This is a genomic window from Enterococcus sp. M-BR2 (assembly GCF_056612775.1).
Map to the genome: position 1 here is coordinate 1,877,501 of NZ_CM152743.1, position 115,343 is coordinate 1,992,843.

General features: G+C 39.7%; 101 protein-coding genes, 1 tRNA gene, 1 rRNA gene, 1 pseudogene, 1 riboswitch and 1 other annotated feature (2 of these 106 running past the window's edge). Of the genes and pseudogenes, 17 read left to right on the forward strand and 87 right to left on the reverse strand.

Translation table 11 applies throughout. The features are described from left to right. From AC1F25_RS09175 to pth, 14 genes are all read right to left on the reverse strand, one after another. Nucleotides 1-46, reverse strand: a tRNA-Ala gene (locus tag AC1F25_RS09175) (it extends 27 nt beyond the left edge of the window). 76 nt (nt 47-122) lie between these two features. After that, a 16S ribosomal RNA gene (locus AC1F25_RS09180) occupies nt 123-1,683 on the reverse strand. A gap of 680 nt (nt 1,684-2,363) precedes the next feature. Beyond that, the gene (lysS, locus tag AC1F25_RS09185; protein WP_002310399.1) at nt 2,364-3,860 is read right to left on the reverse strand and encodes a lysine--tRNA ligase; all 1,497 of its coding nucleotides are present in this window, start codon (nt 3,858-3,860) and stop codon (nt 2,364-2,366) included. Between the two features lie 110 nt (nt 3,861-3,970). Continuing rightward, entirely contained in the window at nt 3,971-4,975 is a 1,005-nt protein-coding gene (dusB, locus tag AC1F25_RS09190; protein ID WP_002310400.1) for a tRNA dihydrouridine synthase DusB, read from the reverse strand. After that, nucleotides 4,976-5,863, reverse strand: coding sequence for an Hsp33 family molecular chaperone HslO (gene hslO / locus AC1F25_RS09195; protein ID WP_002310401.1), 888 nt, complete (start codon nt 5,861-5,863; stop codon nt 4,976-4,978). A gap of 216 nt (nt 5,864-6,079) precedes the next feature. Further along, nucleotides 6,080-8,191: an ATP-dependent zinc metalloprotease FtsH gene (gene ftsH, locus AC1F25_RS09200; protein ID WP_002310402.1), complete on the reverse strand. Its 2,112-nt coding sequence runs from the start codon at nt 8,189-8,191 to the stop codon at nt 6,080-6,082. A gap of 89 nt (nt 8,192-8,280) precedes the next feature. After that, entirely contained in the window at nt 8,281-8,826 is a 546-nt protein-coding gene (gene hpt / locus AC1F25_RS09205) for a hypoxanthine phosphoribosyltransferase (protein ID WP_002310403.1), read from the reverse strand. Next, entirely contained in the window at nt 8,826-10,271 is a 1,446-nt protein-coding gene (tilS, locus tag AC1F25_RS09210) for a tRNA lysidine(34) synthetase TilS (protein WP_002314340.1), read from the reverse strand. Before tilS ends, hpt begins: the two co-directional genes overlap by 1 nt. Before the next feature lie 119 nt (nt 10,272-10,390). Next, complete coding sequence (locus AC1F25_RS09215; protein ID WP_002290937.1) at nt 10,391-10,861, reverse strand: S1 domain-containing RNA-binding protein; 471 nt, start codon at nt 10,859-10,861, stop codon at nt 10,391-10,393. Nucleotides 10,862-10,906: 45 nt separating this feature from the next. Beyond that, nucleotides 10,907-11,332, reverse strand: coding sequence for an FtsB family cell division protein (locus tag AC1F25_RS09220; protein ID WP_002287409.1), 426 nt, complete (start codon nt 11,330-11,332; stop codon nt 10,907-10,909). Nucleotides 11,333-11,399: 67 nt separating this feature from the next. Continuing rightward, nucleotides 11,400-11,669 (reverse strand): RNA-binding S4 domain-containing protein, encoded by a 270-nt coding sequence (locus tag AC1F25_RS09225; protein WP_002287407.1) that lies wholly within the window; start codon nt 11,667-11,669, stop codon nt 11,400-11,402. A 10-nt stretch (nt 11,670-11,679) separates the two neighbouring features. After that, complete coding sequence (locus AC1F25_RS09230; protein WP_002310406.1) at nt 11,680-13,275, reverse strand: putative polysaccharide biosynthesis protein; 1,596 nt, start codon at nt 13,273-13,275, stop codon at nt 11,680-11,682. Nucleotides 13,276-13,289: 14 nt separating this feature from the next. After that, nucleotides 13,290-16,811, reverse strand: a complete 3,522-nt coding sequence (gene mfd, locus AC1F25_RS09235; protein WP_479994063.1) for a transcription-repair coupling factor — start codon at nt 16,809-16,811, stop codon at nt 13,290-13,292. 16 nt (nt 16,812-16,827) lie between these two features. After that, a complete protein-coding gene (gene pth, locus AC1F25_RS09240) occupies nt 16,828-17,388 on the reverse strand; it encodes an aminoacyl-tRNA hydrolase (RefSeq protein WP_479994064.1) in 561 nt (186 codons plus the stop codon). Between the two features lie 352 nt (nt 17,389-17,740). Here pth and AC1F25_RS09245 point away from each other — a divergent pair, with 352 nt between their 5' ends. Both AC1F25_RS09245 and AC1F25_RS09250 read left to right on the forward strand, forming a co-directional pair. Next, nucleotides 17,741-18,715: an L-lactate dehydrogenase gene (locus AC1F25_RS09245; protein WP_002287399.1), complete on the forward strand. Its 975-nt coding sequence runs from the start codon at nt 17,741-17,743 to the stop codon at nt 18,713-18,715. Nucleotides 18,716-18,884: 169 nt separating this feature from the next. Continuing rightward, a complete protein-coding gene (locus tag AC1F25_RS09250) occupies nt 18,885-20,282 on the forward strand; it encodes a L,D-transpeptidase family protein (protein ID WP_002316851.1) in 1,398 nt (465 codons plus the stop codon). An 81-nt stretch (nt 20,283-20,363) separates the two neighbouring features. Here AC1F25_RS09250 and AC1F25_RS09255 read toward each other — a convergent pair whose 3' ends face one another. Together AC1F25_RS09255 and AC1F25_RS09260 are read right to left on the reverse strand one after the other, a co-directional pair. Continuing rightward, the gene (locus AC1F25_RS09255; protein WP_002290927.1) at nt 20,364-21,086 is read right to left on the reverse strand and encodes a YebC/PmpR family DNA-binding transcriptional regulator; all 723 of its coding nucleotides are present in this window, start codon (nt 21,084-21,086) and stop codon (nt 20,364-20,366) included. 78 nt (nt 21,087-21,164) lie between these two features. Then, nucleotides 21,165-21,671, reverse strand: a complete 507-nt coding sequence (locus tag AC1F25_RS09260) for a VanZ family protein (RefSeq protein ID WP_002310414.1) — start codon at nt 21,669-21,671, stop codon at nt 21,165-21,167. A 121-nt stretch (nt 21,672-21,792) separates the two neighbouring features. On the opposite strand from AC1F25_RS09260, the gene AC1F25_RS09265 reads away from it, so the two are divergent. Beyond that, nucleotides 21,793-23,592 carry a M3 family oligoendopeptidase gene (locus AC1F25_RS09265; RefSeq protein ID WP_151669038.1) on the forward strand — a complete coding sequence of 600 codons (1,800 nt, stop codon included), beginning with the start codon at nt 21,793-21,795 and terminating at the stop codon, nt 23,590-23,592. A gap of 67 nt (nt 23,593-23,659) precedes the next feature. Here AC1F25_RS09265 and AC1F25_RS09270 read toward each other — a convergent pair whose 3' ends face one another. The 18 genes from AC1F25_RS09270 to AC1F25_RS09355 all read right to left on the reverse strand — a co-directional run bounded on the left by AC1F25_RS09270 (nt 23,660) and on the right by AC1F25_RS09355 (nt 42,301). Further along, nucleotides 23,660-25,252, reverse strand: a complete 1,593-nt coding sequence (locus AC1F25_RS09270) for a C40 family peptidase (protein WP_104846960.1) — start codon at nt 25,250-25,252, stop codon at nt 23,660-23,662. Nucleotides 25,253-25,506: 254 nt separating this feature from the next. Then, on the reverse strand, nt 25,507-26,016 hold the full coding sequence (gene mreD, locus AC1F25_RS09275; protein WP_002310417.1) for a rod shape-determining protein MreD: 510 nt from the start codon (nt 26,014-26,016) through the stop codon (nt 25,507-25,509). A gap of 3 nt (nt 26,017-26,019) precedes the next feature. Beyond that, nucleotides 26,020-26,874, reverse strand: a complete 855-nt coding sequence (gene mreC, locus AC1F25_RS09280; RefSeq protein WP_002316855.1) for a rod shape-determining protein MreC — start codon at nt 26,872-26,874, stop codon at nt 26,020-26,022. Nucleotides 26,875-27,029: 155 nt separating this feature from the next. Further along, nucleotides 27,030-27,668 carry a thiamine diphosphokinase gene (locus AC1F25_RS09285; protein WP_002335302.1) on the reverse strand — a complete coding sequence of 213 codons (639 nt, stop codon included), beginning with the start codon at nt 27,666-27,668 and terminating at the stop codon, nt 27,030-27,032. Further along, on the reverse strand, nt 27,669-28,319 hold the full coding sequence (gene rpe, locus AC1F25_RS09290) for a ribulose-phosphate 3-epimerase (protein WP_479994065.1): 651 nt from the start codon (nt 28,317-28,319) through the stop codon (nt 27,669-27,671). Between the two features lie 12 nt (nt 28,320-28,331). After that, on the reverse strand, nt 28,332-29,231 hold the full coding sequence (gene rsgA / locus AC1F25_RS09295; RefSeq protein WP_002314336.1) for a ribosome small subunit-dependent GTPase A: 900 nt from the start codon (nt 29,229-29,231) through the stop codon (nt 28,332-28,334). Nucleotides 29,232-29,514: 283 nt separating this feature from the next. Beyond that, nucleotides 29,515-31,584, reverse strand: coding sequence for a Stk1 family PASTA domain-containing Ser/Thr kinase (gene pknB / locus AC1F25_RS09300; protein ID WP_065772548.1), 2,070 nt, complete (start codon nt 31,582-31,584; stop codon nt 29,515-29,517). Next, nucleotides 31,581-32,321 carry a Stp1/IreP family PP2C-type Ser/Thr phosphatase gene (locus AC1F25_RS09305; RefSeq protein WP_087062839.1) on the reverse strand — a complete coding sequence of 247 codons (741 nt, stop codon included), beginning with the start codon at nt 32,319-32,321 and terminating at the stop codon, nt 31,581-31,583. The genes pknB and AC1F25_RS09305 overlap by 4 nt, the downstream gene beginning before the upstream one ends. Nucleotides 32,322-32,333: 12 nt before the next feature. Beyond that, nucleotides 32,334-33,692, reverse strand: a complete 1,359-nt coding sequence (gene rsmB, locus AC1F25_RS09310; protein ID WP_002314334.1) for a 16S rRNA (cytosine(967)-C(5))-methyltransferase RsmB — start codon at nt 33,690-33,692, stop codon at nt 32,334-32,336. Continuing rightward, on the reverse strand, nt 33,692-34,630 hold the full coding sequence (gene fmt, locus AC1F25_RS09315) for a methionyl-tRNA formyltransferase (protein WP_002344841.1): 939 nt from the start codon (nt 34,628-34,630) through the stop codon (nt 33,692-33,694). Before fmt ends, rsmB begins: the two co-directional genes overlap by 1 nt. Beyond that, nucleotides 34,623-35,114 (reverse strand): peptide deformylase, encoded by a 492-nt coding sequence (gene def, locus AC1F25_RS09320; RefSeq protein ID WP_002310429.1) that lies wholly within the window; start codon nt 35,112-35,114, stop codon nt 34,623-34,625. The genes fmt and def overlap by 8 nt, the downstream gene beginning before the upstream one ends. Before the next feature lie 14 nt (nt 35,115-35,128). Further along, nucleotides 35,129-37,537, reverse strand: a complete 2,409-nt coding sequence (priA, locus tag AC1F25_RS09325) for a primosomal protein N' (RefSeq protein ID WP_479994066.1) — start codon at nt 37,535-37,537, stop codon at nt 35,129-35,131. Between the two features lie 252 nt (nt 37,538-37,789). Continuing rightward, on the reverse strand, nt 37,790-38,095 hold the full coding sequence (gene rpoZ, locus AC1F25_RS09330; protein WP_002287365.1) for a DNA-directed RNA polymerase subunit omega: 306 nt from the start codon (nt 38,093-38,095) through the stop codon (nt 37,790-37,792). A 4-nt stretch (nt 38,096-38,099) separates the two neighbouring features. After that, on the reverse strand, nt 38,100-38,714 hold the full coding sequence (gmk, locus tag AC1F25_RS09335; protein ID WP_002293062.1) for a guanylate kinase: 615 nt from the start codon (nt 38,712-38,714) through the stop codon (nt 38,100-38,102). A gap of 486 nt (nt 38,715-39,200) precedes the next feature. Continuing rightward, on the reverse strand, nt 39,201-39,485 hold the full coding sequence (locus AC1F25_RS09340; RefSeq protein ID WP_002287356.1) for a hypothetical protein: 285 nt from the start codon (nt 39,483-39,485) through the stop codon (nt 39,201-39,203). Nucleotides 39,486-39,502: 17 nt separating this feature from the next. Further along, nucleotides 39,503-40,393, reverse strand: coding sequence for a YicC/YloC family endoribonuclease (locus AC1F25_RS09345; protein WP_002293063.1), 891 nt, complete (start codon nt 40,391-40,393; stop codon nt 39,503-39,505). Between the two features lie 19 nt (nt 40,394-40,412). Next, nucleotides 40,413-40,631 carry a YdbC family protein gene (locus AC1F25_RS09350; RefSeq protein ID WP_002293064.1) on the reverse strand — a complete coding sequence of 73 codons (219 nt, stop codon included), beginning with the start codon at nt 40,629-40,631 and terminating at the stop codon, nt 40,413-40,415. Continuing rightward, nucleotides 40,601-42,301: a patatin-like phospholipase family protein gene (locus AC1F25_RS09355; protein ID WP_151669014.1), complete on the reverse strand. Its 1,701-nt coding sequence runs from the start codon at nt 42,299-42,301 to the stop codon at nt 40,601-40,603. Before AC1F25_RS09355 ends, AC1F25_RS09350 begins: the two co-directional genes overlap by 31 nt. 256 nt (nt 42,302-42,557) lie before the next feature. On the opposite strand from AC1F25_RS09355, the gene AC1F25_RS09360 reads away from it, so the two are divergent. After that, nucleotides 42,558-43,331, forward strand: a complete 774-nt coding sequence (locus AC1F25_RS09360; RefSeq protein WP_002293067.1) for a hypothetical protein — start codon at nt 42,558-42,560, stop codon at nt 43,329-43,331. A gap of 80 nt (nt 43,332-43,411) precedes the next feature. Here AC1F25_RS09360 and thiT read toward each other — a convergent pair whose 3' ends face one another. The 9 genes from thiT to mprF all read right to left on the reverse strand — a co-directional run bounded on the left by thiT (nt 43,412) and on the right by mprF (nt 54,312). After that, nucleotides 43,412-43,981, reverse strand: coding sequence for an energy-coupled thiamine transporter ThiT (gene thiT, locus AC1F25_RS09365; protein WP_002293068.1), 570 nt, complete (start codon nt 43,979-43,981; stop codon nt 43,412-43,414). Nucleotides 43,982-44,046: 65 nt separating this feature from the next. After that, nucleotides 44,047-44,149, reverse strand: a riboswitch (TPP riboswitch). Between the two features lie 5 nt (nt 44,150-44,154). Continuing rightward, nucleotides 44,155-45,126, reverse strand: a complete 972-nt coding sequence (locus tag AC1F25_RS09370) for a ribose-phosphate diphosphokinase (RefSeq protein ID WP_002287347.1) — start codon at nt 45,124-45,126, stop codon at nt 44,155-44,157. A 93-nt stretch (nt 45,127-45,219) separates the two neighbouring features. Next, nucleotides 45,220-46,593, reverse strand: coding sequence for a bifunctional UDP-N-acetylglucosamine diphosphorylase/glucosamine-1-phosphate N-acetyltransferase GlmU (gene glmU / locus AC1F25_RS09375; protein ID WP_002298200.1), 1,374 nt, complete (start codon nt 46,591-46,593; stop codon nt 45,220-45,222). A gap of 472 nt (nt 46,594-47,065) precedes the next feature. After that, complete coding sequence (gene purR / locus AC1F25_RS09380; protein WP_002287345.1) at nt 47,066-47,884, reverse strand: pur operon repressor; 819 nt, start codon at nt 47,882-47,884, stop codon at nt 47,066-47,068. Between the two features lie 166 nt (nt 47,885-48,050). Then, the gene (locus AC1F25_RS09385; RefSeq protein WP_002287344.1) at nt 48,051-48,875 is read right to left on the reverse strand and encodes a metal ABC transporter permease; all 825 of its coding nucleotides are present in this window, start codon (nt 48,873-48,875) and stop codon (nt 48,051-48,053) included. Further along, a complete protein-coding gene (locus AC1F25_RS09390) occupies nt 48,848-49,528 on the reverse strand; it encodes a metal ABC transporter ATP-binding protein (RefSeq protein ID WP_002287343.1) in 681 nt (226 codons plus the stop codon). The genes AC1F25_RS09385 and AC1F25_RS09390 overlap by 28 nt, the downstream gene beginning before the upstream one ends. A 22-nt stretch (nt 49,529-49,550) precedes the next feature. After that, a complete protein-coding gene (locus AC1F25_RS09395) occupies nt 49,551-50,489 on the reverse strand; it encodes a metal ABC transporter substrate-binding protein (RefSeq protein WP_002307714.1) in 939 nt (312 codons plus the stop codon). 244 nt (nt 50,490-50,733) lie between these two features. Next, a complete protein-coding gene (ispE, locus tag AC1F25_RS09400; RefSeq protein ID WP_002307715.1) occupies nt 50,734-51,585 on the reverse strand; it encodes a 4-(cytidine 5'-diphospho)-2-C-methyl-D-erythritol kinase in 852 nt (283 codons plus the stop codon). A gap of 153 nt (nt 51,586-51,738) precedes the next feature. Then, a complete protein-coding gene (gene mprF, locus AC1F25_RS09405) occupies nt 51,739-54,312 on the reverse strand; it encodes a bifunctional lysylphosphatidylglycerol flippase/synthetase MprF (RefSeq protein WP_065772551.1) in 2,574 nt (857 codons plus the stop codon). Between the two features lie 140 nt (nt 54,313-54,452). Here mprF and proC point away from each other — a divergent pair, with 140 nt between their 5' ends. After that, nucleotides 54,453-55,259 carry a pyrroline-5-carboxylate reductase gene (gene proC, locus AC1F25_RS09410; RefSeq protein WP_002310439.1) on the forward strand — a complete coding sequence of 269 codons (807 nt, stop codon included), beginning with the start codon at nt 54,453-54,455 and terminating at the stop codon, nt 55,257-55,259. 78 nt (nt 55,260-55,337) lie between these two features. Here the strand turns inward: proC and rny are convergent, their stop codons facing one another. Then, nucleotides 55,338-56,894 (reverse strand): ribonuclease Y, encoded by a 1,557-nt coding sequence (gene rny / locus AC1F25_RS09415; protein WP_002287336.1) that lies wholly within the window; start codon nt 56,892-56,894, stop codon nt 55,338-55,340. 448 nt (nt 56,895-57,342) lie between these two features. Between rny and AC1F25_RS09420 the strand changes: the two genes are divergently transcribed. Beyond that, on the forward strand, nt 57,343-58,302 hold the full coding sequence (locus AC1F25_RS09420; RefSeq protein ID WP_479994067.1) for an IS30-like element IS6770 family transposase: 960 nt from the start codon (nt 57,343-57,345) through the stop codon (nt 58,300-58,302). A 78-nt stretch (nt 58,303-58,380) separates the two neighbouring features. On the opposite strand, the gene recA is transcribed toward AC1F25_RS09420, so the two are convergent. The 6 genes from recA to yfmF all read right to left on the reverse strand — a co-directional run bounded on the left by recA (nt 58,381) and on the right by yfmF (nt 65,572). Continuing rightward, nucleotides 58,381-59,427: a recombinase RecA gene (gene recA / locus AC1F25_RS09425; RefSeq protein ID WP_002310440.1), complete on the reverse strand. Its 1,047-nt coding sequence runs from the start codon at nt 59,425-59,427 to the stop codon at nt 58,381-58,383. Between the two features lie 108 nt (nt 59,428-59,535). Then, on the reverse strand, nt 59,536-60,777 hold the full coding sequence (locus AC1F25_RS09430; RefSeq protein WP_479994068.1) for a competence/damage-inducible protein A: 1,242 nt from the start codon (nt 60,775-60,777) through the stop codon (nt 59,536-59,538). Between the two features lie 170 nt (nt 60,778-60,947). Then, the gene (gene pgsA / locus AC1F25_RS09435) at nt 60,948-61,526 is read right to left on the reverse strand and encodes a CDP-diacylglycerol--glycerol-3-phosphate 3-phosphatidyltransferase (protein WP_002310442.1); all 579 of its coding nucleotides are present in this window, start codon (nt 61,524-61,526) and stop codon (nt 60,948-60,950) included. A gap of 207 nt (nt 61,527-61,733) precedes the next feature. Then, nucleotides 61,734-62,657 carry a RodZ domain-containing protein gene (locus tag AC1F25_RS09440; protein WP_479994069.1) on the reverse strand — a complete coding sequence of 308 codons (924 nt, stop codon included), beginning with the start codon at nt 62,655-62,657 and terminating at the stop codon, nt 61,734-61,736. A gap of 367 nt (nt 62,658-63,024) precedes the next feature. Then, a complete protein-coding gene (gene yfmH, locus AC1F25_RS09445; RefSeq protein ID WP_123830620.1) occupies nt 63,025-64,311 on the reverse strand; it encodes an EF-P 5-aminopentanol modification-associated protein YfmH in 1,287 nt (428 codons plus the stop codon). Beyond that, the gene (gene yfmF / locus AC1F25_RS09450; protein WP_002310447.1) at nt 64,304-65,572 is read right to left on the reverse strand and encodes an EF-P 5-aminopentanol modification-associated protein YfmF; all 1,269 of its coding nucleotides are present in this window, start codon (nt 65,570-65,572) and stop codon (nt 64,304-64,306) included. Before yfmF ends, yfmH begins: the two co-directional genes overlap by 8 nt. 252 nt (nt 65,573-65,824) lie before the next feature. Between yfmF and mscL the strand changes: the two genes are divergently transcribed. Beyond that, nucleotides 65,825-66,286 carry a large conductance mechanosensitive channel protein MscL gene (gene mscL, locus AC1F25_RS09455; RefSeq protein WP_002314325.1) on the forward strand — a complete coding sequence of 154 codons (462 nt, stop codon included), beginning with the start codon at nt 65,825-65,827 and terminating at the stop codon, nt 66,284-66,286. A gap of 57 nt (nt 66,287-66,343) precedes the next feature. Here the strand turns inward: mscL and AC1F25_RS09460 are convergent, their stop codons facing one another. From AC1F25_RS09460 to AC1F25_RS09515, 12 genes are all read right to left on the reverse strand, one after another. Next, entirely contained in the window at nt 66,344-66,790 is a 447-nt protein-coding gene (locus AC1F25_RS09460) for a GNAT family N-acetyltransferase (RefSeq protein WP_002314324.1), read from the reverse strand. A 92-nt stretch (nt 66,791-66,882) separates the two neighbouring features. Next, a complete protein-coding gene (locus AC1F25_RS09465) occupies nt 66,883-67,128 on the reverse strand; it encodes a Veg family protein (protein WP_002287434.1) in 246 nt (81 codons plus the stop codon). 114 nt (nt 67,129-67,242) lie between these two features. Beyond that, on the reverse strand, nt 67,243-67,821 hold the full coding sequence (locus AC1F25_RS09470; protein ID WP_002310450.1) for a sigma-70 family RNA polymerase sigma factor: 579 nt from the start codon (nt 67,819-67,821) through the stop codon (nt 67,243-67,245). Nucleotides 67,822-67,897: 76 nt separating this feature from the next. Then, on the reverse strand, nt 67,898-68,428 hold the full coding sequence (locus tag AC1F25_RS09475) for an NYN domain-containing protein (RefSeq protein ID WP_002293089.1): 531 nt from the start codon (nt 68,426-68,428) through the stop codon (nt 67,898-67,900). A 3-nt stretch (nt 68,429-68,431) separates the two neighbouring features. Continuing rightward, entirely contained in the window at nt 68,432-69,292 is an 861-nt protein-coding gene (gene rlmB, locus AC1F25_RS09480) for a 23S rRNA (guanosine(2251)-2'-O)-methyltransferase RlmB (protein WP_002314322.1), read from the reverse strand. Further along, nucleotides 69,285-69,680: a Mini-ribonuclease 3 gene (locus AC1F25_RS09485; RefSeq protein WP_002316867.1), complete on the reverse strand. Its 396-nt coding sequence runs from the start codon at nt 69,678-69,680 to the stop codon at nt 69,285-69,287. Before AC1F25_RS09485 ends, rlmB begins: the two co-directional genes overlap by 8 nt. Beyond that, entirely contained in the window at nt 69,677-71,089 is a 1,413-nt protein-coding gene (gene cysS / locus AC1F25_RS09490) for a cysteine--tRNA ligase (RefSeq protein ID WP_002310455.1), read from the reverse strand. Before cysS ends, AC1F25_RS09485 begins: the two co-directional genes overlap by 4 nt. Then, the gene (gene epsC / locus AC1F25_RS09495; RefSeq protein WP_002293094.1) at nt 71,086-71,622 is read right to left on the reverse strand and encodes a serine O-acetyltransferase EpsC; all 537 of its coding nucleotides are present in this window, start codon (nt 71,620-71,622) and stop codon (nt 71,086-71,088) included. Before epsC ends, cysS begins: the two co-directional genes overlap by 4 nt. Nucleotides 71,623-71,704: 82 nt before the next feature. Beyond that, nucleotides 71,705-71,945: a binding site (T-box leader), on the reverse strand. Beyond that, nucleotides 71,942-73,402 (reverse strand): glutamate--tRNA ligase, encoded by a 1,461-nt coding sequence (gltX, locus tag AC1F25_RS09500; protein ID WP_002293095.1) that lies wholly within the window; start codon nt 73,400-73,402, stop codon nt 71,942-71,944. Its footprint overlaps the feature before it by 4 nt. 169 nt (nt 73,403-73,571) lie before the next feature. Continuing rightward, entirely contained in the window at nt 73,572-74,729 is a 1,158-nt protein-coding gene (locus AC1F25_RS09505; protein ID WP_002287448.1) for a PIN/TRAM domain-containing protein, read from the reverse strand. 33 nt (nt 74,730-74,762) lie between these two features. After that, nucleotides 74,763-76,133, reverse strand: coding sequence for a DNA repair protein RadA (gene radA / locus AC1F25_RS09510; protein WP_002293096.1), 1,371 nt, complete (start codon nt 76,131-76,133; stop codon nt 74,763-74,765). 62 nt (nt 76,134-76,195) lie between these two features. Then, a complete protein-coding gene (locus AC1F25_RS09515) occupies nt 76,196-76,723 on the reverse strand; it encodes a dCTP deaminase/dUTPase family protein (protein ID WP_087062859.1) in 528 nt (175 codons plus the stop codon). Nucleotides 76,724-76,952: 229 nt separating this feature from the next. Here AC1F25_RS09515 and proB point away from each other — a divergent pair, with 229 nt between their 5' ends. The 3 genes from proB to AC1F25_RS09530 all read left to right on the forward strand — a co-directional run bounded on the left by proB (nt 76,953) and on the right by AC1F25_RS09530 (nt 79,423). Next, complete coding sequence (proB, locus tag AC1F25_RS09520; protein ID WP_002344833.1) at nt 76,953-77,759, forward strand: glutamate 5-kinase; 807 nt, start codon at nt 76,953-76,955, stop codon at nt 77,757-77,759. Then, nucleotides 77,756-79,003: a glutamate-5-semialdehyde dehydrogenase gene (locus tag AC1F25_RS09525; RefSeq protein ID WP_479994070.1), complete on the forward strand. Its 1,248-nt coding sequence runs from the start codon at nt 77,756-77,758 to the stop codon at nt 79,001-79,003. The genes proB and AC1F25_RS09525 overlap by 4 nt, the downstream gene beginning before the upstream one ends. Before the next feature lie 75 nt (nt 79,004-79,078). Continuing rightward, nucleotides 79,079-79,423, forward strand: a complete 345-nt coding sequence (locus AC1F25_RS09530) for a hypothetical protein (protein WP_002310463.1) — start codon at nt 79,079-79,081, stop codon at nt 79,421-79,423. Nucleotides 79,424-79,539: 116 nt separating this feature from the next. On the opposite strand, the gene AC1F25_RS09535 is transcribed toward AC1F25_RS09530, so the two are convergent. Both AC1F25_RS09535 and AC1F25_RS09540 read right to left on the reverse strand, forming a co-directional pair. Further along, nucleotides 79,540-79,866 (reverse strand): hypothetical protein, encoded by a 327-nt coding sequence (locus AC1F25_RS09535; RefSeq protein ID WP_479994071.1) that lies wholly within the window; start codon nt 79,864-79,866, stop codon nt 79,540-79,542. A 250-nt stretch (nt 79,867-80,116) separates the two neighbouring features. Continuing rightward, a complete protein-coding gene (locus tag AC1F25_RS09540) occupies nt 80,117-81,319 on the reverse strand; it encodes an MFS transporter (protein WP_002320448.1) in 1,203 nt (400 codons plus the stop codon). Between the two features lie 116 nt (nt 81,320-81,435). Here AC1F25_RS09540 and AC1F25_RS09545 point away from each other — a divergent pair, with 116 nt between their 5' ends. Further along, nucleotides 81,436-81,951 (forward strand): PadR family transcriptional regulator, encoded by a 516-nt coding sequence (locus AC1F25_RS09545; protein ID WP_002310468.1) that lies wholly within the window; start codon nt 81,436-81,438, stop codon nt 81,949-81,951. A gap of 200 nt (nt 81,952-82,151) precedes the next feature. Here the strand turns inward: AC1F25_RS09545 and AC1F25_RS09550 are convergent, their stop codons facing one another. The 7 genes from AC1F25_RS09550 to AC1F25_RS09580 all read right to left on the reverse strand — a co-directional run bounded on the left by AC1F25_RS09550 (nt 82,152) and on the right by AC1F25_RS09580 (nt 87,620). Then, the gene (locus AC1F25_RS09550) at nt 82,152-82,598 is read right to left on the reverse strand and encodes a DUF2798 domain-containing protein (RefSeq protein WP_002310470.1); all 447 of its coding nucleotides are present in this window, start codon (nt 82,596-82,598) and stop codon (nt 82,152-82,154) included. A gap of 46 nt (nt 82,599-82,644) precedes the next feature. Next, the gene (gene msr(C), locus AC1F25_RS09555) at nt 82,645-84,123 is read right to left on the reverse strand and encodes an ABC-F type ribosomal protection protein Msr(C) (protein ID WP_087062864.1); all 1,479 of its coding nucleotides are present in this window, start codon (nt 84,121-84,123) and stop codon (nt 82,645-82,647) included. 352 nt (nt 84,124-84,475) lie between these two features. Beyond that, the gene (locus AC1F25_RS09560; RefSeq protein WP_002310475.1) at nt 84,476-85,105 is read right to left on the reverse strand and encodes a nitroreductase family protein; all 630 of its coding nucleotides are present in this window, start codon (nt 85,103-85,105) and stop codon (nt 84,476-84,478) included. After that, nucleotides 85,089-85,553, reverse strand: coding sequence for a MarR family winged helix-turn-helix transcriptional regulator (locus AC1F25_RS09565; RefSeq protein ID WP_002310476.1), 465 nt, complete (start codon nt 85,551-85,553; stop codon nt 85,089-85,091). Before AC1F25_RS09565 ends, AC1F25_RS09560 begins: the two co-directional genes overlap by 17 nt. Before the next feature lie 222 nt (nt 85,554-85,775). Next, nucleotides 85,776-86,069 carry a WXG100 family type VII secretion target gene (locus tag AC1F25_RS09570; RefSeq protein WP_002310516.1) on the reverse strand — a complete coding sequence of 98 codons (294 nt, stop codon included), beginning with the start codon at nt 86,067-86,069 and terminating at the stop codon, nt 85,776-85,778. Between the two features lie 558 nt (nt 86,070-86,627). After that, on the reverse strand, nt 86,628-87,302 hold the full coding sequence (locus tag AC1F25_RS09575; RefSeq protein ID WP_244843298.1) for an Rgg family transcriptional regulator: 675 nt from the start codon (nt 87,300-87,302) through the stop codon (nt 86,628-86,630). 147 nt (nt 87,303-87,449) lie between these two features. Beyond that, nucleotides 87,450-87,620 (reverse strand): hypothetical protein, encoded by a 171-nt coding sequence (locus AC1F25_RS09580; protein ID WP_253248157.1) that lies wholly within the window; start codon nt 87,618-87,620, stop codon nt 87,450-87,452. A gap of 354 nt (nt 87,621-87,974) precedes the next feature. Between AC1F25_RS09580 and AC1F25_RS09585 the strand changes: the two genes are divergently transcribed. Next, on the forward strand, nt 87,975-88,682 hold the full coding sequence (locus AC1F25_RS09585) for an AzlC family ABC transporter permease (RefSeq protein ID WP_002310518.1): 708 nt from the start codon (nt 87,975-87,977) through the stop codon (nt 88,680-88,682). Next, entirely contained in the window at nt 88,669-88,992 is a 324-nt protein-coding gene (locus AC1F25_RS09590; RefSeq protein ID WP_002310520.1) for an AzlD domain-containing protein, read from the forward strand. The genes AC1F25_RS09585 and AC1F25_RS09590 overlap by 14 nt, the downstream gene beginning before the upstream one ends. 84 nt (nt 88,993-89,076) lie before the next feature. Here the strand turns inward: AC1F25_RS09590 and AC1F25_RS09595 are convergent, their stop codons facing one another. From AC1F25_RS09595 to AC1F25_RS09630, 8 genes and pseudogenes are all read right to left on the reverse strand, one after another. Next, nucleotides 89,077-90,114: a zinc-binding alcohol dehydrogenase family protein gene (locus AC1F25_RS09595; RefSeq protein ID WP_002316877.1), complete on the reverse strand. Its 1,038-nt coding sequence runs from the start codon at nt 90,112-90,114 to the stop codon at nt 89,077-89,079. A 324-nt stretch (nt 90,115-90,438) separates the two neighbouring features. Beyond that, nucleotides 90,439-91,422, reverse strand: coding sequence for a tRNA dihydrouridine synthase (locus AC1F25_RS09600; RefSeq protein ID WP_087062868.1), 984 nt, complete (start codon nt 91,420-91,422; stop codon nt 90,439-90,441). Nucleotides 91,423-91,710: 288 nt separating this feature from the next. After that, entirely contained in the window at nt 91,711-92,481 is a 771-nt protein-coding gene (locus AC1F25_RS09605; RefSeq protein WP_479994072.1) for an ABC transporter permease, read from the reverse strand. Next, entirely contained in the window at nt 92,474-93,409 is a 936-nt protein-coding gene (locus tag AC1F25_RS09610; protein ID WP_002310523.1) for an ABC transporter ATP-binding protein, read from the reverse strand. Before AC1F25_RS09610 ends, AC1F25_RS09605 begins: the two co-directional genes overlap by 8 nt. Before the next feature lie 315 nt (nt 93,410-93,724). Next, nucleotides 93,725-95,374: a MutS-related protein gene (locus AC1F25_RS09615; RefSeq protein ID WP_002335272.1), complete on the reverse strand. Its 1,650-nt coding sequence runs from the start codon at nt 95,372-95,374 to the stop codon at nt 93,725-93,727. A 195-nt stretch (nt 95,375-95,569) separates the two neighbouring features. Next, complete coding sequence (locus AC1F25_RS09620; RefSeq protein WP_087062871.1) at nt 95,570-96,466, reverse strand: sensor histidine kinase; 897 nt, start codon at nt 96,464-96,466, stop codon at nt 95,570-95,572. Further along, nucleotides 96,459-96,806 (reverse strand): annotated as a pseudogene (locus tag AC1F25_RS09625) (winged helix-turn-helix domain-containing protein); the annotation flags it as partial. The gene AC1F25_RS09620 and the pseudogene AC1F25_RS09625, both read right to left, overlap by 8 nt. Before the next feature lie 78 nt (nt 96,807-96,884). Beyond that, nucleotides 96,885-98,939 carry a hypothetical protein gene (locus AC1F25_RS09630; protein WP_479994073.1) on the reverse strand — a complete coding sequence of 685 codons (2,055 nt, stop codon included), beginning with the start codon at nt 98,937-98,939 and terminating at the stop codon, nt 96,885-96,887. Nucleotides 98,940-99,150: 211 nt separating this feature from the next. On the opposite strand from AC1F25_RS09630, the gene AC1F25_RS09635 reads away from it, so the two are divergent. Then, on the forward strand, nt 99,151-99,639 hold the full coding sequence (locus tag AC1F25_RS09635) for a hypothetical protein (RefSeq protein ID WP_087062873.1): 489 nt from the start codon (nt 99,151-99,153) through the stop codon (nt 99,637-99,639). A 39-nt stretch (nt 99,640-99,678) separates the two neighbouring features. Here AC1F25_RS09635 and AC1F25_RS09640 read toward each other — a convergent pair whose 3' ends face one another. The 5 genes from AC1F25_RS09640 to AC1F25_RS09660 all read right to left on the reverse strand — a co-directional run bounded on the left by AC1F25_RS09640 (nt 99,679) and on the right by AC1F25_RS09660 (nt 103,955). After that, on the reverse strand, nt 99,679-100,428 hold the full coding sequence (locus AC1F25_RS09640; protein ID WP_229103285.1) for a helix-turn-helix domain-containing protein: 750 nt from the start codon (nt 100,426-100,428) through the stop codon (nt 99,679-99,681). Between the two features lie 289 nt (nt 100,429-100,717). Next, complete coding sequence (rpsI, locus tag AC1F25_RS09645; protein ID WP_002287505.1) at nt 100,718-101,110, reverse strand: 30S ribosomal protein S9; 393 nt, start codon at nt 101,108-101,110, stop codon at nt 100,718-100,720. Nucleotides 101,111-101,125: 15 nt separating this feature from the next. Next, nucleotides 101,126-101,554, reverse strand: a complete 429-nt coding sequence (rplM, locus tag AC1F25_RS09650; protein WP_002323724.1) for a 50S ribosomal protein L13 — start codon at nt 101,552-101,554, stop codon at nt 101,126-101,128. A 275-nt stretch (nt 101,555-101,829) separates the two neighbouring features. Then, a complete protein-coding gene (locus tag AC1F25_RS09655) occupies nt 101,830-102,297 on the reverse strand; it encodes a Dps family protein (protein WP_002310545.1) in 468 nt (155 codons plus the stop codon). A gap of 119 nt (nt 102,298-102,416) precedes the next feature. Further along, nucleotides 102,417-103,955 (reverse strand): gluconokinase, encoded by a 1,539-nt coding sequence (locus AC1F25_RS09660; RefSeq protein WP_479994074.1) that lies wholly within the window; start codon nt 103,953-103,955, stop codon nt 102,417-102,419. Nucleotides 103,956-104,034: 79 nt separating this feature from the next. On the opposite strand from AC1F25_RS09660, the gene AC1F25_RS09665 reads away from it, so the two are divergent. Beyond that, complete coding sequence (locus tag AC1F25_RS09665) at nt 104,035-104,721, forward strand: prepilin peptidase (RefSeq protein WP_002335261.1); 687 nt, start codon at nt 104,035-104,037, stop codon at nt 104,719-104,721. A 71-nt stretch (nt 104,722-104,792) separates the two neighbouring features. Here AC1F25_RS09665 and msrA read toward each other — a convergent pair whose 3' ends face one another. Continuing rightward, a complete protein-coding gene (gene msrA / locus AC1F25_RS09670) occupies nt 104,793-105,320 on the reverse strand; it encodes a peptide-methionine (S)-S-oxide reductase MsrA (RefSeq protein ID WP_002310548.1) in 528 nt (175 codons plus the stop codon). Nucleotides 105,321-105,609: 289 nt separating this feature from the next. Between msrA and AC1F25_RS09675 the strand changes: the two genes are divergently transcribed. Beyond that, nucleotides 105,610-106,467: a hypothetical protein gene (locus tag AC1F25_RS09675; protein WP_138315249.1), complete on the forward strand. Its 858-nt coding sequence runs from the start codon at nt 105,610-105,612 to the stop codon at nt 106,465-106,467. A gap of 301 nt (nt 106,468-106,768) precedes the next feature. Here AC1F25_RS09675 and rpoC read toward each other — a convergent pair whose 3' ends face one another. Next, nucleotides 106,769-110,422, reverse strand: coding sequence for a DNA-directed RNA polymerase subunit beta' (rpoC, locus tag AC1F25_RS09680; RefSeq protein ID WP_002295965.1), 3,654 nt, complete (start codon nt 110,420-110,422; stop codon nt 106,769-106,771). Between the two features lie 78 nt (nt 110,423-110,500). Further along, nucleotides 110,501-114,118, reverse strand: a complete 3,618-nt coding sequence (gene rpoB, locus AC1F25_RS09685) for a DNA-directed RNA polymerase subunit beta (RefSeq protein ID WP_479994075.1) — start codon at nt 114,116-114,118, stop codon at nt 110,501-110,503. A 726-nt stretch (nt 114,119-114,844) separates the two neighbouring features. On the opposite strand from rpoB, the gene AC1F25_RS09690 reads away from it, so the two are divergent. Further along, nucleotides 114,845-115,343, forward strand: partial view of an ABC transporter substrate-binding protein gene (locus tag AC1F25_RS09690; RefSeq protein ID WP_002314279.1) — the 5' portion only. 470 nt of this gene lie beyond the right edge of the window; only the first 499 of its 969 coding nucleotides appear in the window; its start codon is at nt 114,845-114,847; its stop codon lies beyond the right edge, outside the window.

The window sequence follows — 115,343 nt, forward strand, 5'->3', positions numbered from 1 at the left end:
CCTCCTGCGTGCAAAGCAGGCGCTCTCCCAGCTGAGCTAAGGCCCCGTTTTAAATTGAGAGTAAACCTCTCAAAACTGAACAAAGTAAAAACAAATTGTGTAGTCTCCGTAATATTCCTTAGAAAGGAGGTGATCCAGCCGCACCTTCCGATACGGCTACCTTGTTACGACTTCACCCCAATCATCTATCCCACCTTAGGCGGCTGGCTCCAAAAAGGTTACCTCACCGACTTCGGGTGTTACAAACTCTCGTGGTGTGACGGGCGGTGTGTACAAGGCCCGGGAACGTATTCACCGCGGCGTGCTGATCCGCGATTACTAGCGATTCCGGCTTCATGCAGGCGAGTTGCAGCCTGCAATCCGAACTGAGAGAAGCTTTAAGAGATTAGCTTAGCCTCGCGACTTCGCAACTCGTTGTACTTCCCATTGTAGCACGTGTGTAGCCCAGGTCATAAGGGGCATGATGATTTGACGTCATCCCCACCTTCCTCCGGTTTGTCACCGGCAGTCTTGCTAGAGTGCCCAACTGAATGATGGCAACTAACAATAAGGGTTGCGCTCGTTGCGGGACTTAACCCAACATCTCACGACACGAGCTGACGACAACCATGCACCACCTGTCACTTTGCCCCCGAAGGGGAAGCTCTATCTCTAGAGTGGTCAAAGGATGTCAAGACCTGGTAAGGTTCTTCGCGTTGCTTCGAATTAAACCACATGCTCCACCGCTTGTGCGGGCCCCCGTCAATTCCTTTGAGTTTCAACCTTGCGGTCGTACTCCCCAGGCGGAGTGCTTAATGCGTTAGCTGCAGCACTGAAGGGCGGAAACCCTCCAACACTTAGCACTCATCGTTTACGGCGTGGACTACCAGGGTATCTAATCCTGTTTGCTCCCCACGCTTTCGAGCCTCAGCGTCAGTTACAGACCAGAGAGCCGCCTTCGCCACTGGTGTTCCTCCATATATCTACGCATTTCACCGCTACACATGGAATTCCACTCTCCTCTTCTGCACTCAAGTCTCCCAGTTTCCAATGACCCTCCCCGGTTGAGCCGGGGGCTTTCACATCAGACTTAAGAAACCGCCTGCGCTCGCTTTACGCCCAATAAATCCGGACAACGCTTGCCACCTACGTATTACCGCGGCTGCTGGCACGTAGTTAGCCGTGGCTTTCTGGTTAGTTACCGTCAAGGGATGAACAGTTACTCTCATCCTTGTTCTTCTCTAACAACAGAGTTTTACGATCCGAAAACCTTCTTCACTCACGCGGCGTTGCTCGGTCAGACTTTCGTCCATTGCCGAAGATTCCCTACTGCTGCCTCCCGTAGGAGTTTGGGCCGTGTCTCAGTCCCAATGTGGCCGATCACCCTCTCAGGTCGGCTATGCATCGTGGCCTTGGTGAGCCGTTACCTCACCAACTAGCTAATGCACCGCGGGTCCATCCATCAGCGACACCCGAAAGCGCCTTTCAAATCAAAACCATGCGGTTTCGATTGTTATACGGTATTAGCACCTGTTTCCAAGTGTTATCCCCTTCTGATGGGCAGGTTACCCACGTGTTACTCACCCGTTCGCCACTCTTCTTTTTCCGGTGGAGCAAGCTCCGGTGGAAAAAGAAGCGTACGACTTGCATGTATTAGGCACGCCGCCAGCGTTCGTCCTGAGCCAGGATCAAACTCTCATAAAAAGTTCGAACAATCTTACGATTGTTAAGCTCAATTTGTTTGCTAGCATATTGCTTGCTTGTTAAAAATGTTTGTTGTCTTGAATTGAATCAAGACGCCCTACACATTTGGTTTGTCTTACTTTGTTCAGTTTTCAAAGGTCTACTTCATCGGAAATGTTTTTCCGATTTGTTTTGGCTGCCGTAGCAACTTTTATATCATATCAGAGTGACAAGTGATTGTCAACTCTTTTTTAAAAGTTTTTTTCGATTTCGTTTTTTGAAATCTTTCAGCAACTCATTTATCATAACTCATCGTTTGTTATTTGTCAACAACTTTTTTGAAGTTTTTTTCGATAGAATCAAGCTTCGCAAGCTGTTCTTTTTTAACGACTCAGTTATCTTATCATGCCGTTAGCAACATGTCAACAACTTTTTTGTTATGTTTTTGAAGAAATATTTCCTTCTGTCTTTTGGACAAGTAATAATATACCAACTAAATTTATCTTGGTCAACGAATTTTTTGTATTTTTTCAAGTTTTTTTCAATAAGCGATTATTCATTACTTTTCTTTCTTTATCGTTCGCTTTCGGCTCCATTAATGTCTGCAATATTTGATAACAGCTTTTGAACATTCGTTATTGTTTGTTGCTTTCTACATAGCAAAAGCTGCCTAAGGAGTCCCCTAGACAGCTTTTATTTGATTATCTCATTGTTGGGAATAGTAGAACGTCCCGAATGGATTGAGCGTCAGTTAGCAGCATCACTAATCTGTCAATCCCGATACCTAGACCACCTGTTGGCGGCATACCGTATTCTAATGCTTCCAAGAAGTCTTCGTCTACACCGTGAGCTTCATCGTTCCCTAGTTCACGTTCTTTTTCTTGTGCTTCAAATCGTTCTCTTTGATCAATTGGATCGTTTAGTTCTGTAAAGGCATTAGCAAATTCGCGTCCTACGATAAACAGTTCGAATCGGTCTGTGAATCGAGGATCTTCTGGATTTTTCTTCGCTAAAGGCGAAACTTCGACTGGATGTCCGTAAACAAATGTCGGTTGTGTCAACGTTTCTTCAACAAACGTTTCAAAGAATTCATTGATAACATGTCCGACTCCCATCGCTTCTGTTACTTCTACGTTATGCTTTTCAGCTAAGGCTAATGCTTCTTCCAATGTCATTTCTTTCCAGAAATCTACACCAGTTTGTTCTTTGATCGCATCTACCATATGGATACGTTTAAAGTCGCTTTCTAAGTCAACAGCTTGTCCATCATATGTGATTTTCGCTGTCCCTAGTACTTTTTCAGCTGCGTTACGGATAATACCTTCTGTCAGATTCATTACATCATTGAAATCAGTATATGCTGTGTATGCTTCTAACATCGTAAATTCTGGATTATGCGTAGTGTCAATCCCTTCATTACGGAAAACACGACCGATTTCATAAACTTTTTCCATTCCGCCGACAATTAGTCGTTTCAAATGAAGTTCCAACGCAATACGCAAATATAAATCAATATCCAGTGCATTATGGTGTGTGATGAATGGACGAGCAGCGGCTCCACCTGCCTCATTATGCAATACTGGCGTTTCTACTTCAATATAGCCATTGCCATCTAAATAACGACGGATCTCGCTGATAATTTGGCTTCGTTTCATAAATCGGTCAAAGCTTTCGCGATTACTGATCAAATCCAAGTAGCGTTGTCTGTAGCGTTGTTCAATATTCGTCAAGCCATGGTATTTATCTGGCAGTGGACGAAGTGCTTTTGACAAAATCGTGATTTCTGAAGCTTTGATAGAAACTTCGCCTGTGTCTGTTTTCATGATTTGTCCAGTTACACCAAAGAAATCTCCAAGGTCTGCATGTTTAAATACTTCATAGGCTTCATCACCTACTTGGTCTTTTCTTACATAAATTTGAATTTGGCCTTCTCGATCTTGTAGATGCGCAAATCCAGCTTTTCCTTTTCCTCGGCGAGTCATCATACGACCAGCTACACTAGCGGTCAATCCCATCTCTGCTAGTTCTTCTTTTGTTCTTGGATCAAATAGTTCATGCAATTCTTCTGAGTTATGTGTGCGTTCAAATCTTTTTCCAAATGGATCGATTCCATCTTCACGCAATTGTTCCATTTTTTGACGACGTACAAGCATTTGATCATTTAAATCTTCTACTTGATGTTGTTGTTCCTGTGTCACAAAAGTTCCTCCATTCTCATGTTAATCTCTTTCCTATAATGCCAATGAAACACAAAAAAAGCAAGCCGAACTTGGAATTTCAGCTTGAAAATTCACGAAAAACTTAGAAATCACAACGTTTGTTTCAATAGTACTTTTTCTGCTTTTTCTACAAATTGATCCAGCAGACCATTGATTTCTTGCTGATTTTCTGTCTGATTGATTGCTACTTTCACTTTTGCTGCTCGAGGAATCCCTTTTAAATAATAAGCCGCATGTGTTCTGAATTCTCTACATGCTACTTTTTCTCCTTTAAGATCTGCTAAGCGTTGTAAATGAAGTTTAGCTGTAGCAATCTTTTCGGCTGGTGTTGGCTCAGGAATCAGTTCTCCTGTTTCTAGATAATGCTGTGTACGATGAATCATCCATGGGTTTCCCAAAGCTGCCCGGCCAATCATCACACCGTCTGCACCAACATAATCAAGCATCCGTTTTGCATCTTCGGGTGTTTTGACATCCCCGTTCCCCATAAATGGGATGGTGAGATGTTTTTTTACTTCTTTTAATATTTCCCAATCTGCTTTTCCCTCATACATCTGAACCCGTGTACGCCCGTGCATAGCGATGGCACTTGCTCCAGCTGATTGTGCTGCTAATGCATTTTCTACAGCAAAGACGTGTTCTTCATCCCAACCGATACGCATCTTGACCGTTACAGGGATATCCACTGCTGAAGAAACAGCTTGGACCATTTCGTATACTTTCTCAGGATCTAAAAGCCACTTTGCCCCTGCTTCTGCTTTGATCACTTTGTTTACTGGACAGCCCATATTGATGTCTATTATATCTGCAGCTGTGTTTTCTTCGACAAATTGAGCAGCTTCAACTAGGCTGTCTTTGTTCCCGCCAAATATCTGTAAACTTAATGGATGTTCTGTTTCTTCAATGTGGAGCATCTCTAAAGTTTTTTTGTTTCTGAAATGGATACCTTGGTCACTGATCATTTCACATACGACTAAGCCTGCACCAAATTCTTTGACAGTGACTCGAAATGCTGAATTTGTTATTCCAGCCATCGGCGCAACAACGACACGATTAGGGATTTCAACATTGCCGATTTTCCATTTGTGTTCCACTTAAATTCCTCCTAAGGCTTCTTTCTTCAATCCAGCTAATTCTTCTTCACTATACTTGTATTTATTGTTACAGAAAGAGCATACCGCTTCTGCTCCATGATCTTCATCTATCATTGCTTGGATTTCTTCTGCACCTAGCGCAATAATTGCTTCTGCAAATTTTTCTTTCGAACAGTCACATTTGAATTGAACAGGCATTTTTTCTAAAACGTTCAGCTCTTCTGTATCAAGCAATCCCTTCAATATTTCTTCTGGTGTCTGTCCTTCATCTAAGAGAGTAGAGATTCTTGGTGTTGTTTTTAATTGTTCCTCAATCTTGCTGATTGTTTCTTCATCGGCACCTGGCATGATTTGAATCATGAATCCACCTGCTGTCTTGATACTGTCATCAGTATTGACCAGTACACTTAGTCCAACAGCTGAAGGAATTTGTTCTGAGATAGCGAGATAGTAAGTAAAATCTTCAGCGATTTCTCCAGAAACAATTGGCGTTTGTCCAGAAAAAGGCTCTTTTAATCCTAAATCTTTTGTGACAGTAAACATCCCTTGTGTCCCAACTGCTCCTCGCACATCGATTTTACCTTCACTATTCAAAGGAAGGCTGAGATGCGGATTTTTGATGTAGCCTTTCACATCTCCCTTCCCATTTGCATCTACTACGATTCCTGCTGCTGGACCATCGCCTTGGATTCGAACAGTTAGTTTATCTTCTCCTTTAAGTGTTGCACCAAGCAGCAGACTGCCCACTAATGTTCGTCCTAAAGCAGCTGAGGACGTATGCCAAGTATCATGACGTCTTTGTGCCTCCGCTACGGTATTTGTTGCTTGAACGGCGTATGCTCGTACGAATCCGTCGTGAGCAAGTGCCTTAACCAGATAATCTTTCATTTGTTATGTACTCCTTTTTCCGTTTTTAAACTCATAGTGAATCATACTAGCAACTCCTGCTTTTTTCAACTTTGGAATGCTTCTTTTAAAAATAATTCAGAATCATCTAGATAACAGGACATCATCCTATTTACATCTTAAATAAAGAAATCTCCCGAAAACCGGTTTTTGTTCCGGTTTTCGGGAGTCCTATCAGATCAATTGACCTATATTTTTTTATTTGTATTGATCGTCTGAATGATTATCTTCTGATCGTTGAGAATCTGAATCATGTTCTGCTTTATTTTCCTCATGCAGCTCATGTTTTGCTTCTTCAAAATCACGTTTTTCTTCTGCTTGTTTTTCAGCGTCTTTTTCTTCCAAAGCACGTTTTGCTTCTTCAAAAGTTTTCGCTTCTTTTTCGCTTGGATAATCATTTGACTCAGTACCTTCAGGCATCACACCGTGTTCGAATAACGATTTGATTGCTTTGGCATCCAATGTTTCGAATTCCAGAAGTTTTTCAGCAATCAATTTATGCTGCGCACGATGAGCTTCGATGATTTCATGAGCTTTGGCATGAGCTTCCATCAAAATCTTGCGTACTTCTTGATCAATTTCGAAAGCAACTTGTTCAGAGTAAGCTTTTGTTTGACCGTAGTCGCGGCCAACGAACACTTGATGATTTCCTTCATATTGAACGGGACCTAAACGATCGCTCATTCCATATTCTGTTACCATGCTTCGTGCTAAAGCTGTCGCTTGTTCAAAGTCATTGGAAGCCCCAGTTGATTGGACATTGAAGATGATTTCTTCAGCTGTACGTCCACCAAGCAAGCCTACGATTTGTTCAAACATATCTTCTTTTGTCATCAAGAACTGATCTTCTTTTGGTAAAGCGATCATATATCCACCGGCGCGTCCGCGAGGGATAATCGTTACTTTGTGGACGACCCGAGCGCGACTTAACACTAATCCTACAATCGTATGACCAGCTTCGTGATAAGCAACCATTTCGCGTTCTTTTTTGCTGATTACACGATCTTTTTTAGCTGGGCCTGCAATCACGCGATCTTCCGCTTCATCGATATCAGAAGCATCGATTTTCTTTTTATTTCTTCTAGCAGCTACTAGCGCCGCTTCATTCAAGACGTTTTCCAAATCTGCTCCGGCAAACCCTGGAGTCTGTTGAGCAACAACTTTCAAGTCAACATCATCGGCCATCGGTTTATTCCGTGCATGGACGCGCAAGATTGCTTCACGTCCTTTTACATCTGGACGGCCAACTAAAATTTGACGGTCAAAACGGCCGGGACGTAGTAACGCTGGATCTAGTACGTCAGAACGGTTAGTTGCAGCAATGACGATTACTCCTTCATTTCCGTCGAAACCATCCATTTCTACAAGCAATTGGTTCAATGTTTGTTCGCGTTCATCATGTCCGCCGCCCATACCGGCACCACGTTGACGACCTACCGCATCAATTTCATCGATGAAAATGATAGCCGGAGCGTTTTTCTTCGCTGTTTCAAACAAATCACGAACACGGCTTGCTCCGACGCCGACAAACATTTCTACGAAATCAGAACCTGAGATCGAATAAAATGGTACGCCAGCTTCTCCGGCAACAGCTTTTGCTAACAAGGTTTTACCTGTTCCTGGAGGTCCTTCTAAAAGTACACCTGCCGGGATACGGGCACCTAATTCAACAAATCGGCGAGGATCTTTCAGAAATTCAACAACTTCAACTAGTTCTTGTTTTTCTTCTTCCGCACCCGCTACATCAGAAAAACGTACGCGATTAGCTTTTTTGTCTGCTTCTTTGGCTTTTGATTTACCAAAGTTCATGACACGGCCGCCACCGCCACCACCGCCGCCTTGTTGTCCCATCATCATGTAGAAGAAAAAGATGATGATCACGATCGGCAAGAAGCTAAGCAATAACGAAACCCATACGCCGCTGCTTGATTCTTCTTTTACTGTTGTAGCAACTTTGTTTTCTTTTGCCAGTTCTGTTACTTGGCTCAATGTTGTATCATTTGGCAAAATGATTGTTGTGAAATGGGTAGTAGTCGTATCTGTTGAACCCAAGATAGCTAACCCGCCGCTGTTAGCGACTGTCTGCTGTTCCTTGTATTCACCAGTGATCTTATATACACCATTTGCAGGCTGCACTTCAAACTCTTTGATTTTGCCTGCTTGTAGTTGTTCTGTGAATTTTGAGTACTCGATATCTGACGATCGCTGGCCGTTATTACCAAAAATGAAATAAACGACCATTACCATCGCTAAGATTACGAGGACATAATACAAGGCATTTTTCATCATGCCATTGTTCTTTTTGTTCATAGTTGCCCTCCCTAAGCGTCAATTTAATTTAACAGTTTTTTATCAATCCTGACCATTCTATTGTACCATAATTTAATTGAGATACAGCATTAATTTGATTGATAAACAGTAGGTTTCAATACACCGATGTACGGAAGGTTACGATATGCTTCTGCATAATCCAAGCCATAACCGACAACAAATTCATTTGGTACGTTGAACCCAACATAATCTGCTTCGATGTTTACTACTCTTCCTTCGGGTTTGTCAAGCAGTGTAACGATTTTGACTGATTTTGCTTTGCGGTATTTGAAAAGATCCACTAAATAAGCAAGTGTTCTTCCGCTGTCAATGATATCTTCAACGATCAACAGATCGCGACCTTCTACATTTGTATCCAAGTCTTTGACGATTTTTACTTCCCCTGACGAGACTGTTGCATTCCCGTAGCTTGAAACATCCATGAAATCCAATTCCAAATACGTATCGATAGAACGAACGATATCTGCCATGAATGGTACCGCTCCTTTTAAGACACCTACTACTAGGGGATTGGTGTTTTGGTAAATTTCTGTTAACTCTTTGCCTAGTTCTTTGCAACGAACTTGTATCTCTTCTTGTGAGATCAAAATTCTCTCAATATCCTTTTCCAACATCAGGTTCTCCTTCCAATTGCTTCTTTTTGATATTTGTAAAGAAGTATGTAGTGTATTTTATCAGTTTCTTCACGAATACTCAAATATGAAAAGGCAAAAGGTATCAGGCTATATATATTTCTTTTGGCATCTGTAATGATCCAAGCATGCTGCCTTTGTGAATTAGGTACTTTCTGATCGATAAAATATCTAGATACTTTTTTTGTAAGTTTCTCCGTTAATTGAATACGGTCTCCTGCTTTTCTTTTTTCGACATATAGTTGCACATCGGCGGGAACCCAAATGTCATGAGAAAACAGAGACCATGAATCTGTTGTTTTGATGTCCTCTGAATGTTCAGGTTTGACCAGACCAATCCATTCTGTTTCGTTCAACTGTATCCCTTGTTCTGGAATAAGCAACAAGCGCTGATCTTCTGTCTGAGCAGTGGCTTGTTTTTCTTTTTTAGCGAGTATAACAAAATGATACTCTCTTTTCAGTACCCAGTTGTTGCCGATGCTAAGCTGCCATTGACTTTTTTTCTGTTGCCACTGATCTAAAATCGATGTCATTTGCTGCTCTTTCAAAATGACCCCTGTTTCTGAGAATACTTTGTCGAAGAAGGAGTGGAAAAAATAGTATCGTTCCGCTTCTTCCATTTTTTCTATCATTTCTGCTGAAAATTGAAATCGATCCTTTAACTGTTCGACTTCCTTTTCGATTAACTGCCCCATACATTTTTGAATGACTTGGTCTGCCCATTGAATCTGTTGCGAAAACTGTTGAAAATGTCTCATCACCTGGGTGTTTTCTTGTTTTAATTGAGGAACAACCAAATGGCGAAGCCGATTTCTTTGGACATCTAATAATTGGTTCGTCTGATCCTCAAAGTAAACAAGCTGTGATTCTGCTGCATAAGCATATAATTCTTCTTTACTGAAACTCAGCAATGGACGAACAAGTCTGCCCGTAGCAAATGGTTGTACTCCTTTGATTCCAGAAAAAGTACTTAACTGTCCTCCACGAATGATTTTCATCAACACCGTCTCGATTTGATCATCTCCATGATGAGCAGTCATCAACGTATCATATTGTCCTTCTTCCATCACTCGAGTGAATGCTTGATAACGAAAGTTACGAGCTGCTGTTTCTATGGCCGTTTTGGCCGGATTTTCCCAAACACTTACATATAAAGGTAGATTCTTCTTTTCACAATATGAGCGAAGATAAGCAGCTTCTTCTGCTGATTCTTCTCTCAATTGGTGATTGATATGGACGACGCCCAAAGAAAAACCGATTTGGCGTTGCGCTTGCAAAAGCAAATGGAGCAAAACCATCGAATCAACCCCACCTGATACCGCTGCTAAAATCCTTGATTCTTTTTGCCAGAATCCTTGTTCATTTCCGTGCCGAATAAATGACTGCTGCAATAGCGGTACTTTTTTACCGTCTTTTTCAACGTTCATTCTTTCCACACCCTTTCTTCCTAAAAAAAGAGAGCGGGAAAACGTCTAAAACGACAATTAACCTGCCCTCTGTTGATACTTTGACTAAAATAGTCGCATCATCATTATTTTCAGCTTTATTAGCTGCGGCGTCCGCCACGGCCACCGCGTTTTCCTTCTGTGTTTCGCTTCAATGAAGATAAGCGGTCATCGCTATCTTTCAAAAATGAACTCATCAATGAATCGAAGTCTTCTTTTTGAGCTGAAGGCTGACTGCGAGAAAAAGATTTTTTCTGTGCTGGACGATTGCGGTTGTCACGGGAATCTTTTTGTTGAAATTTTTTAGGACGGCTTTCTTCTCCAGATTCTACAGGTTGTTCTTGCGCTTTGCGGATAGATAGTCCGATTTTCCCATCATCATTTACTGAAATAACTTTGACTGTTACTTCATCTCCTACACTTAAAACATCATGGATGTCTTTTACATATCCATTTGACACTTCGCTAATATGAACTAGACCCGTTTTTCCAGCACCTAGATCAATAAACGCACCAAAATTTGTAATTCCTGATACTTTTCCTTGCAGTTTTGCTCCTACCTCGATTGACATAAAAAAAATGTTCCTCCTAATTATTTCCCTTTTTTATATTCCTGCTTATTTTGCAGTTGTAGAACTAGTTGATTGATCTGTTTCATTTGTCGAGCTGTCTGTGTTTGATTCTAATATAGGATAAACTTTTTCACCGTCTTTTGAGTAAAAGAATTTGCTTCTGGCAAGTTTAGCTACATATTCATCATCTTTCAGCAATGAAACATCTTGGTGCAGCTGATCAACGTCTGCGTTGACTTCTTTCATTTCAGTATTTGCTTCGACTCTCAATTCGTTCAATTGATGCATCCTTTGCATATCATGGAAAATCTGCACACCTATTATCGCGAAAATGACCAAAGCACCAACAAAAATTGCAGCCAGTCTGCGTCTTCGAAAAATCAGTTGTCGTTGTTGTTGCTGAAATTCAGCATACTTTTTCTTTGCATATTCCGTATCTAGCGCAGCGATTTTATTGCTTTTTTTCGTCACTTGGATTCGCTCCAATCTTTTTTGATTGTCTTTCTCATTATACCAATATCATGAAAGCTTGTCTAATCTATTTCTCTAGTGTTTCTGTGCGATTTTCAGAAATAATTTCGTACATTTTTTGTGCATCTTCTTTTTTGGTCGATTCATGTAATTCCGTAATTTTTACTTCCAACGTTTTATTGCCGAACTGGACTTTCAAAATGTCGCCTACTTTGACGTCACTGGAAGATTTCGCCAATTTTCCGTTGATTTGGATCCTTCCTTTATCAGCCACTTCTTTTGCTACTGATCGTCTTTTGATGATTCGGGATATTTTTAAAAATTTGTCTAATCGCATATCTTATTCCTCACTTTTTGATTTTTTTGTTTAATCGTAGAATTTTCTTACCAAATGGCAACATGAGCCACTCTCTTACTGTAAACAGACGGAGACGAATCACTGCATAAATGAACACAGATGCGCCAATCCCAACGCCTATCACACTGACAAAAAAAGCAGTGGAACGATGAGTTACAGGACCAAACACTATATTCAACACACCATAATACAGAAGCAGGACTGCTGTCATACAAAGAAGGCTGATAATCAACTTCCGCCCAAAATGTCGTTCTTTCCAAAAAGCATTTAGCTCTTTTGTTTCGATTCGGACAAAATACCAAAGCGTCACACCTAATCCTAAAAGGGTAGACAGGCTTGCTCCGGCTGTTCCTAATAAACCAGTTAGAAAAGAAGTAGTCAATCCTTTTACCAAGAGCCCCCATCCTGCTCCTTTTAAAGAAGGGCGAAAAGAGTTCTTGCTTTGAGCAATACTTTGATAGGCTTGGATGACTGCAGTAAAAGCAATGGAAAAAACAAACAATACAAGCGCTGCATTTCCTGCATAATCTTTAAACAACGCATAATTGATATAAGGAAGCAGTAAGGCTAATCCCAAAGATGCAGCTAATGCCAAAGCGGTCGTCAATCTAAGATATATTTTGGCTGTCTGTAAAAACTGACGATAGATCCGGTTGGTCAAATGACGGGTCAATGCAGGCAGAAATGTCGCACTTAATGCGGTGGCGATCACTAAACCTAATTGAACCAAAGGCTGCCCTCGATCATAGACCCCTTTTGCTATCTTCGCACCATATTCCGATAGACCGTAAACTTCCAAAGCATTTTTTACAAAGAAAGAGTCGATCAGCTGAAAAAAGATGAGTAATCCGCTATAAATCGAAACCAGACCACCTTCTACTAGAAAGCGCCGGATCAAAGATTTTGGTGGCTGTTTGAATAATGGGAACCGGCGGAAGCTTAATACTCCTCCATGAATCTTTTGTTCATAGTAGTGAAGGATCCCATATGCGCATAACCCGCCAAAAACGGCTCCACTCATCGCTGCCGTCCCCGTTTGGTACACCGTCCATCCGAGCTTTCTAAAAGCAAACGCACTACAGACAATTACAGAAACACGAACGAGCTGTTCAACAACTTGAGAAACTGCCGTTGGTTCCATCAAAAATCTTCCTTGAAAATTCCCTCGATAAAAAGATAAACCAGGCATCAGCAAAAAGGTAAAAGAAACTACTTGGATCAGTGGTTTCAATTGTATATCCCCCATCATCCAAGCAATCCAACTGCTAAATGAAAAGACAAACAACCACAGAAAGACACCTGTCCAAAACACCAAGGGATAAAGACTTTGCAAAGCTTGCTTTCGCTCGAAAGGATTCTTTCTTTCTGCAACGTACTTTGATATGAACTGCGGAAGACCTGATAAAGCTAAAGTCATTGCTATCCCATAAATTGGATAAACTTGCTGATAAACATAAAAACCTTCGTCGCCGACTAAGTTTTGGAGAGGAATTCGGTAAAGGGCACTTAATACTTTTGCTATGAAAGAAGCAATCGTCAGTACAAATGCTCCTTGCATGACGCGCCGCATTTCTTTATGATCCAAATCGTTGCTCCTTCCTACGCTGACATATATTTTTGCTCACGCAATGCTTTGACAAACTTTTGGATTTCCTGAAGCCACACTGCTTCTTCCATTTGGTTTGGAATCGTCAAGCGTATTACCATCTGTTCTTTTTCAACGCCTAGACTGGCTTTTAGTTTCGTCGCCGTTAGTGCTTCGAATAATTGTTCCACGCTGTAGCGTTTCGTTCCAACTTTGCTTAGAGTAAAGACGATATGCGGCTCCTGTTTCCTTATAGTTTCCAAGAGCGCTCGATCGCCATCCATTTTAATCTGTCCGATTGTCAGGAGGTGTGCTACTTCTTCTGGGTATTCTCCAAAACGGTCGAGCAGATCATCTTCCAGTTCATCTAGCATTTCTTGCGAATCAAGTTCACGAATTCGTTTATAGATCTCGATTTTCTGCCGCTGATCTGCCACGTATGTTTCAGGTAGATACGCGTCAACACCGAGGTCGATCTCAACAGTGGTCTTCTCCACTTGACTATTCTTTCCTTGTTTACGAGACACTGCTTCGCTCAGCATTTGAGAATACATATCAAAACCGACTGCATCAATAAATCCATGTTGCTGAGCACCTAAGAGATTACCTGCACCGCGAATGGAAAGATCACGCATCGCAATTTTGAATCCAGATCCCAGTTCTGTAAAATCTTTGATTGCCTGAAGACGCTTTTCACTGACTTCATTAAGGATCTTCTGCTGCTCATACATAAAATAAGCATATGCGACGCGGCTACTTCTTCCTACCCGTCCGCGTAATTGATATAACGTGGATAAACCCATATAATCAGCGTTCTCAACAAACAATGTATTTGCGTTCGGGATATCCACTCCTGTTTCAATGATGGTCGTAGTGACAAGAACATCATACTGACCTTCAATAAATTCAAAGAGCGTATTTTCTAATTGCGCCTCTGTCATTTGTCCATGAGCATAGCCGATCCGCGCTTCCGGAACGAGTTCTTGGATTTCTTCTACTTTTTGTTCGATCGTTTCTACTCGATTATATAAATAGAATACTTGTCCACCTCGTCCCATTTCTCGATGGATTGCTTCGCGGATAGCCCCAGGATTTTTTTCCATAACATATGTTTGGATCGGATAACGATTCGCAGGCGGTGTTTCGATTACTGAAAGATCCCGCACGCCTAGCATCGACATATGCAAAGTTCTCGGAATCGGTGTTGCTGTCAGAGTCAAAACATCCACTTGTGCACGTAACTGTTTCAATCGTTCTTTATGTTTTACACCAAAACGTTGTTCTTCGTCAATAATCAATAAACCCAAATCGCTAAATTCAATATCTTTTGACAAGATTCGATGGGTTCCCACAACAATATCAACTTGACCTGTGCGCAGTTGTTCGATGGTTTCTTTTTGTTGCTTTCTTGTTCTGAAACGACTTAATAGCCCGATATTTACGGGGAAACCTTCAAATCTTTCCAGCATCGTTTCATAGTGCTGCTGTGCCAAGATCGTTGTTGGAACTAAAAAGGCTACTTGTTTGCTTTCCTTTATCGCTTTAAAGGCCGCTCGAAGCGCTACTTCTGTTTTCCCATAACCAACATCACCTACGAGTAGTCGATCCATTGGTTTTTCTTTTTCCATATCCCGCTTGATCTCCGCTGCACTTCTCAACTGGTCGTCTGTTTCAGAATAAGGGAAAGCATTTTCGAATTCTTTTTGGTAGGCGTCATCAGGACCAAAAGCATATCCTTTTTCTGATTCTCTTGCTGCGTATAATTTGATTAAATCGTCAGCGATATCTTCGATTTTCGAAGATACTTTTCGTTTAGTTTTCGTCCATTCACTTCCGCCTAGCTTATTGATGCGAGGTGCTTTGGCTTCCGAGGCGACATATTTTTGGATCAGATTCAGTTGAGTAACAGGAATAAACAGTTTGTCGTCGTTTTGATACAAAATAGTCATATAGTCTTGGTGAACGCCATCTACTTCTAGCGTTTCCATCCCAATGTATTTCCCGATACCATGATTGGCATGGACAACGTAATCTCCTGCTTTTAACTCATTATAGCTTTTCAATCGCTCTGCGTTTGTTACTGTTTGTCGTCTCGTTTGTTTTTTCGTCGTTTTTTGGAAAATTTCTTTTTCTGTGATGGCTACTATTTTTTCTTGAGGAAGTTCAAAACCAGCCTGCAAAGCTCCTTCAACTAATTGTACCTGTCCTCTGATCAATGCATTTTTTTCTGTTTCTACTACTAATATATCTTCATCTCGAAGCATTTGTTCTGCTTTACGTATTCTGTCCTTTGTCGGAATAAAGATCACAACAGTCTGTTTTTGCTTGCGCCAACGATCCATTTCTGTTTTCAGCAATGGCATTTGTCCGAAGAACTGTTGCATCGTCCGATATTGAAAATTATGGATTGCTTGGAAACGAAGATTTCCCATCCCTTTTTGGAAGAGTGAGAAAAAGGTTGTAGTAAATTTTTCCTTTTGAACGATTCTTTGTACATCTGCTGAAAATGACTGCTCAGAAAAAAACCGCAATTCGCTGATTTTTTGAGTATGCCATTCTGCCGCTTCCCTTTCGATTTCCCGATTTGTTTCCATGATCCGCTGGTAATCATCAACGACTAGTAGACTATTTGAAGGAAAATAATCCAAGATTGTTACAAATTCTTGGTAAAGAAGATCTGAGTAGAATTTTGCTTCTTCTGTCGGAATACCTGCTTGCCAGCTTGAAGTCAGCTGACCGAAGTAATCTCGTAAAAACTCGCGGTCTGCTTCTTCTGTGGTCGCAGCAAGCCGTTTTTCTAGCATTTTTTGCATTTGCTCTATTCCATGTTCCAGATCCTCTGGTCCATAGACTTGTTCACTCGTTGGAGAAACCCAGATTTCTTCCGTTTTTTCGATTGAACGTTGTGTTTCTGCTTCAAAATACCGCATAGAATCTATCTCTACATCAAATAATTCTACACGAATAGGATAGTTTGTTGTTAATGGGTAAATATCGACGATGCTTCCTCGAATACTGAATTCTCCGGGTTTTGCGACCATTTCTTCTCGTACATAGCCCATCAAAGTCAATTGGCGAGGAAGATTTTCCACATCTATCTCATCACCAACATGCCAATTCAATTGCGCCTGTAGCCAAGTTTTCTTATTCGGCAGTCGCTTGTGCAAAGCTGCGACTGGCAACAAATAGATACCTGCTTTTTTTTCTTGAAGTGCGTTGAGCGTTGCGACTCTCTCGCCTCGCGCTTCTGGAGAAGAAAAGGCCATTTCAGCAGAAAGCACTTCATCCACTGGAAATAAATGGATCTGATCCTGCGGAATCACATGTTGCAGATCTTCTGCTAACTGATTGGCATAATACAAATTTGGCATCAGAATGATCATATTTTTATTTGTTTTCTTAAATGCTCGAGCAAATAGAAGCGTCTTTGCTGAGCCAGCTAATCCTGTGATTAGTTGTCTAGGCATTTTTTCTTCTAAATTGCTGATCCATTCTTTTACTTGCGGATCTTTTCCGACTAATTGAATGATATCCATTCCTTTTCCTCCTTTCTCAATTGAATTGATTCATCGCATCCACGAACGAATGCCCTTCTATGAGATATTCGACTGCTTTAACAGATTGAAGCATGCTTTCTTCTATCAAAGGCTGGTTTTCTTTGCTGAAAGGACTAAGCACATGTTGGACCACTGTTTTTTTTCCTTCTGGTCTGCCGATCCCCACCTTGATTCGATCAAAGACATTCGTATTCAAATGGGAAATGATACTTTTGATACCATTATGCCCGCCGGCACTCCCTTTTTGACGAAGTCGGATCTTTCCTACTGCCAGATCCAAATCATCGTAGATGACGACTAATTCTTCTGGATAAATCTCAAAATAAGTCATTAACGGCCCGACTGCACGACCAGATTCATTCATAAATGTTTGTGGTTTGACTAGAAGGATCTTTTCTCCATTATGAAAAAATTCGGCAACTTCTGCTTCGAATGGATTTTTTTTGAAAGCAGCTTGATGTTCGCGTGCAATTTGATCCACGACCATAAAGCCGATATTGTGTTTAGTATATTGGTATTTGGTACCTGGGTTTCCTAACCCGACGATCATTTTCATTTTTGTTTTTCCACCTAATTCTAAAAACAGCACAAAAGGCTGGACTGCTAATTAGCGGTCCAGTCCATCGAGCTTTTTTTCTTTTTTATACTGTCAATGTATAGTATAACACAAAACAAAGCGTTTCGGCTAAAAGAGAATCGTTAATAAATGATAAAGAAATTAAAAATTTCTTCAAAGTTTAATGAAATAATTGAATTATAAAAATAGTGAAATAACACACATGTAAGCTTTTACATATGATACAACCTTGTTATCTGTTATATTTTATAGCCAAATAGCGTGACATGGGGCTTGAGAAATGTTAGCATAAGCATGGGAAAAAACAAATCAATGGAAGGATTGATACTAAATGACTGCAGCTGCAGAAAAAAAAGATCATCAAAAAGTTATTCTTGTTGGAGACGGCGCCGTAGGTTCTAGCTATGCCTTTGCTCTAGTTACTCAAAATATTGCTCAAGAAGTAGGTATCGTGGATATCAATACTGCTAAAACTGAAGGAGACGCAATTGACTTGTCTCACGCTTTGGCATTTACTTCACCTAAAAAAATCTACTCTGCTACTTACGCAGACGCACATGATGCTGACTTAGTTGTTATTACAGCTGGCGCACCACAAAAACCAGGTGAAACTCGTTTAGACTTAGTAAACAAAAACCTAAAAATCAACCGCGATGTTGTCACACAAATCGTTGAATCAGGATTTAACGGTATCTTTTTAGTTGCCGCTAACCCAGTAGATATTTTGACTTACTCAACTTGGAAATTCTCAGGTTTCCCTAAAGAACGCGTTATCGGTTCAGGTACGTCTCTTGACTCTGCTCGTTTCCGTCAAGCACTTGCGGAATTAGTTGACGTTGATGCGCGTAACGTCCATGCTTACATCTTAGGCGAACACGGAGATTCAGAATTCCCAGTTTGGTCACATGCAAATGTTGCCGGCTTGCAAATCTATGAATGGGTGAAAAACAACCCAGAAATCGATGAAGAAGCTATGGTTAACCTATTCTTCGGCGTACGTGACGCTGCTTACACAATTATCGAGAAAAAAGGTGCTACTTTCTATGGTATCGCAGTAGCATTAGCACGTATCACTCGTGCCATCTTAGATGATGAAAATGCTGTTCTTCCTTTATCAGTCTTCATGAATGGCGAATATGGATTGAACGACATCTACATTGGTGCACCTGCTGTTATCAACCGTCAAGGTATCCAAAAAGTAATCGAAATTCCTTTAAGCGACAGCGAACAAGACCGTATGGCTGCTTCTGCTAAACAATTAAAAGAAATTCTAGATGAAGCTTTTGCTAAACTAGACGCTGAATAATCTTTGAATATGACGGAAAACATCTAAACGGTGTTTTCCGTTTTTTTATTTTATCACTCTTATGGTTTCTAAATTTTTTCATAAAGAAGAGATAACCTTCGTCTTTTCGTCTAAATTATGCTATCATGAGACCGTTCCACCCTAAACTTTTACTTAAGGAGTTGTCGATATGACAAGATCTTCGCATCGAAAAAAATCGAAACATGTTGCTTTGCTTTCAGCTCTTGGTGTTCTCTTGGTGCTGATTAGCTTTTATACCTATCGCAGTACATACTACACAAAGCATTTTTTGCCGAATACGGAAATCAACGGAATAAATGTCAGCAATCTAACAGTCGAAAAAGCAAATGAAAAATTAAAAGAAGCTTATTCCGATAAAAAATTAGCTATTAAAGAAGATGGAAAAGTCTGGCAGGAAGTACCAAAATCTGAGCTCGGCTATAAAGATGATTTCACTTCTGAGCTTTCTCCGATCCTAAATGAACAAAACGGATGGACTTGGGGAATGACTTATGTTTCAGCAGCTGAAAAACAAGAAATCGATCCTATCAGTCAAGACCACCAGAAACTGGATACTACCGTTCAGACATTGACAACTAAACTGACTGATCTGAATAAAGACCGGACACCTACAACTGATGCAACAATTGAAAAATCAGGCGACTCTTTTGTTATCAAGCCTGAAGTCAATGGAAATACCATCAACGTCGATGCTGCGGTCAAACAAGTAAAAAGTGCAGTAAATTCCGGTAAAGATACGATTGAATTAACTGAGTTCAAAGAAAAACCAAAAGTAACCTCCGGAGACAGTTCACTGAAAGAACAGCTCGAATCCATGAATGCTATCGCAAAAGTAAAAGCTACTTACAGTATAAACGGGGAGACTTTCCAGATCCCATCAAGTGATATCATGAGCTGGCTGACCTACGACGGAAAAGTCGATTTAGATACAGAACAAGTACGTCAATATGTAACAGATTTAGGCACAAAGTATAACACAAGTACGAATGACACAAAATTTAAAAGTACAAAAAGAGGAGAAGTTACAGTCCCAGTTGGCACTTACAGCTGGACGATCCAAACAGATAGCGAGACAGAAGCGCTGAAAAAAGCTATTCTGACAGGCCAAGACTTTACTCGTTCTCCGATTGTGCAAGGTGGCACAACCGCTGATCATCCATTGATCGAAGATACGTATATCGAAGTTGATCTAGAGAACCAGCATATGTGGTATTATAAAGACGGAAAAGTAGCCCTTGAAACAGATATCGTTTCCGGAAAGCCATCTACACCTACACCTGCTGGGGTCTTCTATGTTTGGAATAAAGAAGAAGATGCAACTTTAAAAGGAACAAATGACGACGGAACACCTTACGAGAGTCCAGTAAATTACTGGATGCCGATTGACTGGACAGGTGTTGGTATCCACGATTCTGACTGGCAACCTGAATACGGCGGAGATTTATGGAAAACCCGCGGTTCACATGGCTGTATCAACACTCCGCCAAGTGTAATGAAGGAATTATTCGGGATGGTCGAAAAAGGAACACCTGTATTGGTCTTCTAACAAAAAAGAATTTATAAAAAGAACGCACCTGTACGAATCGTACAGGTGCGTTCTTACTTATTATCTCAACTATGCACTTGCTTACATTTCAGCAGCAGTAAAGACTTCTGAGACATCATCATCGTCTTCTAGCTTATCTACTAGACGTTCCAATTGCTCCCGTTGTTCCTCATTTAAATCGATCGTCGTTTGTGGGATCATCGTCAATTCTGCTTGCGCTAAAGTGAACTCTTTTTCCAGCTCATCTCGTACAGCAGCAAAATCTTCTGGTGCAGTATAAATCTCGAACACTTCAGGAGAAGTTTGCAGATCTTCTGCCCCCGCCTCTAATACATCTTCAAACATCGTCTCTTCATCAACAGCCAACCCATCGCGTTCAATGACGATATACCCTTTACGATCAAACAAGTAACTGACTGAACCCGTTTCTCCCAGTGACCCACCGTTTCGAGTAAAAGCTACTCGGACATTTGTCGCTGTCCGATTACGGTTATCCGTCAATGCATGGACTAAGATTCCTACTCCACCCGGGCCATATCCTTCATACGTGATTTCATCGTAATTCGTTTCATCTACGGCGCTGGTAGCCTTTTTAATTGCCCGTTCTACATTGTCGTTTGGCATATTTGCAGCTTTGGCTTTGTCCACAACAAGCCGCAGAGCTGGGTTCATGGATGGATCAGGACCGCCTGCTTTAGCTGCCATATAGATTTCACGAGAAAGTTTCTGAAAAACTTTTCCTCGTTTCGCATCTTGGGCATTTTTTCTTCCTTGGATATTATGCCACTTACTATGTCCTGACATGATTTTTCCTCCCTTGTTCTTTTGAGAATACACTTCTATTCTAGTACTATTTCACAAAAAAACAAAGCCACAGCCAATCTATAAACGCTTCTTGAATGTCGCAAAAAGCACACATAATACCACAGCAGTCAGAGCACCGATCGAATCCAGCATGACATCTTGGAACATAGGTGTTCGTCCACCGGTCAACATCTGATGGAATTCGTCCAAACCTGCGTACCCTGTTGCTGAAAGCCAAGCAAGGATCGCTGTCAGCCACCAAATCTTTAGTTTAGGGAAAACACCTAAAAACAAGCTGCCACCCAAAACAAAATAAGTACCAAAATGTGCGCCCTTTCTTAAAAAGAACTCTACAAATTTGGCGTAGCCCAGATGGTCGATACTCACGATACTTCCACCATAATTAAAACGTATACCTGCTAATGTGTCCTTAAATGGCTGATTAGGAAGCCAGCTTTCTAATCGCGAAACTTGTGATTGCTGTCCGTAAGTTTGAGAAGAACTGTAAAATAAGATGGCAACGACTATAAGTGCGATCACTAAATAAATATTTCCGTTTTTCAGTTGTTTTTTTGAAGAATTCATAAGTCACCTCTGTATTTATCTTAGACTTTTTTTGAAGAAACAACAATCATTTTCATAGAGACTTCTTCTATAAAAAAGTGCTATACTTAATTTTGTATTACAATATGAAGGGAGTTTTTTCATGAGTTATTCATTAAATTGGGATCTAGATTCTATTTTCCCCGGAGGAAGTCATTCTGATGCTTTGAACCAACGGATGAAGCAATTGGAAGACCAAACGAACGAATATTATCAACGTGTAACAAAATGGTCACCTAGTTCTGACAATGCAGAGCAGCTAAACGCGATTCTTCAATTGCAAGAAACGATTACGAACGGCTTTACCCAATGCAACAGCTATATTACTGCATTGCTTTCTGCCAATGTCAATGATTCAGATGCAAAGATCTTATCAGGGAAGCTTTACGCCATACTTCCTCGTCTACAATCAGCCGAAACAGTATTGTCGAAGAAATTTGCAGAAATATCTGACAATGATTGGAATCAGATGCTTTCCCAGGGTTCGTTTGAAACAATTGCGTTTCGTTTAAACGAGATCCGTCGTGACGGTTCACAATTATTATCAGAAGCTGAAGAGAACATTATCAACACGCTCTCATTAGATGGTCTAAATGCTTGGAGCAGTCATTATGATACGATTGTAGCCAGCATATCGATTCCCTTCGAACAAGATGGTCAAGTAGTCGAATTATCTGCTGGCCAAGCCTTCAATAAGATGATGGGCGATCGAGATCCAAAAATCAGAGAAGCACTTTTCGCAGCATGGGAAAAAGCATGGAAAGAAAAGGCCCCCCTCTTCACAGATACTTTGAATCATTTAGATGGTTTCAGACTTTCTAACTATGAACTCCATGGCATCACGGATTTTCTGCAAAAACCATTAGAATACAACCGTTTAAAAAAAGAAACATTGTCTGTCATGTGGGAGACGATCCAAAAAAACAAACAACCCCTTGTTGATTACTTGACTAGAAAAGCCAATCTTTTCGGTAAAGAAAAAATGGAATGGCAGGATCAAGATGCACCTATTATTTTAGGCGATTTGAAAGAAAAAACCTTTAGTTTTGACGAAGCAGCTACATTTATTATCGAAAACTTTAATAAATTCAGTCCAAAAATGGCTAAATTCGCACAATCTGCTTTTGAAAAGAGCTGGATTGAAGCAGAAGATCGTCCTGGAAAACGTCCTGGTGGTTATTGTACTGAGTTACCAGAAACAAAAGAATCGAGGATCTTTATGACCTACAGCAATTCTGTTAATGAGGTTGCGACACTTGCTCATGAATTGGGTCATGCTTTCCATAGCAGCACGATGTGGGACTTACCTTCTTTAAATCGTGAATACGCAATGAATGTCGCAGAAACAGCAAGTACATTCGCAGAACTGATCGTAGCCGATGCTACATTAAAAGCCGCAAAAACAAAAGAAGAAAAAATCAATTTGCTAGATACAAAACTGCAAAATGCTTTAGCTATGTTCATGAATATCCATTCTCGATTCATTTTTGAGAATCGATTCTATGAAGCACGGCAAGAAGGATTAGTCTCAGAAGATAAGATCACAGAGATGATGGTTGAAGCACAAAAAGAAGGCTACCAAGGAGCTTTAGCCACTTATCATCCATATTTCTGGGCTGCAAAATTACATTTCTTTATTGATGACGTACCGTTTTATAACTTCCCATACACCTTTGGCTACCTGTTTAGTTTAGGCATTTATGCTTACGCTAATCAAAAAGGGGCAAATTTCGAAGAAGAATATATCCATTTACTACGTGATACTGCTTCAATGACGACGGAAGATCTTGCAAAGAAACATTTGAATGTTGATCTCACTCAACCAGATTTTTGGCAAGCAGGTATCGATATGGTGATGGAAGATATCCAAACGTTCATGGGATTGACAGAAGAATTCATCTGATTTCTATTTTCTCTCAATAAAAAAGAGTTAGTCCAGAAAAGGGCTAACTCTTTTTGATTAATCATTCTTACATGCTGACAGCAAAGTCAGGTGCAAACCATTGAACTGAACCAACTTTTACGCTTTCGCCTGGTTGAGGAGCATGGATATATTGTCCTCCGCCTAAAGCAATCGCTACGTGGTAAGTTCCGCCTGGTGAACCCCAGAATAATAAGTCTCCAGCTTTTGCTTGAGAAACTGAGATTTTTGTTCCAGCTGATTCTTGAGGAACTGTCCAACCACCAATGTCACGACCAGTTACTTGCAAGTAAACATAGCGTGTGAATCCTGAGCAGTCAAATCCACTTGGATCTTTACCGCCCCAAACATATGGAGTACCAATATATTTGTAAGCTTCTGCTACGATTGCTGCACCATTCACACTTCCAGAAGGCGTTGGTGTTGGTGTTGTATTAGTTGTGTTATTAGTTGCATTACTACCAGTACTGTTCCCAGGATCAACACTTTGATCTGTTGATGGTGTTGTAGGCGCAGGTGTTGTTGATTCTTCTGTTGAAGTTTCAGGTACAGTTGTTGACTCTTCTGTTGTTGAAGATTCTGGTACAGTTGTTGACTCTTCTGTTGTTGAAGATTCTGGTACAGTTGTTGACTCTTCTGTTGTTGAAGATTCAGGCACTGTTGTTGATTCTTCTGTTGTTGAAGATTCAGGCGCTGTTGTTGATTCTTCTGTTGTTGAAGATTCAGGCGCTGTTGTTGATTCTTCTGTTGTTGAAGATTGAGCAGCTGATGATGATTCTTCAGTCGTTGAAGATTGAGCAGCTGATGATTCTTCTGATGCTGAGCTTTGTGCAGTTGATGAAGCTTGAGTAGCTTGTGCTTCAGCTTCTGCTTGTTCGCGTGCTTCTTTTTCAGCTTTTTCTTGTGCTGCTTGTTGACGTGCTTGTTCTGCTAGACGTTGTTGTTCACGAATGCGTGCTTGTTCTGCTTCAGCTTCTGCTTTTTGGCGGTTCAAGTCAGCTTTCTTGTCTTCAGCAGTTGCTTGTTCAGCAGCTAATGAAGTTTTCAGTACGTTCAAATCAGCTTGTTTAGATAAAAGATCGCCCTTTTGAGATTCCAAAGCAGCTTGGTTTTCAGCTAATTCTTTTAGTTTAGCATCGTTTTCAGCTTTTTTGTCTTCTACAGCTTTTTTATCTTGTTTTTGTTGTTCCATCAAGTCGTTGTTTGCTTTTACCATCGTTGTCATTGCTTGAACGCGTCCGATAGCATCTGCTAATGAATCAGCATTCAATACAGCATCAATATAGTTTGAGCTTGTATTGCTTACTTGTGCTTCACGTGCTTGTTTTTGGATTGTATCTTCACGTTTTTCAATACGTTCTTGTAAATCTGCAATATCTTTTACTAATTGTGCAGATTCTTGACGCAATGTGTCTTGTTTTGCTAATAGATCTTGTGCTTGTGTGTTGATTTCAGAAACTTGGCTTTCTAGGGCATCGATTTGTGATTGTGCATCTGCTTGTTGGTTTTTCAAGTCTGCAATCTTTTGATCTTGTTGTTGTATCTGAGAATCAAAATCGTCCGCCGCGGCAGCGATCGGTGATGCTACGGCAGTCAAGGTCATTGAACATACCATTACTGCTGATATTAAACTCTTTTTCACTCTTCATTCCTCCGACTGGCTTAATTTAATAAATATCTAAATATATTTAAGTCTTTCTTAACGATATAAAAATTGTACCATAGCAGTATGTCAGCGATATAATAGTTATGTTACAAAAATGTTTCAAAACAACCTCTAAAAATGACAAAACTGTTCGTTTCAGAAAATGATCATGAAAAAGGCATGCTAAGACGGGCTTTTTTTAAGATAACAATAATTCTTTTTTACTTTCAGACGAAAAACAAAAAAAGAAATTATTCATCACTGAATAATTTCTTAAATGGAAAAATGAATAATACAAAAATAATCATGTTCAACAGTAGTGTAGGCCCTAAGAACCTTGTAATAAAATACGTGTTATTTACTACTGCTAGTTTAAAAATCAATTGGACCACCATCGTAAACAGTTCATAACCCGTGACAAAGATAATCATACTGAAAAATTCAGTAAAGATGTTGACGTGGATGACATCTTTCATTACGTACATCAACCATACGATTAAAGGGAGAGCTACTGCATAGATACCGATAACACCGATATAGTAAGCATCATAGACTGCACCGAGAACAATCGTGGTGATTAGCAAATAGCGTTTTTCAAATGCCATACTACAACATAACAATGCCAAAATCAGAAAGTGGGCATTTGACATATAGCTGCCTTTCGACCACTCTCCTAGCATTCTTGTTAAATGGCCATCTAGCAACATCAAAAAGAAAAGAACGATTGGCAGATAGTACTTCATTGTTTCTTTTTTCAACATGGACTAATCCTCCGCTAGCCGTTGGACAATCGTCACAACTGACACATCATACATTTCTGCATAAGGTTTCACATACACTTCCCGATCCAGACCATAACTGTCTGGTTTCGTTTTGATAACCGTACCGATCGGCAAGTTAGCTGGAGAATTTCCTCCAAGACCGGATGTCTGAACAACATCCCCTTCTTTGATATCCGTATCACCAGTCAATTGGGTCACCACTAATGCATGGAGTTTTTCATCATAGTTTTTAAGCAAACCGAATGCTTCGCCATTAGCCGAAGATACCCGTACTGGAAAATGATTGGAGCTTTCGTTAGAGGATGACAGTAATTCGATTTTAGACGAAGCTGTATTGACTTCGATCACTCGGCCAATCAATCCTTTTTGCGACATGACTGCCATATTTGCTTCGATACCGTCTTTAGAACCCTTGTCTACGATCAGCATGTCCTGCCAACTATCTGGTGAACGAGTAATGACATTTGCCGTTACTTTTTCGTAACTCGTCAGCGTTTGGTTCAAATCAAGTTCTTTTTTCAAAGATTCGATTTCTCTCTCGTAATTCTTGTTTTGCTGTGCAACGTCATCATAACTATCGATTTTTTCTTTTAGCCGCTCATTTTCGGCATAAGTTGAAAAAAGACTATGGACAGAATCTACTCCGTTTCTCACCCACCGTACTGGGGCAGAAATTGTTTTATCAACCATTGCAACACTGTCATTAACGATGGATTGGAAGAAATTAGGCTTTCCTTCATTCGCTCGCTGTGCAGCGGTCACACTTAGTATCGTCACCACGATGATAACAATAACCAAGGTAATAATAATATTTTTATTAGGATTGAACTTCTTCACAAAGACACCTCGAATTAATTAGACTCTTGTGTTCAATTTTATCACTAAATGCCGGGAAACAAAAGGCAAGTTGCTCCTCTTAAGCTTTTTTTTAGTAAATAATAGATTCTGTCATTTTTAGCCTGAAAGACAAAATTTTTCCTTTTGTTCATTGGTCAGTCTTTGCTTTGAATAACTGCAATCATACCATCTGAAAAAGAAAATTCAGCGGTATCTGAAAGAAACTCGTTACTTGCATAAGATGTCGGGTATTCAACTGCTTTATTTTCCAATACATACTTACTGCCTTTCAATGTAAGATCCGAGACGGGCGTCAAACAGCAATAAGCTAGATACTTCATACTTGGAACCTGTCTTACTATATGCTTTCCAGGCAAATAATAAGCCAAATAATTTTGACGATCTCTAATAATAAGCTGATGGGCAAACGGTTTGAAGCGAGGTTCCAGACCTAACCAGAGATTGGCTAAAAGATGATCCAATCTTCCGCCTGTGGCGCCGATCAAAGTGACTTCAGCTTGCGGATAACGTTCAAATGTCTTTAAGATCCCCAATTGTGTATCTGTATCGTCTTTTTCTGCGGGTGAACGGGCATACTCTTTGGCTTTTGCAAATACTTCCTCCTGCTCTTCGTTCGACAATGAATCAAAATCACCTACTGCCAGATCTACTGGGTAGCCTGCTTGAAGCAGATACAGCGCACCACGATCTATTCCGACATAGGCATCGTATTTGGTCAGTAGAGGCTGCGGCCAGTTTTCCGGATTACCTCCAGCAGCTAATAAAATTTTCATTTAATCTAATGCCTCTTTTAACCGTTCGATTTGTCCGACTGGATTTTCGGCTCCATAGATATATGATCCTGCAACAAAGACATCCGCCCCTGCATCTTTACAGACTTTTGCTGTTTCTGGAACGATTCCTCCATCTACTTCGATTGCATAAGACCAATTGTTCTCTTTACGTAGATCAGCGAGTTCTGCGATTTTTTCTACCGTTTCTTCAATAAAGCTTTGTCCGCCAAACCCCGGATTGACAGTCATGACTAGCACTTGATCAGCCAAAGGCAAAACATGTTTGATCATGGAGACTGGTGTCCCTGGATTAATAACTACTCCAGCTTTGACACCTAAGCTTTTTGTCATTTGGAGTGCCCGATGGATATGAGGAGTTGCTTCTACATGGAAAGTAATGATATCTGCTCCAGCTTTCGCAAATGCTGGAATGTAATTTTCCGGATCAACGATCATCAGATGAACGTCTAGCGGTAATTTAGTGACAGGTCGGATTGCCTGAACAATATTTGGCCCTAACGTGATATTTGGGACAAATTGGCCATCCATGACATCTACGTGGATGTAATCTGCGCCTCCTTTTTCTACTAACTCAATATCTCTTTGTAAATTGGCAAAATCTGCGCTCAAAATGGATGGTGCTATTTTCATTCTTGGTTCCTCCTATTTTCGTTTACCTTCTTTTTTCGTATACATGGGTTTTCTTTTCTCGATTTCTTGTAAGAATTGCAAATAATTATCGTAACGTGTCTGTGCGATATCACCTGTTTCTACTCTTTGTTTCACTTCACAGCCAGGTTCTTTGGCATGCATGCACTCTCTAAATTTGCAATGGGCAGAAGCTTCCACAAATTCCGGAAATTGTCTTGGCAATTCTCCTGCTTCGATAGTCAAAAAGTCAATCGAGCTGAATCCTGGTGTGTCTGCTACTAATCCATCATAGATAGGGAGTAGCTCCACATGCCGTGTTGTATGCCGCCCTCTTCCAAGTGCATCAGAAATCTCTCCTGTTGCTAAATTCAGTTCTGGAGATATTTGATTCAGTAGTGTTGATTTTCCTGCTCCAGACTGTCCCATGAAGACCGATAGCCGTTCTGGAAAGTAACGAATCAATTCTGTCGTGTCACCCGCATGATTGGGTACAATCACTGGGTAGCCTATCTTAGTATAGGTTTGTTTGATTTCTTCGATTTTTTTCGGGTCGTCTAACAAGTCGGTCTTCGTCAAAAAAATGAGCGGTTCGATTGATTCATATTCCAAGGTAACTAGAAAGCGGTCAAGCAGATTATAAGAAAATGCAGGTTCCACGATACTTGTGACAATGATTCCAAGATCAACATTTGTGACTGGCGGGCGAACTAATTGATTTTTTCTCGGCAAGATTTCCAGAAGATAGCCGTCTGTTTGATTTTCACTCTCAAAGATTACCTGATCTCCGACAAGCGGCGTGATTTTCCGATTCCGGAAATTCCCTCTTCCTCTTGTTTGATAGGTCTCTCCGTCTGCGTATACATAGTAAAAACCGCTGATTGCTTTTCTGATTTGTCCTTTGATAAGTGCCACCTCCGTTTTTGTTTATTTTACCATATGAAAAGGAAAGTAGGTGTCGTTCCACGCAAACTTCTCAAAGTAAAAGGCTTGAAAACTAATCAAAAGGGATAGAAAACACAAAAAAGGAACTGTGACACAGTCCCTTTTTCCGAGTAAACGGTGTTCCAGAAGTAGCTTCTTCGAAAAATAAGCCGAAATTTCACAAAAATTTGAGAATCAATTTTCGTAAATTCCTTCTTATTTCTTGAAGCTGATCACTTCTGTCACAACCTCTTTGTTCTATTTTATTAAAAACTTACTTTGAGCTTTCTGAGGTACTATCTGATGAACTTGCAGTGCTGGAAGATTCTTCTTTGGAAGAGCTACTCGTACTGCTAGAGCTACTTGAGCTGCTAGAACTGTCTGAAGAATCTTTCTCAGAACTAGAAGACACTGGGTCTGATCCTTTAGAGTAAATCACGTTTACAACCATTCCTTTGGTAATCGTCGTACCTGCCCCTGGCACTGTACGGATTACTTTGTCCTTATCCACCGTACTTGAATATTCAGAAGTCTCATGACCGATATATTCTGCACCAATACTAGCCAAATAACTTTGTGCTTCGCTTTTTGTATAGCCGGAGATGTCATTCAGTTTAGGTTCTGTTCCTTGGCTTACGACAAAACTGATGTAAGTTTCTTCTGCTACAACTTCACCTGAGGCTGGATCCTGACTAATGATCGAACCCGATGGCACAGTGTCGCTATAGTCATAAGTAGCACTAATGTTATTGATATTGAATCCTTGTGTAACAAGCCAATTACGGACAGTTTCGTAGTTTTCTCCTACATGACTACTCAAAGTCACTGTTTCTGGTCCTTTGCTGACTGTGAAAGTAATCGTGTCTGTTTTAGGATCGACTTCTGTATCTTCTGATGGAGATTGCGAAATGATCATTCCGCTTTCTACCTCTGAACTGAATTCCTCTTCTTTTTGAATCAAATCAGCAGAAAATCCTAATTCTTTCAAACTTGCTTCAGCATCTTCATAACTTTTACCACTGTAATCATCTAATTTGATTTTTTTCGTGCCACTGCTGATATAAAGAGTGACTTCGCGTTTTTGCTTGACTGTGGTTCCCGCTGCAGGGTCTGTCTTCACCACATTGCCTTCTTCGATTTTGTCATCTGCAATTTCTTCTGTTTTTGTTGCTACTTCTAATTTCGCTTTTGCGAGTGTTTCTCTGGCAGAAGCTTCAGAAAGATCAGAAACATCAGGAACAACAACTTCTCCTCGTCCGCCAGAAGCAAAGAATACAGCTGTTCCGATTCCTAAAACAGCGAGGACAGCTAACAGGATCAGCCACCATTTTTTCTGTCCTTTCTTTTTAGGGTCAGGCAGATCTTCTTCCTCTTCCGGCAATGTTTCGTTTCTCGGTTCGTCTTTTGGCAGAGGCATAGATTTGAATGAATCCGGCATTGGTGTATCTGCTGCAAGCGGTGTGATAACTTTTGTTTCGTTATCCATCGCATGAGGTTGCCATTTTTCTTCGTTTGCACGAGCTGGTGATAATACTGTAGAAAGATCATCAGACATTTCTTCGGCTGACTTGTAACGGTCTGCAGGTTCTTTAGCCGTCGCCCGTAAAATCACATTTTCCAGTGCTTGCGGTACATTTGGATCAAGTGCCTTTATGGATGGAAGATCATCTTGGAAATGTTTTAAAGCAATCGTCACAGCAGATTCGCCGTCAAACGGCACGCTACCTGTCAGCATCTCATAAAGAATGATCCCTAAAGCATAAATATCTGACTGCTTCGTTGCCATACTCCCTCTTGCTTGCTCAGGAGATAGGTAATGAACAGATCCCAACATCGTATTCGTCTGTGTGATCGATGTTTCAGATAAAGCAATAGCAATCCCGAAATCCGTGATTTTTACTACACCTTCGTTATCGATCAATACGTTTTGGGGTTTCAAATCTCGGTGGATGATTTGATGGTTATGAGCTAAAGAAATAGCAGAAAGAATCTGCTGCATAATATTTACTGCTGTTTCATAAGGAACAGGATAATGTGTTTGGATATATCGTTTCAAGTCCATTCCTTTGACGTATTCCATCACTAGATACTGCATATTGTCTTCTTCACCAACATCGTAAACACTGACAATATTTGGATGAACGAGTTCTGTTGCTGCTAAAGCTTCTCGCTGAAATCGTCGAATCGCGGTTTGATCATTTTGAAAGTCGAATCGTAAGACTTTGACTGCTACATCTCGATCCAAGATCAAATCGTGCGCCAAAAATACATTAGCCATCCCACCACTACCGATATTCCCCGTGATTTGATAACGGCCATTTAATTTTTTTCCCAACTCGATCATACACGGTCCTCCTTATATTCGATAAGAAGAACGGTGATATTATCCGCTCCGCCTGCTTCATTGGCACGATCAATCAGCTCAGTTACTTTATGGGATAACGGGCCTTCTTGATTAATGATCGTTCCTATTTCTTCTTCAGATAGCATATTCGTCAAGCCATCTGAACATAACAGCAAGCGATCTTTTAGCTGCCAAAGATGAGTAGAAACATCTACTTCGACTGTTCCTGGCATGCCGACAGAACGTGTTAAAATATTCTTTCTTGGATGGTTCACTGCCATTTCTTCGCTGATTTCCCCTGATTTGACTAGTTCGTTAACTAAAGAATGATCCTCTGTCAATTGCATGATTTTATCTTCGCGAATCAAATACGCTCTGCTGTCGCCAACATTCGCAATCGTGAACCAGTCATCTGACAGAGCTGCCGCTACGATTGTTGTTCCCATACCGTTATATTCCGGCTGTTCTTGTCCTCGCTGATAAATCAGCATATTTTCCTCTTGAATCGATTGAATGAACCACTGGGCGATTTTTTCATCGTCGGCAGCTTCTTGTTCTTCCCAAGCTTCGCCTAGATTTGTTACCGCCATTTGACTAGCAATGTCTCCAGCACGGTGCCCACCCATCCCATCTGCTAATACAGCAAGCTTGAGACCTGAACGGCTAGTAAATACACTGGCATAGTCTTGATTGGTGTTACGTCGTCTTCCTACATCTGATTGATATTCAATCTGCATTTTTTCACCTCATTACTTTTTGCGCAAACAACAAATGAAAAATCCATCTGTGTAAAACTGATGCGGATACAAAGTCAACATTTTCTCTACGATTGATGATTGTAGCATAGGATTGGTCAAAACATCAATCCTCTCAAAATCAGGGTGTCTTTCCAAGAAAGCAGAAACAACGTCTTGGTTTTCTTCTTTTAAGATCGTACAAGTACTATAAGTCAGAATACCGGAAGACTTTAAAGCTGGTGCGCAGCTTTCTAAAATTTCCAATTGGATTTTTGGTAAATTCGCTAATTCATCCGGCTGTTTTTTATAACGGATATCTGGTTTTCGCCGAAGGAGCCCTAGACCTGAACAAGGCGCGTCTACTAAAATCCGATCGAACTGCTCTGGTTCAAACTGCTTGCTGACTTCTCTAGCATCCATCTTTTGAGCGTAAACAGCAGAAGAGACACCCAGACGTGTTGCATTTTCTTCAATGAGTTTGACTTTGTGTTCATGTACATCTAAAGCAATCACTTCCCCACCGCATGAAGGATCCAAAAAAGAAGCAATATGTGTCGTCTTACCTCCGGGTGCTGCACAGGCATCTAAGACATGATGTTCAGGCTCGATTTGCATAGACGGCGCTACAAGCATCGAACTTTCATCTTGGATCGTCATGACGCCATCGTGGAACAATGAGCTAGAAGCTAAATGCCCTTTTTTCGCTACTATACCGTATGGACTGACTTGGCTTTTTTCAGCTGAGATCTCTTCTTCTTGCAAAACAGTGATGGCCTGATCTCTGGAAAGTCGGCGTGTATCTACTCGGGCACTAGCATGGCTAGGCTGATATAGCGATAAACCTAGCTTTTCAGTTTCTTCGTAACCGATTTGATCCACCAACCGTTTCGTCATCCATAGAGGCAGGCTGATTTTGACAGAAAGTCTTTCGATAGGATCAGCAATGCCTTGCAGATCTGGTGCTCCTTGACGCTGATAATTCCTCAAAACACCATTTACAAATTTTCCTGTTCCAGGATTTCCTTTTACTTTCGCGATTTCGACCGCCTCGTTTAAAATAGCATGTGCAGGGACTTTATCTAAAAATTCTAATTGATATACAGAAAGATACAGAAGCGTCTTGACCCAGTCATCCACTTTTTTTGCTTTAGCGATCAATGATGCAACGTAAAATTCCAATAGTCGCTGATGGCTAATCGTACCGTAGATCAATTCTGTAAATAGACCCACATCTTTTTGATTTAGCTCGCTTTGTTTGATCATCTCATTCAGCAAAAGATTCGAGTAGGCGCCGCCCTTGTTCACTCGCTCTAATGTCAGTAATGCCATATATCGTACAGATTTTTTCATTTTTTTAGGGATTTTTTTCATTATTTCACCTGCTGACCAATCTGAACTTGCTGACCGCTTCCGTTAAGAAAATCGTGTACGGCTTGTTTTCCTTTACCAGCTGGCTGTAATTCATTGATGGCTAACACGGTCTGGTTACCGCAAGCAATCCATAGATTTTTTTTGTCTTTTCGGATGATCGTGCCTGGTGCTTCGTCTGTACTTTCTGCCAGTACTTCAACCGATAATAGTTTCCAGCGTGTACCTTCATAGGTCGTGAATGCAATCGGCCAAGGTCGCATCCCACGTACTTGGTTGTCGATTTCTTCTGCAGTTTTATGCCAATCGACCGCTTCTTGTTCACGTGTGATGTTTGGCGAAAAAGTGGCTTTTGACTCGTCTTGAGGGACTGGTTTTTGTCCATTCAAAATATTAGGCAATGTTTCTAACAATAGCTTTCTTCCTAAAAGGCTGAGCTTTTCAAACATCGTCCCCACATCATCTTGTTTAGTGATTGGCATGCTTTCTTGCGCATAGATTCCGCCTGCATCCATTTTTTTGATCATTTCCATGATCGTTACACCAGTTTCTTCCTCCCCATTCATGATGGCATAATGAACAGGCGCACCTCCCCGATATTTAGGAAGTAAAGAAGCATGGACATTGATTGCCCCTAATTTTGGCACTTGCAATAACTTTTCAGGCAAGAACTGGCCAAACGCCGCAGTGACGATCAAATCAGGTGCCAATTCAATGATTTCTTCCATTTCTGGCGAACCGGAGATTTTCTCTGGTTGCAACACACGGATACCGTGCTTTAGAGCAGCTTCTTTTACCGGTGTCGGCGTAATTACTCGTTTCCGCCCAACTGGACGGTCGGGCTGTGTGACTACTGCCTGGATCTCGTAGCCTGATTCTATCAGCCCTTCAAGAATTGGCACAGAAAAAGTAGGTGTGCCCATAAATACTAACTTAGTCATCAAGATGTTCCTCCATATATTCTTCAAGTTCTTCTTCCGGGATCTGCTGTACCATTTTCTCAATGAACAGAATACCGTCTAAGTGATCGATTTCATGCTGGAAGGCACGGGCTAAATAGCCGAAAGCTGTCACTTCTATCTCTTCTCCATCGCGGTCATAATAGCGTACAGTCACTTCATCTGCTCGCTTAACTGTTCCATAGACATGCGGGATACTGAGACAGCCTTCTACGTCCATGCTTTCACCTTTTGCTTCAATGATTTCTGGGTTTATCAGTTCGAATTTTTCGCCTTCATCTACTTCGATCACAGCGATTCTTTTGTTTTGTCCTACTTGAGGAGCAGCAATCCCTATTCCGTCATTCGCAATCATCGTCTCATATAAGTTGTCTAACAAAGCAATCGTTTCGTCCGTGATCACGTCGATTGGCTGAGCAGGTATTTTTAATTTATCATTAGGGTGGATCAATATAGGATAGCGCATAAGTTGGTCCTTTCTTAAATAAAGTTTAATGGTTCGTTGTCAATTGCCACAAAAAGACCTTGCCGCTGTTCTTTCTGGCTTCCATTCAAGATTTCATCCAAAACATGGGGCAGATTCGGTTCATGTTTATATTTGATGATCAGTTGATAATAGTATCGATTTTTCACTCTCAAAATCATGCTGGGTGTTGGTCCTAGTAACAAACTTTGAGGACTTAATACTTCTTTTAGTTGATTGGCAATCTGAAAGATTTTCTTTGCCGCCACTTGTTCTTCAGGATGGCTGGCAGTTATTTTCACAGTAAAGTAATAAGGAGGGTAGCCTCCTCGATGCCGTACATGCATTTCCTGCTGATAAAACTGTTCATAGTTTTGTTTTTTAGCCAATTCTATGGCGTAATGCTGAGGATTGAACGTTTGGATCACGACTTCGCCTGGTTTTTCCGCTCGTCCTGCTCGTCCTGAAACTTGGGTCAGCAATTGGAATGTATGCTCGCTAGAACGAAAATCCGGTAAATTCAGGGAGGTATCGGCATTCAACACGCCAACTAATGTGACTTCTGGAAAATCCAAGCCTTTAGCAATCATTTGTGTCCCTAATAAAATATCTGCTTCTTTTGCACCGAATTTTTGTAAAATCTGTTCGTGTGCCCCTTTTCTTCGGGTGGTATCTACATCCATACGCAAAATCCTAGCTTGCGGATAAAGTTCTCGGAGTTCCTCTTCTACTTTTTGGGTGCCTGTCCCATAGTAACGGATTTTGTTGCCCCTACAATTGGGACAGCGATTAGGAATAGGTTCTTCGTGTCCGCAATAATGACAGCGCATCGAACGTGTATCCATATGCAAGGTAAGAGAGATATCGCAATTAGGGCATGGGAGAACAAATCCGCAGTCTCTGCACATCACAAAAGACGAATATCCTCGACGATTGAGCAGTAGGACAGTTTGTTCTTTTTTGTCTAACCGATCTTGTATCTTTTCCTGCAAATTAGCAGAAAAAGTAGAGGTCCGATGATTCTGAAACTCTTCACGCATGTCTACGATCTCAATAGCTGGAAGTTGTGCAGCTATTTTGGCTCGGTGATTCAATTGCAATAACTGATAAACGCCTTTTTGAGCTCGTGCTCTTGATTCCAAAGAGGGCGTCGCACTTCCAAGGACTATTGGGCAATGATGGTACTTACTGCGCCAAATAGCTAAATCTCTCGCATGATAACGCGGCGTCTCATCTTGTTTATAACTTGATTCATGTTCTTCATCGATAATGATCAATCCTATATTTTTCAGCGGAGCAAAAATAGCAGAGCGTGCGCCTACTACTACTTGTGCTTCTTCACGCTCGATCTTGCGCCATTCATCATATTTTTCACCTTGGGAAAGTCCGCTATGTAAGACCGCAACAGATTCACCGAAGCGTCCTTTGAATCGCTCGACCATTTGCGGAGTCAATGCGATTTCAGGCACTAACATTATAGCCGTTTTATTTTCTGACAAAACATCAGCGATTGATTGAAGATATACTTCTGTTTTTCCACTACCGGTGATTCCCTCTAGCAAAAAGACCTGATCTTTTTGTTGCTGACCTGCTGTGATGATTTGTTCGACAGCATTTTTTTGTTCTGTATTCAGTTCCAATGCCGTCGTTTGGTCAAATACTCGGTCTTGATAAGGGTCGCGATAACGTTCTGATTCTACAAACTCCAGCCAGCCCTTTTCTTTTCCTTGATTCAAGACAGCAGTACTGATTTCTTTATCTTTGAAATAAGCGATTGGTTCTTCTTGGCTCAGTTCAGATAAACACAAAAGAAGCTCTTTTTGTTTCTTGGCATTTTGCCGTAATTTTGCCCATTCTTCTTCGATTTGCTTTTCAGTTAATAGGGAACGGACCAAACGAATTGTTTTTACTTTATTTCGTGTATGGACTTCGTATTTGATATCTACTAATTGCTCTTGGCGCCAACGAATCAATTGAGAAAGGCTGCCTTCTTCTTCTGCTTCTTTCCAGGAAATCACTTCCCGTTGACCAAACAATGCCTGAATTTCTGGTGTATCTGCCAAAGGATAGATCAATTTATCATATTCTGCTTTCATCACACTCGGAAGCATCGTTTGTAGACAAGTGATTTTGAATGCATAAGTGATTTTTTTCATGTAATCAGCTAATGAAAGTAATTCTTCATTGACCACCGGAGCAAGGTCCAGCAAACGGATCACTGCCTTCAACGATGGGTTAGCTGATTCTTCTGATTTTTGGATAGCCATAACAAATCCTTGGACATGACGATTGCCATTACCAAAAGGGACCTCTACCCGCATCCCGACTTGCAAAGCTGTTTCCATTTCAGAGGGAACCAGATAGGTGAATGGCTGATCGGTCTGCATAGTAGGTACGTCCACAATGACTTCAGCTGTTAATGTCATGGTTCGTTTCCTCCTTTTTTTGTCTTTTCATATCAAGCGACAAAAAGTTCCTTGCCTATTTTACTAGAGATCGCTGGATTTGTCTTATTTTCTGCCAAATCCTAACAAAAAATTAACAGCAGATAAGAAAAAAAAGAACTGTGTCAAAAAGTTCAGACACAGCCTTTTCTACCAGACAATAAGTGGCGAATGTTTGAAAAGGAAACAGCTGGGTTTGCTTTTCTTTTTAGATGTTCGCTCTACTTTTCTTTATTACATTTTTTGCTCTTCGCGGATACGTGATTCCAATTCGTGTTGTTCACGCTCTTTTTGAGCTTGACGTTCCTCTTCTTCCATCTTCAAACGTTCACGTTTTAATTCAGGATGAGGATCATTGACTACATTCCCTGCATCGATTTCTTCTAAAGCTTGACCAACGCTTTTTACTGAATCAAAAGAATCTAGTGTAGGTTGTGCACTTGCATCCAACTCATGTGCGCGTTTGCTTGCTAAAATTACTAGAGAATATTTTGAATTTACACGATCTAATAGTGAGTCAATTGAAGGTTTTAACATCATAAGACTACATCTCCTTTAACATTTTAATATATTTACCGATTACGCGATCTACTCGAAAATGTTCACTGGCAATAATGTGTTTGATTCGTTCAACTGCTAGCGGCACTTCATCATTCACAACAGCATAGTCGTAAAGAGCCATCATTTCGATTTCTTCTTTTGCAACTTTCATTCGTTCTTCGATTACTTCGTCTGCATCTGTTCCTCGGCCTACGATTCGTGATTTTAATTCCGCTAAATCTGGCGGAGTCAAAAAAATGAATACACCATCGGGTACTTTTTCTTTGACTTGTTTTGCTCCTTGGACTTCAATCTCCAAGAAAACATCTTTTCCTTCATCCAATGTCTTGTTGACATATGACAAAGGCGTTCCATAATAATTCCCGACATATTCTGCGTATTCCAGCATCTCTCCAGCTTCGATCATTGATTCAAACTCCTCTTTGCTTCGGAAGAAATAATCAACGCCTTCGACCTCCCCTTCACGCATTTTACGGGTAGTCATTGAGATTGAATACTGAAAATCATTATCCTCACTCTCAAAAATTGCTTTTCGTACTGTGCCTTTTCCTACACCGGATGGACCAGACAACACGATTAATAATCCACGCTCTGACATGACGACGTCCTTTCAACTAGTCTTTTTGTACTTATCGTTTATTTTGCACTTTTTTTCTGCAACTTTCAAGGTTATCTTTAATTATAGCTAGAAATTGGTAAAAAAGCTACCCTGTACCAAGAGGTCGTGAAAAAGCTGTCCTGCATCAAGTAATAAGAACGACCAAACATAAACAGCTTCTCATGTTTTTCGTTTGGTTGGGCTTATTACCGCAGATGCAAGCTTTTGAACGCCGTGTATGAGAGGTCGTGAAAAAGCTGTCCTGCATCAAGTAATAAGAACAGCCAAACAAAAATGGCTTCTCATATTTTTGCATAAATTTGGCTCCATACCGAGAAAATGGTTTTTGAACATCACTTATTCAAAATAAAAAAAGGTTGTGACACGAATTTTGTCACAACCTTTAAATGTATTCCTAGAGCAAATAAGCTAAGCGAAGAAATTCAATTCTGATTATTTATTGTATTTCTTTGTTCAGCATCCTTGCTAAAAGCCCATATTGGACAAAGTATTCACTACACCCATGATCTCATCTTTTCGAGAACGTGCTTTTTCTGTCGGATCTTCTACCTCTTCTGTGTCGATTCGAACAATAAATTTCCGATTCATCGTCACGTAAGCACCGTCGTTGATCAAAATAAACAGTTCGTTCTCATTATAGTCTGCACAGGCATCTTTCCATACGTCAAAGCCGTTTTTTTCAGAAGGGATATCCCGTTTAACAACAGTTTTTCCACTTAATTCGTGGAACGTTACGTCATAGTATTTCATTGTCTCAACCTCTTTCGTCATTCAATATTTTGGACCTGTTCTCTGATTTTTTCTAAGATCGTCTTGGATTGGACGACTTGATTTTTAATTTCGATTGCGTTTGATTTGGAACCGATCGTGTTGATTTCCCGATTCATTTCCTGGATCAGAAAATCTAATTCCCGACCTACAGGACATTGGGCCTCGATAAGTTCATCTAGTTTTTGGACATGGATTGCCAAACGATCCAGTTCCTCGTGGATATCTCCACGTTCCAGCAAGATAGCCAACTCCGTCAGCAACCGTTGCTCATCCACTTTCGCTCCAAGAAATTCCTCCAGCTTTTTTTGATACCTTAATTGAAACTCCTGTTCATAGACGTCTACAAAACTATTGAGTTTTTTTAGTACTTGTTTGAATTCTTCCGTGTTCTTTTTCAGCACCGAAGCTAAGGCTTGTCCTTCTTTTTCTCGACTGGCTTCAATAGAATCAAGTGCACTTTTCAATGTATCTAGAGCTAACTGTGCCAATTCTTCCATGCTCTCTTCCGGTTTTTCTTCTACCGTTACGAAGTTTTCATCCAGCGCGAAGCGTTCCGCCAGCCGACGAATTGACACTTGATTTTGACTCCCGTATCGTTGTTGAATCCCGTCTGTCAATTGGGTGATAAGTGAATCAATCAATTCCCAATTGATGACGATCTGCTTTTCGTTTTTGCCAATATAAGCTAGATTCACAAATACCTCGATCCGTCCGCGGCTTAACTGCTGTTTGATAAGCTGCCGAAAATCGTTTTCAATAAAATTCAGGATTTTAGGACTTCGTATTTGGACATCTAGAAAACGCTGATTGACACTTTTTATTTCGATATCTAGCTGATATGCTTTTGTTTCGCGGATGGCTTTGCCAAAACCAGTCATACTTTTCATTCGACAGGGTCCTTCCTCATTACATATTTTCTATTGCTTTTTGCAGTTGTTCAAACTCTTCGTTCGTCAGTGTCAGCCCTTTCCCCATCTTTTCATGGTCGGGTGCCCAATCTCGAAGATCGAATTTCGGCGGACGACCATTCCAGCTGACTAAGTTCAGCTCTTTACGCCATCCTTTGTTGTTTTCTGATAAAACAGCGATTTCTTCTACGATTTCATATGAAAATTCTTGTGCCATGGTTGTTCCTCCTTGAGATAATATAAATATAGGATCAGTAATGTGTCAACTGGCTGTTCAAGCAGTTCACGCTGCAAACGATTCTTACATTTTTCTTGCAGCAGTTTTTCAAAATAAACGGCTTTCGTGCGTTCATTTTGTATTTTCTGCTGATATTTTCTATACCTCCGCCATTCTTCTGTACTTAATTGACCAACTTGTGCCAATAAATCGTCTGGCATACTTTTTCTATCTTGTTGGCAGATCATTTGAAACATCCAATCTACCTCATAGACTTTGTTTGGCAATAAAAAATGTTTTTTTGCTAAAAGTTCCAGCATCGCCAGTCCGCATGTTTCTGGTTCGACCCTGTTCTTATATATATTACGCAGTTTTTGCCAAAATTTTATGGTTTTGAAAAAAGATAGCTCTAACTGAAGTTCTTTTATTAAGTAAGATAAAAATCCACGCCAGCATGTTCCTGCTTGTTTGACAGAATCAAATGTATACCAATTCCCGTAATAACAGCCTAATCGTTTTTTCATTTCCAGATAGCCTAATTGTAAATTTAATTGGTTTCTTTGGCTATCAAAAAGCAGAAAGCTGCCAAGCGTCCACAATGTTTGACATCTCCAATGGATAAACGTATCTGGCACACGGATTCTTTTCACTGGCCCTGGTCCTTGCACATCCACGACAAACGCCTCTGTTGCGCCTTCGTTAATCGCGATGTCAATAGGGATTTTGTTACGAAATCCACCGTCTGCGTATTTATTTTTTCCGATCTTTCGGTAAGCCATAGCAGGATAAAATGAAGCAGAGGCAAGTATCCAATCTGGTATTTCTTCTGTTTCTGTCTGTTGGATAGCAGTCACTACTTCCGCTAGTTCCGGCAATTTAGTAGACACCGTGTATAAACGTATTTTGGAATTGTATTTGAGCAAAGACAAATCTAAATTTTCCTTGACCAGCTTTTCCAATGGCGCAGACGAAACCCCACCTTCAACTAGTGCCGTTTTCGTCATTTGGCGTCTTTCTTGATAGAAACGTTCACGCAAGTCTTCAACGGCAGCCATTTCTGGCAACGCAAGCACTTGTCTTGTTGATAGCTTTTTCCATAAACCCACAGCTTTTTCCATGTCTCCTTGTAAAATCAATGCGCCGTTCAGCGCACCTACCGAGGTCCCAGTGATGATTTCAAAGCGGATGTTATGTTCCTTCAGCGCCTGCCATACACCAATCTGATAGGCACCGTGTGCTCCCCCTCCTCCTAATACAAGTGCTGTGTGATAGACCAGCTTTTTATTTAGTTTCATGGTTCCTTGATAGCCGTTTTTATGAAAAATACGCAACCATTCTTCTGATAGAGGAGATTGAAATAAAAAACAACAGTTTTCTTTAATAAAAAAACGAGCACAAGCTTCCATATGCTGAAAAAGTTTTTGCCATTTAAAAGTTTCGCCTTCGATCAGCAAGTTGTTAAAAATAACATCTTCTCTACTTTTATCAATAGTAAAATAGATGGTATATTTTTTTGATACTGCTTCAAAGGCACATTGCTTTTTTGCAGAACGCCAAAATGCTTCTCTACTTTCTTGATGGCTTTGAAAAAACGGAAGAGGTTGTTTTGCTTGGTTGATACGCGAATACAGCGACATTTTCTGTGAAAAGTAAACTTTTTTTATCTCCATCGCTTTCTCCTTTTTCTTCAAGTATACCAGTACGTCGAAAAAAGGTCATGAGTATCGTATTCGACTTTGGATATTCCATAAGAAAACAATTCATAAAACCTCCTTTAAATAAAAAATACAAAAATTAATTGAAAATGAGAGTATTTTCAATGAAAACGTGATTTTGTAATGGAATTTTAAAATAAAAGAAACAAGCTTTTTTTATGCAAATGTTGTAAAATAAAAGAGATTAAGAGGAAATAAGAGGAGGAACATGATGACTGAGTCAGTTTATGTACATATTGATACCACAAGTAATGCTGTTTTAACAAAAGGACTGACTGCTACTGATTTTGCAAACAGTATCGTGCATTTTCCTCAAAACTTGCTCTTACTCGATCCATCTGCTTCTGCTGGAGAATACGAATCTCATACAGGGCTGAAAGTAATCCGTGGTACAGAAAATATCCAGCGTTTCTTTTCCTCTTCTCGAAACAGGCGTGGATTCGATGAATTGAAGTGGATTGACTTTACTGATTTAACGATGCTGAAAGAATTGACACCTTTAGAAATTTCAGAATTGTTATATTTTGGCCATATGAAAACACATCTCCACTCACCATTTTTTTATAAGCTACAAAATAATTTCGTGTACTTCGACCTGAACGATCAATTGAACCGAATTTATTATCGCTATTTAGATGAATTTTACAGGATTTTTGCTAGTAAATTAAGTTCTATCCTGTCAGATAAGATCAATGTAAAAAAATCCTTTTTCAAAAAGGAAACACCTGTTGAAAAAATCAGTGTGGAATTATTGAAAGAAATGCGTAATTTAATGCAGGAAGGGATCATTTTTTCTTTTGATCAAGTTGGTTTGATCGATGACGAATACCGTATTCCTATTTATGTGATTGAGGACTATATTTGGAAATTGAAAGGTACTCGGTATCGGGAAGAAGAAGTCGTCGCTACTTTAATCTACTCTGTCAACGATCGGCGCTGGCAATTGGTAGAAGATGCCGGTCTTTCTTATCTGCCATTGAAGTGAATCTATTTCTTGCCGAAAAACAAAAAGGAAACAAGAAACTAGGACATGATTCTGTCTCAAGTTTTTTGTTTCCTTTTTATTTAAAGATTCTGTCGTTTATCTGGCACAAAAAGTGATGGAATCGTTTGTTGGATCCCTAATAAAACGATCATCGTCACAATCGCTGTGCTCAACCCGCTAGCACCATTCATTACGAAAGAAAAGAGCCAAGGATTCATTCCCCATAGTGCATAGGCTCCCCAGAAAACAACTCCCGCAATAAAATGCCAAAAATATCTGGAAAGTGCGCCAATCAATGCACCAAACACTATGTTTTTTCTGATTTGTTTCGTATTTCCATCTGCATAGCTTTTTTGGACATTTGAAGCCATGAGCCCTGCTGCACCTGCAAAAGTATAAGCAATCGGATACTCAATCAACACTTGAACGACACTTAAATAATAAACTTGTCCCAACGGAAAGTGTAAGATCCCCCAAATGAAACCTGCTAGCATACCTGCCTTTGTCCCTCTTCTTAATGCAAAAAGCGTCAACGGAATCTGCCCCAATGAAATAGAAAAACTGCTGCCAATCTGGATTGGTATCAATGACAGCACCATCGCTAACGCTGCAACAATCGTTCCTTCTACCCAAACTCTATTTTTTCCCATAAAAAAACTTCCTCCTTTGAATAAAAAAGTCACAAAGGAGGAAGCAGCTTTCGAAAAATTTCAAATAGCTGTTTTTTCACAATTCCTACGCTCGCATAACCGAAACAGGTACGAAGGGTTTAGAAATAGATTCAATCTCAGCCCAATTGGACTCCCCTTTGTGAGTTTATTTATTATTTATTTTTTGTTTCAAATAATGGACTAACTGGTTTGTTTTCATGGATACGTTTGATTGCATCTCCCATTAATCCGCCAACACTTACTTCATCGATTTTATCGATTTTACGATCTTCTGGAAGATAGATCGAGTCTGTGACAACTAGTCGCTCGATAGCTGAATCTTCTATTCTTTGTAAAGCAGGACCAGATAATACTGGATGGGTACATGAAGCATACACACTTGTTGCACCAGCTTCTTTCAAAGCATTGGCAGCCAATGTGATTGTACCTGCTGTATCGATCATATCGTCGATCAGTACACAAGTTTTACCTTTGACTTGTCCAATGATGTTCATTACTTCTGCAACATTTGCTTTTGGACGGCGTTTGTCGATGATCGCAATCGGAGATTTCAAGAATTCCGCTAATTTACGTGCTCGTGTAACGCCACCGTGGTCTGGTGAAACAACGACAACATCATCACCTTTGATTCCTTTTTCCAAGAAATAATTAGCAATAAGTGGTGCACCCATCAAATGATCGACTGGAATATCAAAGAAACCTTGGATTTGGACTGCATGAAGGTCCAAAGTCAGCATTCGTGTTGCACCGGCTTTTTGGATCATGTTTGCTACTAATTTCGCTGTGATTGGTTCCCGTGCACGTGCTTTACGATCTTGACGCGCATAACCATAATAAGGCATGACTACGTTGATTGTTTTCGCACTTGCTCGTTTCAGTGCATCAATCATAATCAGCAACTCCATCAAGTTATCATTGACTGGGCTGCTCGTTGATTGGATCACATAGACATGCGATCCACGAATACTTTCTTCAATGTTTACTTGAATTTCTCCATCACTAAATTGAGTAACAGATGATTTTCCTAACTCGACACCGACTGCTGCTGCAATTTTCTCTGCTAATGGGCGATTGGAATTTAACGCAAAAATTTTTAATCTTGGGTCAAAGTAATGTTTTGACATGGGGACCTCCACTTTCTTTTTCACAACTCTAGAATTCTACCTAATAAATAGTAGTCATATTTTTTAAATAAATCAAGTGATTTTGCAAAAGTCTTAGTTTAGATAAGGGAGTTTTTTTGCATATCCTTCTTTATTGACTTGTCTTGCTCTCGCAATTGCCAACGCATATTCTGGAATATTGTCTGTAATTGTTGACCCGGCAGCAATCGAACTGTTTTTAGCTACCTCGACAGGTCCGATGATATTCGTGCTAGAACCAATAAAGCTGTGGTCACCGACAGTCGTATGATGTTTGTTCTTTCCATCATAGTTGACGAAGACAACACCACATCCGACATTGATCTCTTCTCCCAACGTAGCATCACCAACATAAGTCAAGTGACCGACTTTCGTTCCTTTGCCGATTTGAGCATTTTTCACTTCCACAAAGTTTCCGATATGGACGTTTTCGCCAATTTCAGCTTTTGGTCGTAAATGTGCATAAGGTCCCACATCTGCATGTTTCTTGACATGGCTGCTTTCAATGACTGAGTTTTCAATGACGACGTGATCCTCAATCCTACTGTCTACGATTTTTGAATGTGCTCCGATGACACAATCAGAACCGATGACTGTATTGCCTTGGATTTGTACACCTGCTTCGATCAATGTGTCTGGACCAATCTCTACGCCTGCATCGATGTATGTCGTTGCTGAATCGACAAAGCTTACGCCATTGACCATATGCATCTGGTTGATCCGCTTTCTCATGATCTCATTTGCTTTAGCTAACGCGATTCGATCATTGACTCCCATTGATTCTTCGAAATCATCTGTTTGATAAGCAGCAACTGTATTGCCTTCTTCTTTTAAGATTTCGATGATATCGGTCAGATAGTATTCACCTTGAGCATTGTTTGTTCCGACTTTGCTTAACGCATCGAACAAAGCTTCGTTGTCAAAACAGTATGTTCCTGTATTGATTTCTTGTACAAGTGCTTCTTCTGGTGTTGCGTCTTTTTGTTCCACGATTTTTTCTACGATCCCAATATGATCACGAATGATCCGACCATATCCTGTTGGGTTTTCTGCTTGTGCCGTCAAGATTGTCGCACTTGCATTTTTTCCTTGGTGATATTCAAAAAGATTGTTCAGCGTTTCAGTAGTCAATAACGGTGTATCGCCACTGATAACTAACGTCGTTCCTTTTTTTCCTTCCAAGAAAGAAGCGGCTTGCAAAACAGCATGTCCTGTTCCCAATTGCTCCGCCTGTAACGCATATTTACTGCGCTCTCCTAGTTGTGCTTTGACTTGTTCTGCTCCGTGTCCAACGATGGTAATCACTTCATCTGGTTTCGTTTCACTGACCCGATTGATGATATGTTCTACCATAGGTTTACCAGAGACGGGATGTAAAACTTTATATAATTTTGACTTCATGCGGGTACCTTTCCCTGCCGCCAAAATAATTGCATAACGTGCGTCCAACTGCGTCACTCCTAAATATAGTTTGCTGATTTCAGTTTATCCCAGTATACCCATTTTTTCAACAAAACAAGTGATTTTCTTTCATCACGGTGTTCTTTGGATAAAAAAATAGATAGACCATAAAGGGCCTATCTATTGGGTAACCGGTGCTCTCCTGCCAGCTCCTCGGTCACAAGTCACACTACTCATAAAACAAGAAAAGCTGTTTTTTGAAATTGCTCCTTGTGTCTTAGAGTTAAACGGTAGGCTTATATCTGCGGTAATAAGCTCAACCAAACAAAAAATAGGAGGAGCTATTTTTTCGTTTTGTTTCTCTTATACTCAGGTCAGGACGCTGATTTCACAACCTCTCGATAAACGGTGTTCAAAAGCCAGTTTCTCGGTATTAAGCCAAATTTATGAAAAAATGTGGAAAGCCCTTTTCACAAAATTTTTCTTACTACTCGAAACTAAGCGGCTTTTTCACAACCTCTTATTCTGAAAAATAATTTCCCGGCACAACCGTGATGTTTTTCGTTTGAGTATCTACATCTTTGACATAAAGCAGTGACGTATAATCATCGATAGCGCGATGTCCGTTGAATTTCGATTCGGCAAATACAGTGATGCCAACAAGTTCTGATTCGAATTCTTCGATCAAGCTCTTCATTCCGTTGACTGTTCCGCCGCCTTTCATGAAATCATCCACTACAAGGACACGTGAACCACGTTTCAAGCTTCTCTTAGACAATTCCATTTTTTCAATTCTTTCAGAAGAACCGGACACATAGTTGACACTTACTGTTGACCCTTCTGTTATTTTTGAGTCTCGGCGTACAATAACGAATGGTGCATTCAGATAATAGGACACAGCTTGGGCAATAGGTACGCCTTTTGTGGCTACAGTCATTACAGCATCGATTTTTTCACCAAGGTATTTAGAAGCAATGATTCTTCCAACTTGACGCAGCAGTTCAGGTTCTCCTAACAAATCAGAGAGATAAACATATCCTCCTGGAAGCAGACGATCTTGTTCTGATAGACGTTCTGCTAGAGATTCAATATATTTTTTCGCCTCTTCATATGAAATTTCAGGGATGAACAATACACCACCTGCAGCACCTGGGATTGTTTCCAAGGTCCCATACCCTCGTTCTTTAAATGTTTTCTTGATGATTCCCAAATCTTCACTGATGGAAGATTTAGCAGATTCATAACGTTCGGCAAAGCTTGTTAAGGAAATCAATTCATGCGGGTGATTCAATAAATACTGTGTCATGTCAACCAGACGTTCACTGCGACGTACTTTCACCTATTCCAACTCCTTTTAAGAAATTTTATCGTTTTACATTATATAAGTTTTTCTTCAAAAATTCGAGCATTTTATGAAAAAATAAGAAAATAGTTCGGTATTTATTAAAATAAAAAGAAGCCTATAAAAAATTTTTCGTTTTTATCAGGCTTCTTTTCTTTATAATTTAGTTATTTTTTCTTCTGAAGGCAACCAATATTCGTTTGATGATATTGACAATCAGGAACAAAGCAATAAAGACTAATGTGATTGTTGCTCCTGGAGGTGTATCTAGATAAAACGAGCTAGTTAGTCCTGACAGCATTCCTAGAAACCCGACACAAACACTGATAGCAATCACGACATTGAAACTTTTGCCTAATCGCATACCGATTGCTGCGGGAAGAACCATGATTGCGGATATCAAAAGTGCACCGGCAATCGGGATCATCACAGCAATAGCCACACCAGTAATCACATTGAACATCATCGACATCAAATGAACGGGTAGCCCATCCACGTGGGCAGTATCTTCATCAAAAGTCAGAACATACATCGGCCGTTTGAATAAAAAGAACAATATACCGATGGCAACGAATAAGATTCCTAAAAAGATGACTTGCTCCCATGTAATGGTCACGATCGAACCAAACAGATAAGATTGGATACTTGTTGCTGAATTCCCTCCGCTCAAATTCATCAATACTAATGCTAGCGCCAAACCACCAGCCATTAAAATGGCAATGGAGATTTCTGAATAGGTTCGGTAGATCGTTCGCAGATACTCTAATATCACAGCTGCTAATACAACGACTAGCATGGTCGTAAGTGTAGGATTAAGGTTCAAAAAGAATCCTAACGCTACCCCTGCTAAAGAGACATGAGAAAGTGTATCAGCCATCAGCGATTGTCTTCTGATCACTAAAAACACACCTAGCATCGGGGCGATCCCCGCTATGAAGATAGCCGCAAGAAAAGCTCTTCTCATGAATTCATATGAAAGCAACGCCATTGAGAATCCTCCTTTCTCACCAGTCGGATCTGTCTGTCCGCATACTGTTTGATATCTTCATGATCATGAGTGATCATTAGAACTGATTTCCCATGGACATGCGCACTATGTCGGAGAAGACGATAAAATTCATTTCTGGATTCTTCATCCATTCCTGTTGTTGGTTCATCAAGAACAAATAAGTCAGGGTCAGTAGCAAAAATACGCGCTAAACTGATTCGCTGCTTTTGTCCGCCAGACAATTCACCTATTCGCCGATTTCGCATATCCCACATCCCTACAGCTTCTAAAGCACGCTGTACATGTTGATGATCTTTTTCAGAGAGACGCTTGAACCAGCGGCCTCTTGGATATCTTCCTGAACGGACTAATTCGATCACCGTACTAGGAAAACCTGCATTGAAAGATGCAACTTGTTGAGGAATATAGCCGATACTTAATTTTTTTCCTTCTTGATTTTTCTCAGCAATCTTTATCATTCCTTTTGAAGGTTTCAGTAATCCTAACGATGCTTTCACCAAGGTTGACTTGGCTGCTCCATTTTCTCCAGTTAAAATGACAAATTCACCCGCATCTACATGATAAGAGACATCTTCTAGTACAGGCTCATCATCATAATAAAAGGTCAAATCAGATATTTCGATATAACGCACCATACAACCTCCATTCTAAAACTTAATTGATACTTTCTTTTAAAGCTTCCAGATTTTTTTCCATGACAGAAATATAATTTTCGCCTGCTTTGATTTGTTCATTAGTCAAGCTTTCTAAAGGATTCAACACTTCTAGCTTCACTCCTGTTTCATTCGACAATGTCTCAGCTACCTTCGAAGAGGCATTTTCTTCAAAATAAATCACTTTGATGTTGTTTTTCTTCACAAATTCTTTTAGTTCAGCTAAGCGGCTTGGTGTGGGTTCCTGATCTGGTGAAACGCCCGAAATCGCTACTTGTTTTAAGTCGTATTGATTCGCTAAATAAGCAAAAGCAGCATGCTGAGTGACAAATGTGCGGTTTGTTGCATCTTTTAGCCCATCGGAGTATTTTTGATCCAGTGCTTCAAGCTTTTTGATATAAGCATCGGCATTCTTCGTAAAAGTTTCCTTTTTATCTGGATATTTTTCGCCTAATTCTTCAGCAATCGTTCTGACTTCTTTTATAGCTAATACCGGATCGAGCCAAACATGTGGATCGTATTCATGTGAATGACCATGCCCTTCTTCTGATTCTTCATGTTCGTCTGCTTCTTGCGATTCTAAACGGTCGATTCCTTTAGCTGCTTCGATCATCAAGGTCTGTTTGCTATCCACTGAATCCTTTAATGAATCCACGAAAAATTCCATGTCTGAACTATTATACACGAAAACATCTGCATCGGAAATTTCTGCTCTTTCTTTTGCACTTGGTTCGAAATCATGCGGCTCCGTTCCAGCAGGGATCAAAAGTTTCACGTTTCCTTCATCCCCTACGATTTCTTTTGTAAAATCATACATCGGATAAAAAGTCGTAACGATCGTCAAATCCTCTTTTTTGTCTGCTTCCTTGTTCATATTTCCACATGCTGCAAACAGTAAAGCACCTATCATTACCGTAGCTGTCAAAAGATATTTTTTCATTTATATGCTCCTTTCAATGAACAAATCGGAATTTTACGATTTATTAACGAGAACTAATGTATCAAAATAAAAAAACACAGTCAATAGAAATCCATCAATTTCTGATTTAAACATGTATATTCTTGATTAAATCGTAAAATGGATGAGTTGCTGCTCATATCTAGTCATTTCACTACAATAAAAAACTGAAGAATACCACTTTAGGATTCCTCAGTTTTTCATCACCTATTTTACTTTTTATGTTTTATTGCAGGGTTCGTACTAAATAAACTTCCTCACAAAAACCTTTTAACCCATTATATACTCTCTGCGCTCTTGAATAATGTTGACACAAGGCAAAAACGGTTGGTCCACTTCCACTCATTAATGCAGCATCTGCTCCGTACTTGATCATACGCTCTTTGATTTGATGGATGACTGGATGCCGCTTTCCCGTTATATCTTCTAAACTATTTCCCATTTTTTTGATCATCTGCTGATAATCTTGCTCTCGGATGGCTTCAACAAGTCCGTGGATGTCTTGATGTTGGATGGCTTGCGTATCTACTTCTCTAAACACTGTACGTGTAGAGACACTCATTCTTGGTTTGACCAACACAACCCAGCACTGTGGCATAGAAGGTAATACTTGGATTTCTTCCCCTTTGCCACCGACAAATGCCGTACTTCCGTAGACACAATAAGGAACATCTGTACCGACTTCCAAACCGATTTCTGCCAGTTCTTCTAACGAACAGCCCAAATTCCATAATTGGTTGATCCCTCTTAGAGCAGCTGCACAGTCTGTACTTCCTCCGCCTAATCCAGCTGCTACTGGAATATTCTTCTTAACAAAGATCTTGACACCGGTTTTGATATTGTATTTATTTTTTAACAATAAAGCAGCTTGATAAACATTGTTCCGTTCATCTACCGGTAAAAATGCTTTATTTGTTTCTACAATGATTTTGTCTTCTGTTATTTCTTCAAAAAATAGATGATCTGCCAAGTCTACGCTCGACATCACCATTTCCAACTCATGATACCCATCTTGCCGTCTATATAATACATCCAGTCCTAAATTTATCTTGGCTGGCGCTTTTTCAATCAATTCCATCCTCTCACCCATTCGAAAAGTCTAAGTCGCAAGTATTCTATCATAGGGAAAAATAAAAGTATAGCTTATGTCTGCCTAGTGGTTGATTTTGTCATCGTTTCAACAGCTTTCATAGAATTTTCTCTTCATAATCCAAATAAACTCTAGTGATTCTTATAATTCTGTGAGCACTTCTTCTGCCAAACTCGGCACATTTCCTTTTTCTTTCCCTATCAGACTGAGCAGCTGCATGGTAGCAAATCCGAAATTACTTCCTTTCCGATATGCAAAGTAGCGACCTTCCCAATGATCGACATATTTTAATTTCTTTTCATAAGCAGACTGGAAGGAATAGAAAAAATTACCATAATTATATACGATATGCATGACTTTTTCTTGAAAGAAAGAAAAATCTGTTTCTCCAACATTTGCTAAAGGGGCTAATCCTAGATTTGCTTCCAGATAGCCCATTTTCTCGTATACAATGAACAAATTAGCTAATAGATAATCCGCTAATTCTTCAGGCTCTTCAGGCAAGATTCGCAGTAAATCATACCCCGCTTGCTCCTTCGTCATCGGTTGAGCGGTGATGAAGCCCACGACTTTTTGCTCTTTACGGACAATACCGACGCCACTAGACAATACATAGGATTCATCGAATCGTCCCACAGAAAAGTATTTTTCTCGTGCACCGTGAAGCCATTTTTGTGAAACTTCATTTACAGCTTGATGTAATTCTTCTGGTAGTTGGTCATACCAAGTGAAATGGTATCCTTCTTTCATCAAACGTTGATATTCAAGTTGCTGACTCAGCCGAGACAAGTCTTCTGTCGCTAGATCAACAATTCCTGCTTCACCTACTTTCGTGAAATGAAAGCCCAATTCGTGAAGCATCACTACGTAGCTTTCTGATATCTTATAAAAAGCAAGCTGATAACCTAAACAATCTGCTCGTTTCATGAACTGATTCGTTGCTGCCTGCATCATTTTGGGATTACCAATTGGATCTCCTAAAACAAAGCATTTATTCCCTTTGATTTGATAGCCAAAAACGACTTGGTCATGGTCGTCTTTTTGGTAATAAAAATAACTGTATCCTGGCAAGCGAAGCTGATGGCTTGTAGCTGTGCCTCCATATGTTTCCAATAAACGGTCAAAACGTTCTTTTTCGTACTCACTACCAAGCGTCGTAGTATCTTCTGCTAAGTATTGATAAAGCGCCACTAAAGCTAGCAATGAGATGCCCAAACCAATGAGCCCTGAGAACCACACATCATCTGAAGGAAACAAAATAAAATGGTTACCTGTTATCCGTCCAACTAAAAAGCGTCCACTATGATAACCTGCAATTGCGTAAACAATAAACAAGAAACCGAACAAGCTAGCATCAAATAGTATAGCTCCCCAAGAATAAACGAATTTTGTTCGATAAAATTCTTTTCTAGATAACCACACAGCTAATAGAATCAAGACATATACCAATAACAATTGCCAAGATAGTGTACGTGTGATCGTATTTAAAATACCAAAAGCTAGTAAAGCAATCGTAGGCAGAAATGCCTTTTTGACTTTTACTGAAAGCGCTCGAGCAAGACCGAGCAATAAAAAGCCCACTAATAGGTTCAATGTCTGGTCTAAAAAGTTGAACGAGAACGGCAATAACACCTGAAACAGCCGACTAATTGCAGACAGATTAGTGATCGTTGACAGGAGTACCATCATGATTCCTGCAAAATATACAGCACTTACGAGCACGATATGCGCAACCTTTTGGAAAAATAATCGCGGTATATTATCTAAAAATCGATTGATTTTGACTCCTGTATGTGTGATGAACAATAGAAGTCCCGTCAAAAAAGGCAGGACATAATAAAACAACCGATAATATAACAACCAAACTACTGCTACGTCTTGCCGAACAGACAATTGACTCATTCCTAAAATCATCAAAACATCAAAAGTCCCCATTCCACCTGGGACCATTGTCAACATTCCTATCAGCGTCGCAATCATGAACATAGGATAGATCGAAAACATGGAAATATCTATTCTCATCAACTTGCCGATAGCCAGAAATACCGCAAGTGCCCCTGTCCATTGTCCAAAAGATGCCAGTAGCAGACCAAACAAGCCTTTTGGATAAAACTCAGAGAACAAGGACTTTCTCTTTAGATAAGCAAAAAAGAAAATGACTGGCGCTAAAAAACTACCGCCGAAAAGCCAGATCCAATAGCTCCGAAAAATACTTTCTGACTGAATAAAAAAGACATCAATAAATGTAAGAAACGACCATACAGACAAACCAGTCAGCATAAATAGCGCGACTTTTGAAACAGTCACTAACACCATTTTCCTATTTGTCTGCTTTCCATAAAAACTAGCCCGAAGACTGGCTCCTACCACACCACCAAAACCGGCGAGATTGTTGATCGTGTTTGTTACCCACGCAGCAAGAAGGAACTCTTTTCTTTCCATTTTTGGTTTTCCTTGTTTTTCTAAGACTCTGATCGTCACCCAATCATACAACAACATCGGAGTGACACCCAGCAGTCCAGCCAGAATCATGAGCAGAATCGTCATGTGGCTTTGTTGTCCCATCCTTTGCCAAATATCTTGCCAACTCATGCCATTAGCAATATTTGCGACTTGATTTGCCACAAAGACTAACACGGAGCCGAAAAAAATCAATTTTAAAATCAGACTATGTTCCTTTATCCATTGCAGCATCAAGTATCGTTTATTTTTCACATTTTCCCATTCCTAACTTGTATACTTTTGTGTTATACTCCAATGTTATCTTATTTATTTTAATTTTTCCACTTTAGACCTGTTCTTTGCTTGCGATCATAGAAAAAGAAAGATATCCTAATGCTAAAGGAGAGGATAACATGAAAGTAGGATTTATCGGTACAGGGAATATGGCACAAGCTATTATTGATGGTTTATTGAAAACAGGAACAGTCTCGAAAGAAGAAGTGTTCGTTTCCAGTGGTCATTTTGAAAATGCACAAACATTCGCTGCTGAAACTGGCGTCCATGCGTGCAAAAGCAACCAAGAAGTTGCATCAAAATCAGATATCGTTCTTTTAGCCGTGAAACCAAAAATCATTGAAAAAGTATTGAAAGAACTAAAAGAATACAGCCAGAAGGTCTTATTCATTTCTATTGCTTCAGGAAAATCATTAACAGATTTAGAAACAGCGCTTGAAGATCCTCAGGCCTCCATCGTACGTGTGATGCCGAATGTCAATGTCAGCGTAGGAGCAGGCGTTTCTGCGATTTGCAAAAATGAAGCTGCCACGGAGGAACAGCTTCAACAAGCCACGATAATTTTTGAAGCAATTGGTAGCGTCTATCCTTTAGCAGAAGCAGATTTCAGTACATTCATCGGCCTTGCTGGCAGCTCGCCCGCATTCATTTATATGCTGATCGATGCGATGGGACGGACTGGTGTATTAAATGGTTTGTCCAAACAGACGGCCACTGAAATTGCTGCAAAAGCAATCATGGGTTCTTGTCAAAAATTCCTTTCAAGTGATAAAAATCCATGGGAACTTGTAGACCAAGTTTCTTCTCCTGGTGGTACGACCGTTGCCGGTGTAGTTGCCCTAGAAGAAGCAGGATTCATCCCAGCAATCATCAAAGGAATCAATACGACGATCGAGAAAGATCTTGAGATGTTGAATAAAAAATAATAATAGCAATGTTTTTTCGTACCTTACAAAAAAAGAAGAGCTGCGGCTTTTGCCGCGACTCTTCTTTTGTGTTTACTCTTATTTAGCATAATCAGTTGCGCGAGTTTCCCGAATAACGATTACTTTGATATGTCCAGGATAATCCAGCTCTTCTTCGATTCGTTTACGGATATCGCGTACTAAACGAACAGCGTCCAGATCCGAGATTTCTTCTGGTTTGACCATTACCCGAACTTCGCGTCCAGCTTGAACTGCGTAACTTGATTCTACACCGGCGAAGCTGTTCGAAATATTTTCCAGACTTCTTAAACGACGGATGTAGTTTTCCAATGATTCACTTCGCGCACCAGGTCTTGCTGCTGAAAGCGCGTCTGCTGCAGCTACAAGGACAGAGATAACAGAAGTCGCTTCCACATCGCCATGGTGAGAAGCGATTGCGTTGATTACTACTGGGTTTTCTTTGTACTTGGCAGCTAATTCCGCACCGATCTCAACGTGAGATCCTTCAATCTCATGGTCAAGTGCTTTTCCAATATCATGAAGCAACCCGGCACGTTTTGCTAATTGGATATCTTCGCCAAGTTCTGCTGCTAAGATACCAGCTAATTTTGCAACTTCGACCGAATGCTTCAAGACGTTTTGTCCGTAACTAGTTCTGAATCTCAGACGTCCGATGATCTTGATTAGATCTGGATGAAGTGTATGGGCACCGACTTCAAATGCTGCTTCTTCCCCGTATTCACGAATACGTTCATCCATTTCTTTACGAGATTTCTCGACCATTTCTTCGATTCGTGCTGGATGGATTCGTCCATCTTGTATCAGTTTTTCCAAGGTCATTCGTGCGATTTCTCTTCGGATTGGATCAAATCCGGAAAGAACAACTGCTTCAGGTGTGTCATCGATGATCAAATCGATACCAGTCAGCGTCTCAAGCGTTCGAATATTACGACCTTCTCGTCCAATGATACGACCTTTCATTTCATCATTCGGAAGGGTAACGACTGAAACAGTCGTTTCTGAAACTTGATCTGCTGCGCAGCGTTGAATCGCTAATGATAATAAGTTTTTTGCTTTGCGATCTGCTTCTTCTTTGGCACGCTGTTCAGATTCTTTTACCATTAGAGTTAACTCATGATTCAGCTCTTCTTCAGTCGATTTCATGATGACATCTCGTGCGTCCTCTTTTGATAAACCAGCAATTTTTTCTAGTTCTTTTTGTTGATCTTCAATCATTTTTTCAACGTCTTTTTCTCGCTCTTCAATTAATTGCTGTTTTGAACTAAGTGCTTCTTCTTTACTTTCAAGTGAGTTCTCGCGTTTTTCTAACGAGTCATCTTTACGATTCAGCGTTTGTTCGCGTTGAATCAAACGATTCTCTTGAGATTTTAATTCTAACTTACTTTCTCTCAGCTCACTTTCAACTTCAGAACGGTATTTCTGATTTTCTTCCTTAGCTTCTAACAATGCTTCTTTTTTTAGAGTTTCTGCTTCTTTCTTTGCACTATCGATGATCCCAGCAGCTGATGATTGTGCACCAGCTATTTCTTTCTCGTGACGTGACTTTGCGACCATAAACCCTAAACCAAGACCGACAATTAAACCGATGATAGCGAGGAGAATGTTGAATACCATAAAATCCACCTCCATACTATCTTTTTCATTTTTATCATCTATACAGCTTCTATGATAAATTATTCTAAACTTGTCAATATGCATCTTCGCATATATGTGTACAAAAAACATGCACAACTTTATTCTAATGTTTGTACCCCGTAGTGTCAACTTTAAATAAACAAAGAAACGGCTTTCCGTTCATTCATTAAACGGTGGTTTTTAGAATAAATGACACTAGTTTCATATAAGTAAACCTTTAAGTTGAGAAACTTTTTCACTAAATTACTTTTTGTAGTCGAATAGATATTTTTTATTTTATGTAGCTACTCGTATGATTAAATAACTCAAGATTTCTTTGTTCTTTATTCAACGCGAATTGTAAAATTAAGTTAGAAAAATAAAAAGGCATTTATGGTACACTCAAATTGTATTTCCGACGAAAGAAAACAAAGGAGTGTAACCATAAATGACCTACAAACATCTTACCATAGACGAACTGACAATGATAGAATCATATTATCTTCAACATAATAAGCCGGTTGAAATCGCTAACCGAATGGGACGTGCTATACAAACTATTTATAATGTAGTCAATAAGTTCAAGCAAGGCAAGACTGCTCTTGATTATTGGCACCAGTATAAAGAAAATAAGAAAAAATGTGGTAGAAAAGTCATTCAATTACCTGCTCATGAAGTAGATTACATTAAAGAGAAAGTCACTCTTGGTTGGACGCCTGACGTCATTATCGGGCGAAAAGAAAGGCCTGTTTCATGCGGTATGAGAACACTTTATCGTTTATTTTCTAAAGGAATATTTGATATTGACACACTACCGATGAAAGGTAAAAGAAAACCCAATGGCCATCAGGAAAAACGGGGAAAACAACAGTATCAGCGCTCAATCCATGATCGACCTGATAATTATCCTGATTTCAATTCTGAGTTTGGTCACCTTGAAGGTGATGCGATCGTTGGCATTCATCATAAAAGTGCCGTCATTACTTTAGTTGAAAGATTATCTAAAGTCATTATCACGATTAAACCCAACGGCCGTAAGGCATTAGATATTGAAACTGCCCTTAATCAATGGTTTTCTCGCTTCCCTAAAAACTTCTTTAAATCTATTACGTTTGACTGTGGAAAAGAATTTTCTAACTGGAAAGCCATTAGTAACCAACATGATATTGATATATATTTTGCGGACCCTGGAACACCTTCTCAACGCCCATTAAACGAAAATTCTAACGGGATTCTGCGTCGTAATGGACTGCCGAAATCAATGGATTTTAGAGAAGTGAATCAGACATTTATTTCCAGTGTCAGCAATCAACGTAATCATATTCCAAGAAAATCATTGAATTACAGAACACCAATCGAAATATTTTTGAGCTATGTACAAGAAGCATTTTATTCTAGCTTAATTTGACAAATCATACAATAAAAAAACGGCAGATCAAGGAGAGTATCTACTCTTCAGACCAGCCGTTTTTGTTTATCATGATTTTTATTCTTCTAAAGGCAATTCTTCTTGTCCTTTTGTATCTTCTGGGACAGCCACTTCTTCACCAATGCCATAAGCTGCTCTAACTAGAGCAGAAACTTCTGCCATCATTTCAGGATGATTAGCCATATAGATTTTAGCATTTTCCCGTCCTTGACCAATCCGATCTTCTTTATAAGAATACCAAGCACCGCTTTTATCAACGATGTCTTTTTCTACTGCCATATCTAGAAGTTCTCCTTCTTGTGAGATCCCTAAACCATACATGACATCTACTTCAGCGATTTTGAAAGGAGGTGCTACTTTGTTTTTTACGACTTTGATCTTTGTACGGTTACCAACAATATCTGTACCTTGTTTCAATTGTTCTGCACGACGTACTTCTAAACGGATCGTTGCGTAGAATTTCAATGCGCGTCCTCCAGGAGTGATTTCTGGATTCCCAAACATTACGCCTACTTTTTCACGGATTTGGTTGATGAAAATAGCGATTGTTTTTGTTTTGTTGATCGAACCAGAGAGTTTACGCAATGCTTGAGACATCAAACGTGCTTGTAACCCGACATGTGAGTCACCCATTTCGCCGTCGATTTCTGCTCGTGGAACTAAAGCGGCAACTGAATCGACTACTACGATGTCTACAGCTCCACTTGATACTAAAGCATCAGCGATCTCCAGACCTTGTTCTCCTGTATCAGGCTGTGAAAGAAGTAGTTCATCGATATTCACACCTAATTTTTGTGCATATTGCGGATCTAACGCATGCTCAGCATCAATGAAAGCGGCCGTTCCGCCATTTTTTTGTACTTCTGCAATAGCGTGTAGCGCCACTGTTGTTTTACCTGAACTTTCAGGTCCGTATACTTCGATAATACGTCCACGGGGATAACCGCCGACACCTAAAGCGACATCTAACGCAAGAGAGCCACTTGGAATTGTAGAGATTTGTTGGTCGATTTTTTCGCCCAATTTCATAATAGAGCCTTTACCATAGCTCTTTTCAATTTTTTTCAATGCAGCATCTAAGGCTGCTTTACGATCATCTGCCAATACGATAATCCTCCTTATATTTACAAATCAGAGCAACATTTCATTATCCTTATCATATCGTTTTTAGTAATAAAAAGCAAGAAAAAACCGAACAAATATTCGCATTTATCATTTTCTTAAAAGCTGTTTTCTCAAAAGATCAAATCCTTGCATAACCGTATTATATCTGATAGCCGCACGGTCTCTGGCAAAATGATATTTTTCTGAAACCACGCCATCTTTAGATGAAATAGCGATCCATACTGTTCCTGCAGGGTGACCTTCTAATGTGTCCGGTCCAGCCACTCCGGTGAAAGCTACACTGTAATCTGTTCTTGCTATCTCACGTGCTTGAATGGCCATCTGCTCCACACATTCTTTGCTGACTGTTCCATATTCTGCTAATAGCTCCGGATCAATCTCCAGAAAACCAGCTTTTGTTTGGAGCGAGTAGGTAACAAAGCCGCCTGGAAATACTTCAGATACACCAGCAATATCGCCCAATGCGGCTTGGAAGGCACCGGCTGTCAAGCTTTCCGCCGCTGTCACAGTCTGCTTGTTTTCTTTCAGCAGTTCCACTACGACTTTTGCTAACGAATTATCATCGCCATATCCATAAAAATATTCTCCTACTCGTTCTTGAATCTTTTCTTCCAATGCTAAAAGAGCTTGATTTCCTTCCTGAACATCCTTTGTTTTTACTGTTAGACGCAATGTCACTTCATTTGGTTTGGCATAAGGAGCGATTGTTGGATTAATCTGTGTCTCGATTAGATCTTTTAGTTCAGTGACCAGTCGCGATTCACCAATCCCATAAAAGCGCAAAACTTTAGAAATCAGTTTTTCTTCAGAAGGAAAACGTTCCTCTAGTAAAGGACGTACTTGTTCCACAAACATTGGTTTCAACTCATTAGGCGGACCGGGAAGAAGGATATATGCATGTGTATCTGTTTGATAAAAAGTCCCTAAAGCAAGCCCTGTACGATTTGGTAGAGGAACCCCACCTTCGATGATTTGAGACTGTTGCAGATTGTTTTTGGTCATTTTTCGATGGGTTGTTTCAAAATATGCCAATAATTTTTTGTATCCTTCCGTATTTTGTATGAGAGACTTACCGAGGTGAGCCGCAGTTGCTTCTTTTGTCAGATCATCTTCTGTCGGCCCTAATCCGCCACATAAGAGTATGAGTTCACTTCTTGTTTCAGCTAGAGCAATCAACTCTTCTAAACGCTGCTGATTATCTCCTACGACGGTCTGATAATAAACTTCGATACCTAGATCAGCTAGCTGTTCTGACAAGAAAGTGGCATTCGTATTCACGACTTGTCCTAGTAAAAGTTCTGTTCCGACAGCTATTATTTCTGCTTTCATTACTTCCCGCTCCCTTATATAGTATACGCTGTACTTATATATTTTTTAATTTAAAAAGAGGGCAAGGCTGATCCATGGACCAGCCTCTCCCCAGTTCTTTTTTCATTATATGATCAAATTATTTTCACTTTATCAAGAACCGACGAATCTGACCATCCATAAAACAAGACCTACATTGATCCTTTGAACACGCCGCTATTTTTGATGAAGTAATCCGCACCTGAATAGATAGTAAAAATCAGACAAGCATAGAGCATGATTTGGTCTACTGGAATACTAATCAGATTGAATGGGATATTATTGATAAACAGCAAGATAATAGCAACCATTTGTGTAGCCGTCTTGACTTTTCCCGGCCAAGCAGCAGCCATGACTTCTCCATGTTCGACAAGTAGTAAACGTAAGCCTGTGACGGCTAATTCGCGGCAGACAATAATCGCGACTACCCAACCTGGGGCCTTTCCTTGGTCAACCAACATGATAAAAGCGGTCATAACTAGCATTTTATCTGCCAGTGGGTCCGCAAATTTGCCAAAGTTAGTGACAAGACCTCGTGCACGGGCAATTTTTCCGTCTAACCAGTCTGTGATGCTGGCTAATGCAAAAATAACTGCGCCTACTAGCTGCGTGACAGCCAGTGTGGTGTCCCCTACGTTAAGTTGTCCCCAATCTAACGGTAATCCTACAACCAAAATGAAAATCGGGATCATACAAATTCTAAGTACAGTTAATTTATTTGGTAAATTCACATTATCGACTCCTTTCTTCCCTATTCTACGTGACTATCCGCGAAGTTTCCACCGATATTATTTACTTTTCCAAACGAATTTATTCAACGGAGCATTTTTATTGAAACTGATCTTTTGAAAATAATGAAGAAGGACCGCGACACAGATTTGTCACGATCCTTCTTTTTTATGCCACAAGTAAATAGATGAATAAACTCATTTGTACGATCACTCTGCGTATTGGAGAGTCAGGTTCACATTTTTAGGACTCTGATTGTTTTCCCCTGGATTAACTGGTACGGATTCTCCATTCGCTTTGATCGTCGCATTGCTTGCTGCACCGATCGTAATGGTCGCATTGGCCGCTGTTTCCGGTAACACGGTACTTTGTGTTTCATTTGCTGCCAGTGTTCCTTGATAAACATAAGCATTGTCTACTAGTACACCGATCCACACACGATTAACAGCGGTAAACTCAAGAGTGACAGGCTTGGTAGCATCTGTAATATTTACTGCGATGGCACTGCCGGAATCCTCTCCTGCAGCTATTGCCATTTTCTTTTCTTCACTTGATTCTGTTGTTGACTCTACTGTAGAAGACTCTTGGGTCTGCGTGCTTTGCTCTGAGGAAGAGGACTCCTCAACTGATCCTTCTACTTTGAGCGAAGAAGCTGTATCGCCGATTATTGGATCAGCTTGACGATCTTGCCAAGTCATATAGCCTACGACAACGACGATTGCCAAAGCGACCAATCCTAATAAAATGACAGGAAGACTTGTCCAAAAACGACTTGGATGCGATTCTTCTTGATGTATTGCTTTTCTGGAAGTACTTACTGTTTCAGGATGCGGACGTTCAGGGACCGATCCTGTCAATTTGCTTTTTCCATCAAAAACATCGACTAAATGGTCTCCATCTTCTCCTACAGCTTCAGCGTATTGCCTAATAAACGCCCGTACGTAAAACTTACCAGGCAATTGATCAAAATCATCATTGTCGATTGCTTCCAAATAACGTTTTTGAATTTTTGTAATCTGCTGTAATTCATCTAAAGATATCTTTTTATTCAGGCGTGCTTGCCGTAATTTTTCTCCGATGGTTTCAAAAGCCACTCGTTCATCTTCTCCAGTCTGTTTGATTCTCCGAAGCATCTGCTGTTGCAACGAAAGACGTTATGTTTGGGGCTGTGACAAAAGTCATGTCACAGCTCCTTTTTCCGTATAAACGGCGTTCCAGAAGTAGCTTCTTCGGCAATAAGCCGAAATTTCACAAAAATTTGAGAAGCAATTTTCGTCAATTCCTTCTTATTTCTTGAAGCTGACCACTTCTGTCACAGCCTCTTTGATTACTTCGTTTAATTTTATTTTAATATAAGTTGATTAAAAGAGAGCATGATTTGTTTTATTTTCTCATTAATATTTCCAACACATCTAAGAATACCATAAAAGCTGGTTTTGGAGGAGGTTCTTGCTACAAGTCTAAAACGAAATTTAAGACTTTTCTCCATAAAACACTGGTTTATTTTGGTCTCATATAAAACTCACTGAAGGCCTCTTCACTTATAAATGCTTCTCCAGCTGCCAGTACGTCTTTCATTTGGATCGAATCGATGATTTCAGGAAGATCAAATAATGTTCGATCACCAAATAAACTTTGCGTAAATTGATTAGCAATATATTCGATTGAATTCAATGATTGGAAATACTGTCCAAGCATTTTCTTCTTCAGCAAATCGAGATTCATTTCTGACACTTCAGGATCATCAGCGAATCCAAGAATGATTTCTTTGATTTTTTCTGCTGCTTTCTCTGGTTCATCCGTATCTCCGCTGAAGTCCGCAAAGTGAAATTCACGATCCAAGCTGAATTCAAAACCAAAGCTGTCATCGATAATTCCTTGATTGTACATAGCTAAATAGTTTCGAGAAGTATTACCTAAAATCATTTGGAACAACAGATTAATAGCTGTTTTATAACGTAGTAGTTCTGTTCCTTCTTGCGGCAATGTGTCTAATCCTTTAATACCAAGTACAAATTTATTTCGTGTAATGGCTGCTTCCAATGCACTTTGTTTGATGATTTCTTTTGTGTTTTCTGGGAAATAACGTACAATTTCTTGCTTTGGCGGGAAATTTTTTTCTTCTTGGTTTTCCCGAATAAGTTTCATCAATTTCTCAGGCTCCATCTTACCAACTACAAATAAAACCATATTGCTTGGCTGATAAAACGTCCGATAGCACGTATACAAATCTTGAGCTGTGATTTTGTCGATACTTTCAACCGTGCCCGCAATATCGATATGCAACGGGTGTGTAGGATACAAGTTATTTAGGATACCAAAAAACATCCGCCAGTTAGGGTCGTCTTCATACATTTGGATTTCCTGACCAATGATTCCTTTCTCCTTGTTTACAGTTTCTTCTGTAAAGTAAGGTGCTTGTACAAAGTCGATCAGGGTCGTCAGATTCTTTTCTACCTGATCAGTCGTAGAGAACAGGTAACTAGTTTTCGTGAAACTCGTGAAAGCATTAGCGGAAGCACCTTGCTGTCCAAATAATTGAAAGACATCACCGTCTTCTTTTTCAAACAGCTTGTGTTCTAAGAAATGAGCGATGCCATCTGGGACTTTCACTTTTTCTTTTTCACCATAAGGAATAAATTCGTTATCGATCGAACCATAATTCGTACTGAACAAACCATATGTCTTGTGATAGTCGTTTTTAGGTAACAAATACACGGTCAAACCGTTTGGCAGTACTTCATGATAAAGCGTTTCATTGATTTGCTCATATTCTGTTTTATTCATTTGCATTTCCTCCTGCTAAAAAGAAGATTGCTTGCAATTCGATTTGCTCAGCTACTTGTTGTATCTCTTTGATCGTTACACTCTCCATACGTTTCAACCATTCTTCATCAGATAATTTTGTTTCCGGCAGCCAGCTGTCCAAAAAAGAAGCTTCGATTGCCGCTTGCGGAGAGTCTAGAGAAAGCAGGTATTGGTTTCTTAGCATCGCTTTTGTCTGAGCTAGTTCCAAATCTGTTATTTCACCGTTTCGCAAACTTTCTAATTGCTCGTGAATCAGGCGAAGTACTTGATTTCGGTTTTTTTCGTCGATACCAGTCTGGACACTCATGAACCCTCGGAATGTATCCACGCTGCTAGAGGCATAATAAGCTAGACTTTCTTTCTCTCTCACATTCATGAACAGTTTGGAGTGAGGAAACCCGCCAAATAAACCGTTGAAGACCATTAGCGCAAAACGTTCTGGCTCATCATAATACACATTTGTCTGATAAGCTAGATTCAGCTTTGCTTGAACGATTGGCTCACGGACTTGTCGTTCCTTGACGATATTCACTTGAGGCTGAGTATAAAACAATTCTGGATGAGCTGTTTCACGCGGCTCAAATGGTAATTGCCCAACAGCTTCGGCTGCTTTGTCCGGATCAACATCGCCGACAACAAAAATGTCAATTTGATCGTTCGCCATCATTTCTTGATAGTAAGCCGCTAGTGAGCGAGCAGTGATTTTGTCTAGTTCTTCCACTACGCCTAAACTTGGGATTTTTTGTTCCGGGCTGTTTTCAAAATAAAGTTCTTGCAGTGCATAGGAAGCAAAAGTTTGTTTATCTTCCTTCAAACTTTCCAAATAGAGACGCAGATTGTTCTTTTCCAAGTCAAACGTCAACTGATCAAACTGTTGATTTTTGATATTTGGATAAAATAAAACCTCTTTTAAAAAATCCACCGCTTGAGAGAAAAGGTTAGGATCATTGACATATTCGCCGTTCACAAAGCTGATTCCTGCGTTTAGCCAATGCAAGTTCCCTTTTTTTCTTACTGATAGTCCGAAGCTTGCACCATAAAGCTCAGCAAGTTTCGCACTTAACTTTGTCTGATCCGGATAATTCAAACTATTTGTTTCCAACATACTGCTGAGTAGTGAACGTTTTGTAATGACTTCTTGTTGCAGACGTGCCGTAAAACGGATAAAAATCCGAATCGTTTTGTATTGTTTTGTTGGTAAGACATGAAGATTCACGCCTTCTGCCAATTGATACACCATATTTATATGCTCCTTTTCATAGATGATTGCCCCTTACTCTTTTAGTAGGACAATCAGCCTTTTTTACTTATGCATCTGCTTGAAATATATATAAGTTCAGACAATTCGCCGATTTTTCTAAATGATGTTACACTTTATAGTATAGCATAGAAGTTTTTTATCAAAAGGGACAGACAGCTAAAAGCGTATATCGTTTTTTTATTTTTTATTTTTCGATATACTAAAGACATACAAAAGAAGGGAGGGTCATTCATGATAAAAGAATTCAGAGAGTTCATCATGCGTGGAGATGTCTTGGATCTTGCTGTCGGTGTTGTTATCGGGAGTGCGTTTACAAGTATCGTAAACCAAGTGGTGCAAGGATTAATCACTCCGCTAATTGGTTGGATTGTCGCTATGATCACAGGAACTTCTGATTTAGAAGGAGCACTTTCAATTCTTGACTGGTCGCCGACAAAAGGTGTCACATTTGCGTTTGGTAACGTTATTAGTGCTATCATTACATTCCTGATTACTGGTTTTGTCTTATTCTTAGTTGTCAAAGCGGCAAACCGTGCGAAGAATTTACGCGCCAAAGAAGCAGAAGAAGAAGTGGAAGAAGCACCTACTGCAGAAGATTATCTTAGTGACATACGCGATCTTCTTGCCAAACAAGTGGCAAAAGACAATACGCATCCGGTAGAGCAAACAAATCTTTCAGATACTTCTAAATAATGAAGAATCTAAAAAAAGAAAGCCGATTTTCAGTGTCGGCTTTCTTTTTTTAGATTCTTAACTTGTTACCTGTTCTTTTTTCATGTCGATATGCGGAATATCATCTTCCAAATACACATCTGAGGTTGCCTTGAATCCAAAAGACTCATAAAAGGCCTGTAGATATTCTTGTGCACCGATCACAATTGGTTTTTCTGGAAATTTTTTCTGGATCATGTTGATCGTTTCTTGGACAATCTTTCTTCCTAAGCCGTCTTTACGGTTATTTTGATGAACAAGAACGCGACCAAAATGGATGCTGTCTGCTTCTTCATATACTCGCGTGTAGGCAAGGATCTTCCCATCAGTATCTTGGAAATACGTATGCCAAGCTTGTCCATCGATATCATCAACTTCTTGATAAGGGCACTGTTGCTCCACAACAAAGACTGCAATCCGTTCTTTGACGATTGCATAAAACTCTGCTGTCGACAATTCTTCAAATTTCTTTACCTGATATTCCACTAAGTAAACGCCTCCTACTTTTTTATTATTAGCATACCGATTCATACACAAAAAAGCAAACGAACCTTACGAATCTCAGGCTCGTTTGCTTTTTAAACTGCTTCAGTTAAAAATTCGATCTCAACTGTTCGAGTAAGTACATCTGAATAGCTGTAAGATACTCGTTCAAAAGAATTTTCTTCAGGATCCAAGTCAACAACGAATACTGAAGGATAGGTTTCTGTTAAAACGCCGCGGCGTTCTGTTTGACGCTTTCTTCCTGTCTGAGCAACCAACATGATTGGGCTGCCGATACGACCTTCTAAATCTTTCTTGATTGAAGCTAAAGTTGTTGGCATACAGTTCACCTCTACTACCAACTATACCACATATTTTTAAAATTTTCAAGTTTACCATAAAAAAAAAAGAAATGCAATAAAAATAAATAAGAAGCTCATTAAGATTTTTCTAAATTATTCCTCATTATAAAATTTCAAGTGTTTTTTTATTTTGAGTTTTACCCTTCCATATGCACTCATCACTTGCTTGTGATCCATTGACAACCATTCAGCCATCTCCGCAAAATCAACCCCTTGCATGTAATAATGAAAAATTTGTGCTTCTTTTTTTGAAAATCGGATCTCGCAATTTTCGATTGCTTCTTTTAACAAAAGATGCTGAATCGCTAAAGGTTCCTGCAAGGTAATCTCTGCTAAAAAATCTGGTCCTTCTGTCTCTATTTTTTGGTCGATCGAGACTTCATCTTTTTGGTCACGGCGCTTCAGCGCGTTCTGTTTTCTCAATAAAGAATAAATTTGATTGCTTATAATACTTTTATAATAACTTCCAAAGCTAACTCCTTTGCTTTTTTCGTAAGTTCTCAATGCCTGATATAAAGCGATCCTCGCTTCTTGTTCCCAATCCTCAGTAACATAATTTCTTAAATAATAAGTGTTTTTCAAACGTAGTAAGAGTGGAAAATATTTTTGATACAGGGCAGCAAATGCTTCTTCGTCACCATTACGTGCAGCGCGCAATAACTCCTCAGACATAAAATAATTCCTCCATAAATTCGTTTATGGAGGAATCTTATCATCAATGATTCATCGAACTGATTAGAACGATATGTTATTTATTTTTTCTCATTAAATCGTCCAATTTTTGGGACAATTTTTTTAACTGCTCTTCATTCCACGGAGAATTACGTCGGAAATCAACAAAATGCATATCTTTATTTTCTTGGGCTATTGTTTTTTCCGTTTTTTTAATCGTTTTATATAATTCATAAGCAGAAGTCCGCAACGCCCCCTGAGAAAAAATCATCCACTGTTCTGCTAGATCGCTTGTCGCCACTGTTACTTGTGTCAAACGATCATTCAGCTGCCCAGCGATTCTTTCGATATAACTGTCAGCCGTTTCATCTTCTTTCGTAAAAACAACATCCAACTGATATTTCCTATAATTTTGTTGGATGCCCGGTACTAATTGAGCATCGAAGACAACGATGACTTCCAGTCCTTCATATTTCGCATAATTTGATAAACGATGCAAAAGAGCTTCTCTTGCATCTGCCATTTTGTCCTGCTTTTTAAGCTGGACCAGTTCCGGCCACGAACCGATCATGTTGTAGCCATCTACAATCAACAGCTGTTTTTTCATGACCTACTCCCCCTGACGTTGGGAAAAAGCCTGATACATCAGCAATCCAGCGGCAACACTGGCATTTAAACTTTGGACGTGCCCAGTCATTGGAATCGTCAGTAATTCATCCATTTCTTTTTTCAATCCTGGACTCATTCCTTTGCCTTCATTACCAATGACTAAAGCAATGGATCCTTTGGCATTCCATTTTTGGAAGTTTGTGCCGGTCATATCTGTGCCAAATACCCAAAATCCTGTCTCTTTGAGCTGTTGCACAGCTTGTACCAAATTCGTCACACGTGCAACAGGCACATATTCCACTGCACCAGTGGAAGTCTTTGTTACGATAGGCGTGATTCCAACTGCTCGGTGTTTTGGTATGATCACACCATCGACGCCACTTGCGTCTGCTGTCCGTAAAATCGACCCAAAATTGTGTGGATCTTCGATACTATCCAAAATCAAAAAGAAGGGGTCTTCTTTTTTCTCTTTTGTTCGTTCAATCAGTTGGTCAAGGGATAAATATTCATAAGGTGTAATCGCAAGAACGACTCCTTGATGCACGCCATGATCGCTCAAAGTTTCTAATTTTTGTTTAGGGACCCATTTGACCGGTACAGCTTGCTCACGTGCGATTTCTTTCAGTTCTTCTACTTTTTCTCCTCGTGAATCTTCTTGAAGAAAGAGTTTATTCCCTCGCCCTTGTTGTAGCGCTTCTACTGCGGCATGGTGTCCAAAGACGAAATTATCTTCTAATGCTTCTTCATTTTGATCAGAAACTGACTGATTTCGTCCAGTTTGCTTTTTATTTGGATATCTATTTTGTTTTTTGTCTTCAAATCCACGTTTCGATTGATGTTTGTTTGTTCTTTCTTTACCCATTTTTTTCACCAACTTTCTGAATACACCAGCGGATCAATTCTTCCATCCGCTCGGTTTGTTTTGTCAAATGCAGATAGCCCATCAGTGCTTCGAATCCTGTTGCGACCCGGTAAGTCGTAACATCAGCATTTTTTGCACTCGTATGGCTTTTGGCATTTCTTCCTCTGCGATAATAAAGCTCTTCTTCTTCTGTCAAAAGATGTTCCTCCAGCATTTGCTGAATCAAAAAAGCTTGTGCATTTGCAGAAACATAATTCGTTGCCGCACGATGCAACTTATTGGGTTTTGTTTCTCCTTGATTGATCAGGTGGTCACGAACATAGATTTCGTAAATCGCATCTCCCACGTAAGCCAGGGCTAAACCGTTCAATTGTGTGTAATCTCTCATGCTTCTCTTCTCCATCGGGTTCCTTGGGGTGTATCTTCTAATAAGATCCCTTTTTCTTTCAACAAATCACGGATTTCGTCGCTTCGGGCAAAATCACGATTGCTTCTTGCTTGATTTCGTTCTTCAATCAATTGTTCAATCTCTTCATCCAATAATTCTTCTGCTGTAAATAAAATACCGAAGATTGAAAGCCATTGCGAGAATAAGGCTTCTCCCTGTGCCAAGACAGCGGCAGAAACTTCCGCTTGGTCTAGATAAGTGTTCAGCCATTTAGCAAGCTCATAGACCACTGTGATCCCATTTGCTGCATTAAAATCATCATCCATTTCTTCGATGAATCGCTGTTCCAAATTTTCTAACAAAGTGATTTTATCCGCATCATCTGCCAAATTCTCTGAGGCAGTTTCTTGGCGGAATTTCAAATTGTCAAACGTATTCTTCAGTCGTTGTAAATTGGTGGCTGCTTCTTTCATCGTCGTTTCACTGTAACGGATCGGACGACGGTATTGTGTGGTCGCCATGAAGAAACGCAAGACTTGTGGATCAACGTTTTGGATCATTTCATGTACAGTGATGAAATTCCCTAGAGATTTACTCATTTTTTCATCGTCTTCGCCAATCGTTACATAGCCATTGTGCATCCAGTAATTAGCGAATTTTTTCCCTGTTTTCGCTTCACTTTGTGCGATTTCATTTTCGTGATGAGGAAATTCCAAATCTTGCCCACCACCATGGATATCGATCGTTTCGCCTAAATGTTTTGTCGCCATGACGGAACACTCGATGTGCCAACCGGGACGCCCTTTGCCCCATGGTGAATCCCAAGAAATCTCGCCAGGTTTTGCTTGTTTCCATAAAGCAAAATCTAATGGGTCTTCTTTTTGCTGCTGTTCTTCACCAGTACGCTGACTTGCGCCGACTTCCAGTTCATCGATGGATTGGTCACTTAATTTCCCATAGTTTTCAAATTTACGGGTACGGTAATACACATCACCTGAAGATTCATAAGCATAGCCTTTTTCAACCAACACTTGAATAAATGCTAAAATATCTGGCATATGGTCCATGACTCTTGGATGAAGTGTAGCAGGCTCGACATTCAACGCTTTCGTATCTTCTTCAAATGCTCGGATGAAACGATCAGCGACTTCTGGTGCTGTGATGCCTAATTCGTTTGCTGTACGGATGATTTTATCGTCTACATCCGTGAAATTCGATACGAAATCGACTTTATAGCCTCGATATTCAAAATAGCGTCGAATCGTATCGAAAGCAATGGTGCTACGAGCATTTCCAATATGGATATAATTATACACAGTCGGTCCGCAGACATACATACCGACATGTCCCTTTTGTATAGGGATGAATTCTTCTTTTTTTCTGGTCAATGTATTGTAGATTTTTATCATTCTGATCTCCTCACTTTTTCTCCTTTGATTCGAACGACTTTTGCTGGTACTCCTACTGCTGTAGCGTCGTCTGGAACATCTTTCAACACAACGGCACCTGCGCCGATTTTTGCGTTTTTTCCGATCGTTACCGGTCCTAATATCTGCGCATTCGCAGAGAGCATGGCTCCTTGTTTGACCGTTGGGTGTCTTTTACCTGTTTCTTTTCCCGTACCGCCTAATGTTACGCCATGGAACAAAATCACATCATCCTCGATTTCTGCGGTTTCGCCAATGACGATCCCCATTCCATGGTCGATGAACACACCTGTTCCAATCGTTGCTCCTGGATGGATTTCAACACCTGTCAGGAAACGCCAAAATTGAGCATTGATCTTCGCCAATAAAAAGAGCCGATGCTGATATAAAAAATGAGAGAAACGATGCCAAAACAAGGCATGAAAACCAGGATAGGTCAAAACGATCTCCGCTGTCGAACGTGCAGCCGGATCGTTTCTCTTTGCTGCATCAATCGCTCGGGCAAACCAGCTCATGACTTTCCACTCCTTTCGTAAGTATTTTATGTAGGAAAACAGCTTATAAAGAAAAGAAGCGCCTTTTAAATAAGTTTCCTTATCAAAAGACGCTTTCCGCGTGGTTCCACTTTTCTTCATAATCAACGATTATCTCTGACAGCTAACGCCTGTTATACGTTCTTGGCTACTTCGTTTCCTGTAAAACAGTTTTTCCTGTTTTCTGTGTTTTCGCCAAGACCACTCCCAGAGGCATTTCGGCAACTATTCATTGACGCCTTGCACCACCCGGCATCTCTCTTGTAATGATCAGCTGCTTACTTTTTTCTGTTCATCGTGTTTAGTTCAGTACTTGATTTAAATGTGCTAATGATTTCTCACGACCAAGCAATTCGATCGTTTCAGGCAATTCTGGGCCATGCATTTGTCCTGATACAGCTACACGGATCGGCATGAAAAGATTTTTCCCTTTTACGCCAGTTTCTTTTTGAACAGCTTTGATGGCAGCTTTTACAGTTGGAGCATCTACTACTTCCATTTGTTCTAGCTGTGCTTTAAATGCGTGGAGAACAGTAGGAACTGTTTCGCCAGCAAGTACTTCTTTTGCTGCTTCATTCAATACAGGATGTTCATTGAAAAATAGCGTAGACAGATCAACGATTTCTGCAGCATAGCTCATTTGAGGTTGATACAGGCTAACGATCTTCTTCACCCATTCGATTGTCTTTTCATCTGGGTTTTCTGCTACACGTCCGTCAGCGATTAGATAAGGCAGACACATGTCAGTAAATGCATCTAGATCCATTGCTTTGATGTAATGGTTGTTTACCCATTGCAGTTTTTTCGCATCGAAAGCTGCGGGTGATTTACTTAGGCGTTTTGGATCGAACATTTTGATCAATTCTTGGTGTTCGAAGATTTCGTCTTCGCCCACAGGTGACCAGCCCAATAATGCAATAAAGTTGAACATTGCATCTGGTAGATAACCTAATTCGCGATATTGTTCGATAAATTGTAAGATTGATTCGTCACGTTTGCTTAGTTTTTTGCCTGTTTCACTGTTGATGATCAACGTCATATGTCCGAATGTTGGTGGCGTCCAGCCAAATGCTTCATAGATCATCAGTTGTTTTGGTGTATTGGCAATATGGTCATCTCCACGTAAAACGTGAGTGATTTTCATCAAATGGTCATCGACCGCAACAGCAAAGTTATAGGTTGGCATACCATCGCGTTTTTGGATGACAAAGTCGCCGCCGATATTATCGGATTCGAACGAAATAGCGCCTTTTACCATATCTGTAAATGCGTATTCTGTATTGCGAGGCACACGGAAACGTACAACAGATTCTAGACCTTGTGCTTCTTTTTCTGCTTGTTCTTCAGGTGTCAAGTTCGCACATGTTCCTGCGTAATGAGGCATTTCTCCTCTTGCGCGTTGTGCTTCCCGTTCTGCTTCTAATTCTTCTTCTGTGCAATAGCATTTGTATGCTCGATTGCTAGCAAGCAGCTGATCAATCAGCGGTTGATAGATTTCTTTACGTTCAGATTGACGGTAAGGGCCGTATTCTCCAGGATTTTCAGGAGATTCATCCCAATCCATTCCCAACCAAGCAAGGTTTTCCAACTGGCTTTTTTCGCCATCTTCGATATTACGTTTTTGGTCAGTATCCTCAATACGAATAATAAAGTCTCCATCATTGTGGCGGGCAAACAAATAATTGAACAATGCAGTTCTTGCATTTCCAATATGCAGGTGCCCAGTTGGACTTGGTGCATAGCGTACGCGTACTTTCGTCATTTTCTTCCTCTTCTTTCAAACTAGACTTTGACTAACAGTAAAAATTCCGTCAGTTACGGCTTCTCAAATATCATTTATTTAAAGCCACTCAGCACAAATTTTACCTTTTCTAAGGTAAATAGTAAAGCCAACTGGTTGAATTTCCTTACCAGTTGGCTGAATTTCTTTTTTATTTTGATTGTTTTGTCTTTTTCTCTGTCTCTTTTTTATTGTCGATCCCTCGTCCTGCATGGGCAGGTTTAGCAAAGATCATGCGTCCAGCAGCTGTTTGAAGAGCGCTTGTCACAACAACTTCGATACGTTCATTCATGTAATGCTGTCCATCTTCTACGACAACCATCGTGCCATCATCAAGATAGGCTACCCCTTGTTGGCGTTCTGTTCCGGCTTTTACTACTAGAACATTCATCGTTTCGCCAGGAATGACGACTGGTTTCACGGCATTTGCCAACGCATTGATATTAAGAACAGGTACATTTTGGAATTCAGAGACTTTATTCAAGTTATAGTCATTGGTTACGATGACACCGTCTAAAAGCTTGGCTAATTTGATCAACTTGCTGTCTACTTCGCTGATATCTTCAAAGTCTCCATCGTACATTTCGACAGATATACCTTCTTCTTTTTGCAAAGCATTTAGGATATCTAATCCGCGACGACCACGCACACGTTTCAAACTATCCCCTGAGTCCGCGATGTATTGTAGTTCGTAAAGAACAAAATTAGGGATCATCAAGGTTCCTTCTAAAAATCCAGTCTTTGTAATATCATAAATCCGACCATCAATAATCACACTTGTATCCAAGATTTTATATTTATGGAAATTTTCTCCTGATTTTCGTTCTAACAGTTGGCTCTCCACTTGGCTAGCTGTTTCTTGCTCGATTTTTTTGCTTCGTGAACCAAAGACTTTCTTCCATTCTTCGATTCGTGTCGTTCCCATTCTCAATCCCAAATAACCTAAGATGATCATCAGTAAAATCGGCAATACACTATTGACGAATGGAATTTCCATATTGTAAAGAGGGGTTGAGATCACAACGCCTAAAGTCAATCCGATGATCGCACCGATCGCACCGAAGAGAAGATAAGTCAAGCTGACCTCGCTTAGTTTTTGTTCTACTTGTTTGATAATAGCTGAGATATGTTTGGCCAACAGCAAAGATAATAAAAAGAAAATAAGTGCGCCTAACAAACTGTTGGTAAATGTATTATTCAGCCACCCATTTGACTGTTGACCGATTGCCTGCCAAGCTGAGGGTAAAAATGAAATACCCAAGCTTGCGCCGACAATGATCATCAGCAACGTAATGACACGTTTTTGCATCGTTTTTCCTCCGTTTCGACAATCATTTATTATTTAGCGGAACACACGCTTCAACGTTTCAGCCAAAGTCGCTACTCCAACGATCTCGATTCCTTTTGGCGCTTCCCAGTTGCCTAAGTTGTTTTTAGGCAGGTAAACTTTTGTGAAGCCGAGTTTTTGGACTTCTTTGACCCGTTGTTCAATATGACTGACACGTCTGATTTCTCCAGTCAGTCCGATTTCACCGATGAAACATTCCGTCGGCTGTGTTCCTTTTTCTTTGTAGCTTGAAGCAATACTGACAGCGATAGCTAAATCAATCGCTGGTTCATTTAATTTTACCCCACCTGCAGCTTTTAAGTAAGCATCTTGATTCTGAAGAAGTAGTCCAGCTCTTTTTTCCAGCACTGCCATGATTAGAGATACACGATTGAAATCAAGACCTGTTGTTGTTCGCTTAGCATTTCCGAACATAGTAGGTGTGACTAATGCTTGGATCTCTACCAAAATTGGGCGTGTTCCTTCCATTGCTACAACGATAGCAGAGCCAGTCGCACCGTCTAGGCGTTCCTCTAAGAAAATCTGTGAAGGGTTAGCGACTTCTTCCAATCCATGCTCATGCATTTCAAAAATCCCAATCTCGTTCGTTGAGCCAAATCGGTTTTTTACCGCTCGTAAAATTCGGAAACTATGATGTTGTTCACCTTCAAAATATAACACTGTATCCACCATATGCTCTAACATTCTTGGACCGGCGATCGAACCTTCTTTCGTAACATGACCGACGATAAAAATGGCAATTCCATTCGTTTTAGCGATTTTGAGTAATTCTGCAGTGGTTTCTCTTACTTGGCTGACGCTTCCTGCCACACTTGTGATGTCTGGCTGCGTCATCGTTTGGATGGAATCAATAATAACATAATCAGGGGAGATATGTTCGATGGCACGACTGATTTCATTCATATCTGTTTCAGCGTATAGATAAAATTCTGTGTTGATACTTCCGAGGCGCTCCGCGCGTAATTTTATCTGTTCTGCGCTTTCTTCGCCGGATACATACAAGACTTTCCCGCCTATGGCTGCTAATTGTTGAGAAACTTGTAACAGCAAAGTGGATTTACCAATACCTGGATCTCCACCAATCAAGACCATGGATCCCGGAACCACGCCTCCACCTAGCACACGGTTCAGTTCTTCTAATTTCGTTTTGACCCGAGGTTCTTTTTTAGGGACGACATCTGCGATTTTTGTTGGTTTCGCTTTTTCTCCTGTCAAACTTGTCCGCGTTCTGCGGTCTGTTGTATCTTGTTCGATTTCTTCGACCATCGTATTCCATTTTCCGCAATTTGGGCAGCGTCCCAAGAACTTAGGCGACACATACCCGCAATTTTGGCAAACAAATTGTACTTTTGATTTTTTTGCCATTGTACCGCCTCCTCTTATTCTAACCATGAGACATTAAATCAAGCTTAAATTTCTTTATCGTTTTATTTACTGGAAGAACCAAATCCGCCTTGACGTTGAGCAGTCGTTTGATCTTGATCTGCTTTTAAAAATGGCAAGAAGATCCCTTGACCGATACGCTCACCTTTCTTGATCACTACATCCTTGAAACCAAAGTTGGTGAATTGGAACATGATATGTCCTTCATTTGCCTCATTATTGTAATAATCACTGTCAATCACACCTACGCCGTTCGTCAACACTAAAAACCGCTTCAACGGATTGCTTGAACGGTTAGCAAGCTGCAAAAATTCATCTTCTCCCATGTAGGCTTTGACCCCAGTAGGCACAAGGATCGGTTTTAACTGTTTATCATTTTCTGATACGTCTTTTTTCAATGCATCTGCGATTGTTTCCAATCCTTTTTTCCAGCCTGCTTTCCAGATACTTGGAATCACGACCTCTTCTGCTGCTTCAAAATCATAGCCAGCAGCATGATGTGTAGCGCGCTGCGGTAGATTGATATTTTGCTCTTTATATTTAGAAATAACTTCAAATCCTCTTTTTCTCACCGGTTTTCCTCCCTAAATAAACTACTCCTATTCTAACATATTCGAGGCTATAAAAGACTCTCTTTACAAATTCTTCAAGAAATTCTGCTATCCTAAAGTCAACCATTAACGCGTTCTTTTACCGAACAACTGCAAGTTGTACAAAAAAACTATTTTTTACATGACTTTACTCGTCAAAACAAGTAGAATAGAACGAAATTAATGAGTGGATATTTGATTGAGGTGTCACATGCGTAAAGAAATAAAAAATGCAAAACGAATTATTGTCAAAGTAGGAACAAGTACATTGATCTATCCCAATGGAAACATCAATCTTGCAGCGATCGATCAGTTAGCTTTTGTCCTTTCCGATCTTAGAAATCGTGGAAAGGAAGTGATCCTAGTCTCATCAGGGGCTGTAGGCGTCGGTATGCATAAATTACATTTGTCAGAACGTCCGACTTTGATCCCTGAACAGCAAGCGGCGGCGGCTGTTGGCCAAGCCGAATTGATGAATATCTATAATCAAAGATTCAGTGTATATAATCAGCAGACAGCACAAATCCTCGTGACAAGAGATGTGGTAGATTACCCTGAAAGTCGTAAAAATGTGAGGAATACATTGGAACAGCTTTTGATCATGGATACGATTCCTATTGTGAACGAAAACGATACTGTCGCAGTAGATGAATTAGATCATCTGACCAAATTTGGTGATAATGATCAGCTGTCAGCAATCATGGCAAAACTTGTCGCGGCAGACCTTTTGATCGTTCTTTCTGATATCGACGGTTTTTATTCAGATAATCCGGCTACAAATCCCGAAGCTCAGATGTATCGCTATATCGATAAAATCGATGAAAAGATTCTGGCACAAGCAGGTGGTGCAGGTAGCACCTTTGGAACAGGCGGTATGCAAAGTAAATTAAAAGCAGCTTCTAGGATATTTGAAGCAAACAGTGCAATGATTCTAGCAAATGGGAAAAATCCGGCAATCATTTTTGATATTCTTGCAGGAAAAGAAGTAGGTACTTTATTTAAGGAGGACTTGAAATGACTGATTTGATGCAATTAGGGCAACAGGCAAAAGATAGTGCGCAACAACTAGCACTTATGCCTACAAACCGTAAAAATGAGCTACTTGTTCAGATGGCGAAAACCATCAAAAAGAATCAACAGGCAATCATCGAAGCAAATCATAAGGACTTAGAAAAAGCAGTCGAAAACAATATCAGTGAAACGATGCAAGACCGCTTACAGCTGACACCTGAGCGAATCAATGCCATGGTTGCAGAGATCGAAAAGATTGCTTCGTTAGACGATCCTATTGGAAAAGTAGATGAGATGTGGACGAACACCGACGGATTGAGAATCGGCAAAAAGCGCGTGCCCCTCGGCGTGATCGGTATCATTTACGAATCTCGTCCAAATGTCACGACTGATGCAGCCAGTCTAGCGTTCAAATCAGGAAATGCCGTTATCCTCCGCGGTGGCAAAGAAGCATTCTTCTCGAATCAATTACTGGTCCAACTATTGCAGCAAGTACTGCTTAGTGCTGGCGAATCTCCTTATGCCATCCAGTTTGTCGATGATACTTCTCATGAAACTGCAGAACAGTTGATGCGATTGACAGAATACTTAGATGTGCTGATTCCTCGAGGCGGAGCAAAATTGATTCAACGAGTCAAAGAACAGGCAACGGTACCTATCATTGAAACAGGTACAGGAAATAATCACGTATACATCGATAAAGAAGCACAGTTGTCTATGGCAGTGAAAATCATTGTCAATGCAAAAGCTTCCCGTCCTTCTGTCTGCAACGCGGCAGAAACATTACTGATCCATTCTGAGATCGCCCCCTTTTTCTTACCAGCCATTGAAAAAGAACTGGTAGAACACGGCGTCTCTTTACGTGCGGATGCTCGTGCGTTAGAATATCTAGAGACAGCTGCTTTAGCAGAAGAGGCAGATTGGGATACTGAATATCTGGATTATATCCTTGCCGTCAAAGTAGTCGATTCTTTAAGCGAAGCAATTGCGCATATCAACCGACATAACACCAAACATTCAGAAACAATCGTGACAGATAGCTATTCGGCTAGTCAGCGTTTCTTGAATGAAGTGGACGCGGCGGCTGTCTATGTCAATGCCTCCACTCGTTTTACAGACGGATCGGTATTTGGTTTTGGTGCAGAGATCGGTATCTCTACTCAAAATTTGCATGCCCGTGGTCCAATGGGGTTAAATGAATTGACTTCCACAAAATATATCATTTATGGCGATGGACAAATCCGCGAATAATGTTTCGTGTGAAACATTATTCCCGCCTTTTGCCTTTTTACTGTAAAGGTTCTATCCAATTAGAAAGGTGTCAATATGTTTGAAATTTTAATGATTTTTTTTATTTACCTTATTTCTCTGAATATCGCTGCTTTTCTAGGAGTCGGTATTTTATCCCTTTTTTTTCAGTTCAAGAAACGAAGCATAGGGGGTCAACGGGAAAAATGGGCGCAGTATTTTGACAAAATTGGTCCAAAAGGTTTGGTTGCTCGCTTACACATCAGCTACATGGTTGCATTATGCCTGTTAGCTGGAGTCAATTACTATTCTTTTTTCGATCATTCAATTGCCTATACGATTACGTTGCTGATTGCTGGGATCTTTCACTTATCTTATAAATATCAGCTGAATAAAAACCACTTGAATCGGACTTTCCGCTAAAAAATGTCCGTATGATAAGTAGGGTGCCTTGAACACCGGCAAAAAACTGCCGAACTTTTTAGGGGCTTTGACAAAGATTTTGTCAAAGCCCCTTTTCCCATATAAACGGTGTTCTCCTACCAGCTGCCTGGTAAATCTGTTTCTTCTTCGTTAAGAAGCGAAAATCCGTCAAATGTTTCGCCATCATAATAACGAAGCAGCTCATCCATGGACAAGTCCATCGTTTTTTCTTTTTCTTCTTCCGCTGATTCTGCCAATAGCTGTTCCCGATACATCTGATATATACCAGCTATTTTTTGCTGCATCGCTTTTCTAGTTTCACCTTCCGCGTTGATCATTGGCAATTCTTTGATATAGCCACGATAAATCAACCGATCATTTAAAAATTCAATGGGTAATTCAACGAGTGTCAACCCGACTTCCTGAAAATATTCTTCCAGCATCTATTATCCCCCCATTCTTTTTCTTAAATGAATTTTAGCTTACCTACTAAAAATTTTCCAGTTACATTATTTTGAGAAAAAAAAGGAATGTGACACGATTTTTGTCACATTCCCTTTTTCCAAATAAACGGTGTTCAAAAGATTGCATCTGCGGTAATAAGTCCAACCAAACGAAAAATAGGAGGAGCTGTTTTTGTTTGGCTGTTCTTATGATTTGAGGCAGGACAGCATTTTCACAACCTTTAGTTTCTTATTTTTCTTCATTTGTAGCAAAATAATTACGGTGATAAATGATACAACATACACTGATAAGAACAATGGCACCTGCAAAATAAAACGCATAGCTTTCACCAATATGTTCGCCGATCACACCTGCAATAAATGGTGCTAAAGCTCCACCGAAAAAACGGACAAAACTATAGCTAGAAGAAGCAACGTTTCGTTGCAGACCGGGTATTTCCATAGCAATCGTCGTCAACAATGTATTAATGATCCCTTGGAAAAATCCTGCTAACACAATACTGATTGGTACAAGGACTGGCATAGAAGTACCAGCTCCTAATAACAGCAAACAAATAATGAATAAGACAAATGCAGCTAAAATCGTCCGATAAGTCGTAAACTTCCGCTCAAGAGCCGGTGCAACGAAAATCGAAGCAATAGCCAGAAGCACACCCCAGCCAAAAAATACAAAACCGACTTCTAATTCAGAATAGCCAATCAATAAAAAGGGCGCATATGCAAGTAAAGTAAAGAATCCGAAATTATATAACAATGCGATCAGTCCAACTGAACGAAGTTTATGATTGCTTAACGCTTTGACACCTTCCCAAAGGCCTACTTTTCTCTTTGGTTTCTCAGTTTCAGGTAAAAGTACCGCTAGGGCTATAAAGCCGCAAAACATCAAAAATGCTACCCCAAAAAATGGATAACGCCATGAACCACTGCCCAAGACTCCACCGACTAGAGGACCAACTGCCATTCCGCAGCCAAGTGCTGCTTCATACATCATGATTGCTTTTTCTGTGTTACCGACTAAAATACTGACGATCGTTGCTAGAGCAGTAGAGACAAATAAAGCATTCCCGACACCCCAGCCAGCACGTAACCCAATCAACATACCGATATTGCCAGATAATCCACCAAGACCAGCGAATACAACGATGATAAACAATCCGGTCATCAATGTTTTTTTCAAGCCAATCCGACTAGATAAGAAACCTGTAAATAGCATCACCACACCAGTGACTAGCATGTAACTAGTAAATAACAGGGTCGTTTCAGCTGGCGTAGCGTTTAACTGTGCAGCAATCGTTTTTAAAATCGGGTCTACTAGGCCCACTCCCATAAAAGCGATCATACAGGTAGCTGCCACAACTAGCGCCGAACTTTTCCCCTTTGTTTCTTCATTTGTTTGTTCTTGTATATCTATTTGATTCTCCAATATTTCCATCCCTTTCTCTCTATTAGCATCATACATGATTTGTTTTACATGTCAATATGCACATGTAAAACATGGAAACTTTACTGTGATATAATAAAGAAAATAAGACGAGAGGTAGGATTTTTATGAATACTTTAGCCTATATATTATTATGCGTGCTTTTATCCAAACCGCGTTCTGGGTATGAATTGAAGCAGCTGATCACGATTTTTTGGGAAGCTCATCACAGTCAAATCTATACGACGCTTGCCAAGTTAGACCAGCAGGGTTATGTGACCGTTTTGGACAAAGACGAGCATTCTCAAAAAAAGATCTACCACTTGACTGATGAAGGACGTGCCCTTGTAGAGGAATGGATCAAAGAGGAGACCCCAGCTCCTACGCAAAAAGATGAATTTTTAGCAAAAATCTATGCTTTTTCGACACTCGACAAAACAACAGCTACTGGACTGCTATTCACTAGAGAACAACAACTGAACAAAATCATGCAAAAAAATCAAAAAAAATTGAATGACCTCTCGCTAGACAAGAGACAAGAATTTGGACGTTATGTTGTGATCCAGCGTCGAATCATGCTTTGTCAGCAGGAACTCCAATGGTGTCAGCAAGTAAGAGAACAAATGCAGCCGTTTTTTGAGTAATGGATAAACAGAACCTTTCTAGATTTATCTATTAAGCAACGAATCATCTTCACTAAAAGAACGATACAGCTGAAAAAGAAAAACGATCCGAAAGACAGGCAAAAACCTATCGTTCGGATCATTTTTCTTTCTAGAACTGCATTGAAGGAACTGTGACAAAAAGCAGGTCACAACCTTTTTTTCAAATAAACAGTGTACCATTATTCATTGCTTTGAATGGCTTTCAACACACTTCTTGAAAGTGGGCCAACGATAATCAACTGCAACGGTAAAGCGGCAATCACATTCATTTTCCAAGCATTCATATAAGCAGAGAATAATTGATCAGGTATTCCTTGTTCCATGATCACACCAAACAAAGACATACATGTGACCATTCCTAAAACCATCAAGCAGGAAATAGTTAAGATCATTTGGATCTTGCTTTCTGGATTTACTGGTAGTTTAAAGGCAATTTTTTTCGCCAGCACACCGATGATGAAGACATCCAAAATGAAAGCCACCACGAATCCAGGCACTAGACCAATCAATAAACTTGATAAATGAAGATCTTGATGCAACCATAAATTATACGCGCTCATTCCCAAGACCATCAAAAAACACATCATTGTTGTAAAAATTATTCCTTCTTTTTTATTTGTAGGCAATCTGTACCACTCCTTTAAATTTGTCACGAAAATCATCGTAGCACATTTAAAAATTTCTCGTAAGTACTTTTTTTATTTTCTGCCCTTTTATTTCATAAACTTCATCAGCCGTACGCTCGACAAAGTAGGAATCATGTGAAGTAAACAAAATCGTTCCCGGATATACTTGCATCAGCTGCTCTAAAGCTTCGATCGTTGCCACATCAATAAAATTAGTCGGTTCATCCAACAGCAACACATTACTTGGCTTAGTAAAAAGCAAAGCAATCGTCAAACGAGTCGCTTCTCCCCCACTTAACGTACACAACGGTTTCGTCAGAGTTTCCTGAGCAAACCCTAAATGATTCAACAAACTGCGTACAAGTGATTCCGAAAACTCTGTTTGTCTCATGACAAAACGAATGACGGATTCTTCAGATGTCATTTGATAATCCTTTTGCTGATATACTTGAAAGCTTACTTTCGGAGAGAGAAGGATTCCTTCTCCTTGTTTGCGGATATGTTCCAATAAAGTTGTCTTACCTGATCCATTTTCGCCGACAATCGCGATTTTTTTACCTAAAGAAAATTGAAAATCGCTATTTATCAGTAATGTTCTTCCGCTTCTTTCCAATTGGATATTTTGTCCCATGATTGGATAACGATTGTGGAGTTCAAGAGATTTTGGTACTGGAAAACGGATTTGTTTCATCTGTTGCGGTTTGGTTGTTTCTCCTATTTTTTGGAGTCTTCTCTCTAATGTTTTCGCATTCTTTTGGATGGCTTTTTGTACACTGTCTTTTTGTTTAGAGGAAGACAACCGATCCGGTCTGATTTGTTGCTTTTTCTTTTTACTGGACACTTTTTCTAACTTTTCCGCTTGTTTTTTCTTTTCTTGGATCGATTTTTCCAATCGTTTTTTCTCTTTCATGATCGACTCTGCTTCTCGTAGCTGAGTCTTTTTCTCCAATTCCCTTTGAGTGAGATAGGCACTATAATTCCCCGGAAACTCTCGGATTTCTCCGTCTTTTACTTCCCAGATTTTCGTTGCCAACTCATCTAGAAAATAGCGGTCATGACTAACAAAAATCAGCGTGCCATAATAATAACGAAGCTCTTCAATTAGTCGATCCATACTTTTTCTATCTAGATGGGTTGTCGGCTCGTCTAGAAGCATCCCTTGTTCATAAGAAGAAAGAAGACGTATCAACTCGATCTTTCGTTCTTCCCCTCCACTCCATTTCCGTTCCGAAGTTTCTTCCAGTTTCAACTGGAAATGACTGGCTAATTCCAAATTTAGGTCCTTTGCCTCAGCAAGATAGGTTAATTGAGGCAGATAGTTGAAAGTGATCTCTGTTTGGATTTTCCCTTGATTGGGGATAAGTTCACCGGCTATCAGTTTCAGCAACGTTGTTTTACCGACTCCATTTTCCCCTATGATTCCTATCCGATCTTGCTGATAGACACGAAGAGAATCAATAGATAATTCTAACTGGTTACCAAAACGAACTTGCAGGTTTGTTATATTTACTGCTAAATTTTCCATATGTTTTACACTCCTATTTCATGTAAAACAACAATATCGATACTAAAAAAGAGCAGAAAAATCTGTTTGCAAAAAAACTGCATAACATCTTTTCCTACTCTGAACGAAATAACTATGACTAAATCATCAAATCTGTCATAGCTTTCACCTATTCTACTGTCGTTCGAAAAAATGGACATACTCCACCCATGAAATTGTTGTTTATACATGTCTTTTGAATTTATTTAGTTGTTATTCAAAAGTTCAAAACGTAATTTCATCGATGCAGTCATTTTTCCGACCTCCTTTTTTATTAGGTTACCACACACGATTCAAAAAAAGCAATAGCTACTGAACAGTAACTGAAAACCTTTTATTTGAACGTAGTGATCTTTTCTGGTGCTAAACGTACAGACTCGTAACCTTCTTCTACCGCTTTTCCTATTGATAAAATAATAACTGGAACATAGCGGTCTTTATCCAAACCAAATGCCTCTGCCAACTGATCTGCTTCGAAGCCACCAATTGGATTTGTTTCATAGCCATGATCACGTGCAACTAACATGAATTGCATAGCCGCTAAGCTAGAATCGACTTTGACTACATCGTTCATTTCTTCTCTTGAAAAACTCTTGTAATAAGGAATGATCGCAGCTAATTGTTGATCTCTGACTTCTTTTGGCATCTTCCCTGATTCGTAAGCTTGGTTATAGATTTCTTCGCCATATTCATAACATTGCATATCGCCAAAAATCATGACCATTGCAGAAGAAGTATCATTTTGTCTCGTATTGAAACGGATCAAAGGACGCAAGATTTCTTTTGCTTCCTCGCTTTCTGCGACTACAAAGCGCCATGGTTGCATATTGACAGAAGAAGGAGCAGTCGTCGCTTCTTTGATCATTTCCAGCATTTCTTCGTGTGGGATTTTGTATGTTTCATCATATACGCGAACGGATCTTCTACCAGTCATAATTGTTGAAAAATCATTTTTTTGTTCCATTATTATTAACCTCTTTCGTTTCTGTTGTTATATTGCAAAGTTGGGTATTCAATTTATCTAAAAGTGTTAGGAATTGCTTCATCTCTACATCGCTGAAAGCTGGGGACAGCACGGAACCTGTATCTTTATGGTCCATTTCACAATGCTCGATTTTCTGCTGGGCTTTTTCTGTCAGTGCTACGTAAACTTCCCGGTTGTTCTGAGGATTTCTCTGACGCGAAACATACCCGTTTGCTTCTAAAACCTTCAGATGACGAGTAACTGCTCCTTGATCAATCTGCAACTTTTCTTGCAAACTGCTTTGCAGCAATGGATTTTCTTCTTTCAGTCTCATCATGATCTCGTATCTAGTAAGACTTATACCGATATTTTCCTCAAAGATCTGGACGATTTTTTGATCGGCTAATTTGATTTGATATAAAAGGTGGCTAATCTCTTCTAAAGACATAATTTCCTCCTCTCCAATAATTGACTAGTCAACGATTGACTTGTCAATAATAGAATAAAAAAAGAAAAAAGTCAAAGAATCAGCTGTGAAATTAAAAAACAAAGGCTTTCAATAGAAATGAGTGTAAATAAAAGAAATCTCTTGTAGAATGAAAAGAAAGAACAATAAAGCCCCTATTGAAAGGAAGAGGCGATGAGGGTTCTCACCGCCTCTTCCATTTGCTTAAAATCCAAATGAGCCAGCGTCTTGACGATCCCGCTCTGCCACAGTGTCAGCATACTTGTTCAACTGTTGATTGATGCTTTCCAATAACTGCTCCATCTGTTTGACATTTCCTTCCAGCTGATTGTATTGCTCTAAATATGCTTGGAAGGCTTGCCCTTTCCATTGTTGAGCGATTTGTTGGTTCATGGAATTGACCTTTCTGATCGCATCTTGGATTTGAGATGCTGCCTGTTGGTAGACCTTTGCCTGTGATTTAAGCTGTTCGGGTGTGACTGCAATTGCTCCTGCCATGTTTGTTCCTCCTAATAAAAAGTTATTTTTTGTTACGCGTACATCATAAACTATTTTTTGTCTATGTGGTCAAAATGTAGCATTCACGCACATCATGTGTCGTATACGATGTGTTATTTTACCTCTTTCTCCCTCCTTTTTTGACTGGTCAAAAATCCAAGAAAAATAACTATACAAATTATTTCTAATCACACATATTTTTCTAAGTATGACCTTTTTAAGTTTATTACAAATCACTTTGAAATAATTCTTAAAAACTAGCTGATATTTTAATGTTTTATGTTCTTTCTCAAAAAAATATAAAAAAACAGCTAATATTTACCTGACAATACTCCTCTATCCTCCTTTTTTTTCTATCCGGAACGAATATTCCTTCTTGTAAATGCAGATGATCCTCCTTCGTTTTATATGTGGTGAATATTCTCCCATTTATTAAGTACGTAAATATTTGAAAAAATTTTTTTGATTTGATTTTTTATTGTCTCATTATTCTTTTGATATTTTTCATGCAAAAAAATAGCCAAGGTATTTGATGTAACACCTCGGCTGTCTCTCTTTTTATTTGTCTACTACTAGTAATTCGTCTAATTGAAAATCGATTTCATAGATTCTTTCTACATTTCTCAAAAGATCATGATTCATTTTATGATATTTCGTTGCACCAAGTTGCTGACAAATCTGCAACGCTTGGTTTACTTTTTGTCTTCCTTTTTCATTTCCTTTGATCATCTCCCAGATTCCAGTGAGTAGGGAATACTGATTTCGTTCAAAGAACATATCTTCTTCTAAAAAGACTGCTTCAAGTTTTGAGATATATTTCCAAATTAGTCCGCGTTGTTGCTGCTGGATAAAATGGATAATCGCGTTTGCCAGCATCCGAAAGCTCTCATTCTTTCGATCCTTGCTGTTTTGATAAGCGGAAATACTGACTAATGCTTTATCTAACACTAAATCGATAAAGAATGGATCAAAAGCATACATACAATGATTGAATAACACCAACTCATAGTTCGTCCATGTCTGTGCATAAATCAGATACTGATAAACTTCTGAATCAGCAACAGCAATTGGCTCATCTACTATACGAGCAATCAGTAATTTACATAAACTAGCTAGATGTCTCTCCTTTTGAGTGATGTCTCCTTTTTCTTCGCACAGGCTGATCAAATGTTGTAATTCTTCTTTATCTTGATTCATAAATGCTAAAACCATTTCTTTCATCATCCGGTCCATGTTTGCCACTTCCGGCGGATAATCGAATATCCTCAGTTCATCATAACCAAGATTGAGTTTTTGTAAAAAATATGAAAATTTGCTAACTGTCGTGTCTGCTTGATTTTTTACAAACCGTTCGTAAACGGATCGGCTGACTTCCTTTCCTCATAATTCTGCTACGGAGATACCTTTTTGCTTTCGAACAAATTCGATGATCTCCCATACTTCCATTTTGCCAACTCCTTTATAAATATGGCTCTCCTTCAGTTGAAAACAATCGCAACATGATTTTGTATGAAATAACATATACCAATCCATCTGATCTTCATTTTTCATTTCTAAAAATCATTTTTTCGTAAGACGTTCCTTGTTTTTCATGATATCATCGCTGTTAAAACCAATTGTTCATTTACCAGTATTTTTAAAAAAACTTAATCATAATAGTTGTTTTATAATTTTAAAATCCATTAAGGGATAAAGAACAAGCGGTATAATTATACATATAATACGTTATTTTATTTTTGCTATATGAAATATACTCATTTTTATTTTTTCTAGTAGAATTTTATCTTCTAAGTATTCCCCTCGTATGAACTATTTACCATTGACAAACGTTGAACAAAAATTTAGAATATTCACAAGTTTGACGACAATTATGAAAATTTATGTCGTGCTAAAGGAGTTTTGTTATTGGATGAAAAATTAGATATAAAAACTGCGATCAAAGACACGTTACCTACCGTTTTTGGTTATATCGGTATTGGACTTGCATTTGGTATCGTTGGGAAAGCTGCCGGGTTTCATCCGCTAGTCGTCACGTTGATGTCCCTGCTGATCTATGCTGGTTCCGCCCAATTTATCACAGTCAGCATGCTTGCTAGCCATAGTCCACTGCTTTCCATCGTTCTCTCGACCTTTCTAGTCAATTCCCGAATGATTTTGATGAGTATGACGATTGCCCCTTATTTCAAGAAAAATCGGCTGCTTCAAAATCTGCTGATTGGCACATTGCTGACAGATGAAAGTTTCGCACTGGGAATGAATAAATTGAACTATACTGGACAAAAGTTAAATTTTCGTTGGATGAATACAGCTAATTGGATTTCTTATTTGACGTGGGTGGGTTCTTCTCTTGTTGGCGCACTTTTAGGTAATTTTATTACTGATCCGAAAAAGTTTGGTTTGGATTTCGCCATCGTTGCTATGTTTATCGGCTTACTTTATCTTCAAGTCATTTCTGATAGAAACACCTCTAAACGATTACAGTTGATCCTGATTGGTCTCACTTTGATTCTGGTATATGTCGGACTGATTTTTATCCCAAGCAACTTAGTGATTGTAGTTGTAACATTGATTGGGTGCGGATTGGGGGTGTGGATCAAACATGCCTTCTTTTGAATTTACATTGCTGACTATTTTAGGTTGTACTCTAGCGACTTGGCTTTCTAGGGTCCTACCGTTTGTCTTACTGAAAAAATTCGACTTACCGCGACCGTTGCTTGAGTATTTAAGTTTTGTCCCAATCGTCATTATGTCTGCTTTATGGTTCAGCAGTCTATTTACCCAAAACATCGGACATCTGCCGCAGATTAATCTCGAAAATGCTTTGGCTTCAGTTCCTACGCTTTTAGCTGCTATTCTTTCAAAAAGCTTATTGGTGATCGTCTTGGTAGGTATTCTTTCCCTTTCATTGATTCGCTTATTATAAATAAAAAAACAGGAGCTTATGGCAAATTACTGTCATGAGCTCTTGTTTTTATTTATGATAAGAAGAAAATCGGCGTATTCCTACTTATCCGTTGAACGGACCACTAACAACGACTTTTCCTAACATATGTCCTGTTTCTACGTCTTTGGTTGCTTGTTTCAAGTTCTTCGCATTGATCCCATCTGAATAGACCTTGCTCAATGTACTACGGATAATCCCTTCGTTTGCTAAAGCAGCAATGTGCGCTAAAGCTTCTCCTTGCGTTTCGATTTCATAGTTATAGTCTGTTTTAGCGAACATGTACTCCCAGTCGAAACTGATAGATTGGTTTTTCCAAACACCTATGTCTAACGGCTCTTTGATTCCTACGATCGTTCCCACATGTCCAAATGGTCGGACAAGGTGCTTGATCTGATCAAAGTAGCGGGTAATATCAAATAATACAGCGACATACTCTACTTGATCGATTCCTAATTCACGAAAACTTTTACTTAAGTCTTGATGATAATCAATTGGATAGTCTACACCTGTTTTTTTCAGCCATTCAAAATTCTTCGGACTTGCAGTCGCATAGACTTCTAGACCAGCCCAATGCGCTAGTTGATTCAAAATCGAACCGACGCCCCCAGCTCCGTTGATCACTAAGATTTTTTTCCCGCGGTTGGCATTTTCTTCTGGAATCAGACCAAATTTTTCAAATAACAATTCATAAGCGGTCAATGAAGTCAATGGCAACGCTGCGGCTTCTTCATCTGACAGATTTTTCGGTGCAAGAGCGGCAATACGTTCGTCAACCAGTTGGTATTCTTGATTGCTTCCTGCTCTTGTTGTTGTACCTGCATAAAACACGCGATCCCCGACAGAAAATTTTTGCACTTCATCGCCTACAGCAACGACTTTCCCGACCCCATCAAACCCTAAGATACGCAAAGCATTTCTTATCCCATTATCTTGGCGAAGTTTCGTATCGACAGGATTGACAGATACTGCGTTGACTTTTACCAGAAGATCCTGTGGACTGGGTACAGGTACCTGTTCTTTTTCATCCATAAAGCTTTTGGGATCATCGATCGGCAACCCTTCATAAAAACCGACTACCTTCATTAATTCCTTTTCTGACATACGAATTCCTCCTTAGCTTCATCAAGTTGGAGCATCCATACAGTGTTCATTTCAATATATATAGTATGTTATTTGTTCCACCTTTTTTATCCATCATAATTATTCTCTTACTTAAAGTAAACTATTTGCACTTTTTTGGTTAAAAAAGAGGTTGCGACAAGACTTTTGTCACAACCTCTTATAAACGGTGTTCTCCTACCAACTCTTCGGTCACAAGTTACAATATTCATAAAATATGAGGAGCTATTTTTTGAAATTGCTCCTTGTAACTCAGAGTTAAACGGCAGGCTCACAACCTCTGATTCGCGGTGTTCAAGCAAGAAATCATCGTTCACTGAAAAGTGTTGGATGTTCTTTTTCAAAGGTGTCTAAGATCTCTCGTACTTCATCGGTAGATTTCGTATTCATCAACTGAACACGCAAGTCATTTGCTCCAAGAAATCCTTTGATATAGATTTTAAAGAAACGATGCAGTCCTGTGATCGAACGCGGGATGATTTCTGAATAATGATCTTGCAGATCTAGTTGCAGACGAAGTAGGCCAATCAGTTCTTTTTCTGTATGTTCCCTCGGTTCTTTTTCAAATGCATAAGGATTCTTGAAAATCCCCCGGCCAATCATGATGCCATCTACGCCATATTTTTCAGCCAATTCTTCTCCTGTCCGGCGATCGGGGATATCTCCATTGATCGTGATTAGTGTTTGCGGAGCGATTTGGTCACGTAAAGCAATGATTTTAGGAATGACTTCCCAATGTGCATCTACTTTACTCATCTCTTTACGCGTACGCAAATGGACAGAAAGATTGGCTATATCTTGATGAAGCAGGTGACTGATCCATTCTTCCATCTCAGACATTTCCGTATAGCCGATACGCGTCTTGACGCTGACAGGCAAACCACCAGTTTTAGCCGCTTCAATCAATTGTGCCGCTACTTCTGGACGAAGGATCAAGCCACTGCCTTTTCCACGTTCTGCTACATTAGGAACTGGGCAGCCCATGTTGATATCGATTCCTTGGAAGCCCATTTCTGCCATAGCAATGCTCATTTCTCTAAAAAATTCTGGCTTGTCTCCCCAAATATGGGCAACCATCGGCTGTTCATCTTCTGTAAAGGTCAATCTTCCTCGTACACTATCTTTTCCATCTGGATGACAGAAACTGTCTGAGTTTGTAAACTCAGTAAAGAAGACATCCGGTGCTGCTGCATGCTTTACGACATGGCGAAATACAACATCTGTTACATCTTCCATTGGTGCTAAAACAAAAAAAGGCTTTGGCAGCTCTTTCCAAAAATTAGTAGTCATTTATTTGTTACTCTCCATTCTATCAAGCAGTGAAGTCGCAATCTTTCTCAAAAACATTGTCATTATACTAGGAAACAAAAAAAGAAGCAAAGTGAACAGCTTAAAAGATGTTTCTGATTGAACAAAAAAGACTGTGACAAAAATCTTATCACAGTCCATTTTCCGGAATAAATGGTGTTCTCCTGCCAACTCCTCGGTATTCGCTCAACAAACGACAAAATATGAGGAGCTATTTTCCCGTTTATTTCTCTAATACTCAGATCAAAACGCTGATTTCACAACCTCTTTCTAACTTCTCAATCCTCTTCCTTTATTGATCAAATACCAAGTAACAGCGTACAAAACAACGATGAATAACACAAGTACGATCATCGATGTTGCTACTGGCACATCGATCGTTCCAAGGAATCCGTAACGGAAACCGGAGATCATATAAACAATCGGATTGACTTTCGATACAGCTTGCCAAAATGGCGGCAACATAGAGATGGCATAGAAAACGCCACCTAGATAAGTTAACGGCTGCAAGACAAATGTAGGCACGATTGATACATCATCATAAGACTGAGCAAAAATCCCGTTGAGCAGTCCTGCTAACGAAAACAAGATTGCCGTCATCAATAATGTAATGATGACCATGAACCATGAATACACATGAAGTGGTACAAAGAACAAGGAAATGATCGTTACGAGAGAGCCGACGAGAATACTGCGACCCACTCCGCCAATCACAAAGCCCCAAATAATCACATGCGTAGGAACAGGTGCTACCAAGATTTCTTCGATATTTTTCTGGAATTTTTGAGAGAAGAAGGACGAAGAAACGTTGGCATACGAACTAGTGATAGCAGACATCATAATCAAACCAGGCACGATGAATTCCATATATGAAAAACCACCCACGTCACCGATCCGACCACCGATCATTTTTCCGAAAATAACAAAATACAAGGATGTCGTGATCACTGGTGGAACCAGTGTTTGGACCCATATACGCAAATAGCGGTTCGTTTCCTTGATAGCTAAACTTTTTAATGCAGTAAAATAAAGATTAAACATTTTTCTCCTCCGTATGATCATTTTCTTCTGTGATTTTCAAGAACAGTTCTTCTAAACGATTCGACTTATTCCTCATAGAAAGAACTTTGATTCCTTGTCTTGTCAGCTGATCGAAGATTCCGTTCACCCCTTGATTTCGTTCAACTTCGACAGCGATTGTCTGTTCATCTTCAAATGTACAAGCGTATCCTTCAATCACAGGTTTGGTCTCATATGGCGCTAAATCAAAGATAAATGTTTCAAATTGCAGTTTGGATAGAAGCTCTTTCATACTAGTATTCTCGATTAGTTCACCTGATTGGATGATCCCGATGTTACGACAAAGCATTTCAGCTTCTTCTAAATAATGCGTCGTCAAAATGATCGTTGTACCATTTTCGTTCAATTCTCGTAGAAACTCCCACATCTCGCGTCTCAATTCAATATCGACTCCTGCTGTTGGTTCATCCAAGATCAGCAAACGTGGTTCATGCATCAATGCCCTAGCAATCATCAGTCTTCGCTTCATTCCCCCGGAAAGCATACGTGCACGGACATTTCTCTTTTCCCAGAGATTGGACTGCTTCAAATATTTTTCGCTACGTTTCATCGCTTCTTTGCGAGAGACACCGTAGTAACCTGCTTGATTCACGACGATTTGCTGGACCGTTTCAAAGGGATTGAAATTGAACTCTTGCGGGACTAATCCAATCTGTTGCTTTGCTCGGACTAGATCCGTATCCAGATCATAACCGAAGACCTTCACTTTTCCAGATGTTTTATTGACTAAAGAAGTAATGATTCCGATCGTTGTAGACTTTCCAGCTCCATTTGGTCCTAATAGCGCATAGAAATCTCCTTCTTTCACGGAAAGATCGATTCCTCGCAATGCTTCGACCCCACTTCCATAAACCTTTTTCAAATTATTTATTTCAAGCGCATTTGCCATTTATTTCCTATCTCCTTATAGACATGATTCTTTATTGTATCATGGAATACAGCAGATGAAAAAACAACTTGGTTCCAGAGAAAAATCAGGTTGCTAGGCTCAGGAAAATCTCCTAATGAAAGACATCAATCGGACGAAGTCAGACAACCTTTTCAGAAAAAACAAATCGAAGATAAAGGATTACTATTCATATATGCAACAAAAGGAGCGTGAGACAAAAGTAAAGAACACTTTTGTCTCACGCTCTAAACACGTATAAACGGCAGAAGCAAAAGCCATGATTTTTGATCCAATAAATACTTTCGATCACTTCGCCTATCCCAATACATGCCACTGCCGCTTTTCATCAAATGACGCGGCTTCCGTTTTTGCGGTTTCTACTAAAGTCTCTGGGTAATCCAAAACTTTCAGCAAAGCAATCGCATTTCGGGTCCTTGAAGGTCCTTCTTTTAATTTGAAATCAAAACTGATTCCTTTTCCTTCTGTTACTTGTTCTTCAAAGTGGACATTCTCACAATAATTCTTTAAAATCTCTGTCAATTCGATATCATGTGTGGCGACAAATGCTAAAGATGGATACTCCGCAAGCCACCGAACGACTGAAGCGGAAGAAGCAATCCGTTCAATCGTATTTGTCCCTTTTAAAATCTCATCTACGAAGCAGTAGCAGCGTTCTTTGGAAGCCACTTGATCCAACAAACGTTTGATCGATTTGATTTCTGAAACAAAATAACTGTCGCCTTCAAATAAATCATCTTCGATTGCCATGGAAGTCAACACATGTCCAGATTGCAGGGTAAACTGTTCTGCAATCGCTGTTTGGATCGTCTGTGCTAGAATACAGCTGATAGCTATACTTTTGACATACGTAGATTTTCCTGATGCATTGGAACCCGTGACTAATGTATTCTTCTGCCAGTTGACTGGATTCACTACCGCTTCTTTTAACAATGGATGATAGATATCTTTCGCTGTCACACCGCCCTCAGTAAATTCCGGACGGCAAGTGATGGGCATATAAGTACGGTAATTCAATATTGCAGCGGCTACTTCCAGTTCTCCCAGCAATTCCCACAGCTTGATGGCTTCAGTTGAATGCTTTTCTAATTTAGTGAGAACGAAATGATAGGAGATAAATGGCAGCATGAACATGATGTTGACATATTCAAAAATCAACTCTGCTTCACTCCCGCTCTTCATACGAAATGAAAAACCTAATTTTGGGATGTCTCTTAATGGTTTAGTTTGCTGTTTCAGCTCTTCTTGAAGTGGTGTCGGCAGTTTTGCTAACTGATTGGCGGCTGAAATCGTTGAAACCAAATAACTCATGCTATTCAGCTCTGTTTCTAGTGTTTGTTTCTTCACTAGATAATAGACCGTATTGAATACTAACCCACCGATTGCCAAATAGATTCCTAGTACTTGACCTAAAAGAAGCAAACCTACACCCACCAGCGGAAGCAAGCCAAGAAAAATAAATAAACCTACGCGTCCAATCTTTTTACTTTTTCCATCCGCTAGATATTGTTTTGCAAAATTATGATCTTTTTTTCCTAAACGAGCGAATTGATATTGGATTTTTTCTCTCAGTTGAGGATTTTCCTGATAAAAAGCAATCAGTTTTTCTAACTGCTGATCTTCGCCAAAATCAAAGCTGCGTAAACGTTGATACAACGCTTCTGAACCTACACTAGAATAGGTACTGTTGATTCCTTCGAATACTTCGAACATATCTAGGTCATACCAAGTAAGATCATCGATTTCGCTATCCCATGAACGGAACTTCTTCTCCGTGAGCCATGCTTCCTTCAAGCTTTCTTCTTTATCAAATCTCGGTTGATAAGGAATTTTTCCCCATTTGCTACGAACTGTTTCCTTTAATTTCAAACGTGAAAAAATGTCTAAAGCAACTAATAAAATAACAGCTGCAATAATAATTAAAACGATAAATTCTCTTTGATTCATATCCCTCTCCGTTCCTTTATTTGTTAGCTTTAGTATAGCACTGTTGCGCTATTTGAAAAGGGGGTACAAAAATAACTGTCTTCGTTACCTAATTCGTATCAATCACACCAAAATAAAAACACCTTCCAAAAAAGAAGATGTCTTTAAAACGAGATACAATTTTTTTGTCATTCACTTCAGGTAAATTAGAGCCAATTAAACCCTCCGCAACTTGACGGAGATGGAGAAGATGCCCCTGTCTAATTTAGCGGTCATCTCTCCTCCCATTCCTTCCACCAATTTTTTTGACAGGTAAAGCCCGATTCCGCTAGATTCCGTATTTGTGCGGCTGGTATTTTCTGTATAAAAACGCTGGAAGACTTTTTCAACAGAGGTTTGCGCTCCTGCTTTGATAGGATTGGCCACTGTTAATCGAATGAATGGATCCTCTTTTGAAAATGTCACCTTTGCTTGTCCATCTGCATAGCGCAATAAATTCTGTATGATATTTTGCAGCACTCGCAACAACATGAGCGGATCTGCTAATACCGTTGTATTTATCGAGTGTTCAGCGAACGCTACCTCGATATTTTTTACAGAAAATTGTTCATAAAAAGAGAAAAATACTTCTTCCACCTCTTTAGAAAAAGAAAGCGTATGGAGATCCATTTCTTTTTGCTTCGTCTCTATTCGAGCAAGATCATAAAACTGATCCGTCATACTGAGTAATCTTGCAACAGATTGTTTGATGATCGTTAGATACTTCTCCCGTTTCTCCGTATCCTCTACCTGTTCCAGTAATTGTACATAACCGTTAATAGCAGTCAGAGGAGTTCTGAGATCATGAGAAAGGCCGACGATCGATAGTCTGATGTTTTCTTCCATTTCTTGAAATACTTGTCCTTTTTGTTCATTTTCATCCACCCATGTATTCAGTGCATCTACTAGGTCCATTAGATTCTTTTCTCGAAATTCGACTGAAAGACGACCACCATATTCTTGTCGTTCAGAAAGAGTGGCGATTTTCTTAGTCAATCGCTTGATTTCCCTTTGCAGGAAGAAAATAAAACTTCCCATAAAGATAACAACGAGAAGCAATAGCCACTTAATCAAATCTAAACCCCACTCCCCACACCGTATGAATATACACAGCATATGCCTTTGCTAGTTTCCCTCGAAGATTGGAAATACGCATATTCACTGTTTTCTCACTATCAAAATATGGTTCTTGCCAAACTGTTTCATAAAGGTTTGCTCGCGAAAATACTTTTTTCGGATGTTCTAAAAAAAGCTTCAGCAGATCGAATTCTCTTCCTGTCAAATGGACAGCCACACCATTCACATTTACCTCCCTTGACTCTTTGTCCAGTAAGATTTCCTTGTAATAGATGCGTTGCGACAGATCTTTTACTTGGACAGAAGTCTGATGACGAAGTTGGATGCCGATTCGTAAAAAATCATTTACTTTCACATAATCTGTTCTGTTTTTTCTCGATTAAAAAAAATGTAGACAACAGCACAATACATTCGATTAGTATGTATAACGAAAAATAAAAACATCCGTTATCCTAAATGAATGGACAGCTACATAGATAAAAAACAAAAGATATTGTAAGCCAAACAACAGAAAAATTCTTCTATAAGTTTTGAAAAAAGAAACACCATTTAACCGCCAAACAACAAATTTTTGCCGATAAAGGCGGAAATAGCTCAGTGTGGAATAGGTAATCAAAACAATAACCAATAAAATAGTAATCGATAAATCAGTTATCCTTTGTCTTATGTCCCACAAATAAATCAACTGCAATTCTGTTTTCCTTAACTGTTCCATTGGGATCAAAAAAGGAAAGTTGTCTTCCAATCTTGCTTCCTTCAATAACGGAAGATATCTATCATAGGTTTCTTGTGCAGTCCCAATCAATGGAATTTTTAATGGTTCAGCAAAACTATTTCCTGTCAGAATATTTCTATGAGAAATGGGTAGATTGTTCAAAGTGAATACATGGATGATATTCGGCTGATTGATGATGATTGCCTGTTCTTGGTCAAAGGCAAAGATTTCTTGTTCATCTTGGATGGTATAAAACAAAACATCCTCTTCTTTTTTTGTTCGTCTATCAGGATTCGTTTCATTCAAAAACCAAGAACGAAGTTGAACAAAATCGGGCATCATTCGTTCTGGGATTAATATGATTTCTCGATCCTCATTTTTATCAATTTGGATAGGCTGATTTGTTATGCTGATGAGCGGATACTTGTCTAAATAGTTTGTATTTACATAAATAGATTGATGGATCAAAGGATTCTCTTCTTCAAAATAAGCACTTGTATCAACCTCGATTGCTCCATCATCCAACAGTTGCGAAAGCAACTTTGTTTTATCTAATCCTCTCATATCTTGAGAAAGATCTGTCAAAGTCGCTTCATTGCCACCAAGTCTTGGATAGAAAACGGCATGATTTTTTATTTCTTCAGGTACTGCTTCTGGTGTAACGAATGTGCGAGCATATTCAGCTAACGGAACAAGTTGTACCACACTAAAAAATAAAATCAACATTTTGACAGAATAGATAGTATAAAAGAATCCTTTACCAAAAGTTTGGCGATTTAGTTGCTTATTCAATGAAAGATTGCCTAGTAAATCAATCACAAAAAAAGAAATGATTAGACTAAAAATAAGCAAGAACAGTTGCACTAGCACAAACAAATGATTCACTGAATGTAGGACAAAGAAGAAAGCTACCAATAGATTCAAGAGAAAAAGGATGACTAATTCTTTTAATAATAATCTTTTTAAAATTTTTCTACTAGTTAAACCATTTAAACGATAGATCGCAATGTGTCTATTGTTCTCTAGTATCCATAAAATCAAGGAAAGGCTATAGAAAAGAGTAAATATCACAAAAGTAGATGCTTCTAATGTTCGAGATGGCGCAAATGTTTCTATGTCACTCTCATATTGAAAAGATGTTGGTTCGTACGCTGTCTCAAAGGAGAGATTGTATTCATCAGATAATTTTGATAGGAACCTATCTAGAGTTTTTTGATCTTTCGTTTCCACAAAAAAATCAGCTGGATTTAGCGCCTCAGCCATTTGTATCGGTAGTATAAAAAAATCTTCGTTTTTCAATTGTCTGTTTTCTAAATATTCCGCATCTGGATATTTCTCTAGGTCAGATGCAAAATAATTTTTTTCACTGATTATTTGAGGCTCTATGTAAAAATTGTTCAAAAGATGTGTTTCTGTTTGCTTGGAAAGAAAAAATGTATGTGTTTCACCTAAACGATCAAAAGAGATTTCTCCTGTTTCAGAAAAGGTATGGTCTCTCACACCATAGAATGAAACTTTTGCCATATAGTTTACATTCAATTTTTCTGAGACTGATTCAAGTATTTCTAGAACCCTAGTTTCTTGCTGTGGATCTACGATAAATTCTGGAAATCTGAACGGTGTAAAATACTCGGCCGTGTTTACCTTTTTTTGGAAATCTTCTTCCCTATTCACATTCCTAATGGCAACAGCCAATGCAAGACTTGAGAGTATAGACAACAGCAAAACGATTTTTTTCAATACTATATTAGTCATCGGCAAAACTCCTTGTTTTTAACGTAGTTAGTCAATTAAAAGTATAGATGGACACTAAACATTCAACAATCTATGTTTGTTAAGAAGTCATATTATTACAAATAGATATAGGTATATAGTCATGATATTACATAGAAAATATGGCTAACCTCATAGTATTTTAAATGTGGGAATAATCTATTTCCACAAAAAGAAAGAGGTGCTCTGCATTATGAGAAAAATTTTTTCTGTATCGTTTGTTGCAATTACTCTCTTGTCCCTTGCTATGCCTGTATCAGTAAATGCTGATGAAGTTGGATTTCAAAATGATGCACTAACAATGCCAATAACAGAGTCATTTCCAAATAGCGGAAGCATTGTTTTTGATGAAAACGGAAGAGTTCTTGATGTTTCAAATGAAATTTTGTTAGAAAAAAGCAATAGCACAGATGATCCTTTATCTAGACGACAAACTCATTTCCCTTGGGGCTTTTGGACAATTTCAACAGATGGTTTTCCTTTTGTTGCTTGGGGAAACGTAAGACTAAACTCAACTATTCATCATCGTACACGTCGTTATCGAGTTTCAGCCGTGCTACTAAACTCAAATGGAACAGTGATTAAAGCTAATCATGTCACTGGTAATGCCGGACAAACTCGTACTGCACGCGTTACAGGTTCAAATAGTTTAAGACATGCTCCTTCTTACTATATTTTTTAATCAACACAATAAATAAAGGCTGGATTAATATTCCAGCCTTTATTTATTTAATTTTTTATATCGATTTCTAAAAAAAGTTGGTGAAGTTCTTTCTTCTTTAAAAAAACTATTAAAAAAATGACTTGAATCATAAAAACCTAAAAAGTTAGAAATTTCTTCGATAGATAACTGAGTCATAAGTAAGTCATTCTTTGCATGTTCAATTCTATACTTTTCTCGATAATAACTATATGAGCAGCCAACATATTTCTTGAATTCTCTACTTAAATACGAATAATCATACCCAATTTTCTTCGCCCAAAATCCTAAAGAATGTCTATAGAAATTCTCAGTAGCCAATATTTCATCTATCACTAAGTACAGATATTTATTGACCTTTTTGGAATAGAATTTTCTTAGTTTACGAATACATTTACGTAGAACTATATGGGACTGAATAGTTTCACTCGTACAGAAAGGACCTAAAATAATCAAATGTTCTTTATCCTCTATTTTTTCTACCCGTATTAAAAAATGTTGATTGAATAGTGAGAACTGAAAATGTTGCTTCTCTCTTCTTAAAATCACCTTATCAATTATTTCATTGAATGCAACAATCAATTGCCTTTGTTTCACTTTAGATTTTATCTGCTTTTCAAAGTACTTCTTTTTTAATTCCCATGCTCTGTTTCTCTGGTCTATAAATAAAACATCAACAGGAATAAAATAAGTTCTAGACAACTTTAACACATAGACATTCACACACGCTTGGCAAGAAAAAACAGCATCATTTACACTATTGATAAACATTTGTACTCCTTTCTTGTCCACTTCAATCATATACCAATCAAATAATATCATAGTAAAGAGGAAAAATTGACTTTGGCAAAAAATACATACATTTTTTATTTCTATTAGTTGACACTCTCCAAATTTTGAAAGTGCCTTGTAGTGATAGAATTGAACTAGTACTCATAAGCAAATGAAGTCGCATCCATTAAATAAAACTACTTTACTCTGCTTACGCCTCGCTCTGTATTTTTTCATAATCAAAAAAAACACACCTTCCAAATAGAAGGTGTGTTTTGCTCGAATAATATTAACGTTTTGAAAATTGTGAAGCTTTACGAGCTTTCTTAAGACCTGGTTTTTTACGTTCGACCATACGTGCGTCACGTGTAAGCAAGCCAGCACGTTTAAGCGCTAAACGGAAGTCAGGATCAACTTCTAGCAATGCACGAGCGATACCATGACGGATAGCTCCTGATTGTCCAGCGTATCCTCCGCCGTTTACGTTAACAAATACGTCATATGCGCCTTTTGTTTCAGTAACAGCGAAAGGTTGATTGATTACTTCACGCAAGTCAGCATGTGGAATGTATTCTTCAACATCTTTTTTATTTACAGTAATTTTGCCAGTTCCTGGTACTAGACGTACGCGAGCAACTGCGTTTTTACGACGGCCTGTGCCGATATATTGAACTTGTGCCAATGAAATTCCCTCCTATTAGATTAAGTTTGTGATGTCTAAAACTTCTGGTTGTTGTGCTGCATGTGGATGTTCTGCTCCACCGTATACGTTCAATTTTGTAAATTGTTTGCGGCCTAAAGTGTTTTTAGGAAGCATACCTTTTACAGAAGTTTCGATCAAACGACGAGAATTTTTAGCACGCAATTCGCCAGCAGTGATTGATTTCAATCCTCCTGGGTAGTTGCTGTGACGGTAATAAATTTTGTCAGTCGCTTTTTTACCTGTTAATTTCACTTTGTCTGCATTGATGACGATGACGAAATCGCCAGTATCCAAATGAGGTGTGAAAGTTGGTTTATTTTTACCACGTAGTACAGATGCAACAACTGTTGAAAGACGTCCCAATGGAACATCAGTTGCGTCTACTACATACCATTTACGTTCTACTTCGCCTGGTTTGGCCATATATGTTGTACGCACGTTATTTTCCTCCAATTTAAGTTCTGATGTTTGACATACACTTCGAGTTTCCGGGGCTCTTTGTGGGGCAAACAATACCATTTAACATATTACCTTCTAATCTGGTCAATGTCAACGTTTTTTTGACCGGTTGAAAAAATTACATGAAACTTTACTTTTTTCCTTTCTTTTTATGTAAAAGGGTCGTTTTCTAATATAGAAGAAACCGCGAAACGATGCTGTTCCGCGGTTTCTTCTATATAAAAGGATAAGTTTCGCGCTTACGCGTCGATCTCTGGCGCTTTGCCCAAATGAGCTTGGATCATCCAGATACGTTTTTCTGTGGCTGTTTTGAATTCGATAAAGATATCTTGTGTTGGATCGTCGCCTTCTTCTCCAGAAACTTCGATTCCTTTTTGGTAAAGATCTGCTAGATAACGGTAGCCTGCAACAAGTGTTTCCAAACGTTCAGGAATCGTGCGGTCCCAACGTCCTACTTCATCAGGGATTTTCGTGTTATCTGCAAATTCACGCAATGTAGAATAAGGTGAACCGTCTAATGTGATCAAGCGTTCGGATACTTCATCTAACTGAGCGTTCAAATCGTCCATGAACTCATCCATCATTGGGTGCAATGTAAGGAAACCTGGTCCTCTCATGTACCAATGTGTTTGGTGAACAACAACAGACATTTGGCTTAGATCTGCAACTAATTGATTTAATACTTCTTTGGTTTGTTGGAATTTCATCTTTCTTGCCTCCTAACATTTTCTTACACTTAAAATAATAGTAGACTTTTAATGAAAAGTACAACAAAATCATTTACCTGAGAACGATTTTCATTTCGCTTTTTTATCCGTAAAGCCAATCATTTTTCAGAATCAGCTAATTCTTCTCGCAGTTGAGCAAATTGCTGATAAGTCTGTGCTAAATGCTTTTGTGTCGAAACAAATAATGGATAGATTTTCTGATATTTTTTATGATCGTTTTCTTGTACTCCGACTTGCTCTTTCAATTCTATCAATTCCTGTGCTTCACTGATACTTTGAATCTTTCCGATGCTTCGCCAGCCTAAAATCACAGCTCCTAATGCGGATGCTTCTGTAACAGTAGGGAAAACAAGCGGGTACCCTAGTACATCAGCCATCATCTGACGAAAAATCGGAGATTGAGCAAACCCGCCTGTAGCACGGATCTCTGTGAGCTGATTTTCTTGGCAAACTCCTTTTAAAATCCGATAAAGATTGAGACAGATCCCCTCTAGAATCGCCTTCATCATTTCTTTTTCTGTATGTTGCCGCTGTAAGCCGATAAAACTACCAAACGCATCTGCGTCCCAAAGCGGTGCTCGCTCGCCAAGCAAATAGGGATGAAAAATCAGACCATTGGCACCCGCTGGCACAAAAGCAATAGCTGAAAGCAGTGCATCATATGGATTTTCACCTTTTTCTTTAGCAGATTGAACGACTTCCTGTAAAAATGTATGCCCTGCCCAATCAAAGATGCCAGCACCATTGCTAGTCGCTCCTCCTACTACCCAATGTTTCTGATCCAGAACATAACAAAACGTCTCCATTTCTGGATGGAACTGAGGCTGAGTAGTAATAAAACGAAGTGCTCCGCTCGTTCCTACGGTCAAAGCGGCAATCGTATCACCAAAAGCGCCTAGCCCTAGATTAGAAAGCGGGCCGTCTGCCCCTCCCAAAACAAATGATATATCATTTGGCAAACCTAGTTCTGCTGCTGTTTCTGACGGTAGACCTGTTACTTGATAGGTGGAAGGAAACACTTGCGGCAATTGTTCTGTTCGAATGCCCAAGTAGTCAAGCACTTCTTCTGCCCATTGGAATTCATGGATATCAAAGTATCCAGTTCCTGAAGCTGTTCCGTAGTCGCTGATGAGTTCTCCAAACAATCTATAAAAAATATAGTCTTTGATACCGACAAAATAAGCAGTTTTTTTAAATAATTCAGGTTGGCTGTTTTGCAACCACTTGATTTTGTTCAATGGTGTCATTGGATGAATCGGTGTCCCAGTCTGCCGATAAAATTCTTTGCCAAGCACGGTATATTTCAGTCTTTCTGCTTCGTCCGCTGCTCGGTTATCTGCCCAAGTGATCATTCGAGATAACGGTGTTTTCTCTTCATCCAACAATATCAGGCTATGCATCGCAGAGGAGAAGGAGACAAATTGAATGGTCGTGTCTGAAGGCAACTGTTTAATTACTTCTTTTATAACGGTGCAGACGCCCTGAAAGATCAATTCCTGATCTTGTTCTGCCATCCCTTGTGTTTCTTGGATCAAAGGGTAGCGAAAATAAGCGGATGCTGCTTCTTGGGCTTCATCTGTGAAAGCAACTGCTTTGGTTTGTGTGGTTCCGATATCTAATCCGATTGAAACGTTCATTTTTTCACCTCAAATTTTATGTATGTACAAAAATTTAGTTTAAGCTTGCGTATCTTGGTTTTGAAAAGGGGGAGATGGCGTGTTACTTTATTTTATCATTGGTTGCTGTATTGGGTCATTTTTATGTTTAACCGCCCAGCGGATTCCGTTAGGTCACTCTATTATTTATCCTAGATCTCATTGTGTCAAATGCTGTCGTTCGCTTTCTTGGTATGAATTGATTCCGATTCTTTCGATCATCGTCCAACGATTTCGCTGCCGCTATTGCCGGTGTCGGTTGCCCTTCTACTATTTGTTGGCAGAAGTCTTATGTGGTGGTCTTTTTGTCTGGTTCTTTACTTTTTCTTCCGCAAGAAATTTTTCGACGTTCATTTGGGTGCTTTCGGCTTTGCTATTTTCGTTGATGGACTTGTTTTACTTCATGGTCCATTCTCACACGCTATTCTGCTCCTGGGCTGTCTTATGGATTTTTTGGTTGCAGGCCGGCGTTTTCCAATGGCACAGTATGTTGTTAACGTTCATCGTAGGCGCTGCATGCCTTCGCTATGGTCAATCCTATCTCGGTGCTGGCGATACTCTGTTGGTGCTTTCTTGGAGTGGGGGCTTGCCTCTGGAAGAGTTGCTTCGGGTCTTGTTTCTGGCTAGCCTGTTTGGAATATCCTTTTTTTCTGTTTACTTTATCTGTCATAAAAAAAAGTTGGAAAAGCTGCCTTTCATTCCTTTTTTGAGTAGTGCCCTGCTGATCGTCCTTCATTTTAGGTATTGAAAAAAGGTTGTGACAAACGACTTGTCACAACCTCTGATATACAGTGTTCCAAAAGTAGCTTTTTCGGCTTCTTATTTCTTGTCGCCCCAATGTCGACGAATGAAACCGGCACGTCCAGAACCTTCTCGATAAAGATTGTAATGGAGCTTGTTTTTCTTGTAATAATCCTGATGATAATCTTCTGCAGGATAAAATTCGCTTCTTGGTTCGATTTTTGTCACGATTGGCTTATCGAATCGTCCGCTGTCTTGCAATGCTTGTTTTGAACGCTCTGCAATGTTTCGTTCTTCTTCATCACTATAGTAGATCACTGGTCGATAAGAATCACCACGATCAGCGAACTGTCCTAACGCGTCAGTCGGATCGGTTTGCTGCCAATAGATTTCCACCAACTGATCATAAGAAATAACTTCTGGGTCATATTCGATCTCTACGGCTTCTGTATGCCCTGTTGTGCCTGTTGTTACTTGTTCGTAAGTTGGATTTGGTACATGCCCGCCTGTATAACCGGATGTCACAGAAATGATCCCTGGCTGCTCTTCAAATGGTTTGACCATACACCAAAAGCATCCGCCTGCGAAAACTGCTTTTTTTGTCATATAAAATCCCCCTTTTTTCTCATCATACCTGTTTTATAGATAATTAAAATTATTTTGCTCGTTTTTTACCCCCTGCCGGTATTTTAGCAGATTTTTCTTCATTTTCCTTCTTTTTCAATTGGTTGTGGATAACTATGACAATTGTATCGAATCATTTTTTCCACAGGCAAGAAAAAGTTGTCTTTTCAACCACGTTGTGTATAAGTTTTATATGGTATGCTTATCCCAAAATTATGTACCTTTATTTTTTCATGCGAATAAATAAATCCATATTATCGGAGGGATAACTATGCCTAAAGCAAAAAGAAAACATTCAGATACACCCACTGACTTTATTGCATTTGATGAACTATTAACTAAAGCGAACAAAAAAATAAAAACGCCTCCAGCACCACCCCACGAATTTGATTTTCTTTCACATGAATTTGATTTTCCTTCACACGAATTTGATTTTCCTTCAAATGATGATTCTCTAACGCTCAGCGAAAACGAGAGGCAAGTCATCAATGAACTAGCGGAAATATTGCCCGATTCGATCCTCCATCAACAAGCAGTCGAAGAACCAACCCCATCTACTTCTGCTGGTTCAGAGTCAGCCTTTGTTGCGGATAAGCAAAAAATGGACAGTTCAGTAGAAGGAAATGTTGCAAATAGTGCTCAGCAGCGTCTATATGAGATATTTGGCAATGTTTCTTTTCAAAAAGGAAGAGAAAAACGAATACCGCAAGAAGTGTACGATCAAATCCAACAAGCCTTAACATTGCCTGATCTTAATCAAAGTCAGATTGCCTTATTTTTTGGCGTATCCAAGTCTACAGTAAATACTATGTCCCAAAAAAAATTTGAAAAAGAGTATGATATCATTGATAAACGATATACTCATCAGCTTTTGCGTGAGAGAATTGGCGAAGTTTCCAGCAAACAAGGGCGATTTATATCACAAGAATTACGTAATCAAGTCCAACAAGCCTTAACAATACCTGATATCAAACAAAGACATATTGCATCGTTTTTCGGTCTATCCAGATCCGCAATTTCTTATATATATCAAGAAATGATAGGTAATGAACAGTCAGCTGATATAGCAAAACCTGTAGCTTCAAAATCATCTCCCACTCTTTCTTCTAACCAAACAAATGAGAGGTAAGCTACTTCGTATAAGCAAAAAAAGGGATTGTGACAAGATTTTGTCACAATCCCTTTTTCCGAATAAACGGTGTTCAATCAGCTGACCCTCGGTATTAGTTCAACAAACGGCAAAATATGAGGAACTATTTTTCCGTTTATTTCTCTAATACTCAGGTCAAAACGCTGATTTCACAACCTCTTATACACGGTGTTCCAGAAGTAACTTCTTCGGAAATAAGCCGAAATTTCACAAAAATTTGAGAAGCAATTTTCGTAAATTTTTTCTTATTTCTTGAAGCTGACCACTTCTGTCACAACCTCTATTTTGTTTGATTGTTCATTGCATCTTCTGCAGCCATTTGCGCTTCAATATCTGAAATACTGTAGACATTTTCGCTTGCTACACCGACTTCTTTTGGTTCCATGTCACGGTAACGTTGCATACCAGTACCAGCTGGGATGATCTTACCGATAATAACATTTTCTTTCAAACCAAGAAGAGGATCTTTCTTACCGCGGATCGCAGCATCCGTCAAGACACGAGTTGTTTCTTGGAATGATGCAGCAGATAAGAAACTATTTGTTTCTAATGATGCTTTTGTGATACCTAGCAAGACAGGTCGAGAAGTTGCAGGAACGCCTCCTGAGACTAGCGTATTGTAGTTTTGATCTTTAAAGTCTGCGATGTCTAATAATGTACCTGGTAAGATATCTGTATCACCTGGATCCATTACACGAACTTTACGCAGCATTTGACGAACCATTACTTCGATATGCTTGTCGCCGATTTCTACCCCTTGCATACGGTAAACGCGTTGTACTTCACGAAGCAAGTAGTTTTCAACAGATAATACATCGCGGACTTGCAACAATTGTTTTGGATCGATTGATCCTTCTGTCAATGGTGCGCCACGGTGGATCATATCGCCTTCTGCTACTTTCATACGTGCTGTATAAGGAACAGTATACGTACGTGTATCTGTTTTTCCTTTGATTGTTACTTCTTTGGTACGTGTTGCAGGATCTTCTGAGATATCGATGACATCCCCTGTTACTTCTGTAATTACTGCTTGCCCTTTCGGATTACGTGCTTCAAAGATTTCTTGGACACGAGGAAGACCTTGAGTGATATCGTCTCCGGCAACCCCACCCGTATGGAATGTACGCATCGTCAACTGAGTACCAGGTTCACCGATTGATTGAGCGGCGATCGTACCAACTGCTTCTCCGACTTCAACGTCAGAGCCAGTTGCAAGGTTGCGTCCGTAACAATGTTTGCAGACACCATGTTTTGTATTACATGTGAAGACAGAACGGATCGTCACTGTTTCGACACCTGCATCAACAATTTGTTTTGCAATGTCTTCGGAAATCAATTGGTTTCCTGCGATAATCAATTCATTTGTTTCAGGATGACGTACTTCTTTACGAGTGTAACGTCCCACCAAACGATCTTCTAATGATTCGATGATTTCATTTCCTTCACGGATTGCTTGGATTTCAAGACCTCGGTCAGTACCGCAATCTTCTTCACGGATAATTACATCTTGGGCCACATCAACCAGACGACGAGTCAAGTAACCTGAATCGGCAGTCTTCAAGGCTGTATCGGTCATCCCTTTACGAGCTCCGTGAGTTGAGATAAACATTTCCAAGACAGATAGTCCTTCACGGAAGTTCGAAATGATTGGCAATTCCATGATTCGACCATTAGGAGCGGCCATCAAACCACGCATTCCGGCAAGCTGTGTAAAGTTGGAAATGTTCCCACGAGCTCCAGAATCAGACATCATGAAGATTGGGTTTTTCGCTTCCAAACCTTCCATCAGTTTTTGTTGGATGCTGTCTTTTGCAGCGTTCCAAACAGCAATGACACGTTCATAACGTTCGTCATCTGTAATCAGACCACGACGGAATTGTTTTGTAATAGTTTCAACTTGTTTATGGGCATTTTCAATGATTTCTTGTTTTTCATTCAGTACACTGATGTCAGCAATCCCTACTGTGATACCGGCATGTGTTGAATGTTTGTACCCTAAGTCTTTCATACGGTCAAGCATCTTAGAAGTTTCTGTTACTTTGAATCGTTTGAAGACTTCTGCGATGATGTTCCCTAAGTTTTTCTTCTTGAACGGTAACACTAATTCTTGCTCTTTGATATGTGCAGGAATATCCGTACCAGCTTCAACGAAGTATTTGTCCGGTGTTTGGACAGTCAAGTTGAAGTCTGTTGGTTCATTCAGATAAGGGAATTCAGGAGGCATGATCTCGTTGAAGATGATCTTACCAACTGTTGTGATCATCGTACGTTCTTTTTGCCATTCAGTAAATGGTTTTTCTCCTAATGAGTTAGGGTTCACACCGATACGTGAATGTAAATGAACGTATCCGTTGCGCCATGCGATAACGGCTTCGTTTTGATCTCTGAAGACCATTCCTTCGCCTTCGCGTCCTTCTTCTTCCATTGTCAAGTAGTAGTTACCTAGAACCATATCTTGAGAAGGAGTAACAACTGGTTTACCATCTTTAGGGTTCAAGATGTTTTGAGCAGCTAACATCAACATACGTGCTTCTGCTTGTGCTTCTTCATTCAATGGCACGTGGACAGCCATTTGGTCTCCATCGAAATCGGCATTATAAGCTTCACATACAAGTGGATGCAAACGGATTGCGCGTCCTTGTACTAAAACTGGTTCGAATGCTTGGATACCAAGTCGGTGAAGCGTAGGTGCCCGGTTCAGCAATACTGGGTGTTCCTTGATTACGTCTTCTAAAACATCCCATACTTCGTCTTCTTGACGTTCGATTTTACGTTTCGCATTTTTGATGTTTGAAGCTAGTTCACGTTGAACAAGCTCACGCATCACGAATGGTTTGAATAATTCAATGGCCATTTCTTTTGGAAGTCCACATTGGTACATCTTCAAGAAAGGTCCAACAACGATAACGGAACGACCGGAGTAGTCCACACGTTTACCTAGCAAGTTTTGACGGAAACGACCTTGTTTCCCTTTCAACATATGAGAAAGAGATTTCAATGGGCGGTTACCTGGTCCAGTTACTGGACGTCCGCGACGACCGTTATCGATCAATGCATCTACTGCTTCTTGCAACATGCGTTTTTCGTTTTGAACGATGATTCCAGGTGCGTTCAAGTCTAATAAACGTTTCAAACGGTTATTACGGTTGATGACACGACGGTAAAGATCATTCAAGTCACTTGTTGCAAAACGTCCACCTTCTAATTGAACCATTGGGCGCAAATCTGGTGGAATAACAGGGATAACATCCATAACCATCCAGCTTGGTTGATTTCCTGAAGCGCGGAATGCTTCTAAAATATCCAACCGGCGGATTGCACGTGTACGTTTTTGTCCTTGTGCAGATTTCAATTCTTCTTTCAATTCGGCTGCTTCTGCATCTAGATCAACATTATCAAGTAATTGTTTGATCGCTTCTGCACCCATAGCAGCTTGGAATTCTTGTCCATATTGTTCACGTTTTTCGCGATATTCGCGTTCTGTCAACAATTGTTTTTTCTCTAAATTCGTGTTTCCTGGTTCGATAACCACATATGAAGCAAAATAAATGATTTCTTCCAAAGCGCGTGGGCTCATGTCTAATACAAGACCCATACGTGAAGGAATCCCTTTAAAGTACCAGATATGTGAAACAGGAGCTGCTAATTCAATATGTCCCATGCGTTCACGGCGAACTTTCGAACGAGTAACTTCCACTCCGCATCGATCACAAACGATTCCTTTATAACGGATACGTTTGTATTTTCCGCAGGCACATTCCCAGTCTTTTGTAGGACCAAAAATCCGCTCACAGAACAACCCTTCGCGTTCAGGTTTTAAGGTACGATAGTTAATCGTCTCAGGTTTTTTTACTTCACCGTAAGACCAGCTTCTGATTTTTTCGGGAGAAGCCAAACCTATTTGCATACTTTCGAATTTATTTACATCGATCAAAAGGGGTTCCCTCCATTTCATTTAATGGCAAACCGCAAGACGGCTGATCTTCGACCGCCTTGCAGCTCATAGACCGGATTAGTCTAAATTATCTTCTGCGGTTTCAAAGTTTTGGATGACATCGTCTCTTTCATCTTCCACTTGTTCAGCAGCTTTCTTTTCTAATTCTTTGGCAGTTTGCTGTTCGGCAAATTTTGTCAAAGCATCAACAGTAATCAAATCGTCGTCTTCATCGTCCATGTCGCGAAGCTCGATTTCTGTCTCTTCGATATCCAAGACACGCATGTCCAGACCTAGTGATTGCAATTCTTTCACCAATACGCGGAAGGATTCCGGTACACCTGGTTTTGGAATTGGTTCACCTTTGACGATTGCTTCGTATGTTTTCACACGTCCGACTACGTCATCTGATTTGTATGTCAAGATTTCTTGTAAAGTATAAGCCGCACCGTAAGCTTCCAGTGCCCATACTTCCATTTCACCAAAACGTTGTCCACCAAATTGAGCTTTACCTCCCAATGGTTGTTGTGTAACCAATGAGTAAGGTCCGATTGAACGTGCATGCAATTTGTCATCAACCATGTGAGCAAGTTTGATCATGTACATTACACCGACAGACACACGTCCGTCAAATGGCTCACCTGTACGTCCGTCGTACAGAACAGTTTTCGCATCGCTGGCCATACCGGCTTCACGAACTGTTTCCCATACGTCTTCATCACTTGCACCATCGAATACTGGCGTTGCTACGTGGATACCCAACTGACGTGCAGCCATACCCAAGTGTAATTCCAATACTTGTCCGATGTTCATACGTGAAGGCACCCCTAAAGGATTCAGCATGATATCGATTGGTGTTCCATCAGGTAGGAATGGCATATCTTCTTCCGGCATAATACGGGATACAACCCCTTTATTTCCGTGACGACCGGCCATTTTATCCCCTTCATGGATTTTACGTTTTTGAACGATATAAACACGAACTAACATGTTTACGCCTGGTGACAATTCATCTCCAGCTTCACGAGTAAAGATTTTCACATCGTGAACGATCCCGCCGCCGCCATGCGGTACACGTAATGATGTATCGCGGACTTCACGAGCTTTTTCGCCAAAGATCGCATGCAATAGACGTTCTTCTGCAGATAATTCTGTTACCCCTTTTGGCGTGACTTTCCCTACAAGCAAATCGCCATCTTGGACTTCTGCGCCGATACGGATAATACCCATTTCGTCTAAATCTTTCAATGCGTCTTCCCCAACATTAGGGATTTCGCGTGTGATTTCTTCAGGTCCTAATTTTGTATCGCGGGCTTCTGATTCATATTCTTCAATATGAATAGAAGTGTATACGTCATCTTTTACCAAACGACGGCTCATGATGATCGCATCTTCATAGTTGTACCCTTCCCAAGTCATGAAACCAACTAAAACGTTTTGACCTAGAGCCATTTCGCCTTGTTCCATAGATGGTCCGTCTGCCAGAGTATCCCCTTTTTCGACTTTCTCACCCAAATGAACGATTGGACGTTGGTTGTAGCTTGTTCCGGAGTTTGAACGACGGAATTTTGTTACATCGTATTTATCTAATGCACCGTTGTCGCGGCGTACGCGGATTTCAGAAGCATCAACGTATTCAACGACACCGTCATGTTTACATAACAAAGCAGCTCCTGAGTCATGCGCTGATTTGTATTCCATACCAGTACCAACCCATGGTGCTTGAGGATTGATCAACGGCACTGCTTGACGCTGCATGTTGGCACCCATCAAGGCACGATTGGAGTCATCGTTTTCCAAGAAAGGAATACATGCTGTCGCAACGGCAACTACTTGTTTAGGTGATACGTCCATGTAGTCTACTTTATCAATAGATACTTCTAAGTTTTCACTTTGAGCACGAGCCATAACAACGTCTTGAGCAAATGTTCCATCTTCATTCAATGGGCTGTTTGCTTGGGCTACGATGTAATGGTCTTCGATATCTGCTGTCAAGTAGTCGATTTGGTCAGTAACACGACCAGTTTCGCGGTCTACACGACGATAAGGTGTTTCGATAAATCCGAATTTATTTACTTTCGCATAACTGGACAAACTATTGATCAACCCGATGTTTGGGCCTTCAGGAGTTTCGATCGGACACATACGGCCATAGTGGGAGTAGTGAACGTCACGAACTTCATAACCGGCACGATCACGAGTCAATCCGCCAGGTCCTAAGGCTGAAAGACGACGTTTGTGTGTCAATTCGCCAAGAGGGTTTGTTTGATCCATGAACTGTGACAACTGAGAAGAACCAAAGAATTCTTTGATACTTGCCACAACTGGACGGATATTGATCAATTGTTGAGGTGTCAATGTTTCAGTATCTTGGATCGACATTCTTTCACGAACCACACGTTCCATACGTGCTAGCCCGATACGGAATTGGTTTTGTAAAAGTTCGCCGACTGAACGGATACGACGATTTCCTAAGTGGTCGATATCATCAACATTGCCGATACCTTCCATCAAGTTCAAGAAATAGCTCATTGAAGCAATGATGTCGGCTGGACGAACTGTTTTTACAGCTGCTTCTGGATAGCCGTTTCCAATCACGTTCACTTCACGTTCAGGATCTCTTGGTGAAAATACTTTGATGATTTGGACAGTCATTGGATCTGTGACCACACCATCTTCTGATGGATAGTAAGTCACTGAATTTAGACCGTTATCAATGAAAGGAGCTAATGTTTCCATGACTTGGTGAGTCAAGACTGTTCCTTTTTCAACGATGATCTCGCCTGTTTCTGGATCAACTAATGTTTCAGCTAATGTCAGATTCAATAGACGTGTTTTTAAATCTAATTTTTTGTTTACTTTGTAACGACCAACGTTTGCTAAGTCGTAACGTTTTGGATCGAAGAAACGAGCATTCAGCAAGTTACGTGAGCTGTCTGCTGTTTTTGGTTCGCCTGGACGCAAACGTTCGTAGACGTCTTTCAAACCTTCTTCTGTTCTTGAGTCGCTTGCGTTTTTATGCAAGTCTTTTTCGACTGTATTGCGTAATGTTTCGCTGTCGCCGAAGATTTCAAAGATCGTATCATCGGAACCAAATCCTAACGCACGAACTAATACGGTTAAAGGAATCTTACGTGTACGGTCGATACGTACATAAGAGATGTCTTTTGCATCAGTTTCCATTTCTAACCAAGCGCCACGGTTAGGGATAACAGTAGAACCGAATCCTTCTTTTCCGTTTTTGTCGACTTTTCCATGGAAATAGACACCTGGTGAACGGACTAACTGAGAAACGATTACTCGCTCTGCCCCGTTGATGATGAATGTTCCTTGTTCTGTCATTAATGGGAAATCACCGAAGAATACTTCTTGTGCTTTGATTTCGCCAGTCTCGCGGTTTGTCAAACGCAATGTTACATGTAATGGTGCAGAGTAGTTTGCATCATGCGCACGAGCTTCTGCTACTGTATACTTTGGTTCTTTCAATTCATAATCTACAAATTCCAAAGATAGATTGCCATTGAAGTCATCGATTGGCAAAATGTCTTCAAACATTTCTCTAAGTTCCTCATCTAAGAACCATTGGTAAGAGTCTGTTTGAATTTCGATCAAATTTGGTAATTCCAACACTTCACTGATTCTTGCGAAACTTCTACGTTCGCGATGTTTTCCGTATTTTACTACGTGTCCAGCCAAGCTCTTCACCCCTCTAAAATGTCATTCAAAAAGACTACCCGATCAATTGTTACAATAATATTTCAAATATTATTTCTAGGTAACAACAGACATTTTTTGCGGCTTTTAGGCAAAAAAAAACCAAAAATAGAACATTCTCTTGAAACCTTACTTCGTGAGCTTCTACTTTTGTTTCCTTATATTAAAGCCGAAACGGACAATATTTCGTTTCTGCCTTTTCTTCATCAGATAGTTTTTGCAACTTCATATACTACACTTATTTTCTATAAAAGTCAACACTTCCTGGCGTTTCTTCTGCTTTTTCGCAATGTTTTCTTAATGTTTTCAATTTTATGTTTTCAATTATCTGACAATTCTTAATTGACAGACCGTTTTTTCTCGGTTATACTTTAGAAAATTCATTTTGTGGAGGAACTTCTATGCGAACCAACATCAAGCAAATCGTACCAACACAACTGAATAACTTTTTCTTTAGCTACTTTAGATAGGTTTGTATTCATCATGATGGATACAAACGTTAAACGACAGTTTGTATCTATGATGGCTAAAGAACTTTGTATTGCAGCAAAAAGCCACGTAGACAAAATGCTAAGTGGCTGAGCAGTGAAAATACAAAGTAAAAGTATCAAGCATTCTACTTTTCAATTTATTTTCCGACTTTTCAATCCATTTGGACATTTTGTCTGAATGGATTTTTTGTTTCCCAAAATTAAGGAGGAAAAAGAAATGAAAAAAAATATATTAATTGGATTAGGCGCTGCCCTGCTACTAGCTTTAGGAGGTTGCGCACAAAAAGATAATTCCGCAGAGGCATCAGATGGACAAAAAACAATTGGCGTATTGCAACTTGTACAGCATAACTCGTTAGACGCTGCCTATAAAGGATTCAAAGAAGGATTAGCAGAAGAAGGGTATAAAGAAGGCGATAATTTAACAATCGATTATCAAAATGCCCAAAACAACCAAGACAACCTGAAAAGCATGAGTGAGAAACTCGTCAAAGAAGATCCTGATTTGCTACTTGGGATCGCCACTCCAGCAGCACAATCTTTATTAAATGAAACAACCACTATCCCGATGACTGTCACAGCGGTCACAGACTTGGAACAAGCTCATTTAGTCACATCCAATGAAAAACCTGGCGGCAATGTGACTGGCACGACAGATATGGTGCCAATCGAAAAACAAATCAGCTTACTGTTAAATATCGTGCCAGACGCCAAAA

Excerpts from the sequence above, each read along its gene's own strand:
- hslO (WP_002310401.1), bottom strand. The coding sequence starts at position 5,863 with ATGAAAGATTATCTGGTTAAGGCACTTGCTCACGACGGATTCGTACGA.
- ftsH (WP_002310402.1), bottom strand. The coding sequence starts at position 8,191 with ATGAACAAAAAGAACAATGGCATGATGAAAAATGCCTTGTATTATGTC.
- hpt (WP_002310403.1), bottom strand. The coding sequence starts at position 8,826 with ATGTTGGAAAAGGATATTGAGAGAATTTTGATCTCACAAGAAGAGATA.
- tilS (WP_002314340.1), bottom strand. The coding sequence starts at position 10,271 with ATGAACGTTGAAAAAGACGGTAAAAAAGTACCGCTATTGCAGCAGTCA.
- AC1F25_RS09215 (WP_002290937.1), bottom strand. The coding sequence starts at position 10,861 with ATGTCAATCGAGGTAGGAGCAAAACTGCAAGGAAAAGTATCAGGAATT.
- AC1F25_RS09225 (WP_002287407.1), bottom strand. The coding sequence starts at position 11,669 with ATGCGATTAGACAAATTTTTAAAAATATCCCGAATCATCAAAAGACGA.
- mfd (WP_479994063.1), bottom strand. The coding sequence starts at position 16,811 with ATGGATATCATTCAATTAGTCGGAAAAGATCCGCAAGTAAAAGAATGG.
- pth (WP_479994064.1), bottom strand. The coding sequence starts at position 17,388 with ATGAAAATGATCGTCGGGTTAGGAAACCCAGGTACCAAATACCAATAT.
- AC1F25_RS09245 (WP_002287399.1), top strand. The coding sequence starts at position 17,741 with ATGACTGCAGCTGCAGAAAAAAAAGATCATCAAAAAGTTATTCTTGTT.
- AC1F25_RS09250 (WP_002316851.1), top strand. The coding sequence starts at position 18,885 with ATGACAAGATCTTCGCATCGAAAAAAATCGAAACATGTTGCTTTGCTT.
- AC1F25_RS09255 (WP_002290927.1), bottom strand. The coding sequence starts at position 21,086 with ATGTCAGGACATAGTAAGTGGCATAATATCCAAGGAAGAAAAAATGCC.
- AC1F25_RS09260 (WP_002310414.1), bottom strand. The coding sequence starts at position 21,671 with ATGAATTCTTCAAAAAAACAACTGAAAAACGGAAATATTTATTTAGTG.
- AC1F25_RS09265 (WP_151669038.1), top strand. The coding sequence starts at position 21,793 with ATGAGTTATTCATTAAATTGGGATCTAGATTCTATTTTCCCCGGAGGA.
- mreD (WP_002310417.1), bottom strand. The coding sequence starts at position 26,016 with ATGTTGAAAAAAGAAACAATGAAGTACTATCTGCCAATCGTTCTTTTC.
- AC1F25_RS09285 (WP_002335302.1), bottom strand. The coding sequence starts at position 27,668 with ATGAAAATTTTATTAGCTGCTGGAGGTAATCCGGAAAACTGGCCGCAG.
- rpe (WP_479994065.1), bottom strand. The coding sequence starts at position 28,319 with ATGAAAATAGCACCATCCATTTTGAGCGCAGATTTTGCCAATTTACAA.
- pknB (WP_065772548.1), bottom strand. The coding sequence starts at position 31,584 with ATGATCGAGTTGGGAAAAAAATTAAATGGCCGTTATCAAATCACGGGG.
- AC1F25_RS09305 (WP_087062839.1), bottom strand. The coding sequence starts at position 32,321 with ATGCAGATTGAATATCAATCAGATGTAGGAAGACGACGTAACACCAAT.
- rsmB (WP_002314334.1), bottom strand. The coding sequence starts at position 33,692 with ATGAAAAAAATCCCTAAAAAAATGAAAAAATCTGTACGATATATGGCA.
- fmt (WP_002344841.1), bottom strand. The coding sequence starts at position 34,630 with ATGACTAAGTTAGTATTTATGGGCACACCTACTTTTTCTGTGCCAATT.
- def (WP_002310429.1), bottom strand. The coding sequence starts at position 35,114 with ATGCGCTATCCTATATTGATCCACCCTAATGATAAATTAAAAATACCT.
- priA (WP_479994066.1), bottom strand. The coding sequence starts at position 37,537 with ATGACATTAACAGCTGAAGTCATTGTGGACGTACCTACTATGCAGACC.
- rpoZ (WP_002287365.1), bottom strand. The coding sequence starts at position 38,095 with ATGATGTTAAAACCTTCAATTGACTCACTATTAGATCGTGTAAATTCA.
- gmk (WP_002293062.1), bottom strand. The coding sequence starts at position 38,714 with ATGTCAGAGCGTGGATTATTAATCGTGTTGTCTGGTCCATCCGGTGTA.
- AC1F25_RS09340 (WP_002287356.1), bottom strand. The coding sequence starts at position 39,485 with ATGAAATACTATGACGTAACGTTCCACGAATTAAGTGGAAAAACTGTT.
- AC1F25_RS09345 (WP_002293063.1), bottom strand. The coding sequence starts at position 40,393 with ATGAAAAGTATGACTGGTTTTGGCAAAGCCATCCGCGAAACAAAAGCA.
- AC1F25_RS09350 (WP_002293064.1), bottom strand. The coding sequence starts at position 40,631 with ATGGCACAAGAATTTTCATATGAAATCGTAGAAGAAATCGCTGTTTTA.
- AC1F25_RS09355 (WP_151669014.1), bottom strand. The coding sequence starts at position 42,301 with ATGGAGATAAAAAAAGTTTACTTTTCACAGAAAATGTCGCTGTATTCG.
- AC1F25_RS09360 (WP_002293067.1), top strand. The coding sequence starts at position 42,558 with ATGACTGAGTCAGTTTATGTACATATTGATACCACAAGTAATGCTGTT.
- thiT (WP_002293068.1), bottom strand. The coding sequence starts at position 43,981 with ATGGGAAAAAATAGAGTTTGGGTAGAAGGAACGATTGTTGCAGCGTTA.
- AC1F25_RS09370 (WP_002287347.1), bottom strand. The coding sequence starts at position 45,126 with ATGTCAAAACATTACTTTGACCCAAGATTAAAAATTTTTGCGTTAAAT.
- AC1F25_RS09385 (WP_002287344.1), bottom strand. The coding sequence starts at position 48,875 with ATGGCGTTGCTTTCATATGAATTCATGAGAAGAGCTTTTCTTGCGGCT.
- AC1F25_RS09395 (WP_002307714.1), bottom strand. The coding sequence starts at position 50,489 with ATGAAAAAATATCTTTTGACAGCTACGGTAATGATAGGTGCTTTACTG.
- ispE (WP_002307715.1), bottom strand. The coding sequence starts at position 51,585 with ATGGAATTGATTGAAAAAGCGCCAGCCAAGATAAATTTAGGACTGGAT.
- proC (WP_002310439.1), top strand. The coding sequence starts at position 54,453 with ATGAAAGTAGGATTTATCGGTACAGGGAATATGGCACAAGCTATTATT.
- rny (WP_002287336.1), bottom strand. The coding sequence starts at position 56,894 with ATGGTATTCAACATTCTCCTCGCTATCATCGGTTTAATTGTCGGTCTT.
- AC1F25_RS09420 (WP_479994067.1), top strand. The coding sequence starts at position 57,343 with ATGACCTACAAACATCTTACCATAGACGAACTGACAATGATAGAATCA.
- AC1F25_RS09430 (WP_479994068.1), bottom strand. The coding sequence starts at position 60,777 with ATGAAAGCAGAAATAATAGCTGTCGGAACAGAACTTTTACTAGGACAA.
- AC1F25_RS09440 (WP_479994069.1), bottom strand. The coding sequence starts at position 62,657 with ATGCTTCGGAGAATCAAACAGACTGGAGAAGATGAACGAGTGGCTTTT.
- yfmH (WP_123830620.1), bottom strand. The coding sequence starts at position 64,311 with ATGAATAAAACAGAATATGAGCAAATCAATGAAACGCTTTATCATGAA.
- yfmF (WP_002310447.1), bottom strand. The coding sequence starts at position 65,572 with ATGGTGTATCAATTGGCAGAAGGCGTGAATCTTCATGTCTTACCAACA.
- mscL (WP_002314325.1), top strand. The coding sequence starts at position 65,825 with ATGATAAAAGAATTCAGAGAGTTCATCATGCGTGGAGATGTCTTGGAT.
- AC1F25_RS09465 (WP_002287434.1), bottom strand. The coding sequence starts at position 67,128 with ATGCCAACAACTTTAGCTTCAATCAAGAAAGATTTAGAAGGTCGTATC.
- AC1F25_RS09470 (WP_002310450.1), bottom strand. The coding sequence starts at position 67,821 with ATGTCTGAGGAGTTATTGCGCGCTGCACGTAATGGTGACGAAGAAGCA.
- AC1F25_RS09475 (WP_002293089.1), bottom strand. The coding sequence starts at position 68,428 with ATGAAAAAACAGCTGTTGATTGTAGATGGCTACAACATGATCGGTTCG.
- rlmB (WP_002314322.1), bottom strand. The coding sequence starts at position 69,292 with ATGGGTAAAGAAAGAACAAACAAACATCAATCGAAACGTGGATTTGAA.
- AC1F25_RS09485 (WP_002316867.1), bottom strand. The coding sequence starts at position 69,680 with ATGAGAGATTACACACAATTGAACGGTTTAGCCCTGGCTTACGTGGGA.
- cysS (WP_002310455.1), bottom strand. The coding sequence starts at position 71,089 with ATGATAAAAATCTACAATACATTGACCAGAAAAAAAGAAGAATTCATC.
- epsC (WP_002293094.1), bottom strand. The coding sequence starts at position 71,622 with ATGAGCTGGTTTGCCCGAGCGATTGATGCAGCAAAGAGAAACGATCCG.
- gltX (WP_002293095.1), bottom strand. The coding sequence starts at position 73,402 with ATGACGAAAGTACGCGTACGCTATGCACCAAGTCCAACTGGGCACCTG.
- AC1F25_RS09505 (WP_002287448.1), bottom strand. The coding sequence starts at position 74,729 with ATGCAAAAACGTGTCATTACGTTGCTGATGATCATTGTCGGCGCAAGC.
- radA (WP_002293096.1), bottom strand. The coding sequence starts at position 76,133 with ATGGCAAAAAAATCAAAAGTACAATTTGTTTGCCAAAATTGCGGGTAT.
- proB (WP_002344833.1), top strand. The coding sequence starts at position 76,953 with ATGCGTAAAGAAATAAAAAATGCAAAACGAATTATTGTCAAAGTAGGA.
- AC1F25_RS09525 (WP_479994070.1), top strand. The coding sequence starts at position 77,756 with ATGACTGATTTGATGCAATTAGGGCAACAGGCAAAAGATAGTGCGCAA.
- AC1F25_RS09530 (WP_002310463.1), top strand. The coding sequence starts at position 79,079 with ATGTTTGAAATTTTAATGATTTTTTTTATTTACCTTATTTCTCTGAAT.
- AC1F25_RS09535 (WP_479994071.1), bottom strand. The coding sequence starts at position 79,866 with ATGCTGGAAGAATATTTTCAGGAAGTCGGGTTGACACTCGTTGAATTA.
- AC1F25_RS09540 (WP_002320448.1), bottom strand. The coding sequence starts at position 81,319 with ATGGAAATATTGGAGAATCAAATAGATATACAAGAACAAACAAATGAA.
- AC1F25_RS09545 (WP_002310468.1), top strand. The coding sequence starts at position 81,436 with ATGAATACTTTAGCCTATATATTATTATGCGTGCTTTTATCCAAACCG.
- AC1F25_RS09560 (WP_002310475.1), bottom strand. The coding sequence starts at position 85,105 with ATGGAACAAAAAAATGATTTTTCAACAATTATGACTGGTAGAAGATCC.
- AC1F25_RS09565 (WP_002310476.1), bottom strand. The coding sequence starts at position 85,553 with ATGTCTTTAGAAGAGATTAGCCACCTTTTATATCAAATCAAATTAGCC.
- AC1F25_RS09570 (WP_002310516.1), bottom strand. The coding sequence starts at position 86,069 with ATGGCAGGAGCAATTGCAGTCACACCCGAACAGCTTAAATCACAGGCA.
- AC1F25_RS09575 (WP_244843298.1), bottom strand. The coding sequence starts at position 87,302 with ATGGACCGGATGATGAAAGAAATGGTTTTAGCATTTATGAATCAAGAT.
- AC1F25_RS09580 (WP_253248157.1), bottom strand. The coding sequence starts at position 87,620 with ATGAAAAATGAAGATCAGATGGATTGGTATATGTTATTTCATACAAAA.
- AC1F25_RS09590 (WP_002310520.1), top strand. The coding sequence starts at position 88,669 with ATGCCTTCTTTTGAATTTACATTGCTGACTATTTTAGGTTGTACTCTA.
- AC1F25_RS09595 (WP_002316877.1), bottom strand. The coding sequence starts at position 90,114 with ATGTCAGAAAAGGAATTAATGAAGGTAGTCGGTTTTTATGAAGGGTTG.
- AC1F25_RS09600 (WP_087062868.1), bottom strand. The coding sequence starts at position 91,422 with ATGACTACTAATTTTTGGAAAGAGCTGCCAAAGCCTTTTTTTGTTTTA.
- AC1F25_RS09605 (WP_479994072.1), bottom strand. The coding sequence starts at position 92,481 with ATGTTTAATCTTTATTTTACTGCATTAAAAAGTTTAGCTATCAAGGAA.
- AC1F25_RS09610 (WP_002310523.1), bottom strand. The coding sequence starts at position 93,409 with ATGGCAAATGCGCTTGAAATAAATAATTTGAAAAAGGTTTATGGAAGT.
- AC1F25_RS09615 (WP_002335272.1), bottom strand. The coding sequence starts at position 95,374 with ATGAATCAAAGAGAATTTATCGTTTTAATTATTATTGCAGCTGTTATT.
- AC1F25_RS09630 (WP_479994073.1), bottom strand. The coding sequence starts at position 98,939 with ATGACTAATATAGTATTGAAAAAAATCGTTTTGCTGTTGTCTATACTC.
- AC1F25_RS09635 (WP_087062873.1), top strand. The coding sequence starts at position 99,151 with ATGAGAAAAATTTTTTCTGTATCGTTTGTTGCAATTACTCTCTTGTCC.
- AC1F25_RS09640 (WP_229103285.1), bottom strand. The coding sequence starts at position 100,428 with ATGTTTATCAATAGTGTAAATGATGCTGTTTTTTCTTGCCAAGCGTGT.
- rplM (WP_002323724.1), bottom strand. The coding sequence starts at position 101,554 with ATGGCCAAACCAGGCGAAGTAGAACGTAAATGGTATGTAGTAGACGCA.
- AC1F25_RS09655 (WP_002310545.1), bottom strand. The coding sequence starts at position 102,297 with ATGAAATTCCAACAAACCAAAGAAGTATTAAATCAATTAGTTGCAGAT.
- AC1F25_RS09660 (WP_479994074.1), bottom strand. The coding sequence starts at position 103,955 with ATGAACGTTTCAATCGGATTAGATATCGGAACCACACAAACCAAAGCA.
- msrA (WP_002310548.1), bottom strand. The coding sequence starts at position 105,320 with ATGACAAAAAAAGCAGTTTTCGCAGGCGGATGCTTTTGGTGTATGGTC.
- AC1F25_RS09675 (WP_138315249.1), top strand. The coding sequence starts at position 105,610 with ATGCCTAAAGCAAAAAGAAAACATTCAGATACACCCACTGACTTTATT.